Origin of the sequence: Nesterenkonia sp. YGD6, from assembly GCF_022565895.1 — a bacterium.
Lineage (GTDB): Bacteria > Actinomycetota > Actinomycetes > Actinomycetales > Micrococcaceae > Nesterenkonia.
Genome location: NZ_JAJOYY010000006.1, coordinates 57672 through 171311, shown reverse-complemented (window position 1 = coordinate 171311; position 113640 = coordinate 57672). Strand labels below are relative to the sequence as shown.

The 113640-nt window shown below is 66.8% G+C and carries 107 protein-coding genes, 2 tRNA genes and 2 pseudogenes (2 of these 111 running past the window's edge); 46 read left to right on the top strand and 65 right to left on the bottom strand.

Annotation, left to right across the window (positions count from 1 at the left end; all coding sequences use genetic code 11):
• Window positions 1-52: the 3' end of a S8 family serine peptidase gene (locus LTI14_RS11360; protein ID WP_241476571.1), read on the top strand. The gene continues 1346 nt to the left of window position 1, outside the view; only the last 52 of its 1398 coding nucleotides appear in the window; its start codon lies off the left edge, out of view; it ends in the stop codon at window positions 50-52.
• A 42-nt stretch (window positions 53-94) separates the two neighbouring features.
• On the opposite strand, the gene LTI14_RS11355 is transcribed toward LTI14_RS11360, so the two are convergent.
• The 3 genes from LTI14_RS11355 to glpX form a co-directional block, all read right to left on the bottom strand.
• The gene (locus tag LTI14_RS11355) at window positions 95-394 is read right to left on the bottom strand and encodes a putative quinol monooxygenase (protein ID WP_241465142.1); all 300 of its coding nucleotides are present in this window, start codon (window positions 392-394) and stop codon (window positions 95-97) included.
• Between the two features lie 49 nt (window positions 395-443).
• Window positions 444-1127 carry a nuclease-related domain-containing protein gene (locus LTI14_RS11350; RefSeq protein WP_241476569.1) on the bottom strand — a complete coding sequence of 228 codons (684 nt, stop codon included), beginning with the start codon at window positions 1125-1127 and terminating at the stop codon, window positions 444-446.
• A 315-nt stretch (window positions 1128-1442) separates the two neighbouring features.
• Window positions 1443-2507 carry a class II fructose-bisphosphatase gene (gene glpX / locus LTI14_RS11345; protein ID WP_241465144.1) on the bottom strand — a complete coding sequence of 355 codons (1065 nt, stop codon included), beginning with the start codon at window positions 2505-2507 and terminating at the stop codon, window positions 1443-1445.
• Window positions 2508-2641: 134 nt separating this feature from the next.
• Between glpX and LTI14_RS11340 the strand changes: the two genes are divergently transcribed.
• The 4 genes from LTI14_RS11340 to LTI14_RS11325 all read left to right on the top strand — a co-directional run bounded on the left by LTI14_RS11340 (window position 2642) and on the right by LTI14_RS11325 (window position 5057).
• Window positions 2642-3280 (top strand): DUF4245 domain-containing protein, encoded by a 639-nt coding sequence (locus LTI14_RS11340; protein ID WP_241476568.1) that lies wholly within the window; start codon window positions 2642-2644, stop codon window positions 3278-3280.
• Entirely contained in the window at window positions 3277-3906 is a 630-nt protein-coding gene (locus tag LTI14_RS11335) for a carbonic anhydrase (protein ID WP_241476567.1), read from the top strand. Before LTI14_RS11340 ends, LTI14_RS11335 begins: the two co-directional genes overlap by 4 nt.
• A gap of 85 nt (window positions 3907-3991) precedes the next feature.
• On the top strand, window positions 3992-4525 hold the full coding sequence (locus LTI14_RS11330) for a prepilin peptidase (RefSeq protein ID WP_241476566.1): 534 nt from the start codon (window positions 3992-3994) through the stop codon (window positions 4523-4525).
• Between the two features lie 4 nt (window positions 4526-4529).
• On the top strand, window positions 4530-5057 hold the full coding sequence (locus tag LTI14_RS11325; protein WP_241465148.1) for an NUDIX hydrolase: 528 nt from the start codon (window positions 4530-4532) through the stop codon (window positions 5055-5057).
• 98 nt (window positions 5058-5155) lie between these two features.
• On the opposite strand, the gene LTI14_RS11320 is transcribed toward LTI14_RS11325, so the two are convergent.
• Both LTI14_RS11320 and LTI14_RS11315 read right to left on the bottom strand, forming a co-directional pair.
• Window positions 5156-6577, bottom strand: a complete 1422-nt coding sequence (locus tag LTI14_RS11320; RefSeq protein ID WP_241470394.1) for a class II fumarate hydratase — start codon at window positions 6575-6577, stop codon at window positions 5156-5158.
• Between the two features lie 78 nt (window positions 6578-6655).
• On the bottom strand, window positions 6656-7252 hold the full coding sequence (locus LTI14_RS11315) for a MarR family winged helix-turn-helix transcriptional regulator (RefSeq protein WP_241476565.1): 597 nt from the start codon (window positions 7250-7252) through the stop codon (window positions 6656-6658).
• A gap of 146 nt (window positions 7253-7398) precedes the next feature.
• Between LTI14_RS11315 and LTI14_RS11310 the strand changes: the two genes are divergently transcribed.
• The gene (locus LTI14_RS11310; RefSeq protein ID WP_241465151.1) at window positions 7399-8109 is read left to right on the top strand and encodes a rhomboid family intramembrane serine protease; all 711 of its coding nucleotides are present in this window, start codon (window positions 7399-7401) and stop codon (window positions 8107-8109) included.
• A 73-nt stretch (window positions 8110-8182) separates the two neighbouring features.
• On the opposite strand, the gene LTI14_RS11305 is transcribed toward LTI14_RS11310, so the two are convergent.
• Together LTI14_RS11305 and uppS are read right to left on the bottom strand one after the other, a co-directional pair.
• Window positions 8183-9505 carry a PhoH family protein gene (locus tag LTI14_RS11305; RefSeq protein ID WP_241465555.1) on the bottom strand — a complete coding sequence of 441 codons (1323 nt, stop codon included), beginning with the start codon at window positions 9503-9505 and terminating at the stop codon, window positions 8183-8185.
• A gap of 361 nt (window positions 9506-9866) precedes the next feature.
• Window positions 9867-10649, bottom strand: coding sequence for a polyprenyl diphosphate synthase (gene uppS, locus LTI14_RS11300; RefSeq protein WP_241465152.1), 783 nt, complete (start codon window positions 10647-10649; stop codon window positions 9867-9869).
• A 212-nt stretch (window positions 10650-10861) separates the two neighbouring features.
• On the opposite strand from uppS, the gene trhA reads away from it, so the two are divergent.
• Entirely contained in the window at window positions 10862-11491 is a 630-nt protein-coding gene (gene trhA / locus LTI14_RS11295) for a PAQR family membrane homeostasis protein TrhA (protein WP_241476605.1), read from the top strand.
• Between the two features lie 4 nt (window positions 11492-11495).
• On the opposite strand, the gene LTI14_RS11290 is transcribed toward trhA, so the two are convergent.
• From LTI14_RS11290 to mca, 4 genes are all read right to left on the bottom strand, one after another.
• Window positions 11496-13715 (bottom strand): thioredoxin domain-containing protein, encoded by a 2220-nt coding sequence (locus LTI14_RS11290; RefSeq protein ID WP_241476563.1) that lies wholly within the window; start codon window positions 13713-13715, stop codon window positions 11496-11498.
• Window positions 13716-13850: 135 nt separating this feature from the next.
• Entirely contained in the window at window positions 13851-16067 is a 2217-nt protein-coding gene (locus tag LTI14_RS11285) for a dipeptidyl-peptidase 5 (RefSeq protein ID WP_241476561.1), read from the bottom strand.
• Window positions 16068-16185: 118 nt separating this feature from the next.
• On the bottom strand, window positions 16186-16560 hold the full coding sequence (locus LTI14_RS11280; protein WP_241465155.1) for a hypothetical protein: 375 nt from the start codon (window positions 16558-16560) through the stop codon (window positions 16186-16188).
• A 118-nt stretch (window positions 16561-16678) separates the two neighbouring features.
• Entirely contained in the window at window positions 16679-17536 is an 858-nt protein-coding gene (gene mca / locus LTI14_RS11275) for a mycothiol conjugate amidase Mca (protein ID WP_241465557.1), read from the bottom strand.
• A gap of 233 nt (window positions 17537-17769) precedes the next feature.
• On the opposite strand from mca, the gene LTI14_RS11270 reads away from it, so the two are divergent.
• The 3 genes from LTI14_RS11270 (at window position 17770) to greA (ending at window position 19785) form a co-directional block, all read left to right on the top strand.
• The gene (locus LTI14_RS11270) at window positions 17770-18207 is read left to right on the top strand and encodes a DUF4307 domain-containing protein (protein WP_241465156.1); all 438 of its coding nucleotides are present in this window, start codon (window positions 17770-17772) and stop codon (window positions 18205-18207) included.
• A 74-nt stretch (window positions 18208-18281) separates the two neighbouring features.
• Entirely contained in the window at window positions 18282-19139 is an 858-nt protein-coding gene (locus tag LTI14_RS11265; RefSeq protein WP_241470399.1) for a molybdate ABC transporter substrate-binding protein, read from the top strand.
• A 145-nt stretch (window positions 19140-19284) separates the two neighbouring features.
• A complete protein-coding gene (gene greA / locus LTI14_RS11260; protein ID WP_241465158.1) occupies window positions 19285-19785 on the top strand; it encodes a transcription elongation factor GreA in 501 nt (166 codons plus the stop codon).
• A 127-nt stretch (window positions 19786-19912) separates the two neighbouring features.
• On the opposite strand, the gene ilvA is transcribed toward greA, so the two are convergent.
• The 3 genes from ilvA to LTI14_RS11245 form a co-directional block, all read right to left on the bottom strand.
• On the bottom strand, window positions 19913-21199 hold the full coding sequence (gene ilvA / locus LTI14_RS11255; protein ID WP_241465159.1) for a threonine ammonia-lyase: 1287 nt from the start codon (window positions 21197-21199) through the stop codon (window positions 19913-19915).
• Window positions 21196-22650 carry an AI-2E family transporter gene (locus LTI14_RS11250; protein ID WP_241476559.1) on the bottom strand — a complete coding sequence of 485 codons (1455 nt, stop codon included), beginning with the start codon at window positions 22648-22650 and terminating at the stop codon, window positions 21196-21198. Before LTI14_RS11250 ends, ilvA begins: the two co-directional genes overlap by 4 nt.
• A gap of 145 nt (window positions 22651-22795) precedes the next feature.
• Window positions 22796-23713: a Bax inhibitor-1/YccA family protein gene (locus LTI14_RS11245; protein ID WP_241465161.1), complete on the bottom strand. Its 918-nt coding sequence runs from the start codon at window positions 23711-23713 to the stop codon at window positions 22796-22798.
• Window positions 23714-23904: 191 nt separating this feature from the next.
• On the opposite strand from LTI14_RS11245, the gene LTI14_RS11240 reads away from it, so the two are divergent.
• A complete protein-coding gene (locus LTI14_RS11240; protein ID WP_241465162.1) occupies window positions 23905-24534 on the top strand; it encodes a biotin transporter BioY in 630 nt (209 codons plus the stop codon).
• A 40-nt stretch (window positions 24535-24574) separates the two neighbouring features.
• Window positions 24575-25183, top strand: coding sequence for an energy-coupling factor transporter transmembrane protein EcfT (locus tag LTI14_RS11235; protein WP_241465163.1), 609 nt, complete (start codon window positions 24575-24577; stop codon window positions 25181-25183).
• A 191-nt stretch (window positions 25184-25374) separates the two neighbouring features.
• Here LTI14_RS11235 and LTI14_RS11230 read toward each other — a convergent pair.
• The 14 genes from LTI14_RS11230 to LTI14_RS11165 all read right to left on the bottom strand — a co-directional run bounded on the left by LTI14_RS11230 (window position 25375) and on the right by LTI14_RS11165 (window position 39392).
• Window positions 25375-25448 (bottom strand) — tRNA-Leu (locus tag LTI14_RS11230).
• A gap of 59 nt (window positions 25449-25507) precedes the next feature.
• Complete coding sequence (locus LTI14_RS11225) at window positions 25508-26899, bottom strand: NAD(P)/FAD-dependent oxidoreductase (protein WP_241476558.1); 1392 nt, start codon at window positions 26897-26899, stop codon at window positions 25508-25510.
• A gap of 72 nt (window positions 26900-26971) precedes the next feature.
• Window positions 26972-28429, bottom strand: coding sequence for a S8 family serine peptidase (locus tag LTI14_RS11220; RefSeq protein WP_241476556.1), 1458 nt, complete (start codon window positions 28427-28429; stop codon window positions 26972-26974).
• Window positions 28426-29409, bottom strand: coding sequence for a Ppx/GppA phosphatase family protein (locus LTI14_RS11215; protein ID WP_241470404.1), 984 nt, complete (start codon window positions 29407-29409; stop codon window positions 28426-28428). The genes LTI14_RS11220 and LTI14_RS11215 overlap by 4 nt, the downstream gene beginning before the upstream one ends.
• A 76-nt stretch (window positions 29410-29485) precedes the next feature.
• Entirely contained in the window at window positions 29486-30136 is a 651-nt protein-coding gene (locus LTI14_RS11210) for a DUF501 domain-containing protein (protein ID WP_241476554.1), read from the bottom strand.
• Between the two features lie 53 nt (window positions 30137-30189).
• Window positions 30190-30759: an FtsB family cell division protein gene (locus LTI14_RS13270; RefSeq protein ID WP_241465168.1), complete on the bottom strand. Its 570-nt coding sequence runs from the start codon at window positions 30757-30759 to the stop codon at window positions 30190-30192.
• Window positions 30760-30989: 230 nt separating this feature from the next.
• Window positions 30990-32270 carry a phosphopyruvate hydratase gene (gene eno, locus LTI14_RS11200; protein ID WP_241465169.1) on the bottom strand — a complete coding sequence of 427 codons (1281 nt, stop codon included), beginning with the start codon at window positions 32268-32270 and terminating at the stop codon, window positions 30990-30992.
• Between the two features lie 109 nt (window positions 32271-32379).
• Window positions 32380-33168: a MazG nucleotide pyrophosphohydrolase domain-containing protein gene (locus LTI14_RS11195; RefSeq protein WP_241476552.1), complete on the bottom strand. Its 789-nt coding sequence runs from the start codon at window positions 33166-33168 to the stop codon at window positions 32380-32382.
• A 2-nt stretch (window positions 33169-33170) separates the two neighbouring features.
• Window positions 33171-34322 carry an adenosine deaminase gene (locus tag LTI14_RS11190; protein WP_241465171.1) on the bottom strand — a complete coding sequence of 384 codons (1152 nt, stop codon included), beginning with the start codon at window positions 34320-34322 and terminating at the stop codon, window positions 33171-33173.
• A gap of 60 nt (window positions 34323-34382) precedes the next feature.
• A complete protein-coding gene (locus tag LTI14_RS11185) occupies window positions 34383-35132 on the bottom strand; it encodes a DedA family protein (RefSeq protein WP_241465172.1) in 750 nt (249 codons plus the stop codon).
• 10 nt (window positions 35133-35142) lie between these two features.
• Window positions 35143-36492 (bottom strand): thymidine phosphorylase, encoded by a 1350-nt coding sequence (locus tag LTI14_RS11180; protein ID WP_241465173.1) that lies wholly within the window; start codon window positions 36490-36492, stop codon window positions 35143-35145.
• Window positions 36489-36953: a cytidine deaminase gene (locus LTI14_RS11175; RefSeq protein WP_255727359.1), complete on the bottom strand. Its 465-nt coding sequence runs from the start codon at window positions 36951-36953 to the stop codon at window positions 36489-36491. Before LTI14_RS11175 ends, LTI14_RS11180 begins: the two co-directional genes overlap by 4 nt.
• A gap of 71 nt (window positions 36954-37024) precedes the next feature.
• Entirely contained in the window at window positions 37025-38242 is a 1218-nt protein-coding gene (locus LTI14_RS11170; protein ID WP_241465559.1) for an amidohydrolase, read from the bottom strand.
• A 19-nt stretch (window positions 38243-38261) separates the two neighbouring features.
• Complete coding sequence (locus LTI14_RS11165; protein ID WP_241465174.1) at window positions 38262-39392, bottom strand: mannose-1-phosphate guanylyltransferase; 1131 nt, start codon at window positions 39390-39392, stop codon at window positions 38262-38264.
• A 464-nt stretch (window positions 39393-39856) separates the two neighbouring features.
• Here LTI14_RS11165 and sdhC point away from each other — a divergent pair, with 464 nt between their 5' ends.
• From sdhC to LTI14_RS11140, 5 genes are all read left to right on the top strand, one after another.
• Window positions 39857-40243 carry a succinate dehydrogenase, cytochrome b556 subunit gene (gene sdhC / locus LTI14_RS11160; protein ID WP_342357756.1) on the top strand — a complete coding sequence of 129 codons (387 nt, stop codon included), beginning with the start codon at window positions 39857-39859 and terminating at the stop codon, window positions 40241-40243.
• Between the two features lie 2 nt (window positions 40244-40245).
• Window positions 40246-40752: a succinate dehydrogenase hydrophobic membrane anchor subunit gene (locus tag LTI14_RS11155; RefSeq protein WP_241465175.1), complete on the top strand. Its 507-nt coding sequence runs from the start codon at window positions 40246-40248 to the stop codon at window positions 40750-40752.
• A gap of 79 nt (window positions 40753-40831) precedes the next feature.
• On the top strand, window positions 40832-42619 hold the full coding sequence (gene sdhA / locus LTI14_RS11150) for a succinate dehydrogenase flavoprotein subunit (RefSeq protein ID WP_241465176.1): 1788 nt from the start codon (window positions 40832-40834) through the stop codon (window positions 42617-42619).
• On the top strand, window positions 42619-43407 hold the full coding sequence (locus tag LTI14_RS11145; protein WP_241465177.1) for a succinate dehydrogenase iron-sulfur subunit: 789 nt from the start codon (window positions 42619-42621) through the stop codon (window positions 43405-43407). The genes sdhA and LTI14_RS11145 overlap by 1 nt, the downstream gene beginning before the upstream one ends.
• A gap of 97 nt (window positions 43408-43504) precedes the next feature.
• Entirely contained in the window at window positions 43505-44506 is a 1002-nt protein-coding gene (locus tag LTI14_RS11140; protein ID WP_241476550.1) for a hypothetical protein, read from the top strand.
• 17 nt (window positions 44507-44523) lie between these two features.
• Here LTI14_RS11140 and LTI14_RS11135 read toward each other — a convergent pair whose 3' ends face one another.
• The 4 genes from LTI14_RS11135 to LTI14_RS11120 all read right to left on the bottom strand — a co-directional run bounded on the left by LTI14_RS11135 (window position 44524) and on the right by LTI14_RS11120 (window position 48355).
• Window positions 44524-45633, bottom strand: coding sequence for a YihY/virulence factor BrkB family protein (locus LTI14_RS11135; protein ID WP_241465179.1), 1110 nt, complete (start codon window positions 45631-45633; stop codon window positions 44524-44526).
• Between the two features lie 18 nt (window positions 45634-45651).
• Window positions 45652-46659, bottom strand: coding sequence for a tryptophan--tRNA ligase (gene trpS, locus LTI14_RS11130; RefSeq protein WP_342357755.1), 1008 nt, complete (start codon window positions 46657-46659; stop codon window positions 45652-45654).
• A 137-nt stretch (window positions 46660-46796) separates the two neighbouring features.
• The gene (locus LTI14_RS11125) at window positions 46797-47558 is read right to left on the bottom strand and encodes an exodeoxyribonuclease III (RefSeq protein ID WP_241476601.1); all 762 of its coding nucleotides are present in this window, start codon (window positions 47556-47558) and stop codon (window positions 46797-46799) included.
• Window positions 47559-47719: 161 nt separating this feature from the next.
• A complete protein-coding gene (locus LTI14_RS11120; protein WP_241465180.1) occupies window positions 47720-48355 on the bottom strand; it encodes a hypothetical protein in 636 nt (211 codons plus the stop codon).
• Window positions 48356-48521: 166 nt separating this feature from the next.
• On the opposite strand from LTI14_RS11120, the gene LTI14_RS11115 reads away from it, so the two are divergent.
• The gene (locus LTI14_RS11115) at window positions 48522-48863 is read left to right on the top strand and encodes a hypothetical protein (protein WP_241465181.1); all 342 of its coding nucleotides are present in this window, start codon (window positions 48522-48524) and stop codon (window positions 48861-48863) included.
• Here the strand turns inward: LTI14_RS11115 and LTI14_RS11110 are convergent.
• The 4 genes from LTI14_RS11110 to LTI14_RS11095 form a co-directional block, all read right to left on the bottom strand.
• Window positions 48847-50364 (bottom strand): MFS transporter, encoded by a 1518-nt coding sequence (locus tag LTI14_RS11110; protein ID WP_241476549.1) that lies wholly within the window; start codon window positions 50362-50364, stop codon window positions 48847-48849. The two genes, LTI14_RS11115 and LTI14_RS11110, sit on opposite strands and share 17 nt — an antisense overlap.
• A gap of 122 nt (window positions 50365-50486) precedes the next feature.
• Window positions 50487-51122: a DUF4064 domain-containing protein gene (locus LTI14_RS11105; RefSeq protein WP_241465183.1), complete on the bottom strand. Its 636-nt coding sequence runs from the start codon at window positions 51120-51122 to the stop codon at window positions 50487-50489.
• Window positions 51123-51180: 58 nt separating this feature from the next.
• Complete coding sequence (locus tag LTI14_RS11100) at window positions 51181-52476, bottom strand: ABC transporter permease (RefSeq protein ID WP_241465184.1); 1296 nt, start codon at window positions 52474-52476, stop codon at window positions 51181-51183.
• The gene (locus LTI14_RS11095; RefSeq protein ID WP_241465185.1) at window positions 52473-53180 is read right to left on the bottom strand and encodes an ABC transporter ATP-binding protein; all 708 of its coding nucleotides are present in this window, start codon (window positions 53178-53180) and stop codon (window positions 52473-52475) included. Before LTI14_RS11095 ends, LTI14_RS11100 begins: the two co-directional genes overlap by 4 nt.
• 208 nt (window positions 53181-53388) lie before the next feature.
• On the opposite strand from LTI14_RS11095, the gene LTI14_RS11090 reads away from it, so the two are divergent.
• From LTI14_RS11090 to LTI14_RS11070, 5 genes are all read left to right on the top strand, one after another.
• On the top strand, window positions 53389-54396 hold the full coding sequence (locus LTI14_RS11090; protein WP_241476548.1) for an ABC transporter ATP-binding protein: 1008 nt from the start codon (window positions 53389-53391) through the stop codon (window positions 54394-54396).
• Window positions 54386-56206 carry an ABC transporter permease gene (locus LTI14_RS11085; RefSeq protein ID WP_241476546.1) on the top strand — a complete coding sequence of 607 codons (1821 nt, stop codon included), beginning with the start codon at window positions 54386-54388 and terminating at the stop codon, window positions 56204-56206. Before LTI14_RS11090 ends, LTI14_RS11085 begins: the two co-directional genes overlap by 11 nt.
• 169 nt (window positions 56207-56375) lie before the next feature.
• Complete coding sequence (locus tag LTI14_RS11080) at window positions 56376-57425, top strand: ABC transporter permease (protein ID WP_241465188.1); 1050 nt, start codon at window positions 56376-56378, stop codon at window positions 57423-57425.
• On the top strand, window positions 57422-58195 hold the full coding sequence (locus tag LTI14_RS11075) for an ABC transporter permease (protein WP_241465189.1): 774 nt from the start codon (window positions 57422-57424) through the stop codon (window positions 58193-58195). Before LTI14_RS11080 ends, LTI14_RS11075 begins: the two co-directional genes overlap by 4 nt.
• A 174-nt stretch (window positions 58196-58369) precedes the next feature.
• The gene (locus tag LTI14_RS11070) at window positions 58370-59167 is read left to right on the top strand and encodes an ABC transporter ATP-binding protein (RefSeq protein ID WP_241465563.1); all 798 of its coding nucleotides are present in this window, start codon (window positions 58370-58372) and stop codon (window positions 59165-59167) included.
• A 28-nt stretch (window positions 59168-59195) separates the two neighbouring features.
• On the opposite strand, the gene LTI14_RS11065 is transcribed toward LTI14_RS11070, so the two are convergent.
• A complete protein-coding gene (locus LTI14_RS11065) occupies window positions 59196-59696 on the bottom strand; it encodes a MarR family winged helix-turn-helix transcriptional regulator (protein ID WP_241476545.1) in 501 nt (166 codons plus the stop codon).
• A 132-nt stretch (window positions 59697-59828) separates the two neighbouring features.
• Here LTI14_RS11065 and LTI14_RS11060 point away from each other — a divergent pair, with 132 nt between their 5' ends.
• The 7 genes from LTI14_RS11060 to LTI14_RS11030 all read left to right on the top strand — a co-directional run bounded on the left by LTI14_RS11060 (window position 59829) and on the right by LTI14_RS11030 (window position 67377).
• Window positions 59829-60752 (top strand): SDR family NAD(P)-dependent oxidoreductase, encoded by a 924-nt coding sequence (locus LTI14_RS11060; protein ID WP_241465191.1) that lies wholly within the window; start codon window positions 59829-59831, stop codon window positions 60750-60752.
• A gap of 91 nt (window positions 60753-60843) precedes the next feature.
• Window positions 60844-61818 (top strand): amidohydrolase family protein, encoded by a 975-nt coding sequence (locus LTI14_RS11055; RefSeq protein ID WP_241476544.1) that lies wholly within the window; start codon window positions 60844-60846, stop codon window positions 61816-61818.
• Complete coding sequence (locus tag LTI14_RS11050) at window positions 61811-63007, top strand: acyl-CoA dehydrogenase family protein (RefSeq protein WP_241476543.1); 1197 nt, start codon at window positions 61811-61813, stop codon at window positions 63005-63007. Before LTI14_RS11055 ends, LTI14_RS11050 begins: the two co-directional genes overlap by 8 nt.
• A gap of 114 nt (window positions 63008-63121) precedes the next feature.
• Window positions 63122-63595, top strand: a complete 474-nt coding sequence (locus tag LTI14_RS11045) for a MaoC family dehydratase (protein WP_241465194.1) — start codon at window positions 63122-63124, stop codon at window positions 63593-63595.
• Between the two features lie 97 nt (window positions 63596-63692).
• On the top strand, window positions 63693-64697 hold the full coding sequence (locus LTI14_RS11040; protein ID WP_241476542.1) for an ABC transporter substrate-binding protein: 1005 nt from the start codon (window positions 63693-63695) through the stop codon (window positions 64695-64697).
• A 122-nt stretch (window positions 64698-64819) separates the two neighbouring features.
• Window positions 64820-65824, top strand: coding sequence for an ABC transporter substrate-binding protein (locus LTI14_RS11035; RefSeq protein ID WP_241465196.1), 1005 nt, complete (start codon window positions 64820-64822; stop codon window positions 65822-65824).
• The gene (locus LTI14_RS11030) at window positions 65821-67377 is read left to right on the top strand and encodes an acyl-CoA synthetase (RefSeq protein ID WP_241465197.1); all 1557 of its coding nucleotides are present in this window, start codon (window positions 65821-65823) and stop codon (window positions 67375-67377) included. Before LTI14_RS11035 ends, LTI14_RS11030 begins: the two co-directional genes overlap by 4 nt.
• Before the next feature lie 20 nt (window positions 67378-67397).
• Here LTI14_RS11030 and LTI14_RS11025 read toward each other — a convergent pair whose 3' ends face one another.
• Complete coding sequence (locus LTI14_RS11025; RefSeq protein WP_241465198.1) at window positions 67398-68033, bottom strand: PadR family transcriptional regulator; 636 nt, start codon at window positions 68031-68033, stop codon at window positions 67398-67400.
• Window positions 68034-68191: 158 nt separating this feature from the next.
• Here LTI14_RS11025 and LTI14_RS11020 point away from each other — a divergent pair, with 158 nt between their 5' ends.
• Both LTI14_RS11020 and LTI14_RS11015 read left to right on the top strand, forming a co-directional pair.
• Window positions 68192-69310: an aromatic ring-hydroxylating dioxygenase subunit alpha gene (locus tag LTI14_RS11020; RefSeq protein WP_241465199.1), complete on the top strand. Its 1119-nt coding sequence runs from the start codon at window positions 68192-68194 to the stop codon at window positions 69308-69310.
• Window positions 69311-69316: 6 nt separating this feature from the next.
• Complete coding sequence (locus LTI14_RS11015; RefSeq protein WP_241476540.1) at window positions 69317-70324, top strand: PDR/VanB family oxidoreductase; 1008 nt, start codon at window positions 69317-69319, stop codon at window positions 70322-70324.
• Between the two features lie 95 nt (window positions 70325-70419).
• On the opposite strand, the gene LTI14_RS11010 is transcribed toward LTI14_RS11015, so the two are convergent.
• Genes LTI14_RS11010 through glyA form a run of 3 tightly spaced genes read right to left on the bottom strand, consistent with a single transcriptional unit; the run spans window position 70420 to window position 73697 of the window.
• Window positions 70420-71442, bottom strand: a complete 1023-nt coding sequence (locus tag LTI14_RS11010; RefSeq protein ID WP_241476539.1) for an LLM class flavin-dependent oxidoreductase — start codon at window positions 71440-71442, stop codon at window positions 70420-70422.
• A gap of 51 nt (window positions 71443-71493) precedes the next feature.
• Window positions 71494-72411, bottom strand: coding sequence for a bifunctional methylenetetrahydrofolate dehydrogenase/methenyltetrahydrofolate cyclohydrolase (locus LTI14_RS11005; protein ID WP_241476538.1), 918 nt, complete (start codon window positions 72409-72411; stop codon window positions 71494-71496).
• Between the two features lie 8 nt (window positions 72412-72419).
• Window positions 72420-73697, bottom strand: coding sequence for a serine hydroxymethyltransferase (gene glyA, locus LTI14_RS11000; RefSeq protein ID WP_241465203.1), 1278 nt, complete (start codon window positions 73695-73697; stop codon window positions 72420-72422).
• Between the two features lie 164 nt (window positions 73698-73861).
• Here glyA and LTI14_RS10995 point away from each other — a divergent pair, with 164 nt between their 5' ends.
• The gene (locus LTI14_RS10995) at window positions 73862-74317 is read left to right on the top strand and encodes a Fur family transcriptional regulator (protein ID WP_241470417.1); all 456 of its coding nucleotides are present in this window, start codon (window positions 73862-73864) and stop codon (window positions 74315-74317) included.
• A 117-nt stretch (window positions 74318-74434) separates the two neighbouring features.
• On the opposite strand, the gene LTI14_RS10990 is transcribed toward LTI14_RS10995, so the two are convergent.
• From LTI14_RS10990 to LTI14_RS10935, 12 genes are all read right to left on the bottom strand, one after another.
• Complete coding sequence (locus LTI14_RS10990; protein WP_241470418.1) at window positions 74435-74668, bottom strand: hypothetical protein; 234 nt, start codon at window positions 74666-74668, stop codon at window positions 74435-74437.
• Between the two features lie 283 nt (window positions 74669-74951).
• Complete coding sequence (locus LTI14_RS10985; protein ID WP_241476536.1) at window positions 74952-75878, bottom strand: hypothetical protein; 927 nt, start codon at window positions 75876-75878, stop codon at window positions 74952-74954.
• 95 nt (window positions 75879-75973) lie between these two features.
• Window positions 75974-76816, bottom strand: a complete 843-nt coding sequence (locus tag LTI14_RS10980; RefSeq protein WP_241465207.1) for a hypothetical protein — start codon at window positions 76814-76816, stop codon at window positions 75974-75976.
• A 108-nt stretch (window positions 76817-76924) separates the two neighbouring features.
• The gene (locus LTI14_RS10975; protein ID WP_241476535.1) at window positions 76925-78616 is read right to left on the bottom strand and encodes an alpha-amylase family protein; all 1692 of its coding nucleotides are present in this window, start codon (window positions 78614-78616) and stop codon (window positions 76925-76927) included.
• A complete protein-coding gene (locus LTI14_RS10970; RefSeq protein ID WP_241465209.1) occupies window positions 78616-79581 on the bottom strand; it encodes a TIGR03885 family FMN-dependent LLM class oxidoreductase in 966 nt (321 codons plus the stop codon). Before LTI14_RS10970 ends, LTI14_RS10975 begins: the two co-directional genes overlap by 1 nt.
• A 125-nt stretch (window positions 79582-79706) precedes the next feature.
• Complete coding sequence (locus LTI14_RS10965; RefSeq protein WP_241465210.1) at window positions 79707-80240, bottom strand: gamma carbonic anhydrase family protein; 534 nt, start codon at window positions 80238-80240, stop codon at window positions 79707-79709.
• 99 nt (window positions 80241-80339) lie between these two features.
• A complete protein-coding gene (locus LTI14_RS10960; protein WP_241470422.1) occupies window positions 80340-81254 on the bottom strand; it encodes an NAD(P)-dependent oxidoreductase in 915 nt (304 codons plus the stop codon).
• 1 nt (window position 81255) lies between these two features.
• Window positions 81256-83481: an NADP-dependent isocitrate dehydrogenase gene (locus LTI14_RS10955; protein ID WP_241465212.1), complete on the bottom strand. Its 2226-nt coding sequence runs from the start codon at window positions 83479-83481 to the stop codon at window positions 81256-81258.
• Window positions 83482-83557: 76 nt separating this feature from the next.
• On the bottom strand, window positions 83558-84892 hold the full coding sequence (gene mgtE / locus LTI14_RS10950; RefSeq protein WP_241465213.1) for a magnesium transporter: 1335 nt from the start codon (window positions 84890-84892) through the stop codon (window positions 83558-83560).
• Window positions 84893-84999: 107 nt separating this feature from the next.
• Window positions 85000-86697, bottom strand: a complete 1698-nt coding sequence (gene purH, locus LTI14_RS10945) for a bifunctional phosphoribosylaminoimidazolecarboxamide formyltransferase/IMP cyclohydrolase (RefSeq protein ID WP_241465214.1) — start codon at window positions 86695-86697, stop codon at window positions 85000-85002.
• A 58-nt stretch (window positions 86698-86755) separates the two neighbouring features.
• Window positions 86756-87436: a response regulator gene (locus tag LTI14_RS10940; protein ID WP_241465215.1), complete on the bottom strand. Its 681-nt coding sequence runs from the start codon at window positions 87434-87436 to the stop codon at window positions 86756-86758.
• Window positions 87433-88698 (bottom strand): sensor histidine kinase, encoded by a 1266-nt coding sequence (locus tag LTI14_RS10935; protein ID WP_241465216.1) that lies wholly within the window; start codon window positions 88696-88698, stop codon window positions 87433-87435. Before LTI14_RS10935 ends, LTI14_RS10940 begins: the two co-directional genes overlap by 4 nt.
• A 170-nt stretch (window positions 88699-88868) precedes the next feature.
• Between LTI14_RS10935 and phoU the strand changes: the two genes are divergently transcribed.
• Window positions 88869-89522: a phosphate signaling complex protein PhoU gene (phoU, locus tag LTI14_RS10930; RefSeq protein ID WP_241465217.1), complete on the top strand. Its 654-nt coding sequence runs from the start codon at window positions 88869-88871 to the stop codon at window positions 89520-89522.
• A 193-nt stretch (window positions 89523-89715) separates the two neighbouring features.
• On the opposite strand, the gene LTI14_RS10925 is transcribed toward phoU, so the two are convergent.
• The 3 genes from LTI14_RS10925 to LTI14_RS10915 are packed head-to-tail and all read right to left on the bottom strand — an operon-like array spanning window position 89716 to window position 92188.
• Window positions 89716-90462: a phosphoglyceromutase gene (locus LTI14_RS10925; RefSeq protein ID WP_241465218.1), complete on the bottom strand. Its 747-nt coding sequence runs from the start codon at window positions 90460-90462 to the stop codon at window positions 89716-89718.
• A gap of 52 nt (window positions 90463-90514) precedes the next feature.
• Window positions 90515-90826 carry a DUF2516 family protein gene (locus LTI14_RS10920; RefSeq protein WP_051501343.1) on the bottom strand — a complete coding sequence of 104 codons (312 nt, stop codon included), beginning with the start codon at window positions 90824-90826 and terminating at the stop codon, window positions 90515-90517.
• Window positions 90827-90835: 9 nt separating this feature from the next.
• Complete coding sequence (locus tag LTI14_RS10915; RefSeq protein WP_241476534.1) at window positions 90836-92188, bottom strand: trans-sulfuration enzyme family protein; 1353 nt, start codon at window positions 92186-92188, stop codon at window positions 90836-90838.
• A gap of 105 nt (window positions 92189-92293) precedes the next feature.
• On the opposite strand from LTI14_RS10915, the gene tmk reads away from it, so the two are divergent.
• The 5 genes from tmk (at window position 92294) to LTI14_RS10890 (ending at window position 96955) form a co-directional block, all read left to right on the top strand.
• Entirely contained in the window at window positions 92294-92932 is a 639-nt protein-coding gene (gene tmk, locus LTI14_RS10910) for a dTMP kinase (RefSeq protein ID WP_241476532.1), read from the top strand.
• Window positions 92929-94086, top strand: a complete 1158-nt coding sequence (locus tag LTI14_RS10905; RefSeq protein WP_241465221.1) for a DNA polymerase III subunit delta' — start codon at window positions 92929-92931, stop codon at window positions 94084-94086. Before tmk ends, LTI14_RS10905 begins: the two co-directional genes overlap by 4 nt.
• A complete protein-coding gene (locus LTI14_RS10900; RefSeq protein WP_241476530.1) occupies window positions 94079-95662 on the top strand; it encodes an alpha/beta hydrolase in 1584 nt (527 codons plus the stop codon). Before LTI14_RS10905 ends, LTI14_RS10900 begins: the two co-directional genes overlap by 8 nt.
• Before the next feature lie 119 nt (window positions 95663-95781).
• Window positions 95782-96813, top strand: a complete 1032-nt coding sequence (locus tag LTI14_RS10895) for a universal stress protein (protein ID WP_241470426.1) — start codon at window positions 95782-95784, stop codon at window positions 96811-96813.
• A gap of 66 nt (window positions 96814-96879) precedes the next feature.
• Window positions 96880-96955: transfer RNA gene (locus LTI14_RS10890), tRNA-Thr, on the top strand.
• Between the two features lie 514 nt (window positions 96956-97469).
• On the opposite strand, the gene LTI14_RS10885 is transcribed toward LTI14_RS10890, so the two are convergent.
• Window positions 97470-98375, bottom strand: coding sequence for a DUF4190 domain-containing protein (locus LTI14_RS10885; protein WP_241476529.1), 906 nt, complete (start codon window positions 98373-98375; stop codon window positions 97470-97472).
• A 520-nt stretch (window positions 98376-98895) separates the two neighbouring features.
• Window positions 98896-99204, bottom strand: a pseudogene (locus tag LTI14_RS10880) (helix-turn-helix domain-containing protein); the annotation flags it as partial.
• Window positions 99205-99285: 81 nt separating this feature from the next.
• Between LTI14_RS10880 and LTI14_RS10875 the strand changes: the two are divergent.
• The 6 genes and pseudogenes from LTI14_RS10875 to LTI14_RS10855 form a co-directional block, all read left to right on the top strand.
• Window positions 99286-99573, top strand: a pseudogene (locus tag LTI14_RS10875) (IS3 family transposase); the annotation flags it as partial.
• 204 nt (window positions 99574-99777) lie between these two features.
• A complete protein-coding gene (locus LTI14_RS13365; RefSeq protein WP_446740395.1) occupies window positions 99778-100044 on the top strand; it encodes a helix-turn-helix domain-containing protein in 267 nt (88 codons plus the stop codon).
• A gap of 626 nt (window positions 100045-100670) precedes the next feature.
• Window positions 100671-101402: a Rep family protein gene (locus LTI14_RS10870; protein ID WP_241470427.1), complete on the top strand. Its 732-nt coding sequence runs from the start codon at window positions 100671-100673 to the stop codon at window positions 101400-101402.
• Between the two features lie 255 nt (window positions 101403-101657).
• Window positions 101658-102248, top strand: coding sequence for a hypothetical protein (locus LTI14_RS10865; protein WP_241476528.1), 591 nt, complete (start codon window positions 101658-101660; stop codon window positions 102246-102248).
• A gap of 155 nt (window positions 102249-102403) precedes the next feature.
• On the top strand, window positions 102404-102664 hold the full coding sequence (locus LTI14_RS10860; protein WP_241476526.1) for a helix-turn-helix transcriptional regulator: 261 nt from the start codon (window positions 102404-102406) through the stop codon (window positions 102662-102664).
• 320 nt (window positions 102665-102984) lie between these two features.
• On the top strand, window positions 102985-103977 hold the full coding sequence (locus tag LTI14_RS10855; RefSeq protein ID WP_241476524.1) for an SDR family NAD(P)-dependent oxidoreductase: 993 nt from the start codon (window positions 102985-102987) through the stop codon (window positions 103975-103977).
• A gap of 261 nt (window positions 103978-104238) precedes the next feature.
• Here the strand turns inward: LTI14_RS10855 and LTI14_RS13265 are convergent, their stop codons facing one another.
• From LTI14_RS13265 to LTI14_RS10830, 5 genes are all read right to left on the bottom strand, one after another.
• Entirely contained in the window at window positions 104239-105747 is a 1509-nt protein-coding gene (locus tag LTI14_RS13265) for a nucleoside/nucleotide kinase family protein (protein ID WP_446740394.1), read from the bottom strand.
• A gap of 98 nt (window positions 105748-105845) precedes the next feature.
• Window positions 105846-106316 (bottom strand): alcohol dehydrogenase catalytic domain-containing protein, encoded by a 471-nt coding sequence (locus tag LTI14_RS13360; protein ID WP_446740397.1) that lies wholly within the window; start codon window positions 106314-106316, stop codon window positions 105846-105848.
• A 74-nt stretch (window positions 106317-106390) separates the two neighbouring features.
• The gene (locus LTI14_RS10840) at window positions 106391-107314 is read right to left on the bottom strand and encodes a carbohydrate ABC transporter permease (protein WP_241476522.1); all 924 of its coding nucleotides are present in this window, start codon (window positions 107312-107314) and stop codon (window positions 106391-106393) included.
• Window positions 107311-108282, bottom strand: a complete 972-nt coding sequence (locus LTI14_RS10835; protein WP_241476520.1) for a carbohydrate ABC transporter permease — start codon at window positions 108280-108282, stop codon at window positions 107311-107313. Before LTI14_RS10835 ends, LTI14_RS10840 begins: the two co-directional genes overlap by 4 nt.
• Before the next feature lie 71 nt (window positions 108283-108353).
• Window positions 108354-109739: an ABC transporter substrate-binding protein gene (locus tag LTI14_RS10830; protein WP_446740393.1), complete on the bottom strand. Its 1386-nt coding sequence runs from the start codon at window positions 109737-109739 to the stop codon at window positions 108354-108356.
• A gap of 344 nt (window positions 109740-110083) precedes the next feature.
• On the opposite strand from LTI14_RS10830, the gene LTI14_RS10825 reads away from it, so the two are divergent.
• A complete protein-coding gene (locus LTI14_RS10825) occupies window positions 110084-111067 on the top strand; it encodes a sugar-binding transcriptional regulator (RefSeq protein WP_241476518.1) in 984 nt (327 codons plus the stop codon).
• A 406-nt stretch (window positions 111068-111473) separates the two neighbouring features.
• Here the strand turns inward: LTI14_RS10825 and LTI14_RS10820 are convergent, their stop codons facing one another.
• On the bottom strand, window positions 111474-113006 hold the full coding sequence (locus LTI14_RS10820) for a mannitol dehydrogenase family protein (protein ID WP_446740392.1): 1533 nt from the start codon (window positions 113004-113006) through the stop codon (window positions 111474-111476).
• Between the two features lie 508 nt (window positions 113007-113514).
• Window positions 113515-113640 carry the final stretch of a winged helix-turn-helix domain-containing protein gene (locus LTI14_RS10815; protein ID WP_241476516.1) on the bottom strand. It continues 219 nt past the right edge of the window, so only the last 126 of its 345 coding nucleotides appear in the window; its start codon lies off the right edge, out of view; it ends in the stop codon at window positions 113515-113517.

Here is a 113640-nt window from a genome sequence, read left to right as displayed (position 1 = left end):
CGACGGCGGCCAGCGGCACCATATCGCCCCGCCCGACGCCGAGATCCAGTAGCGCCGGATGCGTGGGACGGAGGTCCCTGATACATGGAAGCGGCTACGGCAGCGGCGATCCGACCACGTCGAACTGGTATCCGTCCATGGCACCCGAGAGCAGGGGCATGGCCTCGGCGATGAGTGCACGGACGCTCGGCAGCTGGAGCGAGTCCTGGTGGGCCTCCGCGGAGGTCCAGAGTTCGCTGACGAAGACCGTCTCGGGGTGCTCGTCGCTGATGCCGACCTCGTAGAGAAGACATCCGGCCTGTTCCAGGTCTGGATTATGGCGGGTCAATATGGAGACGACTCGGTCCCGGGCGCCTGGCACAACTCCCAGCGTTCCCACATTCGCGAAAGCCATGACACCACAATAGATAGGCCGCGTGGCCCTGTCAGCCCCTCGTGAGGAGTCACCCAGAAGCTGCGAAGCGGTCGGCGAGCTGCGCGCCGATGGAGTCGACGTCGATCCTCGCCCCAGTCCCGGCCCTCGCCACCTGCTTGACGCGTCTGGGCCAGAGCACATGAACTCCCCGGGTGCGTGGATGCCCACCCAGGGGCCATTCGGCGCGGTAGAAGCACAGCATTCCCGAGACTGGGACGTTCGGCGCACAACCACGCACCAGGTCCACCTGCTTGAGCACCTGATCCACCAGGGATGTGCAGTCCCGCCCGCGCACGGTGAGCTTCTCCACCCTCGAGGTCAGCAGTCCTCCGCTCCGCCGGAGTTCCACCCTGCCCGTGTACTTCTTGGTGTCGATCACCCAGACTCCGCTGGGCACAATCAGGATGTGGTCGATATTGGCGCGGGACCCTGGGATCTTCCGATCATGCAGCACCAGGCCGCCCAGCTCGAGAGCCACCCTGTCCAGGCGGGACCCGACCCGACGCTCTCCCTCCGCGCCGATCGCCCAGGCGGTGGTGCTCTGCTTCTCCTGGCTCAGCGCGATGGCGACGCCGCCGAAGCGTCCCCACTTCTGCCGGATCCGCGCATCATCCTTGGCCCTTCGGCGGTCATACTCCCGCTGCGCACCCGCCCCGGCGCGCCCTCGGCCCCCAACCGGAGGGACCTCAGATTCAGCCAGAGGTGGTGACATGTCTGTGTGCGTTGCGGGGGAACAGCGCATGCAGAGCACCTTCCTGCGGCGGTCGGAGTAGAGAGCCTCGGTCCCTTGCTGGAGCGGTACTGCGCAGACGCAGCAAACTCCTGCATAGCGAAGCCGCAGTCGCCTGAGGTCCTCGGCATTCTCCGCTGTCATCCATCCCCCGATGTCGTCTGTCACCGCTGAAATCCATCACTCACGGGCATCACGTTTAAATCGCCGTCGCCCGCGGACAGCTCAGACCACAGAGACGACGAACGCATCAGCTGTCCCGCGCGATCTCCTGATAGCTCCGCGCGTGCCGGTGCATCACTGCCTGGTGTAGGACTCCCATTTGCGAGCCTGGTGCTCAGCGTCGATGACCCGGACCGTGCCGGACTTCGAACGCATCACGATGGACTGAGTGGTGACCTTGTCTCCCTGGTACCGGACGCCGCGCAGCAGATCGCCGTCGGTGATGCCGGTGGCGGCGAAGTAGCAGTTGTCGCCGGTGACCAGTTCGTTGGTGGTGAGCACCCTGCTGACGTCGTGGCCGGCGTCGAGCGCCTTCTGCGCCTCCTCGTCGTCGATCGGAGCCAGGCGACCCTGGATCACACCGCCGACGGCCTTGATGGCGCAGGCGGTGATGATGCCCTCAGGTGTGCCGCCCACTCCCATGAGCACGTCTATGCCGGAGCCTTCGCGGGCCGCGGCGATGCCTCCGGCCACGTCACCGTCCATGATGAAACGGGTGCGAGCTCCGGCTTCGCGGATCTCCTCGACCAGCTTGGAGTGGCGCGGGCGGTCGAGCACGCAGACGTTGAGCTGACTGATCCGCTTGTTCTTGGCCTTGGCGATCAGGTGCAGGTTCTGCTTCACGGGCAGGCGCAGGTCCACCATGTCGGCGGCCTCGGGTCCGGTGATCAGCTTGTCCATGTAGAACACCGCCGATGGATCGAACATCGTGCCGCGCTCGGCCACGGCCAGCACTGCCAGCGCGTTGTTGTAGCCCAGCGCGGTGAGCCGGGTGCCGTCGATCGGGTCCACGGCCACGTCGGCCTCCGGTCCGCTGCCGTTGCCGACCCGCTCCCCGTTGAAGAGCATCGGGGCTTCATCCTTCTCCCCCTCGCCGATGACCACGATCCCGTTGAGGTTCACGGTGTCCAGCAGGGAGCGCATGGCATCCACTGCGGCACCATCGGCGGTGAGCTTGTCACCCATGCCCACCCAGGCGCCGCCGGCGATGGCCGCGGCCTCGGTGACCCGGACCAGCTCCATTGCGAGGTGGCGGTCAGGCTCGGAGTCTCCGACGGCCAGGCGCGCTGAAAGGTGGGAGAAGTCCTGGGTGGAGCCGTCGTCGGAGCGTTTGCCGCCGGGCTGCGAAGAATCGTTCATGGGCTTGGGCCACCTTGTCGTCTCGGCTTCTGACCGGCCTCGTCGCCGGCCCTGCCGCCATCATAGCCGTGAGCGCCGACACGGCACCGAGTCACGGGCCCGGGCATGTCTGCCGGCGGTGACACAATGGAGGAGTGACCGAGCCAGAAGAGACCCCCACCCCGCAGCTGACGCAGTCCCAGGCGAAGCGGCTGCGCCAGCCCCTCATCGGCGTCGTGATCACGGTGGCGATCACCATGCTGGCACTGTTCGCCGTGATGGGGCTGAGACCAGAACGCGATGTCGCCTTCACCCCTGACGTCGACGTCGAAGAGGCTGCCGGCTGGACCAGCGACGTGGCCGGCTACACCGCCATCGTCCCGGATGTGCCCGAGGGGTGGACGGCGAACTATGCCCGGTGGGAGAACCGCGCAGAGCTCGGGGTCATTGCCTGGGAGGTCGGGTACTCCGTCGACGAGCAGAGCTTCCTGAGCTTCGCGCAGACCGACGAGCCCAACCCCGCCTGGGTCAACGATGCGACGCGGCAGATCGGGGCCACCGGGGAGGAGACCGTCGATGGGCTGACCCTCGAGGTCCGCGAGAACGACGAGTGGAAGTACTACGTCCTGGAGGCCGAGGCGAACACGGTCGACGGCACGGCGATCGTGTTCGGCGGGGAGGCCACGGCAGAGCAGTTCGACATCTTCCGCAGAGCGGTCACCGAATCGATCGATGTTGAGGTAGAACATGTTGAGGTAGAAACAGGGGAAGACAACGGAGGTTCCACAGGATGACCGCATCGACCACGCCCGCTCAGCCGCTCCCCGCGGAGGTCTGGGAACTGCTCAAAGCCGGCAACGAACGCTTCGTCTCGGGTGAATCGAAGCACCCCAACCAGAATGCCGCCCGCCGATCCTCGCTGACCGAGTCCCAGCATCCGATGGCGGCGATCTTCGGCTGCTCGGACTCCCGCCTGGCCGCGGAGATCATCTTCGACGTCGGCCTCGGTGACGTCTTCGTGGTCCGCACCGCCGGGCAGGTCACCGACGACGCGGTGCTCGGCTCTCTGGAGTTCAGCGTCGCCGAGCTGAAGGTCCCGCTGATCGTGGTCCTCGGGCACGACTCCTGCGGCGCCGTCTCGGCTGCGCTGCAGGCCACCGAGTCCGGAGTCACCCCCACCGGCTTCGTGCGCAGCCTCGTCGAGCGCATCACCCCCTCGGTGCTGGCCGCGCAGCGCGCCGGAATCACCAGCGTCAACGAGACGGTCGAAGAACACGTGAAGCAGACCGCCCACCGGATCGTCGATCATTCCCGTGTGCTCCACAACGCCGTCGCGGAGGGCCGCACCGCGGTCATGGGGGTGACCTACCGGCTCTCGGAGGGACGCGCCGACGTGGTCACCAGCATCGGCGAAGTCTGACCCTCAGCTCAGCGGCATTCAGGGGCATCTTCCCCAGATAGTCATGCCCATTCCCTCCTGAGCCCCTGACGCCTAGGGTGGGACCGTGATCGCGTTCATCACCGAGCTGCTGAGTTCCGGGGCGCCGGGCCGGGCCCTGGCGGGTGTGCTGCTGCTGATCGCCGGGGTCGTGTTCGCGGTCTGTGCCATCGCGCTGAGCTTCAGCGATCTGCGCGAGCACCGGCTTCCGAACCGTATCATCTATCCCTGGGCCGGGCTCGTGGTGGGGCTGCTGCTGCCGACTGCACTGCTGCTGGGCGATCCGCTTGCGGCGCTGCGCGCCCTGGCTGCCGCCCTGACCTGGGGCGGGCTCTTCCTGCTCGTGCGGCTGATCGCTCCCCCGGCGCTGGGCATGGGGGATGTGAAGCTGGCCGTGGTGCTGGGCCTCTACACCGGGTTCCTCGGCTGGGACACGGTGCTGACCGCCGTCGTCGTGTCCTTCCTGCTCGGCGGACTGGTCTCGGCAGCGCTGTTGCTCTCCGGGCGCGGCACGGCCAAGACCGCGGTGCCTTTCGGACCCTTCCTGCTGCTGGGCACCACCATCGCCCTGATGCTCAGCGGCGACCACTCGCTAGGCTGAGGACATGCCCACCCCAGACTTCATCAAGGAACTGCGTCAAGACATCGGCACGAAGGAGCTCTGGATCCCTGCGGCCCGCGGCGTGGTGCTCCGCCGGGGAGCGGTGGGTGGCGAGGCCGCCGCACCCTCCCCTGCCGCACCCTCCACCGCCGAGACCGAGGTGCTGCTCGTGCGCCGCGCCGACAACGGTGCGTGGACCGTGACCTCGGGGATCCTCGATCCCGGTGAGGATCCTGCCGTCGGAGCGGTCCGCGAGGTCGAAGAGGAGACCGGCGTCGTCGCCCGTCCGGTGCGGGTGGCCGGAGTCTTCGCCACCGGGCTGGTGCGCTACCCGAACGGGGACGCCTGCCGGTACCTGGACACGGTGCTGGAGATGGAGCCCATCTCGGGGCAGGCGCGGGTCAATGATGATGAGTCAGTCGAGGTCGGCTGGTTCCCCGTCTCCGCGCTGCCAGAGCCGATCAGCGAGGACCAGCGGATGGTCATCGACTGGGCGCTGGACACCGAGGCCCCCGCACGATTCCGCAGCTGAGACCAAAACTCCCCGCTGGTTGAGTTCTCCGGTGGATACGTATGTACCGGAAAACTCAACCAGCGGGGAGGAGTGGCGTTGGGCGCGCAGAGCTCAGATCAGCCGGGGCGGGTCATGCTCATCAGGTCCAAGGACTCATCGAGCTGCGCCTCGGTGAGGTCGCCGCGCTCGATGTAGCCCAGCTCGATCACGGCGTCGCGCACGGTGAGCTTGTTCTTCACCGCGTGCTTGGCGATCTCGGCGGCCGCCTCGTAGCCGATGTGCTTGTTCAGCGGGGTCACCACCGACGGCGACGCGGCGGCGAGGAACGCGGCGCGCTCCTCATTGGCGGTCAGGCCCTTGATCATCTTGTCGGCCATCACGTAGCTGGTGTTCTTCAGCAGCCTGATCGACTCCAGCAGGTTCGCGGCCATCACCGGGATGCCGACGTTGAGCTCGAAGGCGCCGTTGGTGGAGGACAGCGCGACGGTGGTGTCGTTGCCGATCACCTGGGCGCAGACCTGGATGGCGGACTCGCAGATCACCGGGTTGACCTTGCCGGGCATGATCGAGGAGCCGGGCTGCAGGTCAGGGATCGCGATCTCGCCGAGGCCGGTGTTCGGGCCCGACCCCATCCAGCGCAGGTCGTTGTTGATCTTCATCAGGGAATAGGCGATGTTGCGCAGCTGCCCGGAGGCCTCCACCAGCCCGTCCCGGTTGGCCTGGGCCTCGAAGTGGTCCCGGGCCTCGGTCAGCGGCAGGCCGGTGTCCTTCGCGAGGCTGGCGATGGCCTTCTCGGCGAAGCCCAGCGGGGTGTTGATCCCGGTGCCCACGGCGGTCCCGCCCAGGGGCACCTCGGCCACGCGCGGCAGGGCCGAGTCGATGCGCTCGACGCCGTAGCGCACCTGTGCGGCGTAGCCGCCGAACTCCTGGCCCAGGGTCACCGGGGTGGCGTCCATCAGGTGGGTGCGGCCGGACTTCACCACGGAGGCGAACTCTTCCGACTTGGCCTCCAGCGCCTCGGCGAGGTACGCCAGCGCCGGCTGCAGGTCGTTGACCAGCGCGGAGGTGGCTGCCACATGCACGGAGGTGGGGAAGACGTCGTTGGAGGACTGGGAGGCGTTGACGTGGTCGTTGGGGTGGACTTCCTTGTCCGAGCCCTTCTCTGCCAGGTAGCGGTTGGCCAGGGTGGCCAGCACCTCGTTGGTGTTCATGTTCGAGGAGGTCCCGGAGCCGGTCTGGAACACGTCGATCGGGAAGTGCTCGTCGAGGTCTCCGGCCTCGACCAGCTCGGCGGCGTGGACGATCGCCTCGGCGAGCTCGGCGTCGAGCACCCCGAGCTCCTGGTTCGCCCGAGCGGCGGCCTTCTTCACGCGGGCCAGCGCTTCGATGTGGGCGCGCTCCAAGGTGCGTCCCGAGATCGGGAAGTTCTCCACGGCGCGTTGGGTCTGCGCGCGATACAGGGCCTGGGCGGGCACCTTCACCTCACCCATGGTGTCGCGCTCGATACGGTATTCGGTCTCAGCAGTGTTCTCGGTCATAGGTTCAGTCTAGTAACCGATCTCCGGGGACTGAGACTGTGACGCGCAGCCAGCGGGCTCAATATGAGCCGGCGGAGATCAGTCGACGCTGGCGATCAGTCCGAGGAGAAACTTCGTCACCGCCGCGCGTTCAGCTTCGGTGAGCGTCTCCACAGTCTCGATCATCCGGCGGTGCATCTCGCTCAGCGTCTCGCGGACCTCCTGGTCCCCGGCGATGGTCGGTTCGATCGCGACCGAACGACGGTCACTGGGGAAGGGCACGCGGCGGACATATCCGTAGCGGATCAGCCGATCCACCAGCACGCTGACCGAGGCGGCGCTGATGTCCAGCTCCTGGGCGAGATCGCGCTGGCGCAGCAGCTCCCCGGCGGACTGGGCGCGCAGCACGAAGCGCAGCGCAAGGAGATCGGTCTCACCCATGCTCATCGACTCCCGGGTGCGGGAGCGCATCTTCCGCTCCGACTCGCGGTATCGACGCAGCAGGTTCAGCACATCCACGGAGCTCGGCGCGTGGCCGGAGTCCTGATACCAGTAGCCGCCTGGCCGGGGCGTCGGGGAATCGTGGGTCGCGTCAGCTGGGACTGCCTCATGGTGGGCTTCCGGACCTGGAATCACAGGTTCGCATGCCGCAGCCGTGACCTCGGGGGTCTGGTGTGCGCGTTCGTCCTTCAACATCCCCGCCTAGGAGTGGCCGTCACGCCACCACATATTGATAGTTGCTCGGACTAAGTGTTGGCCCCTCTGGCCAATGGTATGGCACCAGCAGTTTCGGGGCCACCGTCCGCGCACGCCGACACCCGAGCTCTGCGTAGCATGGAGTGATGAGCAGAGCATTCCAGCGATCCGGAGCAGGCGATCCGATCGGCAGCGCACCCGGTGATTCCTGGGGATCCTTGAGCACCGACCTGAAGTCCACCTTCGGCCGGACCTTCCTGCCCGTCGTCGTGCCGCTGGTGGGGATGTGGGCGGTCTATCTGGTGATGGTCTTCACCGGGAACTGGATCAATCGGGCGTTCGGACTGCAGGCCCGGGACGCCGATGGACTGCTCGGGATCCTGTTCATGCCGCTGCTGCACGGCAGCTTCGGACACATCCTGAGCAACTCGATGTCCTGGCTGGTCCTCGGCGGCATGGTCTCGCTGCTGACCCGCCGGTTCGTGAGGATCACGGCCGTGATCTGGCTGCTCTCCGGGGTGCTGCTCTGGCTCGGCGGCACACCCTGGATCTGCCACGATCCGTTGGGCGTGGGCTGCGGCCGACTGCACATCGGTGCCTCCGCAGTCGTCTACGGCTTCGCGACCTTCCTGGTCGCCTTCGGATTCATCACACGTCGGATCCTCGCGGTGGTGTTCTCCCTGGCGGTGCTCTTCCTCTACGGGTTGAGCATGCTCATCGGGATGACACCGATCAGCCCCGGCGGGGTGTCCTGGTCCGGGCACCTCGCAGGGGCGGTGGCCGGCGTCGCCGTCGCCTTCATCTTCACCCGGTCCGCACGCAGCGAGAGGGCCGCCAAGTCGCCCGCCCGGCGCTGAACGGAGCCCCCCGGGCCAGAAGACCGGCTCCCGCCCACCGGCAGCGGGCGGGAGCCGGTCCGCCGCACGGACCCTAGGCGTCTTCGAGCAGCTCGGTGACCAGCGCGGCGATCCGCGAGCGCTCCGAGCGGGTCAGGGTCACGTGGCCGAAGAGCGGGTTGCCCTTGAGGATCTCCACCACCGCGGCGATCCCGTCGTGGCGGCCCACCCGGAGGTTGTCGCGCTGGGCGACGTCGTGGGTGAGCACGATCTTGGAGTTCTGCCCCATCCGAGACATCACCGTGAGCAGCACGTTCTTCTCCAGCGACTGCGCCTCATCGACGATCACCCAGGCGTCATGCAGCGAGCGCCCGCGGATATGGGTCAGCGGCAGCACCTCGAGCAGCCCGCGGTGCATCACCTCGTCCAGCGCGTTCTCCGAGACCAGCGCGCCGAGCGTGTCGAAGACCGCCTGGCCCCAGGGGTTCATCTTCTCCGCCTCGGAGCCGGGCAGGTAGCCCAGCTCCTGGCCGCCCACGGCATAGAGCGGACGGAAGACGATGATCTTCTTGTGCTCGCCGCGCTCCAGCACGGCTTCGAGCCCGGCGCAGAGGGCCAGCGCGGACTTCCCCGTTCCGGCTCGACCTCCCATCGAGACGATGCCCAGCTCAGGATCCATCAACATGTCGATGGCCAGCCGCTGTTCGGCGGAGCGTCCATGCAGCCCGAAGACCTCACGGTCTCCGCGGACCACCTGGACGTATTTCTGCGAGGCGGCGTTCTGCTTGACCCTTCCCAGCGCGGAGCCACGGTCGGAGGAGATCACCAGTCCGGTGTTCACCGGCAGATCTTCGGCATCCTCGAGGTCGATCTTCTCGCCGTCGTAGAGCTGGGATATCTGTTCGGAGCTGGCGCTGACCTCGGCCAGACCGGTCCAGCCCGAATCGGTGACCCATTCGTTGCGGTACTCATCGGCCGCGAGCCCCATGGCGGAGGCCTTCACCCGCATCGGCAGGTCCTTGGAGACCACGGTGACCTCACGGCCCTCATCGGCGAAGTTCTTCGCCACTGCAAGGATCCGCGCGTCATTGTCCGAGCCGCGGAAACCATGTGGGAGAACCTCCAGCGAGATGTGATTGAGCTCGATCAACAGCTGCCCGCCCTGGTCGTTGAGCGGGATCGGTCGGTTCAGCGCCCCATGTTTGACGCGAAGCTCATCGAGCAGCCGCAGCGCCGATCGGGCGAAGTAGCCCAGCTCGGCGTCGTGGCGCTTCTTCTCCAGCTCGGAGATGACGACGACGGGGAGGATCACCTCATGCTCGGCGAACCTCAGGAATGCCTTGGGGTCTGAGAGCAGCACCGAGGTGTCGAGCACGAAGGACTGCTGGGCGAGCGCCCCGGCGATTGCTGAGTCCAGCTCGTCACTGCTGACGGCGTCGGGGGTTGCAGGGGTCACATGTGAGGAGGCCACGGTTTCTCCATATCCGGAGACACAGAAGGTCCCGCCCGCGAGTCCTGGTGGAAGGCGCCTGGTGGCGCATCCGGCTCGTGGCGGAACCTTGAACTGTCCCCGTTGTGATTCGCAAGGGTGGTCGGTTCGGCCCTGCGGGGCCGGTCCGACCCCTTCTACGCGACGCCTGCGGCATACGTGATCGGGCCTCTCCGGTCAGTGTTCTGACACTTCAGAGCGTACTCCGGCATCGAACTACATGGCAGTAGTTCTGGTGAGTTCCGGGTGACGAACGGGTAAACAGCTCAAGCCGGGACGGAAGTGGCGGTCAGTTTCCGAAGCGTCGTTGCCGCTGTGCGTAGTCGCGCAGCGCGCGGACGAAGTCCACGCGGCGGAAGTCGGGCCACAGCGCCTCGCAGAAGTAGAACTCCGAGTACGCCGACTGCCACATCAGGAATCCGGAGAGCCGCTGCTCACCCGAGGTGCGGATGATCAGATCAGGGTCGGGCTGACCGCGGGTGTAGAGCCGGTCGGCGATCGAGCCCGGGGTGAGCTGCTCGGCGACCTCACTGATGCTGCGGCCCTTGGACTCGGCGTCGCGGAGCAGCTCCTTGACGGCATCCACGATCTCCTGGCGCCCGCCGTAGCCCACCGCCACGTTCACGTGCACGGCCGGCTCCTCCTCGGCGCGGGCAAGCTCGGCGTCCACGCAGCGCAGCCGCTCGGCCAGCGGCGCGGGCAGCAGCTCGGGCTGCCCGACCGGGTGGACCCGCACGGGGCGTCCGCCGGGGCGGGATTCACACAGCCGCTCGAGAGTGTCGCCGATGATCTCCATGAGCTGGTCCAGCTCTTCGGCGGACCGGCTCATGTTGTCCGTGGAGAGCATGTAGAGGGTCACCGTGGGCACGCCCAGCTCGGCGCACCAGTCGATGAACTCCACGATCTTGTTCGCGCCCGCCAGGTGCCCGTCGGCGGCGGGGGTGCCGGCGAGCTTGGCCCAGCGCCGGTTGCCGTCCACGACCACGCCGATATGCTGCGGGATCCGGTCCTGCGGCAGTGCGCGGCTGATCTGCCGTTCATAGACGGCGTAGGCGAGGGAACGCAGCCCCATTGGACCTCCTGCTGGGTGGATGCATTCCCACCCTAAGGGACGGCCCTGGGATCTGGGCCCGAGCGTGGTGCGCGTCCGAGTGCGGCGTGCGCCACAATATATTACTGAGCGGTCACATGTGGCTCTACACTGGTGCCGTGGCCCCGAACAAGCATGAGACCGAGCTTCCTGATCGCAGCACCGCCCCTGCGGAGCGGCTCTTCGATTCCGAGATGCCGCTGAAGCCGCGGATGCGCGGCTGGCTGCACGCTGGCATGGTGCCGCTGGCCCTGATCGCCGGCATCGTGCTCATCGCTCTGGCCCCCTCAGGCACGCTGCGCGCCGCCTCGGTGGTCTATGTCATCACCGGGCTGCTGCTTTTCGCAGTCTCGGCCACCTATCACCTGGGCACCTGGTCTCCGCGCACCGCACGAGTGCTCAAGCGCCTGGACCATACCAACATCATGCTGATCATCGCCGGCACCTACACCCCGCTGACCCTCGCGCTGCTTCCGGAGCCCCGCGACCTGATCCTGCTCGTGGCGGTCTGGATCGGAGCCCTGGGCGGGGTGGCCTTCCGGGTGTTGTGGACCGACGCTCCGCGCTGGCTCTACACCCCGGTCTACATCATCCTGGGCCTGGCGGCGCTGGTGTTCCTCGGGGACTTCTTCGCCGCCGACGTCGCCGCGGCCACGCTGATCTGCGTCGGCGGGGTGTTCTACATCGTGGGCGCGGTCTTCTACGCGCTCAAGCGGCCGAACATCTCGCTGCACTGGTTCGGGTTCCACGAGCTCTTCCACGCCTGCACGCTGATCGGGTTCATCTGCCACTACATCGCGATCATGCTGGCGCTGCTGGACTGAGCGGTCACCCGTCAAGCGCGGCCAGGGCCTGATCCACCGAGCCCACCGGGGGCAGGCAGATCATGGTGCCTACGGAGTTCAGGCACACGCTCAGGCGCAGCGGGGTCTCCGTGCCCACCGCCTCGACAGCCACCGGTTCCACCGGCACCCCGTGCAGCGCGCCCGCCCGACGCACCTGGGCCAGGTCTTCGGCGGTGCCGGCGAGGAACCGGAGGGCCGGTGACCGCCGTCCGGCGCGCCGAGCGACCAGCAAGGATGCTCCGATCACCGTGGGCGCCTTGGACGCAGCGAGCTTCACATGCTGCAGGATCAGGCCAGGCCTGAGATCCTCGGCCCCGAGCAGCTCCAGCGCCTCCGCCATCTGCAGCGCCTGGGCCAGTGCGGCGACGCTGCTGGGCTCAGGCCCATCCAGCGGGGTGGCGAACAGCGGCCCCTGCTGAGCGGCGGCGAGCAGGCCCGTGGTGTCCGGGCTCTCCAGCAGCTGGATCTCGCCGTCCGTCCGGCGCACGAAGTTCTGCAGAATCTGGCGCAGCACGGCGGCTCCGCGGCGGACCCATGCGGCGTCCGCGCCGGCGGAGCCGAGCTGGAAGCAGGCCACGGCGAGATGCGCGTGATCGGCAAGTCCGCCCAGCTCGGCGGCGGGGACTCCGGCATAGGAGATCCGCCGGACGCGCGCCCGGCCGACGTCGTCGCTGGCGTCGTCGCTGGTGTCGTCGCTGGTGTCGTCGCCGGCGTCGCTGGCGGGTTCGAGCGTCACATGGGTGCGCCAGAGCTGTTCGGCGAGGGCCTCGGCCCGCCCCAGCAGTGCGGAATCGTCCCAGAGTGCGGCTGCCGTGGCCATCGAGGAGATCGCCTGCGCATTCCAGGCCGCGACGACCTTCTCATCCCGCGCCGGCTGATCCCGCAGCGCACGACGACGGCGCAGCTCCGGTGCGACCTGTTCCCACAGCTGCGTCTGGGCCCGGGTCAGCGGCTCATCGAAGTGCAGGGTGCGCGGAGTCTGCGCGGTGATGTCCAGCGGGGCGCCCTGCGTGATCGCCTGCTCATCGGCGGGCACGCCGCGGTTCAGCGCCACCAGCTGCTGCCCCTGCTCCTCCCCCAGGCCGGCAGCCCCGGCGGCGTCGAGCAGCTCGGCGTCGGAGAACAGGTAGGCGGCGCCCTCGGCATGCCGACCATGGGCATCCACGGTGTCGGCGTCGAGGGAGGAGGCGAGCAGCCCTGAGTCCGGAAGCAGCATCCGTTCGGTGAGCCAGTCCAGGCTGAGCCGGGCCTGGCGCTCGGCACGTGCACGCTGTGTGGCATCGGCCGCGGGGTGCACGCTGAGCCGGGCATAGTGCCCGATGAGCTGGGCGTTGTCGCAGAGCATCTTCTCGAAATGCGGCAGCGCCCAGGCGAGATCGGTGGCGTAGCGCGCGAAGCCGCCTTCGACCTGGTCGAACAGCGCCGAGCGGCCGAGGGTCTCCAGCGTGCGAAGCGCCATTCCTGCGGCGACGGAGCCGGGGTCCCATGCGGACTCCTCGAGCAGGAAGCCCAGCAGCGGGGAGGGTGGGAACTTCGGCGCGGACCCGAACCCGCCGTGGACCAGGTCCTCCTGCTCGCTGAGCACCGCCAGGGCGGCTGCGACCAGTCCGTCGAGCTCTGCAGGCTCCATGGTCGCGTGCGCACCGGGCACGCCGTCGTCGTCCTGGGTGTGGACCATGGTGGCCAGTCCTGCCTGCTGTCGACGCTGAATGCCGAGGGACTCGGCGATCTTGCCCGCCGAGGTCTCGACCTCCGCGCGGCGTTCGGTCCAGGCCGCATGGACGGCGTCGAGGACTTCGGCGAAGGACGGGACCTGTCCGACCCGTCGGGGTGGGAAATAGGTGCCGGCGTGGAAGACCCGCGCATCGGGGAGGGTGAAGACGCTCATCGGCCAGCCGCCCTGCCCGGTCATCGCCTGGGTGGCGGCCATATAGGTGTCATCGACATCCGGGTGCTCCTCGCGGTCCACCTTGATCGCGACGAAGCGCTCATTCAGCGTCTCGGCGAGCGCAGGGTCCGCGAAGGACTCGCGCGCCATCACGTGGCACCAGTGACAGGCCGCATAGCCGATGGAGACGAAGACCGGGACGTCCCGGCGGCGCGCCTCGGCGAAGGCTTCGGCTCCCCACGGGTACCAGTCCACGGGATTCTCCGCGTGGGATCGGAGGTACAGCGAGGAGCTTTCGGCGAGGCGGTGTCCCATCCGTCCAGTCTTGCGCACCCGCGACCCGGCGTCGAGCGCCTGCTCCCGCGTTGAGGGGCGGAAATTCCGGGCATCTGATGCCTCGAACCCGCTCAACCGCTCGGAGAATCCGCCCCTCAACGCGGCAGGGACACGTCAGCGGCTCAGCTCAAGGTGCGGGATCCCCTCCGGCTCGAAGCTGAAGATCTGTCCGTAGAAGCTCAACGAGGCCTCGAAGCTGGTGATGATGTTCTCCGCCTTGCGGAAGCCGTGCTGCTCTCCGGCGAAGAGCAGATAGGCGTGCGGAATGGACTTCGCGGCGAGGGCGTCGCGGAACATCTCGGCCTGGTTCGGCGGAACGATCGGGTCCTCGTCACCCTGGAGCAGCAGCACCGGGCAGCTCAGCGAGTCCACGTGGTTCAGCGGTGCCCGCTCGCGGTAGATCTCTGCGGCCTCCGGGTAGGGGCCCACGAGCCCGTCCAGATAACGGGACTCAAAGTCATGGGTGTCCTCGGCCAGCGCCACCAGGTCGGCGACGCCGAAGCTCGAGACCCCCGCGGCGAAGGTCTCGGTGCGGGTCAGACACGCCAGGGTGGTCCATCCGCCGGCGCTGCCGCCCTCGATCCCCAGCCTTCGGGGGTCGGCGATGCCCTCGGCGACCAGGTGCTCCATCACCGCGACGGTGTCCGCCACATCCACCACGCCCCATCGGCCCTTGAGCCGGTCGCGGTAGGCCCGACCGAACCCGGTGGAACCGCCATAGTTGATGTCGACCACCCCGATCCCGCGCGAGGTGTAATAGGCGATCGCGAGCGAGAGTCCGACGGCGGCCTGGCCGGTGGGTCCGCCGTGCACCTGTGCGATGAACGGGGGCAGCTCCCCCGCCGGAGCGGCGAAGCCAACCTGGCGCGGCCGGTAGAGCACCGCGTGGATCTCCTGCCCGGAGTCGTCCTGCACCGTGATCGGCTCCGGGGCCGGCAGCAGCGCCGGGTCCGGGGCGTCATCACGGGAGGACCGGACGACGCCGGGACGGTCGACCCGCCATCGTCCGTCGCTGACGACGAGCGGGCCGACGCTGATCGCGGAGAACTCGGTGGTCGACGCACCGTGGATCGCGAGCGCACCGTCCTGGCGCAGGCTCACCCCGGCGATGCTGGTGTGCGGCAGCTCCAGGGGCACCACGGTGCCGGCACGCAGGTCGAGCACGCCCAGCGAGTCCGTGGCGGTCCCGTGGATGCACAATGCGTGGTCAGCGTCGATCAGGGTGACCCAGCGCTGGCCCAGCTGCCACAGCGGCCCGGCATACTCCTGCTCATCGACCAGCAGCTGGCGCGGCGTCTCGATCGCTGCGGGCCCACCCTTGGTACGAGTCTGGGTATCGGTCTGGGGCCCGGTCTGCCCGGTCTGCCCGGTCTGGGGCCCGGTCTCCACGGTCTGCACGGTCCAGGGGTTCCACCATCCGGAGCGGTCGCTGAGGTAGATGAGTTCGCCGTCACGGCGCCACTGCGGCTGCAGCACCGAGACCTCGGGGCCGCCGTCGAGGACGTGATCGTCGACCACGATCCCGCCGGCGACGCGGCCCACGTGCAGCGCGGTGCCGTCCCACGGCATCTGCGGGTGCTCCCAGGAGATCCAGGCGAGCTGAGTCCCGTCAGGTGAGAGCTGCGGGTGAGCGACGAAGCGCGAGGCAGGCGTGACTCGTCGCAGCGCGCGCTGGTCCTCGGCGGCTGAGCCGTCCAGCGGGAGGGCGGCGATCGAGCGCTCCACGAGCGGGGCGCCCGTGGCGTCGTCGCCGTCGAGGTGTTCCTCACAGACCCACCACACCTCCACGGTGCCGTCGGCGAGGGAGACCGCCGTGGGCTGGGCCCAGCGCAGCGAGGGCCCGCCTGCAGAGGCGACCTCGGGGCCCACCGGGCTGATCGGCTGCGGAGTCCCACCCTCGACGAAGGCGTAGACCCGCTGGTCGGTGAAGTTCACGAACAGCACCAGCGGCGCCCCGGAGGCCCCCTGATCCGGCCGGGCGCCCTCTGGCGGTGCGGTCGCGGCGGGGGTCCCAGCGGTCAGTGCGATCCAGGAGGAGCCGCCGTATTCGTGGACCCGTGACCGCGCATTGAACGGCGCCGGAAGCACCGTCACGGTGTGCGGGTGCATCAGCTGGGTCGGGCGGGCCGCGTCGTCGTGGGTCCGAGCGGCGCTGAGTGGATCTGCGTCGGTCCGGACGATGGTCTGCCGGCCACCCTCGGCGGCGAGCGCCTCGGTCCACCAGAGCTGCTCCCCCACCCACTGCGGGGAGCCCAGGCGGTTGCCGCCTACTGCGAGCTGTTCCGCGGAGATGCTCGATGGCCAGGATCCGTGAGGGAGAGTTGTCACCATGGCGCCAGTGTAGGACACCCCACCCATGCGTTGAGGGGCGAATTCTGCGAGGAGTTCAGTGGGTTCCCGGTCTCAGATCCACGTAGAATCCGCCGCTCGACGCAGGAGGGGACCCGGCTCAGCGGGAGGGTGGGTGGGGTTCGTTCTCGGCGGGCGGGGCCGGAGTCGTGGGGCTTGGGCCGAAGCGGGCTTCGGCGGCGGCGTCGCGGGAGCGCTGCTGGGCCGCTGAGATCTCGGCTTCGGTGATCTCTCCGGGGAACTCGGCCTCGTCCTCGCCGTACTCGGCCTCCACCTGCGCCCGGTACTTCATCCGGCGCATGCGCTTGACCAGGTCCCGGACCACCACGATGAGCAGCACCACGACCAGCGCGGTGAAGAGGAAGCCTTCGATCCCCGGGGTGATGTCGGCCTCTTCCAGCCCAGGGCGAAGCTCGGGAGCGTCACCGCCGCCCCCACCTGGCCACGGGTTGTTGACCGAGGGAATTAGAACCACAGGTGTCTCTGCCTTTGAACGTCGTCAGTCCTGACGGACCGGGCTTTTTCGGCAGCCGCCGACGGCGGCCATCGACTCAAGTCTACGCGTTGTAGAAATCCGGCACCGCACCAAGTCTTCAGCGCAGGCCGCTGAAGAGATCGTATTCCGGCAGCTCGGTCTTCACCCGGGAGTCGACCAGCACGTAGTCGTCATAGGGCCAGACCTCGCGCAGGAAGTCGTTGGGAGTCGCGAAGAAGAACCCGTCGGGCTCCACCTGGGTGCGGTGGGCGCGCAGGGCGCGGTCGCGGTGCTCCAGGAAGGTGCCCACCGGGATCTGGGTGGTCACCTCGTGCTCGGTCATCCATGGGATCGACCCGTCACGGAAGCGCAGCAGTCGATCCTCATAGGGGGACTTGTGCCCGGCCTCCAGCAGGGCCTTGTGGATCGCCTCGAACCGGCCGGGGTTGAAGGCCCGGTCGTAATAGAGCTTCTGCGGCTCCCAGGCCTCACCGAGGCCCTGGTACCTGGTGGGATCGCCGGCATCCCGGTAGGCCTCCACCGTGATCTTGTGACTCATGATGTGGTCCGGGTGCGGGTAGCCGCCGACCTCGTCATAGGAAAGGATCACGTGGGGCTTGAATCGGCGGACCAGGCGCACCAGCGGGGCCGTGGCCTGCTCCAGCGGCAGCGTCGCGAAGCTCCCGAAGGGAAGCGGCGGCGTGGGGTCACCTTCGGGCAGCCCGGAATCGGCGAAGCCCAGCCAGACATGGGAGATGTTCAGCGCCGCGGCAGCCTCGGCCATCTCCATCCGGCGCACCCCGGGGAGGTCGCGGTGGGTCTGCAGGATCTCCCCCGCGGCCGGGTTCAGCAGATCGCCCTGCTCACCCCCGGTCGCCGTGGCCACCATGACTTGAGCACCGGCAGCCGCGTAGGCCGCCATCATGGCGGCACCCTTGGAGGACTCGTCATCGGGGTGGGCGTGCACGGCCAGCATGCGCAGGCCTGAGGATCTCGGAAGGCTCTGCGCCTTGGCGCCGGCGAGCGCCGCCGCAACCTCGGTGCCGACACCGCCCCCGACGTCGGTGCTGGCACCGGCGCCATGGTGTGCGCCGCCCGCGCGGCCGGCCCGGGAATTCGGCTGAACCGATGCGGCGGTGGAGGCGGCCGGTGGGGACTTCTTCGAGAGGGTGCGGTGTGAGCTCTGCATAAGCACCTAGAATAGTCCTGATGACTGAGTCCAGCACCACCGACGCCGCTGCCTCCACTGAGCTTCAGTCCAGGTACGGCACCCCGAGGCGCAGCGCGTCCGCGAGATCCCAGCGCTGGATGATCATCGGCGCCCTGGTGCTGGCCTTCGGAGCCATCGTCTATTTCACGGTGGGCAATGCGGTCGGTCAGCTCACCCATAACGACGTCGGGTACACGATCATCTCGGACACCGAAGCCTCGGTGGACTTCGAAGTGTCAAAAGACCAGGATGCTACTGTTCAGTGCATGATCCATGTGCTGGACAACAGCTACGCAGTTGTCGGCGCCCGGGTCATCACCATCGGTCCGCACGAGGGATCGAGCCCAGGGGATCGCAGCGAGTATTACCGCACTGATGTGCGGACGGAGTCCCGCGGAGTCACCGGAGTGGTGGACTCCTGCTGGGACGTCGACTGACCGCCGCAGCACCCGCATCACACACAGAGCTCTAGCAGACGGGCTCCACACCCTTTTCTCAGGGGAGCCTGTCCATGAAACCCGATTCTCTCTTCTTCCGACTCCGCGGCGTGATCGCGCTCGTGCTCCTGCTCTGCTTCGTCGCGGCATTCGTACTCAGCGCCTGCGGCCCTGCCACCGGAGTCTCCGCAGGTGAAAATCGCAGCGTGACCGTGCTGGCGGCACCCTCCACGGCCCCCGCACTCGACGCGCTGCGCTCTGATCTTCATGACCGGCAGAGCGGAGTCTCCGCCCAGGTCGAGTACCTCGGCAGCGACGCGCTCGAGCGCGCGATCGAGTCTGGCCACGACGCCGACCTGGTCCTGACCGCCTCGCGGGACCAGATGCTGGCACTCACCCAGGACGGGAGCATCGAGGGTGATCCGATTCCACTGGCGAGCAACCGACTGGTGCTGGTCGCCACGGCGGAGAATCCCTTCGAGATCCTGGACTTCGACGACTTCGCCGCGCGCGCCGCTGACCTGAGGGTGAGCACCTGCGCCGGAGATGCTCCCTGCACCGAACAGATCACCGACCTCTCCGGCACCTTCGACCTGGATCTGACCGACGAGGAGTTCCACGTGGCCCGCGCAGGCTTCTCCGCAGAGCCGGACAGCGCGCTGCAGAACCTCACCGAGGGCAGCAGCGACGCCGCCCTGGCGTATGTCACCGACGTACTGGCCCAGGACGTCCCGCTGCAGACCTTCGAGATCCCGCAGTTCCAGCAGAGCACCACCCAGGTCTGGGCCGGGGTGCTCACAGACCCCGAGAACTCCGGCGCGGCGAATGAGTTCTTCGGCATCCTTGCCGGTGAACGCGCCCGTTCAGCCTTCAGCGAAGCGGGCTTCCTTCCCGCCCCTGTCGCGGAAGCTGAGGCCAGTTCCGATCAATAGCCACGGTCCTGATTGAGAATCCGGAGCACCCCCACTAGCATGTGGGGAACGCATCAACACCCCGCCGAGGCATGTCCCGGGCTCAAGGGCCAGAACGCATGCCGTCCAACGGCGGGGTCTTTGCATGAATAAGGAGAGCTGAACCGTGTCAACGAACACCCCCGAGATCGACGAGAACGCTCAGTGGCTGACCCAGGAGGCCTACGATCGGCTGAAGGGCGAGCTCAAGCACCTCAGCGGACCCGGTCGCCAGGAGATCGTTGACCGCATCGAGTCTGCTCGCGAAGAGGGCGACCTCAAGGAGAACGGCGGCTACCACGCCGCGAAGGAGGAGCAGGGCAAGGCCGAGGCGCGCATCCGCTACCTCAAGGACCTGCTGGAGAACGCCTATGTCGGCGATGCTCCCACCGGCGACACCGTGGTGCCCGGGATGCTCGTGGAGGCCAAGATCGCCGGCAACACGATGAAGTTCCTCTTCGGCAACCGCGAGATCGCCGGAGACACCGACCTGGAGGTCTACTCCGAGCGCTCCCCCATCGGCGAGGCGATCAACGGCGCCAAGCCGGGAGACAAGCTCAGCTACGCCGCACCCAACGGCAAGGACATCCCGGTGGAGATCCTCTCCGCCGAGCCCTTCGGCGGCTGAGAGCCGCACCCCGCAGCACGACGACGACGGCCCCCTCCACTGGGAGGGGGCCGTCGTCGTGTCTGGGAGGTGCTCGGTGCTTGGGGAGCATCCCAGCGCCGCTGGAGTGCCCAGCTGCGGGGCCTGCTCAGTGCTGCGGGACCATCGGTTCGTAGCCCTGGGCGCGCAGCCGGTTGAGCACCCGCTCAGAGTGCTCGGCGCCCTTGGTCTCCATATTGATCACGATGGAGACCTCCCCCATGGACAGCGCCCCACCGATCCGGCTGTGGTCCACCCCGGTGACGTTCGCGTCGGCGTCGGCGATGATCTGGGAGATCGTGGCGAGCTCACCCGGAAGATCCTTGAGCATCAGCTTCACGGTGAGGAACCGGTTCGCGGCGGAGAGGCCGTGCTGGATCACGCGCAGCATCAGCATCGGGTCGATGTTGCCCCCGGAGAGCACGGCGACGACGTTCTTGGGCCTGATCCCCAGGTCGGCGAGCTTGCCCTCCATCAGAGCCGCGACGGGCACCGCGCCTGCGGGCTCCACGACCATCTTGGAACGCTCCAGCAGGAAGATCAGCGCGCGGGCGATCGCGTCCTCGCTGACCGTGACGACCTCGTCGACGAGCTCCTTGATGATCTCGAACGGGATCTCCCCCGGCCGGCCCACGGCGATGCCGTCGGCGATGGTGCGCACCCCCTTGATCGGGACCAGCGCGTCGGCGGCGAGCGACGGTGGATACGCAGCCGCGTTCTCGGCCTGGACGCCGATGATCTTGACCTCGCGGCCCAGCCGGGCGGCCTGCTGCTTGATCGCCACGGCGGAGCCGGCCAGCAGCCCGCCGCCGCCGATGCCCATGATGACGGTGTCGACCGCGGGCTCCTGCTCCAGGATCTCCAGGCCGATGGTTCCCTGACCGGCGACGACGTCGGTGTTGTTGAAGGGGTGGATGAAGACCGAGCCGGTCTCGTCCGAATTCCGCTGCGCCTCGGCGAGGGCCTCATCGACATTGGAGCCGTGCAGGATGACCTCGGCCCCGTGGTCCCGGGTGGCCGCGAGCTTGGGCAGGGCCACCCCGTGCGGCATGTAGATCTTCGCGGTGATGCCCAGCTTCTTGGCAGCCAGCGCCACGCCTTGGGCGTGGTTGCCGGCCGACGCCGCGACGACGCCGCGGGACTTCTCCTCCTCGGAGAGTCGCGCCATGCGCACGTAGGCGCCGCGCACCTTGAACGAGCCGGCGCGCTGCAGGTTCTCGGCCTTCAGGTGCACGGTGGCGTCCACCATGCGCCCCAGTGCGCGCGAGTGCTCCATGGGAGTGCGCACGATGATGTCGGCGAGCAGCTCCTGGGCGGCCTGGATGTCTTCGAGCTGGACGCTCAGGTGCGCGCCTGGGCGCGCGACTGCCTCTGCGCCGTGCTGGATCTGTGTCATTCTCGCTTGCCCTCATCATCTGGATGGGTGTCGGTCCGGGTCTGAGCGGCAGTGCCGTGGCCAGCGTCCTCGGAGTCGGCATCGGGGTGTGGACGGGTGCCGGCCGCGGTGTGCGTCTCGGTGCGGTTCGGCTGCCCTTCCGCGGCGTCGACGCGGCGTCCGAATCCGCGCCTCTCGGGGTCCAGGCCGGGGATCGTCTGCTTGAACCGGCGGGTGATGTTCGCCAGCGAGGCCTGTTCCTCGGCCTCCTGCACCTCCTTCTGAGCAGCGCGCTTGACGGCTTCTTCCTTCTCCAGCTTCTCCATGGCCTTGGCCTCGGGGTCTGAGCGCCATTCCTCCTTCACCAGGTACCGCGCGGCCCGGGTGATGAAGGCCAGGACCGGCACGGCGAAGAGTGCGCCGACGATGCCCAGCAGGGTGGTGCCGGCGGTCACGGCGAGGATCACCGCCAGCGGGTGCAGCCGCACCGCCTTGCCCATCACGATGGGCTGCAGGATGTTGGATTCGATCTGCTGGACCAGCAGGACCACGCCGACCATCAGCAGCGCATTGCCCAGCCCATTGGCCACCAGGGCAAGGATGACGGCAACGGCGCCGGTGACCACGGCACCGACGATCGGGATGAAGGAGCCCAGGAAGACCAGCACGGCCACCGGCAGCGCGAGCGGCACTCCCAGCAGGGCCGCGCCGACGCCGATGCCCACCGCGTCGACTCCGGCCACGAAGACCTGGACGCGCATGTAGGAGCCCAGCGCGGTCCAGCCGCGACGGCCTGCGCCGTGGATGGCGGGGCGGTGCTTGCCGGGGGCGAAGAACACCAGGAAGTCCCAGATCTTGCGGCCATCGGCCAGGAAGAAGATCAGGGTGAACAGTGCGAGGATCAGTCCGACGACGAGGTTGCCCGCGGTGGAGCCCAGCGCCATGGCTCCGCCGAGGATCGCGTCAGAGTTCTCCTGCAGATAGGCGAGGCCTTCTTCGAGCCCCTGATTGATCTGGTCGGCAGAGATCTCGATGCCGAAGCGGGCGGCGGTGTCCTCGGCGAGGGTGACCAGCTCGAAGAGGCCTTCCTGGACCTGCGTGGCCATCTCGGCGAAGCCGGTGACCAGCTGCTGGCCGACCAGGTAGAGCAGTCCCGCCACGAAGCCGATGAGCACCAGCAGCGTGGTGATCGCCGCAACCACGCGCGGGAACTTCCACTTGACGAAGACGTTCTGCAGCGGGCGCAGCAGGGTGGCCAGCAGGGCGGCCACGAGCAGCGGGATCAGCAGCAGCGAGATGTGGCTGAGCAGCCAGATCATCACGCCCGCGAAGAGCAGGATGATGATGACGCGCCAGGACCAGGCGGCGGCGATCCGGATGCCCCATGGGACGTCTTCCTGGATCCGCTGTTCCTCGGCCATCCGGGGAGGGACGTCCTCTTCCATCAGCTCGAGCTTCTCGACAGTGTTCATTGCTACATCCTGCCATGGCAACAAGGGGGTGAATCGACGACGGGCCCGCCTGATGCTCGCGAGCATCGGGCGGACCCGTCGTGGTCTGCACGGTCTCAGCCGACCGGCGTGCTCACCGGCGCTGAGCTCTCAGTTCGGAGCGTGATCAATCCGCCATCGAACGTATGATCGCGATCACGCGCAGGATCTCGATGTAGAGCCACACCAGGGAGACGGTGAGGCCGAAGGCGGCGGCCCAGCCGTACTTCTGTGACACGCCGGCCTCCACGCCTTCCTGGATATTGGTGAAGTCCATGACCAGGGAGTAGGTGGCCAGGAGGATGGCGAAGGCGCCGATGGCGATGCCCATCCAGCCTGAGCGCAGGCCGAACATACCCATATCGGTGAACATGACCAGACCGAAGTTCATCAGCGAGAACACGGCGTAGGCGATGATCGCGACGAAGAACATCTTGTTCAGCTTCGGAGTCGCGCGGACCTTGCCGGACTTGAACAGCGCCAGGACGGTGCCGAAGACCGCCAGGGTGGCCAGCACTGCCTGCACGGCGATGCCGGGGAACATCATTTCCATGACCATGGTGAAGGCACCGAGGAAGAAGCCCTGGGTGGCGGAGTAGGCCAGGATCAGGGCCGGGTTCGGCTCCTTCTTGAAGGCGTTGACCAGGCCGAGGCCGAAGCCGGCCAGCGCCGCGATCAGTGCCAGCCCCATGATCGCACCCGGCATGACCATGCCGAGGGCGACGGCGCCGGCCGCGCCGAGCAGCACGACGGCGAAGCTGGTGACGGTCTTGCGGATGACATCGTCATAGGTCATCGCCGCGCCCTGGGAGCCGGCGGCATCGGGCAGGTTGTACTGGCGGTTCAGCTGATCCGCCCCGGCGGCCGAGGCCTGCTGGCCGGGCATGCCGTACTGGGCGGCGAAGGGCTGGCCCTGCGCGGGGCTCTGCTGGCGCGACTGCTCGGTCACGCCGCCCTGGTCATTCATATAGAACCGGCGCCGCTCGCGCTTCTTCTCGCTGAACTGGTCAGGGAAGGCACCGGTGTTGAAGATCGGGTTGGACATGTGTGACCGCACTCCTATCGGTGCTCGGGTGGATGTCTCATCGTCTGTCCCCGCAGGTCACGGCCGTCCGGCCGATCTCATGAGGGACGAGTCCCTGAATATTCTAGCGTCCTCGCCCCGCCGCAGCTGGAGATTACCTGGAAATCTGCCACCGGCGGACGGCGAGCGGCCTCAGGCGCTATATTTGAACGGTGTTCAATAATTCTCCAGCCCCGCCCGCCTCGGTGACGCCAGGCGCCACCGCACCCGCCGCTCCCAGCACCGCAGTGCGCAGCATCGCCCAGATGGCGATGTTCGCAGCACTTGTCGCAGTCCTGGGCCAGCTTCCGGCCATCCCCCTGGCCGGGGGCGTGCCGATCACGCTGCAGACCCTCGGAGTCATGCTCGCCGGCGCAGTGCTGGGACCGTGGCGCGGCGCCGGGGCCATCGTGCTGCTCCATCTGCTCGTCGCAGCAGGACTGCCGCTGCTCGCCCACGGCTCAGGGGGTCTGGGCGCCTTCGCCGGGCCCAGCGCCGGTTTCGCGCTGGGCTGGATCCCTGGAGCCTTCGTGGTGGGACTCATCACCCAGGCCTCCTGGCCGCTGCGACTCTGGCGCACCATCACCGGCACGGTGCTCGGTGGGATCCTGGTCGTCTATGCCTGCGGGATGCCGGTCATGGCGTTCCAGATGGGACTCACCATGGAGCAGGCGGCGCTGATCAACCTGGCCTTCCTTCCCGGCGATCTCCTCAAGGCGGCCATCGCGGTGGCGCTGACCCACTCGCTGGCACGCGCCTACCCTGCCCCGTTCAGCCACGCCCGCTCGCGCCGACGCACCTGATGCCGTCCCACGTGACACCGCACGTGATGACGCTGCTGCGGTGATCCCGCTCTACCGCCCGGGCACCTCGTACCTGCACCGCATGCCGGTGGGTGCGAAGTTCCTCGGGATCTTCCTGGCCGCCCTCGCGGCCTCGATCTTTCGCGAGAACCTCGGGGTGCTGCTGGGCATCTGGGCCGTGACCCTCCTCGGCTTCCGGTTCTCCGGGATCGGGCTTCGCGGCCTGGTCGCCCAGCTCTGGCGGCTGAAATGGCTGGTGGTGGTGCTGACCATCCCCCAGCTGATCTTCCTGACCCCCGCCGAGGCGGGCTTCAACGTGGCGCGCGTGCTCGCCGTCGTGCTGCTGGCCGCACTGTTCACCCTGACCACGGCGACCTCGGACATCCTCTCCAGCTTCGAGCGGGTCCTGCGACCGTTGGATCCGCTGCTGCTGCGCCTGGGGCTCAGCGCCGAACGGATCTCGCTGGCTCTGTCCTTGACCATCCGCTCGGTGCCGGTGATCCTGTCCTTCTATGCAGACATCCGTGAGGCCCAGCGGGCGCGCGGAATGCGGCCCGCTCCGCGCGCCACGGTGCTTCCGCTGCTGGTGATGAGTCTGCGCCACGCGGAGGAGACCGCCGAGGCTCTGGCGGCGCGCGGGGTGCGCTGAGCCGGGATACACCCAGCACGGTTCCCACCGTCGGGCCCTGATCCGCCCCGCCTCAGCCTGGTCTGGGTGCGGGTGAGCTGCCCGAGGACTTCTCCCGGGATCGACATCACCGGTTTCGCGGACCCCTCCGCGGCCGGGCAGCGGGCGCCTGGGCCGGCCACCTGCGCTGGCGCGCGCCGGGGGGTCATCGGTGCCCCCAGTGGGACTCGAACCCACACTGGACCGATTTTAAGTCGGTTGCCTCTGCCGATTGGGCTATGGGGGCAGAAAGCGGACTGTCACTGACAGCCCGCTCTCTAGTTCTGCCTCACGAATGTTCCGAGGTCAGCCCTTGGCCGGCTCCTTGGGCTTGACTCCGCCGGCAGCTTCCTGAAACTGCCGGTACGGGCTCTCGAGATCGCGCACCGGAGTGTAGTCGCGGCCCAGCACGAGCTCGGAGACCCATCCACCGATCACGCGGACCTTGCGCTCCACGGTGGGGATCGCCAGCGCGTGGTAGCCGCGGTGGGCCATCCAGGCGGGGAACCCGTTGATCTTGATCTTCAGCGGGTTGCCGACGCCCTGGAACATGCCCAGTCCGGCGACGGCCCCGAGGGAGTCGTGCTTGTACTCGCTGAGCTGGCCCTGGCCGAAGCTGGCCGCCAGCACGTTCTTCGCGAGCACCTTGGCCTGGCGGGAGGCGTGCTGCGCGTTGGGCACGCAGGTGCCGTCGGGCAGCCCGCCGCCGCTGAGGTCGGGGATCGCGGAGATGTCACCGGCGGTCCAGGCGTTCTGGAGCACCCTGCCGTCTTCGTCGGCGATCTGCAGGGTGGCGGTGCCGGTGACGCGGCCACGCGGGTCCACCGGGAAGCCGGACTTCTTGGCCACGACGTTGGCGGCGACGCCGGCGGTCCAGACCAGGGTGTCGGAGTCGAAGCGGTCGGCCTCGGACTTGTCCTTCATATTGATCAGTCGCATCTCACCGTCCACGACGGAGCCGAGCGAGGTGTTCAGCAGGACCTCGATGCCGCGGCCGCGCAGGTGCTCGACGACGCCGACGGCCTGGTCCTCGGTGACCTCGGGCATGACCCGGCCCATGGCCTCGACCATCACGATGCGCACATCGGTCTGACCGATGCGCGGGTTCACGGCCACTGCGGCCCGGATGATGTCTTCCATCTCCGCGACGGTCTCGATGCCGGCGAAGCCGCCGCCGACCACGGTGAAGGTCAGGGCGCGGGACTTGGCCACTTCGTCAGTCATCACCGAGGCGGACTCGATGCGCTCGAGGATGTGGTTGCGCAGCGTCAGCGCCTCTTCGATGGTCTTCAGACCGATGCCGTGCTCGGCGAGGCCCTCGATCGGGAAGGTCTTCGTGGTCGCGCCGGCGGCCATGATGATGTCCTGGTAGGGCAGCTCGACGGTCTCGCCCTGGGAGAACTCCACGGTGGCGGTGCGGCCGTCGTGATCCACGGCGCTGACCTTGCCCGTGATGATCTCGGAGTCCTTGAGGTGGCGGCGGTGCGAGACCACCGCGTGGCGGGCCTCGATGTGGCCGCCGACGACCTCGGGGAGGAAGGGCTGGTAGGTCATGTACGGCATGGGGTCGACGACGGTCACGATCCCGCCGGCGGCCTTCACCTTCTTCTGGAGCAGCTGTGCGGTGGTGAGACCGACGTAGCCGCCGCCGACGATGAGGATACGGGGTTTCGCGGAAAGCGTCTGTGGAATAGCCATATGCATCATCCTATACGGTGCTCGATGGTGGGTGGTGAGGTCTGCTCGGGCCGGAGGAGCCGAGTGGATCGCTCAGCTCCGATCGCGGCGACAGGCGCGATGCAGGTGGATCGCGGCCATGCTGAGCACGGCCACCACGAGCAGCGCGGCGGCGCCGACTGCTGCGGGCCCGGCCCAGTCCTGCGCGGTGCCCGGCTGGGCCGCCTCGGGCATGGCGCGGGGCTCACCTTCGGGGCCGGCCACGACCCCGGCGTCCTCGGGGATCTCGTTCGTGTCGGTCTCTTCGACCTCGCCCCGCCGGTGGACTCGGACCCATTCGGCCAGCGTCGAAGACTGCGAGGCGTCGAACGCGGGGGCGTCGCCGGCGACCGCCTCGGCCACGTCGAGCACTCCATGTCCGTACTCAGAGTCCACACCGTCGGCTCCTTCTGAATCCGCGGTGGAGAGCATCCGGTGCTTGACCTCTTGGGCGCTGAGCTCCGGGTGGGCGGCCCAGACGAGTGCGGCGGCTCCGGCGACGATCGGGGAGGCCCCCGAAGTGCCGTTCCACTGGATGTAGCCCCCACCGGGCATGGCGCCGACCAGGGGTTCCGAGGCGGCGGCGATGCCGATGGCGATGCCCTGGGAGGAGGAGTCTGCGCTGATGCTGCGGGCCTGGTCGACCCCGGCCACGGCGAGCACTCCCGGGATGGTGGCGGGTGCGCCCACCGAGAGGTGTCCGGAGGCGCGGTTGCCGGAGGCGGCCACGACGAGCACGTCGTTGTTCTCGGCGTGGAGGAAGGCCTCGTCCCAGGCTTCGGGCCATTCCTGGAAGCCCGAGCCCAGGGACATGTTGATGATGTCGGCGCCGTTGTCCACCGCCCAGATCACGGCCTCGGCGATCTGTTCCTCGGTGCCGCCGCCGTAGGGGTTGGGGTCTTGGAGCAGCAGCGAGACCGAGAGGAGGGACGCTTCGGGGGCGACTCCGACCACGCCGTCGTCGGGATCGTCATCCTGGGTCAGCTCCCGGGGCGCAGTGCGGGTCTGCTCGAACTCCGCGAGGGCGTCGGCGTCGACGTCGTCCTGCCAGTCCTCGCCGTAGATGTCCTCGAGCGAGGTCTCGAAGTCCTCCCACCAGTCTTCCCATTCGTCGTCGTCGAGCTCTTGGATGTCCTCGTCCACCAGTCCGGCGACCGCTGAAGCCTCCGCGGAGGTGCCCCGGCCGACGGCCAGGGACGCCACCAGCGTGCCGTGCTCGGTCGCGACCTGATCCACCGGGGCGCCGCCGTCACCGGCGCCGGACACGTCGGTCCCGCCGACGACCGCGCCGGAGAGGGTGGGGTGGCTGGAGTCCACGCCGGTGTCGATGACGGCGATGGTCTTGCCCTCCCCGCGGGTGGTCTCCCAGGCCTCGGTGATGCCGTAGTCCTCGAGCCAGTACTGCTGGTCGCGCCACTCATCGGCGTGGGCTGCCGGCGCGGCGAGGATCGCGCCGCTCAGACCCAGTCCGGCGGCGAGCCCTGCTCCGAGGGCGCGTGAGCCTGCTGTCATCTCTGGGGCTCCGCTCCCAGCTGTGAATGCTCGCGCGACTGGGAGTGTGCCAGGGACATCGCGATGCCGTCGAGGATGTCGTGCTCGGAGGCGACCGCCGAGATGATCCGCCCGTGGGTGACCTTGTTCAGGTAGTCCAGGATCGTGCCCCAGATCAGCGCGCCGGCGCCGATCACGTCCACCCTGCCGGGGTGCATGATCGGCATCTGGGCGCGGGCGTCCCGGGTGGAGTGGACCAGCTGATCCACCGACTGGTGCAGGGTGTCGAGGTCGATCTCCGCGCCGTGGATCAGGTCAGGTTCGTAGTCCTCGAGCTTCAGCGCGTGCGCGGCCACCGTGGTGACGGTGCCGGCCACCCCGATGACCACCTCTGCCTCGTGCAGCGGCATCACCTCGGAGACGTTCTCCAGGAAGGACAGCGTCTCGAAGCTGGTCATCGAGGTCTCGGTGTCGGTGGGCGGGTCGCTGCGCATATGCCGCTCGGTGAAGCGCACACATCCCATGTCGGTGGAGATGGCGTGCTCGACCCCGGCGGAGGTGCCGAGCACGAATTCGGTGGATCCGCCGCCGAGATCCACGACCAGGATCTTGCGCTCGGCGTCCCAGTCCAGGACTGAGGCGGCGCCGGCGAAGGACAGTCCTGCCTCCTCGCTGCCACGGATGACCTCGGGCTCCACACCGAGCCGGTGTTTGACCCCGGCGATGAACACATCGCGGTTGGCCACGTCCCGGGACGCCGAGGTGGCGACGAAGCGCACGGCCTCGACGTGGTGCCTGCGGATGAGTGCGCCGTAGCGGTCCACCGCGGCGAAGGTCCGATCCAACGCTCCGGCCGAGAACTCGCCGGTCTCGTCCACGCCCTCGCCCAGGCGGACGACGGTCATCTGTCGCACCACATCGTTGACCCGGCCGCTGTCTTCGACATCGGCGATCAGCAGCCGGATGGAGTTGGTTCCGCAGTCGATGGCAGCAACTCTCATGGGGGTGTCCTTCTCCTCGCCGGTGTTCGTGAGCGGGCGACGGGCTGGCCGTCCCGCGGGGGTCCTTGCCAGCACTCTATGCGGTCTCTTCGGGGTCCTGCGAGACGGGGCCCTCGGCGTCCGCGTTCTCCTGCCGGGCGAACCCCTGGTTCCTGCGGCGCACGTGACGACTGAGATCACGCTGCGGAACCGCGGCGTCGTGGTCCCAGGATGCGGCGCAGATGCAGGTCTGCGGGGTGAACTCGTCGGCGATGCGTTCCAGCGTCTCATCGCCGAGCGGGTTGATGCCTGGTCCGACCGCAAGCGAGTGCCCGACGAGCACGTGCAGGCACTTGACCCGATCGGGCATCCCCCCGGCGCTGACGCCCTCGATCTCCCAGACCGGGTCAAGCCCGGCGACGCCGCGGATCCGTTCGCGCTCGGCGAGGTAGTTCTCGTGGGCTCTCCGATGGGCCGCGGCGAGCTCGGCGTCGGTGGTGAGCCGTCGGCTCATCTCGGCCATGAGACCTGCGGCCTCCAGCCGAGAGACGGCTGCGGTCGCGGCGGGGTGGGTGAGGTAGAAGGTGGTCGGGAAGGGAATCCCGTTGCTCAGCCGTGGCGCCGTGGCTGCCACCAGGGGGTTTCCGCAGGCGCAGCGGGCTGGGATCTCGACGACGTCGCGCACTGGCCTGCTCAGCTGCAGGCTCAGGGTGTCCAGATCGCTGGGGTGCGGGGTAGTCGAGTTCACGGGAGCCGAGTTTACTCCACTGCTGCGGCCAGCCGGCCCCGCGTGCTGTCGGATCAGTCTTCGGCGGCGGAGCGGACCAGGGAGTCCCACAGCGCCTCGGCCCAGGGGAGGTCGTGGCGGACCTCGCTGGAGTCCAGCGGCTGGATCTCCTCGGTGTTCCCCTCGGGATCACCCATGACCTGGTAGCGGCGCTCCCCCGGCATGACCAGGTTGATCCGTTCGCGGGCCTGCTGGCGGACGAAGTCTGGATCGTCCCAGCGCACCAGCTCCGACTGCAGCTGCGCCTGCTCCTCCTGCTCAGCGGCGATCTGAGACTGAAGCTCGTTGATCTCCGAGCGCTGCTGGAAGAAGCTGTTCACGGTGGGGACCAGGAAGGAGATGACGACCAGGACCACGATGCTCAGCAGGATCATCCGGCCGGGGAAGGTCCGTTCGGGGACCGTCGTGGCGGCACTGACCGGGGTCTTCGCCGATCCGGAAGGGCTGGAGCTGCGCGTCTTGCGCCGGGCGGTGATGTCGGCGGGAGTCCGGATCTCGCCGGAGACCTGCTCGCGCTCGGCCAGCCGACGAGCCTGGGCCGCGCGCGCTTTGACCTCCGCTGAAGAAGCACGTCTGCTCGGCACGAGATGTCACCGCCTTGAGGGGGAAGAGGGGAAGTAGGGGTGGCCTCTGAGGATATCTGCCGCGAGCCCCGCGGCTGGGATCTGACACGCGACGAGGCCGAGCGTGAGCAGAAGCTTCACCGCCGGAACAGGAGGGGGCGCCAGGCAGCTCGGCCTCTGGTCGCGACCAGGACCGGTGAGCCTGACACCCCGTCCCGCCGGCGTTCATGTACGCCGGGGAGCTGCCGAGACTACGCGGTGAAGCGCGGGAACACAGAGGCTCCGGCGTAGCGCGCGGCGTCGCCGAGCTCTTCTTCGATGCGCAGCAGCTGGTTGTACTTGGCCACGCGCTCGGACCGAGCCGGTGCGCCGGTCTTGATCTGGCCCGAGTTGGTGGCCACCGCGATGTCCGCGATGGTGGTGTCCTCGGTCTCGCCGGAGCGGTGGGAGATCATCGTGGTGTAGCGGCTGCGCTGGGCCAGCGCGACCGCGTCGAGGGTCTCGGTGAGCGATCCGATCTGGTTGACCTTGACCAGCAGCGAGTTCGCCGTGTCGGCGGCGATGCCCTTGGCCAGGCGGTCCGGGTTGGTGACGAAGAGGTCGTCGCCGACCAGCTGCACCTTGTCCCCGATCTGCTCGGTCAGGTTCTTCCAGCCGGCCCAGTCATCCTCGTCCAGCGGGTCCTCGATGGAGATCAGCGGGTACGCATCGACGAGCTCGCCGTAGTAGGCGCTCATCTGCTCGGGAGTCTTGGACTCGCCCTCGAAGGTGTAGACCCCGTCGGCGTAGAACTCGCTGGCTGCCACGTCCAGGGCCAGGGCGATGTCCTTGCCCGGGGTGTAGTTGGCGCGCTTGATGGCCTCGGTGATCAGATCCAGTGCCGCCCGGTTGGAGGGGAGGTCCGGCGCGAAGCCGCCCTCGTCGCCCAGCCCGGTGGCCAGGCCCTTCTCCTTGAGCAGGGCCTTCAGCGAGTGGTAGACCTCCACGCCGGCGCGCAGCGCCTCGGAGAAGGTGGCCGCACCGATGGGGGCGATCATGAACTCCTGGATGTCGACGTTGGAGTCCGCGTGGGAGCCGCCGTTGAGGATGTTCATCATCGGCACGGGCAGCAGGTGCGCGTTGGGGCCGCCGAGGTACTTGTACAGCGGCAGGTCCGAGGCGTCGGCGGCGGCCTTGGCCACGGCCAGGGAGACACCGAGGATCGCGTTGGCGCCCAGCGAGTTCTTGTTCTCGGTGCCGTCGAGGTCGAGCAGGATCTGGTCGATGATGCGCTGCTCGGTGGCGTCCTGTCCTTCCAGGGCGGCGGCGATGACGTCGTTGACTGCGCCCACGGCGCCGGTGACGCCCTTGCCGAGGTACCGGTCCTTGTCACCGTCGCGACGTTCCGCGGCTTCGAAGGCGCCGGTGGAGGCGCCGGAGGGGACTGCGGCCTGGCCGAAGCTGCCGTCCTCGAGGAGGACATCGACCTCCACGGTCGGGTTGCCTCGCGAGTCGAGGATTTCGCGGCCGTACACACTGACGATGAGAGACATATTCTTCTCGGCTCCTTGTTGTTCATTCGGTGGGAAACTTTTCGGGTGTGCCGAGCGCGCCCTTGCGCCGGTGCATCGACGAGCTGTTCAGCGCTCCTGCTGATCAGGCTCAGGTCATGCGGTTCAGGTGGCGGCGCAGCGCCCGCTCCGGGTCCTGCCCGTTCCCGCGTGCGGTGCGCACCACAGCAAAGAGTAGTTCACCGAGCTCCTCCTCGTCAGCCGCCGCCAGCGTGGCCGATTCAGTGTTGGGGAGATGTTCACCGCGCTCCCGGCCGAGCCGGTCGATGACCTTGGCGGCCTTCGCGAGCGCTGGCAGATGAGCCGGAAGCGAGCCGACGACGCCGGCCAGGTGTGTGCCGCCGCCGTCGTCGGCTGCGTTCACGGCCGTTCCGTTTCCAGCCGTTCCGATCTCAGCCGCTGAGTTTCCAGCCGCTGCGTTGTCAGCGGCCTTCTCCTCGGCCTTGATCCGGGTCCAGGCGGCCTCCACCTGCTCGATGGTCGCGTTCGCATCCACGGCCAGGCGGCCCTCTGCGGTGAAGACATGCGGGCTGCGGCGCACCAGCTTCGCGGTGATGGCCTGGGCCACCCCGTCGAGGTCGAAGCTGCCGCGCTCCTGGGCCAGCTGGGCGTGCAGGGCGACCTGGAAGAGCAGATCCCCCATCTCCTTGCGCAGCCCCTCGTCAAGGCTGCCGGCCTCGATCTCTTCGAGCACCTCGTAGGCCTCTTCGACGAGGTATTCGGTGAGATCGCCGTGAGTCAGCTGAGAGGTCCAGGGGCAGTGCTCGCGCAGCCGCGCGATGACCCAGCGCAGCATCGCGATCTGGTCATTGCCCGCGGGATCAACCCTGGTCAGACCGGAGTGGGACGGACCAGCGCTGACCTGTTGGCCGCGGCTCATCTTCACTGCCAGGCTTCGAGGATCATCCCTGCCAGGGCCTCGCGCTCCTCATGACCGAGGAACGAGGACTCCAGCGCGTTGACCTGGAAGTCGGCGAGCTCACCGAGGCCGTAGTCGAAGGTGCTGGCGATCAGCGCGAGCTCTCCGGAGAGGGTCACCCCGGAGACCAGTCGGTTGTCGGTGTTGACGCCGACGTTGAAGCCCAGCTGGTAGAGCATGTCGAAGGGGTGGTCGCTGAGTTCCGGCGGCTGGCCCTGGGCGAATCCGGCGATCGCGCCGGTCTGCACGTTCGAGGTGGGGCTGACCTCGAGGTGGATCTGGCGGTCGCGGACCCAGCGGGCCACGGGGCCGAGCTCCACCTGGAAGACCTCTTCCCCGGCCTCGGAGTCCACATCGCCCTCGATGACGCTGATGTCCTCGGCGACGCGGACGCCGTGGCCCAGGCGCTGGGCGCGGCCGGAGACCAGCGCGTCGCGGACGGATTCGATGCCGTCGCCCTCACCGGCGTGGACCGTGGTGGGGAACATCTCGGTGGCGAGCCGGGTGAAGGCATCGGCGAAGCGGCTCGGCGGGAAGCCGGCCTCGGGTCCGGCGATGTCGAAGCCGACGACGCCCTTGTCCCGGTGGCGCAGCGCGACCTCGACGATCTCATCGGCACGGTCGGACTGCCGCATGGCGGAGACCAGCTGGCCGACGACGATGACGCCGTCCTGCTCCGCGACGGTCTCCATGCCCTGGTTCAGTCCTTCCTGGACGGCCTCGACGGCCTCGTCCAGGCTCAGGCCCTGCTCCTGATGCTGCTCAGGCGCCCAGCGGACCTCGGAGTAGATGATCCCGTCGGCGGCGAGGTCCTCGACGTATTCCTTGGCGACCCGGCGCAGGTTCTGCGGGGTCTGCATCACGGCGGTGGTGTGCGCGAAGGCCTCCAGGTACTTCTCCAGGGATCCGGAGTTCGCGTTCTGCCGGAAGCGCTCGGCGAGCTCCTCGGAGTCCTGGCTGGGAAGTTCGTGGCCGATCTCCGCGGCAAGCTCGATCAGGGTCTCTGGGCGGAGCGAGCCGTCCAGGTGATCGTGCAGGGAGACCTTGGGCAGATTGCGCAGCTGCTCTTCGAGCTTTGCGGCGGCGGTGCGGACATCAGCAGCAGTAGAAGTCATAGGAGCGAGTCTATCCAGGACCGGGGAGGAAGTCGCCCGAGGTCGTCGAGCCCGCGCACCTCAGCGCGTGGGGTGTTCGTGATCTCCGTCCTGGTCTGCGTCATGATCTCCGCGGTCGCGGTGCAGCCGCAGCGGGGGCTCCACGGGCAGCGCCGCGGTGTCCAGATACCCCTTCGGGTCGATGTGCACGCCCCTGCGGTCCAGCCACGAGGCGAAGAGCCTGAAGAGCCGGTCGAAGATCCAGCCCAGCAGCACCGCCCCGGTGATCGAGACGGTCATCGCCACCAGGACCGAGTCGAAGATGTTCGCGCTGATCGCGCCGATCCCCACCGAGTACGAGGCCCAGACGAGCGAGGCGAACGCGTCGATCACCAGGAACCGGCGGATGGAGAACCCGGTGGTGCCGGCGACGAAGTTGATCGCCACTCGAGCTCCGGGGATGAACCGTCCCACGAAGATCAGCAGCACCCCGCGCTTGTCCAGCTCATGACGAGCCCAGATCAGCGTGCGCTGAGGCGCGGGTCGGCGCATCCAGCCGAAGCGCATCGGGCCGATCGCCCGGCCGATCCGGTAGGCGATGAAGTCCCCGAGCAGCGCCCCGGAGGCGGCGACCAGGACCACCCAGAGCAGGAACGGAGTGCCCGGCTCTCCCGAGAGCGACCCCAGGCCGACCACCAGCGAGTCCGAGGGCACGATCGGGAAGAACCCATCGACCATGCAGAGCACGAAGAGGCCCACCAAGGTCCACCATCCGGAGGCCGCCTCCAGGATGGTCTGGTTGATGGCGTCAAGGATCTGCCCGGGACTCATCCGCGTGGCCTCAGTCGGTCAGGTCTGCCGCGCTGATGCGGTCAAAGACCAGATCAGGAGTCTCATGCGGGCCGCCCTCGACGTCGACGTCCACGGCGCGCTCCAACGACTGCTGCGCCCGGGTGATCCGGTGCTCATCATCGGTGAGCAGGGTGAACAGGGGCTGACCTGCGGTGATGAAGTCACCCGGTTTGGCGTGCATGCGCACCCCGGCTCCGGCCTGCACGGAGTCCTGCTTCCGCGCCCGCCCGGCGCCGAGCCGCCAGGCGGCGAGCCCCACAGCCATGGCGTCCATCCGGGTCACGGTGCCGGAGACCCCGGCGCTGATCGTATGGCTGTGCACCGCCTGCGGCAGGGCCGCATCCGGGTTCCCGCGCTGCGCGGCGATCATGCGACGCCAGGAGTCCATCGCGCGTCCGTTGCGCAGGTTCTCGGCCGGGTCGACTCCGCTGATGCCCACGGCGGTGAGCATCTCAGCCGCCAGCGCCACGGTGAGCTCGACGACGTCGGCCGGCCCACCTCCGGCGAGGACCTCCACCGACTCCTGGACCTCGATGGCGTTGCCCGCGGTGAGTCCCAGCGGGGTGTCCATATCGGTGAGCAGCGCCGAGGTCTTCACTCCGGCGTCGGTGCCCAGGGCGACCATGGTGCGGGCCAGCTCCGCGGCGTCGGCCCGGGACTTCATGAAGGCGCCGGAACCTGCCTTCACATCCAGGACCAGCGCGTCGGTGCCCTCGGCGATCTTCTTGGACATGATCGAGGAGGCGATCAGCGGGATCGCCTCCACCGTGCCGGTGACGTCACGCAGCGCGTAGAGCTTCTTGTCCGCCGGGGCCAGCCCGGGGCCGGCCGCGCAGATCACGGCGTTGACCTCATCGAGCTGGCGCAGCAGGGCGTCATTGCTCAGATCCGCCTGCCAGCCTTCAACGGCTTCAAGCTTGTCCAGGGTGCCGCCGGTATGGCCGAGTCCACGGCCGGAGAGCTGCGGGACGGGCACGCCGAAGCTCGCGACGAGCGGTGCCAGTGGGAGGGTGATCTTGTCTCCGACTCCCCCGGTGGAGTGCTTGTCTGCGGTGAGCCGGCGCCCGCCCTCGGGCGTGCGCAGGGAGGAGAAGTCCATCCGCTCGCCCGAGGCGATCATCGCCGCGGTCCAGTGACCGATCTCCTCCCGGGTCATCCCGTTGAGCAGGATCGCCATCGCCAGTGCAGCCATCTGCTCGTCGCCGACGAACCCGTCGGTGTAGGCGGCGATCAGCCATCGGATCTGCTCCTGGGAGAGTCGTCCGTGGTCTCGCTTGATCCGGATCAGCTCGACGGCGTCGTGGGCCGAGCGGTCATAGGTCGCACCGGCAGCGGTCATCGCTTCTCCAAGTCGTTGATCTCAAGATCGCGGGGGCCGAAGGCTTCCGGCAGCAGGGCGGCCAGGGTGGTGGCGCCCCGGGCGGTGCGCACGTGCATGGTGGGGGCGGAGAACTCCAGCAGCAGCTGCCGGCAGCGGCCGCAGGGGGTGATGTACTCGCCCTGCCGATTCACGCAGGTGAACGCGACGATCTTGCCTCCGCCGGCCATCTGCAGCGCCCCGATCATGGTGCACTCCGCGCAGAGGGTGAGCCCATAGGAGGCGTTCTCCACGTTGCACCCGGAGATGATCGATCCATCCTCGAGCAGCGCGGCGGCGCCGACCGGATAGTCCGAGTAGGGCACGTAGGCCCGGGTCATCGCGATCCTGGCCTGGGTGGTGAGGCGCTCCCAGTCGGCATCGTGGTCCGGAACGGGGATCCGTGCGATCCGTCCGGTCAGAAAGTCATCGTCCTGAGTCATAGGGGCCATCCTACGAGGCCACCCGCATGCGCGGGTGCCAATGTCGCAGGCGCAGGCGAGTCGGGAGGAGGCTAGTCCCGGCGGAGCTCGTTGATCGCGCTGAGCGCCGTGGTGACCATGATCTTGGTGCCGTAGCCGATGCATCGCTCGTCCGGGACGTAGTCGCCGCGGTGCAGATCGAAGTCGATGCCGCCCGGGGTCTTCGTCCCGAGCCGGAACATCGCCCCGGGAAGCTCCTGGGTCATCCAGGCGAAGTCCTCCCCGCCCATGGACTGCGGGGCCAGCTCCAGTCCCTCGGAGCCCAGCACCTCGCGGCCGGCGTGCTCCAGCAGTGTGGTCTCGCGCTCGTTGTTGATCACCGGAGGCACGCCGCGGATGTGCTCCAGCTCCACGTCCACCCCCCAGGGGGCGGCGACCTGCTCGACGATCTCATCGAGGAGCTTGCCGGCGTCGCGCCAGGCCTCGGCGTCGAGGATCCGCATGGTCCCGACCAGGGTGCCGCTGGAGGGGATCGCGTTGTGCGCGCTGCCGGCCTCGATCTGGCCCCAGACCAGCGAGACCGCGGAGCGCACGTCCACGCGGCGGGAGAGCACGGCGGGGACGGTGGAGGCGATGTGCGCCAGGGCGGAGACCATGTCCTCGGTCAGGTGGGGCCGGGAGGTGTGACCCCCGCGGCCGGTGACGTTGATCCGGACCACGTCGGCAGCGGAGGTGATCGCGCCGATGCGGGTCCCGATCATGCCGACCTCGATGCGCGGGTCGCAGTGCAGCGCGAAGATCCGGGGCAGCGGTTCCAGCACGCCTTGGCGCACCATCTCCAGAGCACCTCCGGGCATGGTCTCTTCGGCGGGCTGGAAGATGACGCGGACCTTGGCGCCCAGACCCGCCGGGTCGCCGTCGGTGATCCGGTGCTGGTGCAGCTGCTGCAGGCTCAGCGCGACGCCGAGTGCGACGGTGGTGTGGATGTCGTGGCCGCAGGCGTGGGTGACGCCCGGGTGGGTGGAGGCGAAGGGCAGGTCGGTGAGCTCGCCGACCGGCAGCGCGTCGATGTCCCCGCGGAATCCGGCAGCGAACTCGCCGGCGCCGACGTCCACGTAGAGCCCGGTGGTCTCTGGCATCAGCTCCGGCTCCAGCCCGACGGCGCGCAGCGCGGCGGCGAGCTTCTCCGTGGTGCGCTCTTCCTTCCAGGACAGCTCGGGATGGGCGTGCAGGTCCCGACGCATCGCGACCAGCGTCGCTTCGAGATCATCGACGACCTCGGCGGCCGAGGCGTGGGCGGCTTTGAGCATCACCGTGCGGCGAGCAGGCTCAGAGGACATCGGATTCTCCCTGCGCTCTGAGCGCCTCCACGGCCTGCTTGACCGACTGCGCGTGGTCGGTGGTGGTGACCAGCAGCGCGTCGGGGGTGTCCACCACGACGATGTTCTCGACTCCGATCAGGGCCACCACGCGCTGGGTGTCAGAGACGACGACGCCGGAGGACTGGTCCGAGTAGACCCTGGCCTTCTCCCCCAGCACGGTCATCGACTCCTGCTCCCGTGCCGGGTTCAGCCGGGCGATGGCGGCGAAGTCCCCGACGTCGTCCCAGGTGAAGTTCCCGGGGATGACGGCCACATCGCCGGCGGCCGCGGCGGGCTCGGCCACGGCGTAGTCGATGGCGATCTTGGGAAGCTCGGGCCAGACCCGCGCTGTGACCTCGGTCTGCTGCGGTGTTCCCCAGGCCGCGGCGATCTCGATGAGGCCCGCGTAGAGCGTCGGCTCCGCCCGAGCGAGATGGTCCAGCAGCAGCGCAACCGGGGCCACGAACATCCCGGCGTTCCACAGGTACTCTCCGGAGTCGACATACTTCTCGGCGAGCTCCTGGCCGGGCTTCTCGACGAACTCCGCGACGTCCCGGGCGTTCGGGGCGTCCTGGATCGGGGCGCCGTCGACCTTCAGAGCGGCGCCGCGGCGGATATAGCCGAAGCCGGTGGAGGGGTGGGTGGGGGCGATGCCGATGGTGACGATCTTGCCTGTCGCAGCGGTGGCCACGGCCTCGCGCACAGCCTCCTGGAAGATCTCCACCGGGGCGATGACCTGGTCGGCGGCGAAGGAGCCCATGATGATCTCGGGGTCACGCAGGTGCAGGATGGCCGCGGCCAGCCCGATGGCGGCGGCGGAGTCCTTGGGCTCGGATTCGAGCACGAGGTCGTTCTCATCGAGCTCGGGGATCTGCACCCGCACGGCTTCACGGTGTGACTCTCCGGTGACCACCATCACGCGCCTGCCGGTCAGCGGCGCGAGCCGCTCGTAGGTCCCGCGGATCAGCGTGGTGCCCGAGCCGGTGAGGTCGTGGAGGAATTTCGGGGCGCTGGCCCGCGAGAGCGGCCACAGTCGCGTGCCCACTCCGCCTGCGGGGATCACCGTGTAGAACTTGTCCAAAGCTGCCTGTGAAGTCACCTCCCCAGGGTAGACCCATCGGCCGCTCAGCCAGGCCAGCCGCGCGTCGGGTGCGCCTCGGGTGCGCGTCGGCCCGCCCGCGGAGCCTGCGAGAGAAGCTGCGCGGGGAGCCGCGAGACGAGCTGCGAGACGGCATGCGGTCAGGGCGACGAGACTCGCGTCGGCTGGCCTGAGAGCTCATTTCGGAATTGCGTCCTCACATTGCGGCTTTTCTACACGTTGTAGAAGTCATTTGGATCGGACTGTCATTTCGCCTCCGAGCCTGGATCAGGTGTGCGCCGAGCCGCGCAACAAAGCCTCCTGGAGCGCACCACGAGCCGCATCGGCTGCCGCGGTGCTCTAGTCTGGTAACTGACAACAGACTCGCGCCGGCGTCACGGTTTCCGCACCGCCGCAGCGAAGAACATACGTACGTAACTGTGCGGCGCGGAACGCCATGCAACGATGCAGGGAGGTAATGACAGGTGACGCAGACAAAGGGCACCCTCTATAAAGGCCGGGAAGGTATGTGGTCCTGGGTAGGACACCGGATCACGGGTGTCGGGATCTTCTTCTTCCTCCTGGTCCACGTACTCGACACGTCCCTCGTGCGAGTATCGCCAGAGGCCTACGACGCGGTGATCGGCGCGTATAAGAACCCGATCATGATCGTCGGTGAGATCGGCCTCGTCGGCGCGATCGTCTTCCACGCTTTCAACGGTCTGCGGATCATCCTGGTCGACTTCTGGTCCCAGGGCACCCGCTATCACCGCCAGATGCTGTGGACCGTGATGGGCCTCTGGGTCATCACGATGATCGGATTCACCGTCCGCCACTTGATGCTGTTCTTCGAAGGCTGGGGAGGGTTCTGAAAATGACCACCACTAAATCTGACGCCCTCCTGCCCGCCCAGGGCATCGAGGCTCCCCGCTCCGGGCGGATCGACCCCAAGTACCTGCGCAGCGGGTCCTCGAAGTCCGGCAGCTTCGAGATGGCCGCTTGGGTCTTCATGCGCGTCTCCGGCGCCGCTCTCGTGGTGTTGATCTTCGTCCACCTTGCAGTGAACCTGCTGGTCGGCGAGGGCATCCACCAGATCGACTTCGGCTTCGTCGCGGGCAAGTGGGCAAACCCGGTCTGGCAGTTCTGGGACCTGGCCATGCTCTGGCTGGCGATGCTCCATGGCGGCAACGGCATGCGCACCATCATCAATGACTATGCCGAGAAGGACTCCACGCGGATGTGGCTGAAGTCCATCCTCTACCTCTCGGTGATCGTCATCATCGTGCTGGGCACCATGGTCATCTTCACCTTCGAGCCCTGCCTGCTCGACAACTCCGGCCAGCTCCTCGAGTCGTCACCCTCCTTCTGCCAGAACGTCTGATGCCGACCGGGTCCACCCCGGTGCGCACCTCTGCGCGTTCTCATGCTTCCGAACACCAAGAAAAGAGAGCCACAAGCTGATGCAGGTTCACAAGTACGACGTCGTCATCGTCGGCGCCGGCGGCGCCGGAATGCGCGCGGCCATAGAGTCCGGCCAGCGCGCCCACACTGCCGTGCTGACCAAGCTCTACCCCACCCGGTCCCACACCGGCGCGGCACAGGGCGGCATGTGCGCCGCACTGGCCAACGTCGAAGAGGACAACTGGGAGTGGCACACCTTTGACACCGTCAAGGGCGGGGACTATCTGGTGGACCAGGATGCAGCCGAGGTCATGGCCAAAGAGGCCATCGACGCCGTGCTCGACCTGGAGAAGATGGGCCTGCCCTTCAACCGCACCCCCGAGGGCAAGATCGACCAGCGCCGCTTCGGTGGGCACACCCGCGACCACGGCAAAGCCGCCGTGCGCCGCGCCTGCTACGCCGCTGACCGCACCGGTCACATGATCCTGCAGACGCTGTATCAGAACTGCGTGAAGCACAACGTCGAGTTCTACAACGAGTACTACGTGCTCGATCTGCTCACCGTGGACGAAGAGGTGACCCGTGAAGACGGCACCACCTACACGCAGAAGAAGACGGCCGGCGTCGTCTCCTATGATCTGGCCAACGGTGAGATCCACGTCTTCCAGGCCAAGTCCGTGGTCTTCGCCACCGGCGGTCTGGGCAAGATCTTCAAGACCACCTCCAACGCGCACACGCTGACCGCCGACGGCATGGCCCTGGCCTACCGCGCAGGCATCCCGCTGGAGGACATGGAGTTCGTGCAGTTCCACCCGACCGGCCTCGCCGGGCTGGGGATCCTGCTCTCCGAAGCCGCTCGCGGCGAGGGAGGCATCCTGCGCAACTCCGAGGGTGAGCGCTTCATGGAGCGCTACGCCCCCACGATCAAGGACCTCGCTCCGCGTGACATCGTCGCCCGGTCGATGGCCAACGAGGTGCGTGAAGGCCGCGGCGCCGGTCCGAACAAGGACTACGTGCTGCTGGACCTGACCCACCTGGAGCCGGCGCACATCGATGCGAAGCTTCCCGACATCACCGAGTTCGCCCGCACCTACCTCGGCGTGGAGCCCTACACCGAGCCGGTGCCGGTCTTCCCGACCTGCCACTACGCCATGGGCGGTGTGCCCACCACGGTGAAGTCTGAGGTCCTGCAGGACAACGACACCATCGTGCCCGGCCTCTTCGCCGCCGGCGAGGTCGCCTGCGTCTCGGTGCATGGCTCCAACCGCCTGGGCACCAACTCGCTGCTGGACATCAACGTGTTCGGCAAGCGCGCCGGCCTGGCCGCCGCCGAGTACGCCGCCACCGCTGAGTTCGTGGAGCTGCCGGAGAACCCGACGGCGTTCACCGAGAACCAGCTCAACGCGATGCGTGCCAGCACCGGCGGAGAGCGCGTCTCCACCCTGCGCTCGGAGCTGCAGGAGACCATGGACGCGAACATGCAGGTGTTCCGCTCCGAGGACACCATCAAGGAAGCCCTCGCGGTCATCGCTGACCTGCGCGAACGCTATAAGGGCGTGCAGATCCAGGACAAGGGCAAGCGATTCAACCTCGACCTGCTCGAGGCCGTGGAGCTCGGCTTCCTGCTGGACATGGCCGAGGTCATGACCGTGGCAGCCCTGCACCGCAAGGAATCCCGCGGCGGACACTACCGCGAGGACTTCCCGGAGCGTGATGACGAGAACTTCATGCTCCACTCGATGATGTACCTGGATACCGAGTCCTCGACTGAGGGCACGCACGGGATCCGCGCCGACACCAAGCCGGTCGTCTTCACCCGTTACGAGCCGATGGAGCGTAAGTACTGATGAGCACCCCCACCACAGAAGCCGCAGAGCCCGCTTCCAAGATCGACCTGGCCCAGAGCACCGGCGGCGGGGAGGTCCCCAGCTTTGACGTGACTCTGCAGGTGCGCCGCTATGACCCGGAGTTCTCCGACGACGCCCGCTGGGACGAATGGACGATCACCATGTACGGCACCGACCGTGTGCTGGACGCCCTGCACAAGGTCAAGTGGGAGATCGACGGATCCCTGACGTTCCGCCGGTCCTGCGCCCACGGCGTCTGCGGCTCCGATGCCATGCGCATCAACGGTCGCAACCGGCTGGCCTGCAAGGTGCTGCTCAAGGACCTGGACACCTCCAAGCCGATCCTGGTCGAGCCGATCAAGGGTCTGCCCGTGGAGAAGGACCTGATCGTGGACATGGAGCCCTTCTTCCAGTCCTACCGCGAGATCATGCCCTTCATGGTGAACAACTCCCCGGCCCCGACCGGCGAGCGGATCCAGTCCCCGGAGGAGCGCGAGCGCTTCGACGACACCACCAAGTGCATCCTCTGCGCCGCCTGCACCTCCTCCTGCCCGGTCTTCTGGACCGATGGACAGTACTTCGGTCCGGCGGCCATCGTCAACGCACACCGGTTCATCTTCGACTCCCGCGACGACGCCGGCGACATGCGCCTGGAGGTCCTCAACGACAAAGAGGGCGTGTGGCGCTGCCGCACCACCTTCAACTGCACCGACGCCTGCCCCCGCGGCATCGAGGTCACCAAGGCCATCCAAGAGGTCAAGCGTGCGGTGCTGACCCGCAGCATGTAGTACCCGCTCATCAAGAGGTGGGGTGGCGGGCGCGGTCGATGCGCCCTCTGCCCCACCTCTTTTTGCATCCCCCTCCCGGAACCGGTTAGGTGAGCTCATGGACAGATACGACGAGGCCGCCCGACATCTGATCGATGTCGGAGTGGGCCGGACGAACTTCACGAACATCGTCGTGGCCGCGGAGGCCCTGGACCGTGGCATCACCGTGCGCAGGGCCACCAGCAGCAGCCGGATGGTGCTGGAGCACCAGGGGCGCATGCGCACCTGGGCCGGCGGAAGCACGAACCACAACGATGACCTGCTCAAGAAGATCGCCTCCTACAAGGACGTGGCCAGCCGTCTCTTCCGCGACCTCAAGATCAGCGCCCCGGAGAACGCGGTCTTCGGCGTCTCGGAGTCTGCGCGCGCCTGGGCCTGGGCGTCGCCCTTCACCAGGAGCGTGATCAAGCCGCACAACGGTCGGCAGGGCCAGAACGTCCACGCCGGCATCGCGACCGAGGACGAGTTTCACACGGCCTTCCACCGGGTCGCCGCAGTGAGCAGCCAGATCCTGGTGGAGGAGTTCTACACCGGAGTGGAGCACCGCTGCCTGGTGGTCGAGGGCAGCCTGGTGGCGGCGACCCAGCGCCGGCCCGCAAGCGTCCTCGGCGACGGGCGCACCAGCATCAGCGACCTGGTCAGGGCGAAGAACCGCGACCGCGGCCCGATCCACAAGGACCTGGTCATCGACTCCGTCGCGCGCGAGTACCTGGACCGCCACGGCTACCGGCCCGACACGGTCCCGAGGGCGGCGGAGCGCGTCTACCTGAGAAGCACCTCTAACCTGCATACGGGAGGAGACGCGGTCGACGCCACGGACGAGATTCGCGACGAGGAGCGTGAACTCGTGGAGCGCGCGGCGCGGGCTCTGCGCGGGCTCCGCATCGTCGGATTCGACGTGCTGCTGCCCCGCGGTGACGGCGACGTCCACGCAGCCTCGGTGCTCGAGATCAACGCCAGCCCGATGGTCTCGATGCACCACTTCCCCTGGTCAGGTGAGCCCCGGGACGCGGCTCGCCACGTGGTCGATTCGCTCTTCCCGCGCACCGTCCGGCGCTGAAGCGCCCCTGCGCCGCCTCAGCGGGCGGCCGCGACGGGTCCGAGACGGCGGCTGCGGGCATCGGTGGCCAGCGCCGCCCAGGACGCGCAGAGCAGGTAGATCAGACTGAGCAGGAAGAAGTAGATGAAGAAGCCCAGCACGGTGGCGAAGGATGACACGATCAGGTTTCCGCCTTCGACCCCGCTGAGCAGGAACGTGGAGAGCTGGCGCAGCATCGAGGAGCCGACGGCGGCGAGCAGCGCCGCCCGCCAGAGCACCGAGACCGGCATCACCACTCGTGAGGCCACGCGGAAGATCAGGATCGCGACCAGCACGTCGAGGATCAGCGGCACGGCCAGTGTGATCACGGTGCCGACCAGTCCTTGAAGCACGTTCAGGTTCCAGCCCAGCACCCGCTCGCTGAACTCCAGCACCGATTCTGAGATCAGGCTGGTGGCTGTGGCGGCCAACAGCATGGTGCCCAGCAGCAGCATCACCCCGAGGTCCCGAGACTTGACCACCAGCACGTTCTCATCCATGAGCGGACGGTCGAAGATGCTTCGGATCCCGGAACGCAGCCCGTTGATCCAGCTCAGCGAGGCCACCATCGCCACCAGCAGCGAGACCACCAGGGTGAGGCCGAAGCCTCCGGTGTCGAAGAGCTGTTCCTGCGTGGCAAGCCCGTCTTCGCCGATCAGCCCGGGCAACGCATCATTGGTCAGATCCACGATCGTGTTCTGCAGCTCCTTGTTCCCGCCGATGACGAGGCCCGCCACGGAGAACCCGGCCACCAGCGCGGCCGAGACGGAGAAGAACATCATGTACGCCGCACCGGCGGCCATCACCGTTCCGTAGTGGAACAGGAAGAGGTTCAGGATCCGCATCCCGCGGGTGGTGTCGAGTCGGGTGAGCCCCCAGAACACGGTCGGCCCGAACATGGATGCGCGGCCGCGACCCTCCCTGCGGGCGTGGCCCCGGGCGCGTCGGGCCTTGACCTCGCGACGCCGCAGAGCCTCGAGGTCCAGCGGGTTGACCATCCCCGAGACCTCCTCGCGATCATTCATCGCCTTCGCGGCGGCTCGCGCGTGTCCGGCGATCAGACCGTGCCCGCCGGTCCGTGGTCGCAGCCTGGAGGGGTCCTCGTTCACCGCAGGCTCACTGTCGGCTCACTGCGGGCTCGCCGGGAGGAAGCCGACCTTGTCGTACACCTCGGCGAGGGTCTCCCCCGCCACGGCCCGCGCCTTCGCGGCGCCGGTGGCCAGCAGCGCGTCGAGCTGCGCCGGATCTTCGAGCAGCTCCTCGGTGCGGTCACGGATCGGGCCGAGCGTCGCCACGACCACCTCGGCCAGCTCTACCTTCAGATGGCCGTACATCCGGCCCTGATACTCCTCGACGATCTCAAGCACCGGGCGGTCGGTGAGCGCGGAATAGATGCTCAACAGATTCGAGACCCCCGGCTTCTCGGCCTGGTCGAAACGGATCTCGGTGCCGTCGTCGGTCACTGCTGACTTGATCTTCTTCGCGATCTGCTTGTCGGTGTCCATGAGGTTCAGCAGCCCGGCGGGCGAGGCGGCGGACTTGGACATCTTCGCAGTGGGATTCTGCAGGTCATAGATCCGCGCCCCGGCGTCCGGGATCAGCGGCTCCGGCACCCGGAAGGTCTCCCCATAGCGGTGGTTGAAGCGCTGGGCCAGGTTCCGCGAGAGCTCCACATGCTGCTTCTGGTCCTGCCCGACCGGCACCCCGTGGGGCTGGTAGAGCAGGATGTCTGCCGCCTGCAGCATCGGGTAGGTGAAGAGCCCGACGCCGGCCGCGTCGGCACCCTCTCTGGCCGACTTGTCCTTGAACTGGGTCATCCGCGCGGCCTCCCCCATTCCGGTCAGGCAGGTCATGATCCAGCCCAGCTGGGCGTGTTCGGGAACATGGGACTGCACGAAGACCGTGGAGCGCTCGACGTCGAGGCCCCCGGCGATGTACTGGGCCGCGGTCCGGCGCACCCGGGTGCGCAGCTCGGCCGGGTCCTGGTGCACGGTGATCGCGTGCATGTCCGGGATGAAGAAGAAGGCGTCGTAGCGCTCCTGCATCTTCACCCAGTTGACCAGCGCTCCCAGATAGTTTCCCAGGTGCAGGGAGTCAGCCGAGGGCTGCATCCCGGAGAGTACGCGCTCAGTCACAGCAGTTCCTTCGTGTCGTCGGGAAGAGTGTCGTGCCGCAGAGTGTCGGGTCACGAGTCAGGCTAGCGGCTTGTCCGCCGCAATGCGGGAAGCGGGCTCACCGTGGCCGGAAGAGCCCTGGATCGGGAAGCCCGGCGTCAGGGCAGCTTGTAGTCCACCACCAGCGGGGCATGGTCGGACCAGCGCAGCGAGTAGTCCTGCGCCCGGTCGACCTGCAGGTTGCCGGCCAGCTCGGCGAGGCCCGGGGTGGCCATGTGGTAATCGATCCGCCATCCGGTGTCGTTGTCGAAGGCCTTCCCGCGGTAGGACCACCAGGTGTAGGGCCCCTCGACCTCGCCGGCCAGGGAACGGGCGACGTCGCAGAAGCCGAGCTCACCGAAATAGGCATCGAAGTAGGCGCGCTCCTCGGGCAGGAAGCCGGAGTTCTTCACGTTTCCCTTCCAGTTCCTGATGTCCAGCTCACGGTGGCCCACGTTGAGGTCTCCCATCACCAGCAGGTGATCGGTGCGCTGGGCCAGCTTCGGCAGGTACTCGGTCATGTACTGCAGGAACCGCATCTTGTGCTCCTGCTTGGTGGTGCCCACCTCGCCGGAGTGCACGTAGACGCTGACCACGGTCAGCGTGGAGCCGTCGCCGAGCTCATAGTCGGCTTCGATCCAGCGGCCGTCGTCCTCGGGATGTCCCTCGCCGATGCCGTTGCGGGTGGCGATCGGTGCGTTGCGCGAGATGATCGCGACGCCGGCCCGACCCTTGTCGGCGGCCTCATATTCGTGGACGTGCCAGGTCTCCCCCAGGGGCTCGGTCATGTCGGTGACGAGTTTGCTGAGGATCTCCTCGTCGGCCCGGACCTCTTGGAGCGCGAGGATGTCGATCTCGCGCTCTGCCAGCCATTCACCCATGCCCTTGCGGTGCGCCGCGCGGATCCCGTTGACGTTGACCGAGGCGATCCGGGTCTGCTGGTCGGGCTTGGGATCGACGATGCGGTGCGGGTGCTCACCGAAGTCTGGTGCTTCTGCGGAAGTCGCTGCGCCGTTGGAAGTCTCGGTCACGTCGGGTCCTTTCAGTTGACGATCTCGCCGGTGATGGGCCGGTCGTCGTCGTTGTTGCGGTTCTTCGCGCGGCGTGCGTCGCCTTCGCGATGCTGACTGGACCCGCCGCGGTGATCCTGCCCGGTGTCGCCTGCGCCGCGGCCGACGTGTTCGGAGAGCATGTCTCGGCCGTTGCCGGCGGTCATCTCGATGGTGTCCAGCGCCCGGTCCACCATCGCCAGGTCAGCCTCGCCACCCTTGGCGAGCTCCTGGGTGATGACCCGCTTCTGCACCTGGACGATCTTGAAGGAGTGATCGAGCTTCAGGTTCCGCGCGTGGGTGTCCTCGTCGACCACGGCGGTGCCGCCGAGCGTGTCGGCACGGCGGGAGGCCGCGTCGGCGCGCGCCGAGTCCAGCGTCTGGCCGAACTTCTTGGCTCCGGTGCGCACCGAGATCACCAGCACGGTGGCCAGAAGCAGCCAGCCTCCGGCGATGACGGCGATGATCCAGCCGATCACGTCGTTCTGGTTCGCGGCGAAGACCAGCGCCACCAGCAGCACGGTGATCATCACCGCGAAGCTGATGCCGGAGGTGCGCCGGCCGAAGTTTTTGAGGGTTTCTTGCGCGCCAGATGCGCCGCCTGTGGGCAGTGACTGCTGAGAACTCATGCGCCTGATTATCCCTGCGATCACGGCGTCATGGCGAATCGCCCTCGTCCTGGCCCAGGTTTCCTGCCGCAGACCGGGTGAAACCTGATCATCCGAGCGTCGCTCACGTCTGAAATGATGGTCAGGAACGTCGCCCAGAGCTGTCCCAACGATCCAGGAGGACCTGATGGCCGCACAACCCGAGACTTCCCGCCCCGCGGATGCACCCGAGCGCACCACATACATGCGCCGCTACGCGCTGGACCCGGCGCTGGCGCAGGAGTTCGTCAGCTTCCTGACCAAGAAGGTCATTCCGGCGCGGGAGGAGCGCGGGTTCACGGTGGAGTCGATCTGGCTCTCCGACGGCATGGACGAGCTGACCTGGTTCGTCAGCCGCTTCGGTGATCGTGAGGAGTTCGCGCAGGCGGAGCAGGCCTGGGAGGACTCCCCCGAGCGCGCCGAGATCTTCGCGGGCGCCCCGGCCTATGTGACCGGCAAGGATCTGCGCCCGGTCACCCGCCTGCGCTGACCGGGTTCTCCAGTGCCTGCCGGGCCCGCCGGGCGGCGAAGAGCGCAGCCGCCACCGAGGTCAGCATCAGTCCGGCGATCACCAGGGAGCTGGTGACGATTGCTGACTGGTGGCCCTGCTCGGCGCTGACCGAGAAGTAGACGCCGGTGACCACCGCGATGCCGATCGCGGTGGACACCCGCTGCGCCGTCTGCGCCACGCCCCCGGCGGCTCCCGCCATGGACTCTGGAACCTCCCGCATCGAGAGCGTCTGTGCACTGGGGATGATCAGCGCCTGGGAGAGCCCGACGACCGCCAGCGCTGCCCCGATCAGCCACAGCGACCCGTAGGGGGTCACCATCAGTGCGGCGGCGCCCGCCAGTGAGAGCATCGCGACGACGCCGGAGATGGTCCCGCTGACCAGCATGCGGGGGCCCTTGCGGTCCACCGCCTGGCCCACCCGCGAGGAGAGCAGCATGACCATCACGGCGCTGGGCAGCGTGACCAGCCCGGCGATCAGCGCACCCTCCCCGCGGCCCTGCTGCACGTAGACCGCGACCACCGCCCAGGTGGCCGGCATCCCCGCGAAGTACAGGCCCAGCACCAGCGAGTTCAGCGTGTAGCTGGGCAGGGTGAACAGCGACAGATTGACCATCGGGGCTGCTGCGTCGCGGCGGCCGAGCCTGCGCTCCCAGAGCGCCCACAGCACCAGCACGCCGAGGCCGGCCACGGCCAGAAGCCCGCCGAGCAGGCTGCGGAACGCGATGAAGGGCAGCATCAGCAGCAGCACCGCGATGCTGAGCAGCACCACTCCGAGCGGGTCCAGCCGTGCGATGCCTCGGGCGGCCGACACGGGGCTGGCGGCCCCCGGCGCGGCGGGCCCAGGTCGCTCGGCAGGATCGGGGAGATCAGCGGGGCTGAGCGCCTCGGCGTCGTCCAGGGTCTTCGGGAGCCAGCGCACGATGGCGATCAGCGCGATGACGGTGACCGGGACGTTGATCAGGAAGGTCATCCGCCAGCCGAGGTCTGACCCGGTGGTGTCGATGATCAGTCCGCCCAGCGCGGGCCCCGCAGCTACTGCGACCCCGATGATGGTGCCCATCATCCCGTAGGCCCGCCCGCGCGCGGGTCCGGTGAAGAGACGTTGGATCATCCCGATGATCTGCGGGGTCAGGATGCCCGCTGCGAACCCCATGAAGACCCGGGCAAGGTTGAGCACCAGCGGGTTCATCGCCAGCGCGGCGCCCAGGGAGGCGGCCCCGAAGAGCACCACGCCGAACATGAAGAGGCCGCGTCGGCCCCAGATGTCTCCCGCGCGGCCTGCAGGGACCAGCGCCATGCCGAAGGCCAGCGCGTAGCCGGAGAGCACCCACTGCAGATCCGCCGAGGTGGCGCTGAGGCTCTCCTCGATGGCGGGCAGGGCGACGTTGACGATGCTGATGCTCAGCAGCGCCGCGAAGAGCGGCAGGAACATCGCCGTCATCATGCGGCGCGAGCTGCCCGTGGCAGAGGTCTGATTCACCCGTTCACCCTATCGCCGCAACACTCTCGCGACTCGCCCTCGAGGTGTCCCGTGACATGCCCGCTGACGCAGAGCGGGGGCGCCCCCGTGAAGGAGCGCCCCCGCAGAGCGAGAAGTGATGACTACCGGCGGAACTGTGCCAGGTAGGTCTTGACCTCGGTGCTGAAGGCCAGCACCAGCCAGTAGACGGCGACGCCCACGTGGACCAGCACGAGCACCAGGGTCAGCAGGTCGGCGCCGATGACGCCGAACAGGGTGAACAGGATGCCGAGGATCGCGAAGACGATGCCGGTGATCCGTGCCCAGTTCTTGTTCTTCCGGAGTCCGAAGAACACCAGCAGGTACAGCCCGACGCCGATGATCAGTGTGACCCAGACGAGGGCCGTGGTGAGGCCCAGCATCATCTCGGCCAAGTCCGCGGCTTCCTGCCCGGTCGCCCCCTGCTGCTCGGCGGTGTTCATCAGTTCCTGCCGGAGCAGGTCGTCGCTCATGAACAGCCCCGGCAGCGCGCTCAGCACATAGATCGCGAGCGAGACCAGGGTCAGGGTCTTGAGCAGGCTGTACTTCCGGGGCTCCGCGATCGGCCCGCCGTAGGCGCCGGGCGCATAGGGGTCGGTGCCGTACTTCGAGGTGGGCTCACCACCAGGGAAGCCGCCGGGCTGGTTGCCGCCGTAGCCGCCGGGCTGGCTGCCCGGCTGGCTGCCCGGCTCATTGCCGGGGAAGCCGGCGGGCTGGTCTCCGTAGGGAGGGTTGCTCATATCTGCTCCTTGTTCACAGTTTGTGTTCACGACTCACCTTAGGCCCAGCGGGCCGTCGTCACTCGTACCGAAGCGCCTCGATCGGGTCCTTCTTCGCCGCCCTCGCGGCGGGAAGCGTGCCTGCCAGGAAGGCGATGAAGACGATCAGCGCGATGATCCCGGCGATGGCCAGCGGATCCACCGCGAAGAGCGTCAGTCCGGCCACTGCTCCCAGCGGGCCGCCGTCACCGGTGAGCCAGGCGTTGCCGAGAATCCCGGCCCCGAGTCCGAGCACCACGCCGATGATCGAACCCAGGATGCCGATGACCACGGCCTCCATGGAGAAGAGCCCGAAGACCTTTCCGCTGGACATGCCCATCGCCTTCATCAGACCGATCTCGCGGGTGCGTTCCTGCACCGACATCAGCAGCGTGTTCACGATGCCGAAGCTTGCCGCGAGCAGCGCGATCAGGCCGAATCCGGAGAGCACCCAGGAGACGGCGTCGATCACGCCCTGGACGGCGCCGATCTGGTCCTCCACGGTCAGTCCGAGGAGGTCCTGCTCGGTGAGCGCGTCCTTGATGCCCTGCTCATTGGCCTCGAGGTCGTCCACGTCGACCACCGCCATCGTGTAGGCGTTCTGGGCCTGGCCCTCGTAGCCCTCCATGGAGAGGTCGTTGAGCTCCTGGTTCAGCTCCCGTGAGGGCATGGGGGTGGCTCCGATCCCGGAGAGCGCCTCCTCGGAGACTCCGACGATCTCCGCCTCCACCGCGGTCTGCTCACCGGTCACATTGCTGATGCCGATCTGCACTGTCTCGCCAAGGACCTGTTCGGCGTCCTCGGTGTCGAAGATGGTGAGCCACTCGGCCGGGATGCTGAGCTCCATCCCGTCCTCACCGGGCGCCTCGCCGGCTTCAAGCTCGAGTCCCAGCGCATTCGCCGGCACGTCGAGCTCCATGGCGTACTGCGCACCGTCGGGCGTCTCGAGGTAGTCAGGTGAGACGAAGACCATCGGGTCGACGGCTGAGACGTTGTCGATCTCCTCGATCGACTCGATGTCAGAGTCGGTGAGCACACCACCGCCGGAACCCGGTCCGAACATGCCGCCGGAACTTGCTGCGGCCTCCGGGTCGTATTCGGCCGGACCATCGGTCGGCGCGGCGTCAGAGGCGCCGGTGCTCATGACGAACATCTGCGAAGAGCCGCCGAAGCCGGCGACCACCGTGTCCACGTACTTGTTGACTCCCGCGCCCAGCCCCGAGGTCAGGGTCAGGGTGAAGGAGCCGATGACGATGGCGACCACCGTCAGGGCGGTGCGCAGCTTCGAGCGGAAGGTGTTGCCCAGCGCGGTGCGTGCGACGTCGACTGACCTCATGCGTGCACCCCCGTGGCGCCGTGCTCTTCGGCGACGATCTCGCCGTCCTGCATCATGAGCCGGCGCTGGCACTTCGCGGCCAGGTCCTCATCGTGGGTGACGACCACCAGGGTGATGCCGTGATCACGGTGCAGCCCGAAGAGGATGTCTTCGACGATCTCCGAGGTGACGGTGTCCAGGTTGCCGGTTGGCTCATCGGCGAAGAGCACCGCGGGCCTGTTGACCAGGGCGCGGGCGATGCAGGCCCGCTGCTTCTGGCCGCCGGAGAGGTTGGTCGCCTTGTTCTTGGCCTTGTCGGCCATGTCCAGCTGCTCCAGCACCTCCATGCCGCGACGGTTGCGCTCAGACTTGCCCATCCCGGCGATCTTCAGCGGCAGGGTGATGTTCTCCAGCACCGTCTGGTTGGGGTTGAGGAAGAACTGCTGGAACACGAACCCGAAGGACTCGTTGCGCAGCTGGGAGACCTTCTTGGGCTTCAGCGCGGTCACCGGCTCACCGCCCAGCGCGACGACTCCGGAGGTGGGCTCATCGAGAAGCGCCAGCAGATGCATGAGAGTGGACTTGCCGGAACCTGACTTGCCCACGATGGCAACAGATTCGCCCTCGTGGATCTCGAAGGTCAGGCCCTTGAGCGCGTCGAAACGGGTTGCGCCCTTGCCGTAGACCTTGACGAGGTTCTCGGTCTCGAGAACTGGGGTGGACATTGATGGCCTTTCATCGTGCTCAGAGGTGCTGGGCAGACCTGCCGCGAAGAGGACCTGCCGCGAGAAGTTGGAACTACCTGTTCATTCTCGCGGATGACACTGCCCGAGACATCGGCCCAAAGGATGAACCTCTCCGGGGCACAGACTCTGCGACAATGCGCCGATCGCGCTCTCACCAGGGATCTTCACCACGAGTACACTGCCTTTCATGCCCGTCGAACATGCGATCCGCGCCACAGGTCTGACCAAACGTTACGGCGATTTCACCGCCGTGGACGGCATCGATTTCACGGTGAATCGGGGGGAGTCCTTCGGCCTGCTCGGACCCAACGGCGCAGGCAAGTCCACCACCATGCGGATGATCGCCGCCGTGGCCTCGCGCAGCGCCGGTACGATGTCCGTGGCCGGGCTGGATCCGGAGAAGAACGGACCTGAGGTCCGGGCACGACTGGGGGTGATCCCGCAGCAGGACAACCTGGACGAGGAGCTCAGCGTCCGGGAGAACATCATCATGTATGGCCGTTACTTCGGGCTGCCGCGCCGCTGGCTCAGCGCCAAGACCGAAGAGCTGCTCGAGTTCGCCCAGCTCACCCATAAGGCGACCTCCCGGGTGGAGGACCTCTCCGGCGGCATGAAGCGCCGGTTGACCATCGCTCGCGCGCTGGTGAACGAGCCGGAGATCCTGCTGCTCGATGAGCCCACCACCGGACTGGACCCGCAGGCGCGGCACATCCTCTGGGACCGGCTCTTCCGGCTGCGCGAATCCGGGACCACGCTGGTGCTCACCACCCACCATATGGATGAGGCCGAACAGCTCTGCGAGCGCCTGATCGTGGTGGATGAGGGACGGATCATGGCGGAGGGCTCCCCCGCTGGGCTGATCCGTGACCATTCGACCCGTGAGGTGCTCGAGCTGCGCTTCGGCATGGACCGCAACCAGGAGCAGGCCCAGCAGCTCACCACGCTGCTCGCCTCCCCCGGTCCTGCGTCTTCGAACGACCCGGTGTCTTCGAATGGATCCGCGACCGCGGGTCGCGACGTCGGCTTCAGCCATGTGGAGGTGCTGCCCGACCGGCTGCTCGTCTACGCCGGCTCGGCCGAATCTGCGCTGGAGCAGATCCACGCCGCAGGTCTGCGTCCGATGACGTCTCTGGTGCGCCGCTCCTCCCTGGAGGATGTCTTCCTGCGACTGACCGGGAGGACCCTTGTCGACTGATCCCCTGACCGCGGACCCCGCGCTGAAGGGCCCAGCCAGCCCCGCCGCGGACAAGCAGGCGATGGCCGGCAGAGCCCGCCGCTTCGGCGCGCTGCACCAGGCCGAGCGCACGCTGCGCAGCATGCGGGCCTATGGCACCGTGATCATCTTCTCCTCGGTGAGCCAGCCGATCATGTACATCCTGGCCATGGGCCTGGGCCTCGGCGTGCTGGTGGGCGAGGGCGGCGACTTCGCCCAGTACGGCGCGAGCAGCTACCTGATGTACATCGCCCCGGCGATCCTCGCCTCCACCGTGGCCATGGCCGCAGGCATCGAGTTCACCTTCCCGGTGATGGAAGGGTTCAAATGGCGGCGCCTCTACTACGGCGCCCAGGCCTCCCCGTTGAGCCCGGGCCAGATCGCCTCGGGCCACATCCTGGCAGTCAGCGTGCGCTTCGGCATCCACGCGGCGGTCTTCACGGTGGTGCTCTACCTCTTCGGCGCCATCAGCTCCCCGCTGGGAGTGCTGATGATCGTCAGCGCGATGCTGGGCGGGCTGGCGATCGGGCTGCCGATCATGGCGTACGTGTCCACGCTGCGCGATGAGAAGGGGCAGATGTCGCTGATCCAGCGGTTCGTCATCATGCCGCTCTTCCTGTTCTCCGGCACCTTCTATCCGCTGACGAACCTTCCGGGCTTCCTGCAGGTCCTCGGCTGGTTCTCCCCCATCTGGCACGCCAATGAACTGGGCCGGGTGCTCGCCTTCGGCCAGCCCACGCCGGCCTGGCTGATCGTGGTCCATGTGCTCTACCTGCTGGGCATCACCGTGACAGCCTGGCTGGTGACGGTGCGGATCTTCACCCGCCGGCTAGGCCTGGAAGAGTGGCGGGGCCGGACCCCCGGTGCCAAGGCCGACGCCAGGCGCCAGGACCGGCTCGCTGTGAAGGACGCGTCCGACGTCGCACGCTCGGCTGCCGCTGAGACCGCTCCTGCGTCACGCGGCGAGCTGCCGCGGATCTCGTTTCGCCGCGGGTTCGGCGCGAACTACTACTCCGGCAACATCCGCGCGGTGTTCGGCCGCGGCCTGACCGCGATCCGGAACAACCGCGGGGTCATCTTCCTCTCCGGCCTGCTCGAGCCGGTGCTGTTCCTGACCTCCTTCGGCCTGGGGATCTCCCCGATGATCGCCGGGGTCGACGCCGAGCAGGTGGGACTCAGCGGCGGCGGGACGATCAGCTATGCCGCGTTCATCGCCCCGGCGCTGCTTGCGGTCTCGGCGATGAACGGCGCGATCTTCGACTCCACCTGGAACGTGTTCTTCAAGCTCAAGATCACCAAGCTCTACCGCACCATGATGTCCACCTCGCTGGGCCCGGTGGATGTGGCAGTGGGCGAGATCTGCCTGGCCCTCTTCCGCGGCGGGCTCTACGCGCTGGGCTTCCTCGGCGTGCTGCTGGTCGGCGGACTGGTGGACCCGCTGGCCGCGGTGCTGATGTGGTTCACCGCGCTCTTCGTCGCCCTGGGCTTCGCCTCGGTCGGGATGGCGGTGACCTCGTTCATGACCCGGTTCCAGCAGATGGACTGGATGATGATGGTGCTGATGCCGATGTTCCTCTTCTCGGCCACGCTGTTTCCGATCAGCGTCTACCCCGTCGGGGTCCAGGCGTTCATCCAGGCGCTGCCGCTGTGGCACGCGGTGGAGCTGATGCGCGACATCGCCTTCTGGGACTTCAGCGGCCTGACCCTGGTGCACATCGGCTACTACCTCGTGATGATCGTCGCCGGGCTGGCGCTGACCACGTACCGGATGAAGAAGCTCTTCCTCCGCTGACTCCCTGACCCAAAGCCCGGTGGGTGGCAGGCAGCGTCCTTGAGAATCTCAATCATTGTTTTCTTGAACTATTGACGTAGGAGGCCTATCCTGACTGTGATGTGTTCTGCATCACAGTGCGAGTGATCTCATTGTGGTGATCCGAGCAACCTTGCACAAGGAGTCATAGATGACTGATGAGAGCTCGCGCCCGGGGCCGGACCCTCGCGGCAAAGCCCCAAGAACCCGCGAGGAGGAGGTCCACCGGCTGCACCGCTGGGAATCCTCCGCCGCCGCGGACCGCCGAGGCGGTGACCTCCGCCGACACACCGACGTGTCCAGCTCGGCTGCCCTGGACATCGCCACCCGTCCGGACCCTGCCGCGCCGCTGACCTCGATCGCGCAGAGCGGCGCCACCGGTCGCGCCACGACCTCGGGACCAGGACGGGCCCGCCGACGACCGCGGCGCGGCTGGGACACCAAGCTTCTCGGCGCCGCCGGGGTCGTGGGCCTGTTGCTGACCTGGGAGATCGTTCCACGCATCGGACTGGTCAACGAACGGTTCATGCCCCCGGCCTCAGAGGCCATCGGCGGACTGATCACGAACTTCGGACTGGCCGACTTCTGGGTCGCGGTGTTCGACACCATGCACGCCTGGGCCCTGGGCATGATCATCGCGGTGGTGCTGGCCACGGTGCTGGGCTTCATCATCGGCTCCTCGACCTTCCTGCGCCGCTTCACGAACTCCACGATCGAGTTCCTGCGCCCGGTCCCCTCGGTGGCGCTGATCCCCCTGGCGGTCCTGCTCTTCGGCGTGGGCATCGAGTCCTCGCTGATGCTCATCGTCTACGCCTGCTTCTGGCAGGTGCTCATCCAGGTGCTCTACGGGGTGGCAGACGTCGACTCGGTCGCGATGAACACCGCACGGTCCTACGGACTGGGACCGATGGCGCGGATGCGCTACGTCACCTTCCCGACCGCGCTGCCCTACATCATGACCGGTGTGCGCCTGGCCGCCGCTGTGGCCCTGATCCTCGCGGTCACCGCCCAGCTGATCATCGGCACCCCCGGCCTGGGGGCCGAGATCAGCAGGGCCCAGTCCGGAGGCAACTACGTCTCCATGTACGCCCTCGTGCTGGCAACCGGCCTGCTCGGGGTCCTGATCAACCTGGTCATGCGGATGATCGAGCGCAAGGTCCTCTCCTGGCACTCCTCGGTCCGCACGGAGGTGGCGGCATGACTTATATCCGGAGTTTCCTCAACATCGTGGCCCTGCCGCTGATCCTGCTGTTCATCTGGTTCCTGGCCACACTCGGGGAGGCGAGCTTCTTCGTCCCCACCCCGCAGCTGCTGGTCGAGACCTTCATCAACACCTGGACCGCGGAACGCTTCGCCGGCGACGTCTTCCCCTCGCTGGGACGGCTCATGGTGGGCATCGCGCTCTCCATCGTCATCGGCATCGTGGGCGGCCTGCTGATCGGCTCGTTCCGCTGGCTCCGTGCACTGCTCGAACCCACCCTGGAGTTCTTCCGCGCGATCCCGCCCACCGTGCTGATCCCGGTGCTGATGCTGCTGGTCGGCATCGGCGACGAGATGAAGGTCTCGGTGATCGTGCTCGGCGCCGTCTGGCCGATCCTGCTCAACACCATCGAAGGTGTGCGTTCGATGGACGAGGTGCTCGCCGACACCAGCCGCACCTACGGGATGAACAAGGTCAACACCGTCCGGTATCTGATCCTGCCCTCGGCCATGCCGCAGATCATGGCCGGCATCCGCCAGTCGCTCTCGATCGCGCTGATCCTGATGGTGATCTCGGAGATGTTCGCCTCCACCGAAGGGCTGGGCTTCACCATCGTGCAGTTCCAGCGCTCCTTCGCCATCCCAGAGATGTGGTCCGGGATCGTCCTGCTGGGACTCATCGGCGTGGTGCTCTCGTTCATCTTCCAGCTCGCCGAGCGCTGGATCCTGGGCTGGTACCACGGGCTGCGCGAGATCGAGCAGTCAGCCTGAGCCGGCCGCACCCCGGCCACCACACCACTTCACACGCGTGACTTCCAGAGAAGGGACCCGGAGATGACCTCCGCACACTCACAGCCCACAAACCCCGTGATCAGCCAGTCCAGCATCCAGGACACACCGGACGGCAGGATCCCCGTCGGGCGGACCATGCCCGATGAACAGCCGATGCTCTCGGTGCAGAATCTGAAGAAGGTCTATCACACCGACGGCGGAGACATCGAAGCGGTCAGGAACCTGACCTTCGACCTTCCCAAGGGTCAGCTGGCCTGCCTGGTGGGACCTTCCGGATCGGGCAAGACCACGCTGCTCAAGTGCATCTCAGGGCTCATGGCGCCCAGCGCCGGCGAGGTCACCCTGCACGGGCAGAAGGTCACCGGGCCGCCGAAGTCGATGGCCGTGGTCTTCCAGGAGTACGGCCGCTCACTGTTCCCCTGGCTGCGGGTGGCAGAGAACGTCGAGCTTCCGCTGAAGAACCAGGGGATGGACAAGTCCGCCCGCAAGGATGCGGTGGAACAGGCGCTGGAGGCCGTGGGCCTGGCCCACGTGCCGAAGTCATACCCCTGGCAGCTCTCCGGCGGCATGCAGCAGCGTGTGGCGATCGCCCGCGCCGTGGCGTACCAGCCGGAGGTCCTGCTGATGGATGAGCCCTTTGCCGCCGTGGACGCGCAGACCCGCGCCGATCTCGAGGACCTGGTCCGCGGCATCTGGAAGAAGCTGGGCGTCTCGGTGCTCTTCGTGACCCACGACATCGATGAGTCCGTCTACCTGGGCGAGCGGGTCATCATCCTGTCCTCCTCACCGACGATCATCCAGGAGGACGTGCTGGTGGACCTTCCGGCGGACCGCGATCAGCTTGAGACCCGATCCTCGCAGCGCTTCGCCGAGCTGCGTCACCACGTCTACGAGCAGATCCAGCTGGCGAAGAAGGGCTTCCGACCCGAGGACGCCGTGGCGATGAAGTAGGCCCGCAGCGGGTGTGGAGCTGCGCGCCTCAGAAGACGATCTTGGCGAGCAGCACGCGCAGCTGATCCCGCTCCGCGGGACCCAGCGCCTGCAGGGTCTGCTCCTCGGCCTCGCGGGTGCGCTGCGCCGCCTGGGCGTAGAGCTCGTGGCCGGCTTCGGTGGCGACCAGGATCTTGGAGCGACGGTCCCGCGGATCGGGCTCCCGCCGGATCGCGCCGCGGTCTTCGAGGATGTCGACGAGGGCGACGACCTGGCTGGGGTCGAGGTCCAGGAATCCGCCCAGCTCGCGCTGCGAGGGGTTGGTCCCGGAGCACGCCATGGCCAGCACGGAGAAATGGCGCACCTTGAGGTCCAGGTCGGCCAGCAGCTGATTGGCCAGGGCATTGCCCCGGCCTCGGGCACGCGCGGTGAGGAAGGCGACTTCACGTGCCAGGGCGGAGTCCTGGAAGCGCTCCTCGCTTTCCTCACTTCTCGCCTGCTTCGCGGGAGACGGTGCGCTCGCCGCGGCGGCGGGGGTCGAGGGGGGCATGGATTCTCCTAGCAGCGGTTCCCGAGTGCGGGATTGAACGGATGAGAAGACAAATCATTGACTTTCTCAATATTATCAAGTGAGATGTATCACAGTAAGCATAGGCCGCGTGGCCCTACAGAAGGAGAGACTATGTCGTTGCAAGGCAAGGTTGCCATCGTGACAGGCTCCGGAGCGGGCTTGGGACTGGCGTATGCCCAGGAGCTCGCCGCCCAGGGCGCCGCCGTCGTCATCAACGACGTGGATCAGGCCCACGCTGATGCCGCCGTGGCGGCCATCGAAGCCGCCGGCGGCCGAGCAGTCGCCGTGGTGGCCCCGGTGGGGTCCACCGAGACCGCAGAGCAGCTCGTCGAGACCGCCGTGACCAGCTTCGGAGGTCTCGACATCCTGGTCACCAACGCGGGGATCCTGCGCGACAAGTCGCTGCTGAAGATGTCCGACGACGACTTCGACGCCGTGATCAACGTCCACCTCAAGGGCACCTTCACCTGTGTCCGGGCCGCGTTCAAGCACTTCAAGACCGAAGGCGTGGCCGGGCGGATCGTCTGCATCGGCTCCCCCACCGGTCAGCGCGGAAACTTCGGGCAGACCAACTACGCCGCCGCCAAGGCTGGCATCGTGGGCATGGTGCGGACCTGGGCGCTGGAGTTCAAGCGCGCCGGAGTCAGCGTCAACGCCGTGATCCCGGTGGCCGCCACCGCGATGACCAAGACCGTGCCCTACTTCCAGAAGGCCGTGGAGGCCGACGAGCAGGGGCAGCCCATGCCCGACTTCTTCCGCAAGGGGCTCGGCTTCGGCACCGCGCAGGACGCCGCCGGCGTCGTCGCCTTCCTCTCCTCCGACGCCGTGGAAGGCATCACCGGACAGGTCATCGGCGCGGGCGGAGACCGGCTGCAGGTCTGGAGCCACCCCGAGCCGGTGGTCGAAGAGTTCCACGACGGCGGCTGGGACTACGCGACGCTGCAGACCCAGGGCCGCGACATCCTCGGCGCCCACCTGCAGTCGGTGGGCGAGTCCATGCCGGAGCTTCCCGCCGAGCTGCAGCCCACCGCCTAGGCCGCGCCGACCCACCGGTCAGCGCCGCCTAGGCCGCACAGAACACATGCCCAGGACAGCCCGGACAGCCCGAGCAGGAGAGGATCCCCCGATGCGATACCGATCTGCCATCGACGTACATGCCATCGAGGCAGTGGACACCCACGTCCACCTGGAGCTGGACTCGCACGGACACCGCGCGCTGCCCGAGCTGTTCTTCGACGCCTCGGCGAAGTACTTCAAGACCACCGAGCGCACACCCTCGATCGATCGCATCGCGGAGGTGTACCGGGCGCACCGGATGGCGGCGGTGGTCTTCACCGTGGATGCCCGGACCCAGATGCAGCACGCGCCGAACTCCATCGATGATCTGGTGGCGGGGTGCCTGCGCAACAACGACGTGCTGCTGCCCTTCGGCTCGGTGGATCCTCGCACCGGACCCGCGGCCCTCGTGGAGGCTCGGCGGCAGGCCGAGGAGCTGGGCGTCCGCGGCTTCAAGTTCCACCCCACCGTGCAGGGCTTCGACCCCTCGGATCAGCAGTTCTACCCGCTGTGGGAGACCCTGCAGGAGATCGGCCTGCCGCTGATCTTCCACACCGGACAGAACGGCATGGGGGCCGGCACCCCCGGCGGAGCAGGGTTGAAGCTGAAGTACTCCAATCCGCTGCTCCTCGACGACGTCGCCGCAGACTTCCCCGGGCTGCCGATCATCATGGCGCACCCCTCGGTGCCCTGGCAGGACGAGGCGATCTCCATCGCCACGCACAAGTCCAACGTCTACATCGACCTCTCCGGGTGGTCCCCGAAGTACTTCCCTGACAATCTGGTCCGCAGCGCGAACAACATCCTCTCGGCCAAGCTGCTCTTCGGCACCGACTATCCGCTGATCACCCCGAAGAAGTGGTTGGACGCCTTCGCGGATCTGCCGATCAAGGACGAGGTCCGGCCCAGGATCCTCAAGCACAACGCGGTCGCGCTGCTCGGACTCGAGGCGCCTTCAACGGTCCCCGGTGCCACGACCACAGACCCCACGACCACAGACCCCACGACATCCGACGCCGTGACACCCGGAGCCCACGATGCGTGAACCAGCCACCGGCACGGTCATCCCCTCGGACCTCTACGGCTTCGCGGAGCGGCTCACCACGGCCGAGCGCAGCGTGATCACCGGACTGCGCGAGGTGCTCGCCGCACAGGTCCACCCCCACCTCAATGCCGCCTGGGATGAGGCGCGCTTCCCGGAGGAGATCATCGCCCCGCTGCGCAGTCTGAACCTGATGGACCCGCCTGCCCTGCGCGAGACCGGAGAACCGATCCGCGACATCTTCCTCGGCTTCCGGAACTTCGAACTCACCCGCTGCGACATCAACGTGGCCACCTACTACAACGCCCAGGCCAGCCTGTTCCGCACGGTCTGCACCGTGGGCGGCTCCGTCGAGCAGGCGCGTGAGCTCGACGCGAAGATCGTCTCCCATGAACTCACCGGAGTCTTCGGACTGACCGAACCCGAGCACGGCTCCGACGTCGCCGGAGGCCTCGCCACCGCAGCAACCCAGGATCCGCAGACCGGGGACTGGATCATCGACGGCGCCAAACGCTGGATCGGCGGCGCCACCGCGGCCGACGTCGTGGCGACCTTCGCTCGCGACACCGCGGACGGTCAGGTGAAGTGCTTCCTGGTTCCGACTTCGGCCCCGGGTGTCTCCATGGAGGTCATTCCGCGCAAAGCCTCGCTGCGGATCATGCAGAACGCCGACATCACCTACCGGCAGGTGCGCGTCCCGGAGAGCGCCCGACTGCAGCAGATCAACAGCTTCTCCGACGTCGCAGGCTGCCTGCGCCGGATGCGTTCCGATGTGGCCTGGATGGCCACCGGAGCCATGGCCGGCGCCTACGAGGCCGCCCTGGCCTACGTCCGGCACCGGGAGCAGTTCGGCCGCCCCATCGCCGGATTCCAACTGGTCCAGGAGAAGCTCGCGATGATGCTGGGCAACCTCACCGCCTCGCTGGGCATGGTCGTCCAGCTCACCGAGCAGCAGGCCGCCGGGATCTACCGGGATGAGAACTCCGCGCTGGCGAAGATGTACACCTCGCTGCGGCTGCGCGAGACCGTGGCGCTGGCCCGCGAGGTCTGCGGCGGCAACGGAATCACGCTGGACACCGACGTGGCCCGGTTCCACGCCGACGCCGAGGCGATCTACTCCTACGAAGGCACCCACGAGATCAATGCGCTCATCGTCGGACGGGCCGTCACCGGGGTGGGAGCCTTCACCTAGCCCTTCTCACCCATGACTCTTCGCCCGGGCAGACGCCTATCAAAAAACAGATGTGACGCAGACCACACCCGACGACCCGTGCACTCAGAATCACCCGCCACCTCAAGGAGCAGCATGACCGACACCGACACCGCCCGCACCGTCGTCTCGTTCGAGGACGCACGCACGATGGCCGGCACCGACCTGGGCGAGACCGCCTGGCGCGAGATCACCCAGGAGATGATCAACACCTTCGCCGATGCCACCGATGATCACCAGTGGATCCACGTGGACCCCGAGCGGGCCAAGGACGGACCCTTCGGAGCGCCCATCGCGCACGGCTTCCTGACCCTGTCCCTGATCATTCCGTTCTGGGGCGAGCTCTTCGACGTCACGGATGTCAGCACGAAGCTCAACTACGGCCTGGACAAGGTCCGCTTCACGGCACCGGTGAAGGTCGGATCCAAGGTACGGATGCGCGGCACCATCAGCGCCGTCGAAGAGGTCAAGGGCGGAGGCCTCCACCTGGTCGTGGACGCGACCTTCGAGGTCGAGGGACAGGAGCGACCCGCCGTCGTGGCCACCTTCCTGGCCCGCTTCTACCCCTGACCCGAGCCGAGCAGCTGCTGTTGAACCCACTCCTCCACCGTCACGCCACACCCACCGAGGGCCGCCGTTCTGCGACCCCGCACCTCAAGGAGCAGTCATGAAGAAGAACATCGCATCCATCACCGGACTCGCCGCGGTCAGCATCCTGGCACTGAGCGCCTGCGGCTCGGGGTCCCCGGCCGGGGATGAAGAAGACGGCAATGGCGCCGACACCGCGAGCGAGAACGGCGAGCTGACCGAGATCACCGTCGGCGTGCTCCCCATCGCCCCCTCGGTCGGGATCTACTACGGCATCGAGAACGGCATCTTCGAGGAGCACGGGCTCGACGTCGAGCTCTCCACCTCCAACGCCGGCGCCGCCATGCTCCCCGCCGTGAACACCCAGCAGCTCGAGTTCGGCATCGGCAACCCCAACTCGGTGCTCAACGCCAACGACCGCGGCCTGGACATGCGGATCGTCACCGGGTACTCCAACTCGCTGGCCGAGGGCGACGACATCGCCGGCGTGGTCTCCACCGTGGAGAGCGGCATCGATGACTGGACCGGGCTCGAGGGCAACACCGTCTCGGTCAATGCGCTGCAGACCCAGGGCGATCTGACCATCATGGAGGCCGTGGAGCAGGCCGGCGGCGACCCCGAAGCCGTCGAATTCTCCGAGATGCCCTTCCCCGACATGCAGGCCCAGCTGGAGCAGGGCAACACCGACGCCATCTGGGTGCCCGAGCCCTTCCTGAGCAACGCGCTGGCCGATGAGGCGAACCAGCTGGTCGGATACTCCTTCCAGGACGCCATCGCCGGAATGCCCACCATGGTGAGCTTCAGCTCCGGAGAGTACGTCGACGAGAACCCGGAGGTGGCCCAGGCCTTCAGCGACGCGATGAACGAGTCGCTGCAGGCGGCCGAGGAGGACGAGGAAGGCGTGCGCGCACTCCTTCCCGAGTTCATCGACCTGCCCGAAGAGGCAGCCGAGAACCTCCGCATGGAGGAGCTCGACGGCGAGATCCGCACCGAGCAGATCGAGGAGGCCGGGGCGCTGATGGTGAAGTTCGACTTCATCAGCGACGAGCCGGACACCTCCACGCTGTACTTCGAAGGCGAGTGAGCCCCACGCAGCCGACTGCGCCGGTGGGCGGGAGCGGAGCACCCCTTCCGCCCACCACCGCTGACTCACACCCTGACTCTTGACATCCCTGACTTCATTCCTATACACATCGGAGAACCACCATGAAACACCTGTCTCGCGGGACCTTCGCCCTCTGCGCCGTCCTTGCCCTCTCAGCCTGCGGAAGCGGCTCCCCCTCCGGCGACGCCGATGGCGAACCGGCCGACGATGACGCCCAAGCCGAGGGCGGCGAGCTCACCGAGGTCGAGGTCGGCCTGATTCCGATCGTCGACGTCGCCTCGATCTACCTCGGGGACCGGGAGGGGATCTTTGAAGAACACGGGCTTGACCTGACGCTGACTCTGGCCCAGGGCGGCGCCGCCATCATCCCCGCCGTGTCCACAGGAGACTTCGACTTCGGCTTCTCCAACGTGACCTCCCTGCTCGTCGCGGCCGACAGCGGGCTGCCGCTGCAGACCGTGGCCGCAGGTCCGCAGACCACGGGCGACTCCGAGAATGACTTCTCAGCGATCCTGGTCAAACCGGACTCCGGCATCGAAACCGTCGCGGACCTCGAAGGCCAGCGTGTGGCCGTCAACACGCTCAACAACATCTCCGACTCGATGATCTCCGAAGGCGTGCTCGAAGCCGGTGGCGAGCCGTCGAACGTCGACTTCGTGGAGGTCGCCTTCCCCGACATGCTCGCCCAGCTCGAAGCGGACAATGTCGACGCCATCTTCGCGGTGGACCCCTTCGCGAGCATCGCCGACAACGAGGGTTACGACCGGGTCTTCGCGCCCTTCGCCGATGTGGTCGACGAGCTGGGTGTGGGCACCTACTTCGCCTCGCAGCAGCTGGTCGACGAGGACCCGGAACTGGTGGAGAGCTTCCACGCCGCGGTCCAGGAGTCTCAGGCCTACGCCGAGGAGAACCCCGAGGCGGTGCGCGAGGTGCTGCTCGAGTACACGACCATCGATGAGTCTCTGCTGAGCGAGATCACGATCCCCGCATTCCCTGAGGAGGTCAATATGGACTCGCTCCAGCAGGTCGCGGAGATCTCTGAACGCCACGGACTCATCGGTGAGGTCCCGAACGTCGAGGACCTGGTCTGGGAGGGCGCTCGATGAAGAATCACGGACTGGGCGACTGGATCCACCGACGACGGGTGCGATCCTGCGGCCAGACCGCGCTGATCAGCGCCGGTGGAGAACAGACCTATGACCAGCTGGCACAGCGCATCGACAAGCTCGCCAACGCCCTGACCGACCGCGGGATCAGCTCCGGTGACCGAGTGGCGTATCTGGGCGAGAACTCCGCGGCGTTTCTCGAGACGCTCTTCGCCGCGGGAAGTCTCGGCGCGGTGTTCGTCCCGCTGAACACCCGGCTGGCACCGCCCGAGGTCCAGTTCGCGCTGCAGGACTCGGGGGCCCGGCTGCTGGTCACCTCACATCCGCTGACACCGGTCGCCGCGCCGGCCTGCCGGGACACCGCCGTGGAGCAGGTGCTGATCGTGGTCGAGGGAGCGGCTCCACCCGAGGAGCCTGCAGCATTTCCGGTGCCCACGGAGACGTTCGAAGCGGTGCTGGCCTCAGGAGCCGAGCAGCGGCCGGACGTCGCGGTGGAGCTGGAGGATCTCGCGGTGATCCTCTACACCTCCGGCACCACCGGGAGCCCCAAGGGCGCCATGCTCAGCCACGGGAACCTGACCTGGAACGCCATCAACGTGCTCACCGACTTCGACCTCTCCAGCAAGGACGTCGCGCTGATGATCGCGCCGCTGTTCCACGTCGCCGCCCTGGGACAGGGCGCGCTGCCGGTGCTGCTCAAGGGCGGGAGCATCCTCCTGGAGCAGCGTTTCGAGCCGGGGCGGGTGCTGTCGCTGATCGAGGAACACCGGGTCACCAACATCTCCGGGGTGCCCACCACGTTCCAGCTGATCTGTGAGCATCCACAGTGGGAGAGCACCGACATCTCCTCGCTGCGCAACCTCACCTGCGGCGGCTCCGCGGTGCCGATGCGGGTCCTCGACGCCTATGAGAGCCGCGGGCTCGCGTTCACCATGGGATACGGGATGACGGAGACCTCACCGGGCGCCACGACCCTGCCTCCGGCCTATTCACGGACGAAGCAGGGCTCCGGGGGGCTCCCGCACTTCCACACCGACGTCAGAGTGGTGGACCCGGCGGACCGGCCCTGCCCGATGGGCGAGGTGGGCGAGATCCAGGTGCACGGACCCAACGTGATCGCCGAATACTGGAACCGGCCCGAGGCCACCGCCGGCTCCTTCGTGCACGAAGAAGATGGCCTCTGGCTCAAGACCGGGGATATGGGCTACTTCGATGAGGACGGCTTCCTGTTCATCTCCGACCGGCTCAAGGACATGATCATCTCCGGCGGGGAGAACATCTACCCGGCGCAGGTGGAGCAGCAGATCGCAGCGTTGGAGGCCGTCGCCGCCGTGGCTGTCATCGGGGTAGAGGATGCCCGCTGGGGCGAGGTCCCGCGCGCGGTCATCGTGGTGCGCGATGGCCACGCGCTGACCGAGGAGCAGGTGCTGCACCACCTCCACGGCAAGCTCGCCCGGTACAAGATCCCGAAGTCGGTGGTCTTCGTGGAATCGATGCCGCGCACCGCCTCGGGCAAGATCCGCAAACCCGACCTGCGCCGACAATATGCCTAGGCGCTGAACATCGGAGCCGTTCAGCCCTGGAGGTCGGGGGCGGCGTCGACGTCGGGGGTCGGCGCGGCGTCGTCGTGCTGCTCGAGCTGCTCGAGCAGCTCCAGGCCGCTGTGCGCCCAGTCCACCTCGGCCTGGGCCAGCCGAATCAGTCCGTCGTAGGCGAACGCCTTGAAGGCGACGATGCGCTCATGCTGCTCGGCGGGATAGCGCTCCAGCCGGGCGGCGATCATCGGGTGCTCGTGGGATTCGATCGCCTGGATCTGGCTGCTCCACTGCGCGATCTGCTCGTTGTAGTGCGCGGCGTGCTTCTGCAGGTGCATCCGCACATTCTCAGGATCGGTCCATTCAAAATACGCGGCCTGCATATGGGCCACATCGCGCCAGGGCGCGTACTTCAACGGAGTGGCCATCCACTCACGGAACGCCGCTTCCCCGGCCGCAGTGATGTAGTACCTGGTCTTGGTGCTGTTCGGGCCCCAGCGCTCCTCACGGCCCTCCACCAGCACCTCCGTCTCCATCCGCCGGAGCTCGGGATAGATCTGCGAATCCGGGGCGTGCCAGACGTGCCCCACCGAACCCTCGAAGCGCTTGGCGGTCTCATAACCGGTCAGCGGGGCCGCGGTGAGGATCGCCAGGATGGCGTAGCGCAGGCTCAAGGCGTTGGAACCTCTCGAAAAGGGGCAGGTGCTTGCCCTCCACTATATCCAGAGCTATTCTGTGACCCACAGCACATATAACTATGTAGATAGCTAGTGGCGTCGACGAGCGGACCGAGACCGGTCTCCACGGCGTCCTCGAGTCACAGGAGGCGGACATGACAGATCTCAGCCCGAGCGGCGCCACCGCGAAGAACATGGCCTATCCGCTCAACGCCTGGTATGTGGCCGGATGGGATCATGAGGTCAATCGGAAGAAGATCCTCTCCCGGAAGATCGCCGACCGCCCCATGGCGCTCTACCGCACCGAGGAGGGCCGGCCCGTCGCGCTGACCGACGCCTGCTGGCACCGACTCGCCCCCCTCTCCATGGGCTCCCTGGTGGGTCCGGACGGAGTCCAGTGTCCGTATCACGGCCTGCAGTACAACTCCGCTGGTCGTTGCACCTTCATGCCGGCGCAGAAGACGATCAACCCCTCGGCGATGGTGAACTCCTTCCCCGTGGTGGAGCGGCACCGCTTCATCTGGGTCTGGCCCGGAGACCCGATGCTCGCCGACGCCGCCCTGATCCCGGACATGCACCAGATGGGCTCCGACGAGTGGGCCGGCGACGGCAAGACCATCGATGTGCGCGCGAACTATCAGCTGGTGCTGGACAACCTGATGGACCTCACCCATGAGGAGTTCCTGCACTCCTCCTCGATCGGGCAGAAGGAGCTCAGCGAGTCCGATATCGAGGTCACCCACGACGACCGCACGGTCACCGTGACCCGGTTCATGGAGAACATCGACGCCCCACCGTTCTGGCTGAAGAACATGCGAGACAAGTTCCCAGACTTCGAAGGCAAGGTCGACCGCTGGCAGATCATCGAGTTCCAGATGCCCTCCACGATCTGCATCGATGTCGGGGTGGCCAAGGCGGGCACGGGCGGGCTCACCGGTGATCGCAGCCAGGGTGTGAACGGGTACGTGATGAACACGATCTCCCCGGTCGATCAGGCCAACGCGATGTACTACTGGGCCTTCATGCGCAACTACCGGCTGGAGAGCCAGCGGATCACCACCGAGCTGCGCGACGGCGTGCACGGGGTCTTCGCCGAGGACGAGGAGATGCTCACCGCCCAGCAGCAGGCGATCGTGGACAACCCGGACCACGAGTTCTACAACCTCAACATCGACGCCGGCGGCATGTGGGTGCGCCGGCTGATCCAGCGCGCCGTGGAGGCCGAGCGCACGATGCTCGCCTCCGACGCCGACCTCTCCGACGCCAAGGGCTGATGCCAGGTGTCACAGGGAACCCAGCTGCACTGGCAGCGAGCCGTGGTGAAGTCGCGCCGCGCCGCCGCCGATGAGATCGCCGAGATCGTCCTCGCCGGGGAACGACCGCTGTTCACCGAGCCTGGCGCGCATATCGACGTGCGCATCGCCCCGGACATGGTCCGCTCCTACTCGGTGGTCGAGGGTGCGGTGGACGGAAGCTGGGTGAAGATCGGGGTGCGCCGCTCCCCCACCTCGCGCGGCGGATCACGGTTCATGCACGCCCTTGAACCCGGTGATCCCCTCGAGGTCACCTCGCCGCTGCAGAACTTCCCGCTGCGAGTGGGCGCGCCGCGCTACGTGCTCCTCGCCGGCGGAGTGGGCATCACGGCGATCCACTCGATGGCCCGGGTGCTCAAGCGGCTCGGCGCGGACTACCAGCTGATCTTCGTCGGACGCTCCCGCCCGGCCATGGCCTTCCTCGACGAGCTGCATCGCGAGCACGGACCGCGGCTGAGGCTCTCGGTCGATGACGAGGGCGACGTCCTCGACGTCAAGGGGCTCCTCGGGCAGGTGGATCACTCCACCGAGTTCTACATGTGTGGTCCCATCCGACTGATGGACGCCGTGCGGAGGGCCTGGATCGAGCGCGAGCTGCCGATGCCGAACCTTCGCTACGAGACCTTCGGCAACAGCGGCTGGTTCGACCCGGAGGAGTTCGAGCTGCGGATCCGCGGCTCCGAGCGCCACACGGTCGTCTCTCCGGACGAGTCCATCCTGGAGGCGCTGGAGCGGGTCGGCGTGGAGGCCATGTACGACTGCCGCAAGGGCGAATGCGGGCTGTGCGTGGTCAAGGCCGAGCAGCTGAACGGCGTCATCGACCACCGTGATGTGTTCTTCAGCGAGGCGGAGAAGAGCACCGACACCAAGCTCTGCGTCTGCGTCTCCCGGGTGGCCTCCTGCGCGAACTCAGCGGGAGCCGGTGCCGAGGATTCAGCCTCGACGCGGGCTACGCTGACCCTCGACTTTCCCTGATCCCCCACCGTTGAGGGGCGGCTTCTCCGGACATCTCATGGGCCGAGAGGCCGCAGCTGTTCGGAGAATCCGCCGCTCGACGCGTCAGGTGGGTCTTACTTCCAGCCCAGCGGCTTGGCCACGTGCTCGACCAGGGATTCAAGGATGTGGGCGTTGTAGTCCACGCCGAGCTGATTGGGCACGGTCACCAGCACCGTGTCCGCGGCCTGGACTGCCTCGTCCTTGGCGAGCTCCTCGACGAGCACCTCAGGTTCCGCAGTGAAGCTGCGTCCGAAGATCGCGCGGGTCTTCTCGTCGATCATGCCGATCTGGTCCTTGGAGTCGCGCTGGCCCAGGAAGTAGGCCCGGTCCTGGTCCGAGACGATGGGCAGGATCGAACGCGAGACCGAGACCCTGGGAGCGAAGCCGTGGTCGTGCTTGGCCCATTCATCACGGAAGGCCTGGATCTGCTTGGCCTGCTGGATGTGGAACGGCTCGCCGGTCTCGTCGTCCTTCAGCGTGGAGCTCATCAGGTTCATCCCGCGTGAGGCCGCCCAGCGCGCGGTGGCATCGGAACCGGCACCCCACCAGATGCGCTGACGCAGACCCTCGGAGTGTGGCTCCAGGCGCAGCAGCCCCGGCGGGTTGGGGAACATCGGTCGCGGGCTGGGCTCGGCGAAGCCCTGGCCGGAAAGCACCTGCAGCGCCACCTCGGTATGCCGGCGCCCCATGTCGGCGTCGGACTCGCCCTCGGCGGGCTGGTAGCCGAAGTGCCGCCAACCTTCCACGGCCTGCTCCGGTGAGCCTCGGGAGATGCCGAGCTGCAGCCTGCCCTTGGCGATGAGATCCGCGGCGCCGGCATCTTCGGCGAAGTAGAGCGGGTTCTCGTAGCGCATGTCGATCACGCCGGTGCCGATCTCGATGCGATCGGTCTTCGCGCCGACGGCGGCGAGCAGCGGGAACGGCGAGGCCAGCTGCCGGGCGAAGTGGTGCACCCGGTAGTAGGCGCCGTCGACGCCCAGCTCCTCAGCCGCAACGGCAAGGTCGATGGACTGCAGCAACACATCAGAGGCAGAACGGGTCTGCGAATGCGGTGAGGGCGTCCAGTGTCCGAAGGAGAGAAATCCGATGTTCTTCACATTTGAAGGAACACCCTCGGCGGCACCACTATTCCTGGCCTGCTGCGCGGACTACTCCGCGAGCTGACGCTCCGCGGTGAGCACCACGTTGGCCAGCAGCTCCGCGCGGGTCATCGGGCCGACGCCGCCGGGGTTCGGTGAATACCAGGAGGCCACCGACTCGATGCCCGGAGCGAGGTCACCGTAGATCTTCGCCTTGCCGGTCTCCGGGTTCACCTCACGGGTGACTCCGACGTCGAGCGCGATCACGCCGGGCTTCAGGTCCGCCGGATCGATCATGTGCTTGACCCCGGCGGCGGCGACGACGACGTCGGCGCCGGCCAGGTGCGCGGCGAGATCTCTGGTCCCGGTGTGGCACAGGGTCACGGTGGCGTTGACGTCGCGCCGGGTCAGCAGCAACCCGATCGGCCGACCGATGGTGACCCCGCGTCCCACGACGACGACGTGCTTGCCGCGCAGGTCCAGGCCGTAGCGGTCCAGGAGATCCACGCAGCCCTTGGGCGTGCACGGCAGCGGGGTGGTGATCTCCTCGTTGACGTTGGCGACCAGCCGGCCCAGGTTCATCGGGTGCAGCCCGTCGGCGTCCTTCTCCGGGGAGATCGCCTCGAGCACCTGCTGGGTGTTCAGCTGTTTGGGCAGCGGCAGCTGGACGATGTAGCCGGTGCAGGCCGGGTCCTCGTTGAGCTTCTCCAGCTCGGCGAGCAGCTGCTCCTGGGTGGTGTCGGCGTCGAGCTCCACCTGGATGGAGTTGATCCCCACCTCGGCGCAGTCGCGGTGCTTGCCCGCCACATAGGACTGGCTGCCGGCATCGGCGCCGACCAGCACCGTGCCCAGCCCGGGGGTGACCCCGCGGGCCTTCAGCTTCGCAACCCGTTCGGCGAGGTCGGCCTTGAGCGCCTTGGCGGTGGCCCTGCCGTCGAGGATCTGCGCCTGCTGCGGAACCCGGGCCTGCTGCGGGGTGTCGCTCATCGGCGGGTTCACCAGTCCTCGAGGCCTTCGTAGAGCGGGAAGTCCTTGGTCAGCGCGGCGACCCGGGACTTCAGCCCGTGCAGGTCCGCGTCAGGCTTGAGCGCCTCGGCGATGATGTCGGCGACCTCGCTGAATTCCTTCGCCGCGAAGCCGCGGGTGGCCAGGGCGGGGGTGCCGATGCGCAGGCCGGAGGTGGTCATCGGTGGGCGCGGGTCGTTCGGCACGGCATTGCGGTTGACCGTGATGCCGACCTCGTGGAGCGTGTCCTCGGCCTGCTTCCCGTCGAGCTCGGAGTCGCGCAGGTCCACCAGCACCAGGTGCACGTCGGTGCCGCCGGTGAGCACCGAGACGCCATGCTCGGTCACATCCGGGGCGATCAGTCGCTTGGCCAGGATCTGGGCGCCTTCGATGGTGCGCTTCTGCCGCTCGGCGAACTCCTCGGTGCCGGCGATCTTGAAGGCGATGGCCTTGGCCGCGATGGCGTGCATCAGCGGGCCGCCCTGTTGGCCGGGGAAGACTGCGGAGTTGATCTTCTTCTTGTGCTCTTCCTTGGTCAGGATGATGCCTGACCGCGGGCCGGCGAGGGTCTTGTGCACGGTGGTGGTGACGACGTCGGCGTAGGGCACCGGGTTCGGGTGCAGTCCGGCGGCCACCAGGCCGGCGAAGTGAGCCATGTCCACCCAGAGGATCGCTCCGACCTCGTCGGCGATCTCGCGGAAGCGTGCGAAGTCGAGCTGGCGCGGGTAGGCGGACCAGCCGGCGACGATCATGTCGGGCTTCTCGGCGATGGCCTGCTCGCGGACCTTGTCCATGTCGATGATGCCGGTCTCGGCGTCGACCTCATAGGCGGCGATCTCGTAGAACTTGCCGGAGAAGTTCAGCTTCATGCCGTGGGTGAGGTGCCCGCCGTGGGCCAGGGAGAGGCCCATCAGCTTGTCGCCCGGCTTCAGGAAGGCGGTCATCACGGCCACATTGGCCTGGGCGCCCGCGTGCGGCTGGACGTTGGCGTGGTCAGCTCCGAAGAGCGCCTTGGCGCGTTCGATCGCGAGGTTCTCTGCGACGTCGACGAATTCACAGCCGCCGTAGTAGCGCCGTCCCGGGTAGCCCTCGGCGTACTTGTTCGTCAGCACCGAGCCTTGGGCCTCGAGGACGGCGCGCGGGACGAAGTTCTCGCTGGCGATCATCTCGAGGGTGTCGCGCTGGCGTCCCAGCTCATCCGAGATCGCCTGAGCGATCTCTGGATCGACCTCGGCCAATGGGGCGTTGTTGATATCCGATGTGCTCATGCTCTGAAGCTCTCCTTGCGGATGAATACGTGGCAGCGTGAGCCAGTCTATCGCTCAGCCGGGTCGGCCCACGCCGGATGGCCGCGCTGGACTCCCGCCAGACCGGGGATGTGACACGCACCCGGTTTATTGTGAATGACTCATATGTGCGGCACACTGGGAGCATGACCTCCTCCGACTGGCCTGCCCGGCTGCGCGAACGCGGACTCCGCGTGACGCGCCAGCGCCTCGCAGTCCTGGAGGCAGTGTCCGCCCAGCCGCACAGACCGGCCGACGCGGTCCACGCCGCCGTCCGCGAACAGCTGCCCGAGATCACGGTGCAGTCGGTCTACACCGTGCTGCATGATCTCACCGCGCGCGAGCTGCTGCGCAGGTTCGACCCGCCGGGTTCACCGGCCTGTTACGAGACCCGCACCCACGACAACCATCACCACGCGATCTGCACCCGCTGCGGCCGGATCGAAGATGTCGAATGCGTCCATGGAGAGGCACCCTGCCTGCAGGCGCCTGCAAGCCTGGGAATGCAGATCCAGGTCGCCGACGTCGTCTTCCGCGGCGTGTGCCGCACCTGCTCGGAAGGCTCGGAGGAGCTCGTCGGCTCCGGCTCCGCTGGAGCCTGACATCTCCCGCCCGGCCCGACCGCTCCCCCGGCCCCTGACGCGTCCTGCCTACGCACAAGAAACCCCCGCAGGGAACCGGGGTTCCTCGCGGGGGTGTCTTTGAAGAGAAGAAGTCGATCAGACGTCGTCTTCTTCTTCCTCCATCGTCTCTTCTTCCATGGGCTCTTCTTCCATGGTGTCTTCCTCTGTGGTGTCTTCCTCTGTGCCCGGATCCTCGACTTCGCCGTTCTCTGCCGGCTCTTCAGTGTCGGTTCCGCCATCGTCGCAGGCGGTGGCACCGAAGAGTGCCAGGGAGCCGATGCCGACGACGCCGGCCAGGGTGCGAAGCTTGCTTGTTTCGGTGGTAGCCATAATTCGTTTACCTCCGTCATTTGCATCAGAAGATGCTGCGCGGTCTTTCCGCGGTCTGTCATCGTTGAGCGACCGTGTGAGATCCCCTAGATGACCTGCACCTAGTCTGCACAGACCGGACGCTTCAGCGAAAGCCTATTCGGCCATTCCGGCCTGATTCATGGGGAGCTCCTACCGGGCATGGAGCCGGCGTTGCTGTGGGCCGGCATTCCTGAATGGAAGCTGGGAGCCTGCCGGGGGTCCGCCGAGGGTCTGCCGGGCTGAACCAGCCCGAATCCTGGGCTCAGACGAGATCGCTGAGAATCCCCTGCAGCTGCTCATCGTCGATGACCGCCTCATCCTCGGGCTCCTCCGGGGTCTCAGCCTCGTCCCAGTCCGTGACGGTGACCTCGAGGTCCTGGTCCTCACCGGGCAGGCGCAGACCCATCAGCTGCGGTGAACCCTCGTCGGCGAGCACCGCGAGCTCGACGTCTTCATTGGAGTAGACCCAGACGTTCTGACCGTCCCGAGTGTCCAGCGACGAGTCCAGGTCGAGCTCGGCCAGGGAGTCGACGTCCAAGGTCTCGGTGACCTCGGCGCGCAGCAGCTCCAGCAGCGCGTCGGGGGTGCGCGGCACCGCGGGCTCGGCGTCGCTGACGTCGACCCATTCCCCTTCGGCACTCAGGGCTGCGCTGAGCTCCTCGGCATCGACCTCTGGCTCCACCTCGGGCGGGACCTGCGCCTCGTAGTCGAAGACGAAGGCCTCCACGGACTGGAACGTGTCGTCGCCGAAGGTCAACACCTGGAAGTTGGGGCTGTAGTTCAGCTCGGTCGCAGCGTCTCCTTCGAGTTCTCCGGTGACCGAGAGCTCGAAGCCCTCGTCGTCGCCTTCGAAGAACTCCGGTGCGTATCCGAAGAGCTCATGGCCGCGCTCCAGCCCTGCCGCCATGGTGATGCTGACGCTCTCCTGCTCCAGGGAGGACTCCCAGACCTCGGTCTCGATCTCGGCGAGGTCCGCGACCTGCTCGTCGTCCTCATTCTCGGCGATCTCGTCTGAGGTGACTCCCTGGTCCTCCGCTCCGTCAGTGTCGACGTTCTCCTGCGGGTTCTCCGCTTCACGCGGATCTTCCTCACCGCAGCCGGCCAGTGCCAGGGCTGCGATGCTCAGCACCGCCGTGGTGGTGAATGCTCGCGTGACGGCCTTGGGGGACGTCTGGGTTCCGTTGCTCATGGTGTTTCCCTTCCACTGTGTGGCTGGGACCCCGGACTGATGTCCAGGCGTCCCGTTTCTGCACAACCCCCCGTTGTGTTGGTCTCTCGTGCCGCTCAGGCCTCGGCGTCGTCGTTGTTCTCGTCCTCGAGCTCCCCATCGAGTTCCTCTGTGGACCAGCCGTGCTCGGCGGCGATGGCCTCGAAGATCTCGTCCAAGGTCATCACGTTCTCCGGCTGGTCCGGGCGCTGGGTCTCGTTCCAGGCGCTGAAGACGTAGCTGGAGTCCTCGTCGCGCATCTGGACCAGGTAGGGGGCTCCGTCTGCGGCGACCACGAGCTCGGTGGAGCCGTCCTCGGTGGCGTAGACGTAGACCTGCGCGCCGTCACGGGTCTCTGCGGTGCCCTCGAGCCCGGCGATCTCCTGGCCCTCGAGCTCACGCTGCCAGGTGCTGATGAAGTCCTGGGCGGAGAAGACTGCGCCTGCGCCGTCGGTGCTGAACTGGACCCACTGCTCGACGACCACCGAGGTGATGAAGTCCTCTTCGATGAGGGCGGTGATCTCTTCATCCATCTCGCTCATCAGCAGCGCGGCGAAGTCCTCCCCGCGGAAGTACTCCACCCCGTCGATGGCGCGCTGGGTGAAGGTGACGTCGCCAGCGGTGAAGGTCATCTCGGAGTCGCTGCCGTCCACGGCGCCGGTGATCAGCAGATCCCCGGTGTCGTCTTCGTCGATGTCTTGGAACATCTGGTCGACGTCGGCCTCGGCGGCTTCGATCTCGCCTTCGATGTTCACGGTGTCCGCGGTCAGCATCGCATCCCACATGCGGTCCTGGATCTGCCCGAAGCTCGGAACCTGGGGCTCGTCGTCCTCCGCATCGCCCGCGAAGGGGTTCCCGCCACAGCCGGCGAGCAGCACGACGGCGGCAGCAGCGCTGCCAGCCAGAGCCGAACGCTTCATGGGGCCTCCTTGGGGACATACACGGTGCAGGTCGACGAGCTGCGCGAGGGCGCGGCGCGGGTGGGACTCTTCAGCGTAGCGCCTCGCGCTCCACCCACGCCGTCGCGCTCAGAGAAGGCGCGGATCCCCGGGGCGCTTCACCCGCAGCCACCGGCAGCCATAGCCGTCCAGCGTGACTTCGGTGCGGTGTTCGGCATCGATGGCGCAGGCGCCGTCCTGAAGCAGGTCGATGAGCTCGGTGTCCTTCTCCTCGTCCTCCAGCATCAGCGGCACCACGAGGGACTTCGGTGAGAGGTTATGGATCAGGACCATGGACTGATCGCCGCTGGTCATGCGATGCGCGAGCACTTCGTGGTGCGGCTGCTGAAGGATCGACAGCTCACCCCAGCCCAGCTCGGGGCAGTCGCGGTAGCGTCGGGCCAGACGGCTGACATGGTGGAGCAGCGAGTCCTCGTCCCGGCGGGCCTGTGCAGCGTTGACGTGTTCGGGCCCGAAGGGACCCTCCACGACCTTGCGTGCGAGCTTCGAGGGGCGGGCCGAGGAGAATCCGCCGTTCTTGTCCTGACTCCACTGCATCGGCGTTCGGACGGCCTCGCGTCCGGGCACTTCGAGGTTCTCCCCCATTCCGATCTCCTCGCCGTAGAAGAGCACCGGGGTGCCGGGCAGGGAGAACAGCAGCGAGTAGGCCATCTTGATCCGCCGCGGGTCACCGTCGAACATGGCGGGCAGCCGACGACGCAGCCCACGGCCGGCGAATCGCATGTTCTCCTCGGGGGCGAAGGTGTCCAGCACCTCGTCGCGCTCTGCGGCGCTGAGCAGGTCCAGGGTGAGCTCGTCGTGGTTGCGCAGGAAGTTCGCGTACTGGGTCTCGGTGGGGAGGTTCTGCGGCCGCTGCGCCAGGGCTTCGGCGAGGGGCCGAGCGTCCTCGCGGGCGAAGGAGAGGAAGGCCTTCTGGTTCACGGTGAAGTCGAACTGCATGGTGAGCTGGTCACCGTCCTCCCCGCCGAAGAAGGCCAGCTGTTCCTGGTGTGGAAGGTTCACCTCGCCGAGGATCATCGCGGAGCTCGTTCCGGTGGAGCGGCGCTGCAGGAAGGCCCGCAGCGTGCGCAGGTAGTCGTGGGGTTCCACGAAGTCGTGCTGATCTGCCCCGGTGAGCGTGGTCTGGTTGATCGCGAAGGGCACCGCGTCCACCCGGAAGCCGTCCACCCCGAGCTGGAGCCAGAAGCCCATGGTCTTGGTGATCGCATCGCGGACCTGCGGATTGGAGGTGTTCAGGTCCGGCTGGGTGTGCAGGAAGTGGTGCAGGTACCACTCCTCGGTCTTCTCGTCGTGGGTCCAGATCCCGCCTTCCTGCCCGGGGAACATCGCCTCCTCGGAGGTGTCCGGCGGGGTGTCGCTGCGCCAGACGTAGAAGTCTCGGTAGGGGCTGTCCTTGGAGGCCCGCGAGCTGCGGAACCATGGGTGCTGGTCCGAGGTGTGATTGATGACCAGGTCCACGATGACTCGGATCCCACGGTCATGGGCCACTCGGACCAGCTCGACGAAGTCCCCGTGATCGCCGTAGCGCCGATCGACCCCGAACATGTCAGAGATGTCGTAGCCGTTGTCCCGGCGGGGCGAGGGGTAGAAGGGCATGAGCCAGAGGCAGCTGACGCCGATGTCGGCGAGGTAGTCGATCCGCCGGGTCAGCCCCGGCAGGTCACCGATCCCGTCGCCGTCCGAGTCCAGGTAGGTCTCCAGGTCCACGCAGTAGATGACGGCGTTCTTGTACCAGAGGTCCGCGGTGTCGGTGATGCGCATCAGGCGCCCTTCAGTTCGGGGAGGATCGACTCGCCGGCGAGGTCGAGCCAGGGTCGCTGCTCCTGGCCCACATGGTGGAGGTAGACCTGGTCGAAACCGGGCTGGACGGCGGCGTCGATCCATTCGGCGAGCTGGCCGGGCTCCTCGGAGATCCACACCGCCTTCGCCACGGTCTCCAGGCTGACCTCCGCGGCGGCGGAGTCGAAATGTTCCGGGGTGGGCAGGTCCTGGTCCAGCGGTGAGCCGAAGACGTTGGTGCGCCATTGGTCGTGGGCGATGGCCTCGGCCTGCTCCCGTGTCTGCGCCCAGCTGAGGTGGATCTGCAGCATGGCGGGCCCTTCCCCGCCGGCTTCGCGGTAGGCGGCGAGCACCTCGTTCTGCACATCCTCGGGCTGGTTCAGGGTGATCATGCCCTTGGCCCAGACAGCGGCGAGGCGAGCGGCGTCGGGGGTGATGCAGGTGGCGTAGAGCGGGATGGGCTCCTCGGGGCGGTCATAGAGGTAGGCGTCGTCCACGCTGACGAAGCCGCGGTGGCTGATGATGCGCTCACCGCGGTGCAGCCGGGAGATGATGTCCGCACATTCGAGCAGCCGCCGTCGTCGGGTCTCCTTGTCCATCCAGAGCTCTCCGGTGACGTGTTCGTTCATCGCCTGTCCGGCACCCAGCGCGGCCCAGTACCTGCCGGGAAACATCTCACCCAGGGTGGCTGTGGCCTGCGCGACGATGGCGGGGTGATAGCGCTGGCCTGGAGCGATCACCGATCCGATGGGGAAGGCGGTGGTGGCCAGTGCGGCGCCGAGCCAGGAGAGGGTGAATCCCGAGTGGCCCTGCCGCTGCGACCAGGGCATGAAGTGGTCCGAGCTCATGGCGGCCTGGAATCCGACCGTCTCGGCGTGCTGGACGTCGCGCAGCAGCTGGGAGGGGGCGATCTGTTCCTGTGATGCGTGGAACCCGTAGATGGTCATGTGTGACTGCCTCTCGTCTCGTGTCCTTGACTGAAGGTTACTGAGAGTGCCCTGGTGACCACCTGGACGTAAGAGAACTGTTACCTCGGAATCTTACTGACCCGGGGCGTCGAGAGTTCCCTGCGCTAACCCTCGATGACAGTGCCCTGGGCGGCGCGGTGGGCGTCCTTGTGACCCAGGTAGACCTCGGCGTTGCTGCGCAGCCCGGCGATCTCCTCCTCGGTGAGCTCGCGCCGGACCTTGGCGGGAACGCCGGCGACCAGGGACCGCGGCGGAACCTCGGTGCCCTCGAGCACCACGGCCCCGGCAGCGATGAGGCTCTGCTCGCCGATGACGGCGCCGTTCATGATGGTCGCACTCATCCCGATCAGCGAGCCGTCTCCCACGGTGCAGCCGTGGACCACTGCGGAGTGCCCGACGGAGATCCCGGCACCCAGGGTGCACGGGTGACCGGGATCGGCATGGAGCACCGCGTTGTCCTGCAGGTTGGTGCCCTCCCCCACCGAGATCGCCGCCGAATCGCCGCGGACCGAGACGCCGTAGAAGGCCGAGGAGTCCTTCGCCATGGTCACCTCCCCGGTGATCGCGGCGGTGGGGGCCAGGAACACGCCCTCACCGATCTGGGGCGTGTGTCCGCTGACGGTGAGCACATGTGCCATGAAGATTACTCCTGGGATCCGAAGGGGGTCGGGTCGTGCTGGGCGTGAAGGCAGTACTGGTGGTGAAGGTCGACCTGGTGGTGCGGGCTGGGGGTGTCCTCAGTATCCCTGGGCAGGATCCACCAGGCCCAGCATCGGTTCGCCGGCATGGAAGCGGCGGTGGTTCGCCAGGATCCGCTCCCGCAGCAGCGGCACCACCATCTCCGTGGTGTCCGCGGTGTGCGGGGTGATCAGGCAGTTCTGGAGCGACCAGAGCGGGTCGGTCTCGGGAAGCGGCTCCGGCTCGGTGACGTCGAGACCGGCGCCGCGCAGGGCTCCGGTGCTCAGCGCCTCGACGAGCGCTGTCTGGTCCACCAGGCTGCCGCGGCCCACGTTGGCGACCACCGCGCCGTCGGCCAGCAGCGCCAGCCGGTCGGCGTTGAGCAGGTGCCGGGTGGCAGGAGTGGCCGCTGCTGCCAGCGCCACCACTTCGGCCCCGTCCAGCGCCTCATCGAGACCCTCGAAGGCGACGGTGACATCGGCGTGCTCCACCGGTTCGGCGGTGCGCCGGACGACGGTGACGTGGGTGTCGAAGGCCTTGTAGAGCCGGACGATCTCCGCCGCGACCCCACCTCCGCCGACGACGACGCAGCGCAGCCCGTTCAGCGAGATCCCGCCCTCGGTGCCCCAGCTGTTCGCCAGGGCCCGGGCCTTGAGTCCGCGCAGCGCCGCGAGGGTCAGCGCCAGCGCATGCTCCCCGACCGGTTTGGCGTAGGAGCCCTTCGCGGAGGTCCAGGTCAGTTCTGGGAACTGGGTGAGGATCTCCGCGTAGAGCTCGATGCCGGCGCTGGGCAGCTGCACCCAGCGCACCTGGGGATTGGCCTCGAGCACCTCGGCGAGGTTCAGCGTCTTGAACATCCCGGTGACGATGATGCCCTCGGGCTGTTCATCCTCACCGACGAGGACGGCGCCCTGCTGCCGCAGCCCCTCGCGGAGCGCAGCGTCGGCCTCGGGCCGGACGTGGAGCCGCGTCATCTCAGGCCTTGAGGCCGTCGATGATGCTGTTCAGGGTCGCCGAGGGGCGCATTGCGGCGAAGGCCTTGGCCTCATCGGGGCGGTAGTAGCCGCCCAGATCCACCGGTTCGCCCTGGACTCCGTTGAGCTCGCTCAGGATCTGCTCCTCGTTCGAGGTCAGCGCATCCGCCACGGAGGTGAAGCGCTGAGCCAGCTCGGTGTCCTCGGTCTGCGCGGCCAGCTCCTGGGCCCAGTACATGGCCAGGTAGAAGTGCGAGCCGCGGTTGTCGATGGTGCCGAGCTTGCGTCCCGGCGAGCGGTTCTCCATCAGGAAGGTGGCCGTGGCGCGGTCCAGCGCGGAGGCGAGGACCTTGGCCTTGGGGGCCTGGGCCTGCTCGGCGTACTTCTCCAGCGAGGGCACCAGGGCGAAGAACTCACCCAGGGAGTCCCAGCGCAGGTAGTTCTGCTCGGCCAGCTGCTGGACATGCTTCGGCGCGGAGCCGCCGGCGCCGGTCTCGAAGAGTCCGCCGCCTGCCATCAGCGGCACGATGGAGAGCATCTTCGCCGAGGTTCCCAGCTCCAGGATCGGGAACAGGTCGGTGAGGTAGTCGCGCAGCACGTTGCCGGTCACCGAGATGGTGTCCTCGCCGCGGCGCAGCCGCTCCACGGTGTACTTCGTGGCCGCCACCGGGTCGAGGATCTTGATCTCGAGCCCGTCGGTGTCCAGCTGGGCCAGGGCGTGGTTGACCTTCTCGATCATGGTGCGGTCGTGGGCGCGCTTGTCATCGAGCCAGAACACCGCGGGGGTGCCGAATTCGCGGGCCCGGGTCACGGCGAGCTTCACCCAGTCCTGGATGGGGGCGTCCTTGGTCTGGCAGGCGCGCCAGATGTCTCCTGCGGAGACCTCGTGCTCGAGCAGCACGTCGCCGGCGGCGTTGGTGACCTGCACGGTGCCGGCGGCATCGATCTCGAAGGTCTTGTCGTGGGAGCCGTACTCCTCGGCCTTCTGCGCCATCAGTCCGATGTTGGGCACGGTGCCGATGGTGGTCGGGTCGTAGGCGCCGTGGGCGCGGCAGTCTTCGATGACCGCCTGGTAGACCCCGGCGTAGGAGGAGTCGGGGATGATCGCGAGGGTGTCGTCGGTCTCTCCGGTGGGGCCCCAGGCCTTGCCGCCGTTGCGGATCATCGCGGGCATGGAGGCGTCCACGATGACGTCGGAGGGTGCGTGCAGGTTGGTGATGCCCTTGGAGTCATCGACCATCGACATCCGGGGGCCGTCGGCCAGGCCCTGGGTGATCTCGGCCTTGATGGCGTCGCCCGCCTCGCCGAGCTTCTCGGCGCCGGCGAGGATGGAGGCCAGTCCGTCATTGGCGGAGAGTCCGGCCTCGGCGAGGGTCGCCCCGTGCTTCTCGAAGACCGTCGGGAGGAAGGCCCGCACGATGTGTCCGAAGATGATCGGGTCCGAGACCTTCATCATCGTGGCCTTCAGGTGGGCCGAGAAGAGCACATCCTCTTCCTTGGCGCGGGCCACCTGGGCGGTGAGGAACGCGTCGAGCTCGGCGGCGCGCATCACGGTGGCGTCGACGACCTCTCCGGCCTTGACCGGGAGGGACTCCTTGAGCACGGTGGAGGTGCCGTCGGTGGAGACGTGGGTGATGGTGAGCGTGTCCTCGACGTCGAGCACCACTGACTGCTCGTTGGCGGCGAAGTCGCCAGAGTCCATGGTGGCCACGTTGGTCTTGGAGTCTGCGCTCCAGTCGCCCATGGAGTGCGGGTTGGCGCGCACGTAGTTCTTCACCGAAGCGGGGGCGCGGCGGTCCGAGTTGCCTTCGCGAAGCACCGGGTTCACCGCGGAGCCCTGGACCTTGCCGTAGCGGGCGCGCACGTCGCGCTCCTCATCGGTGGACGGTGACTCGGGGTAGTCGGGCAGGGCATATCCGGCGGACTGCAGCTCGGCGATGGCGGCCTTGAGCTGGGGTCCCGAGGCGGAGATGTTCGGCAGCTTCACGATGTTGGCTTCTGGGGTCTTCGCCAGGGCGCCGAGCTCGGCGAGGGAGTCGCTCTCGCGCTGGTCCTCACGGAGATACTCGGGGAACGCAGAGATGATGCGGCCGGCCAGTGAGATGTCGCGGGTCTCGACCTCAACCCCGGCGGGGGCGGCGAAGCCCTCCACGATGGGTTTGAGGGAGAACGTGGCCAGCATCGGCGCTTCGTCGGTGTTGGTATAGATGATCTTTGCCGTCGGCATGGATCTCCTCAAGTTCGGTTATATGTTGTTTCCCTGATCACAAATCTACCCCAGATGCTCCGGCTGGCCCGGGCACTCAGATTCCCAGCACGGTGCGGGCGATCATGAAGTACACGATGAGTCCGGTGGCATCCACGAAGGTCGAGATGAACGGGTTGGCGAAGACTGCCGGGTCGGCGCCGAGCTTCTTGCCCAGCAGCGGCATCAGCCCGCCCACCGAGGCGGCCAGGGTGCAGATGGAGAGCAGGGTCAGCCCGATCACGGTGCCGATGTCCCAGCCGTAGAAAAGTCCGGCGACCAGGAAGCCCAGCACGCCGAGCGTGGCACCCAGGGTGATGCCCACCCGCACCTCGCGCCAGAGCACCTTGAACACGTCTCGGGTGCCCACGTCGCCCAGCGCCAGCGCGCGGACGACCGTGGTCGCTGCCTGGTTGCCGGTGTTGCCTCCGGTGCCGATCAGCAGCGGCACGAACAGGCTGAGCACCACCATGGATTCGATGGTGCCCTCGAAGACGTCGAGCACCTGGACGGTGAGCGCGGCACCCAGAGCCAGCACCAGCAGCCACACCACGCGGGAGCGCATGATCTGCAGCACCGGGGTGGAGAGGTAGGGCCGGTTCAGCGGCTCGGCGCCACCGTGGCGGGCGGCGTCCTCGGATTCGGCGCGCTCGAGGATGTCGAGTGCGTCGTCGACCGTGAAGATCCCGACCACCCGGTGCTCGGAGTCGGTGACCGGCACGGCGAGGTGCTTGCGGTCGGCGCACATGCGAGCGGCGTCCTCGGCGTCGTGGTCGGCGTCCACCGAATCTGCCTCGCGCATCAGCTCCGCGATGAGTGTCTCGCCGCTGTTGCTGACCAGGTCGCGCAGCGAGACCACGCCCTGCAGCAGCCGACCGGGGTCCACCACGGGCAGGGTGTAGAGCGTCTCCGCGTCCTCACCGGCCTTGCTGACCTTGTCCATCGCCTCGGCGACGGTCCAGTGCTCGGGGATCGCGACGAACTCGGGGCTCATCTGGCGCCCGATGGTGCCGCTGGGGTAGCCGAGCACGATGTTGGTCAGGCTGCGCTCACGCGGGTCCAGGTGGCGCATCATCCGGCGGGCGATCGAAGCCGGCATCTCGTCCATGAGCCGGACTCGGTCATCGGGGTCCAGGGACTCGAAGTAGTGCGCGACCTCGACGTCCTTGAGGCCCTCGATGATCTCGCCCTGCAGCGACTGGTCCAGCAGGTCGAAGGCTTCGACGGCGACGCCCTTGGAGAGCAGCCGGAAGGCCACCGCGCGGTTCTTGACGCCGAGGCGTTCCAGGAAGTCGACGATGTCACCCACGTTGAGCTCGTCCAGGGCGGAGCGCAGCTCCGTGAGGCGCTCCTCACGGATCATGTCTTCCAGCTCGTCAAGCAGTTCGTTCACGGGTTCCACCCTTTCAAGGGTGCCGAGCAGGCGTAGGGGCGACCGGATCCGCGGGTGTGGACGGGGTGAGGTCCGCGGCTGCAGATCTGGTCAGTGGTGGTGGTCGATCAGTGGAAGAAGTGGCGCGTTCCGGTGAGGTACATGGTCAGGCCGGCGTCGCGGGCTGCGGAGACGACCTCCTCGTCGCGCTGGGACCCGCCGGGCTGCACGACCGCGCGCACCCCGGCGGCGATCAGGCTCTGCAGCCCGTCGGCGAAGGGGAAGAAGGCGTCGGAGGCCGCGACGGACCCGCGGGCCCGCTCCACCCCGTCACCGGCGAGCGTGTTCGCGCGCTGCACAGCGAGCCGGCAGGAGTCGAGCCGGTTGACCTGACCCATGCCGATCCCCACGGTGGCCTGGTTCTTCGCCAGCAGGATCGCGTTGGACTTCACCGAGCGGATCGCCCGCCAGGCGAAGTCGAGGTCGGCGAGCATGTCGACGTCGGCGGCTTCCCCGGAGACCAGCTTCCAGCCGGAGGTGGTGTCACCCTCGGCGTCGACCGCGTCGGAGGCCTGGAGCAGCATGCCTCCGGAGATCTGCTTGTATTCCACCCGGTCGCGCCGGTGGCCTTCGGGCAGGCGCAGCAGCCGGATGTTCTTCTTCCTGGTCAGGATCGCCAGCGCCTCCTCCTCGAAGGCCGGGGCGACGACGACTTCGGTGAAGATCTCCGAGACGGTCTTGGCCATCTCCGCGGTGACGGTGCGGTTGGCGGCGATGACACCGCCGAAGGCCGAGAGCGGGTCGCAGGCGTGGGCGGTGCGGTGGGCCTCGGCCACGGTGGCGCCCACGGCCACACCGCAGGGGTTGGCGTGCTTGATGATCGCCACGGCGGGCTGGGCGAAGTCGAAGGCGGTGCGCACTGCGGCGTCGGCGTCGACATAGTTGTTGTAGCTCATCGCCTTGCCGTGCAGCGTCTGGGCCTGGGCCAGGCCGGGGCGGGCGCTGGAGTCGGCATACAGTGCGGCGGGCTGGTGCGCGTTCTCGCCGTAGCGCAGGGTGTCCAGGCGCTGCAGCGCGAGCCCGGCGTAGGGCGGGAAGTTCAGCTTCTTCTCGGTGCGGCTCAGCGGCGAGGCGGGCACCGAGGCGGCGTCGAAGTCGTCGTCGAACTGCTGGGAGGTCCAGCGCGCCACGGCGGTGTCGTAGGCGGCCGTGTGGGCGAAGGCCAGGGCGGCCAGGCGCTGCCGGGCGGTGAGCGTGAAGCCTCCGGCGGAGGCCGCGGAGATGATGTCGTGATAGCGCAGCGGATCGACCACCACAGCGACGGAGGCGTGGTTCTTGGCGGCGGCGCGGACCATGGAGGGTCCGCCGATGTCGATCTGTTCGACGATCTGGTCCTCCGCGGCGCCGGAGGCGACGGTGTCGGCGAAGGGGTAGAGGTTCACCACGACCAGGTCGAAGGGTTCGATCTGAAGCTCCTCGAGCTGGGCCCGGTGGTCTTCGCGGCGACGGTCCGCCAGGATGCCGGCGTGCACCCGGGGGTGCAGGGTCTTCACCCGGCCGTCCAGGCACTCCGCGAAGCCGGTGACCTCGGAGACCTCGATGACAGGGACCCCGGCGGCAGCGATGCGCTTGGCGGTGGAGCCGGTGGAGACGATCTCGACGCCGGCGGCGTGCAGTCCCGCGGCGAGGTCCTCCAGCCCGGTCTTGTCATAGACCGAGATCAGGGCGCGCCGGATCGGCTGGCGCGAGGCGGCGCCGGAGGTGCCGGAGGCGCCGGGGGCAGCCGCGGTGGTGTTCTGCGCTGCGGAATCGCTGACGGTGCTCATGCACACTCCTGTGAGGGGGACGACGCTTCGGGGACCTGGGCCAGTCTACCGACCCGGTTCAGGACTCAAATTTGTAGCCCAGCCCGCGGACGGTGATCAGGAACTCCGGGCGTGACGGGTCGGGTTCGATCTTGGCGCGGAGTCGCTTGACGTGGACGTCGAGGGTCTTGGTGTCTCCGACATAGTCCGATCCCCAGACCCGATCGATGAGCTGGCCCCGGGTGAGCACCCGCCCGGCGTTGCGCAGCAGCATCTCCAGCAGCTCGAACTCCTTCAGCGGCAGGCTCAGCGGTGCGCCCTTGACCTCCACGGTGTGGCGTTCGATGTCCATGCTGACCGGTCCCGCGATGACCATCGAGCCGTCGTCCACCTCGGTCTCGACCCGCCGGCGCAGCACCGCTCGGACTCGGGCGAGCAGCTCCCGGGAGGAGTAGGGCTTGGTGACGTAGTCATCGGCGCCGAGCTCCAGGCCCACGACCTTGTCGATCTCGGAGTCCTTGGCCGTGAGCATGATCACCGGAACATTGGACTGCAGCCGGATCTGGCGGCACACCTCGGTGCCGGACTGCCCGGGGAGCATCAGGTCCAGCAGGACCAGATCTGCTCCTTCACGGGTGAATATCTCGACGGCGTCGAGGCCGTTCTCCGCGACGACGACGTCGTACCCCTCCTTCTCGAGGGCATAGGACAGTGCTTCTGAGAATGAGGGCTCATCCTCGACGAGCAGAATTCTGGTCACGCGTTTCCTCCTTCGCCGGCCCTGGTGGGTGCCGGGTTCGCTGCACTGTGACGCGATGCAGCACCATGTGGGGCGGTGCGAACTGATGCTTGGCCAAGCCCGGCCGCACCCCGGCCGAGCCCTTCAAGGGTGTCGAGGCTCTCGTCGAGCTCGGGCAGGCGCACCGTGAAGGTGGAGCCCCTCCCCTGCTGGGACCACAGCGCGACCTCGCCGCCGTGGTTGGTGATCACATGCTTGACGATGCTCAGGCCCAGGCCGGTGCCTCCGGTCTGGCGGGAGCGGGCGGCGTCGACCCGGTAGAAGCGTTCGAAGATCCGCTCCTGGTCCTCCCTTGCGATTCCGATCCCCTGGTCGGTGATGGTGACCTGGGCGATCCCGTCGCGGCTGGAGAGCCCGATGCCGACCCGGGTGGATTCCGGGGAGTAGCGCACGGCGTTGTCGATCAGGTTCCGGAACGCCATCGCCAGCTGGTCGGCGTCGCCGTGGACCCGGTGCGGAAGCGCACCACCGATCTTCAGCTCGATGTTCTTGGACTCCGCGGGCAGCCGAGAGCGGTCCGCGGCGTCGGCGATGACGTCTTCGAGGTCCACCGGCCGGCCGGCGTGGACCACGTTCTTGCCCTGCACCCGGGAGAGCTCGATGATGTCTTGGACCAGCGCCGCGAGCCGGCGGGATTCCTTGTGCAGGCGCTGGGTGAAGCGGCGAACGGCGACGTCGTCGTCGGCGGCGTCCTCGATGGTCTCGGCCAGCAGCGAGATCGCCCCGACCGGGGTCTTCAGCTCGTGGGAGACGTTGGCGACGAAGTCATTTCGCACAGCCTCGATGCGGGAGAACTCCGTGCGGTCATCGGCGAGGACCAGGATGTACTCATCCCCCAGCGGCGCCACGCGCAGGTGCACGACCAGTGAGGTCTCCCCCTGCAGCCCACGGGCCAGCTCATGCTCCTGATCGATGATCACCCCGTCCCCGCGGACCCGGGCGGTGAGGTTCAGCAGCTGCTGGTGGACCACAGTATGGCCGCGGACCAGGCCGAAGGCGTAGGCGGCCGGGTTGGCGCGCACCACCCCGTCGACGGTGTCCACCACGATATAGGCCAGCCCGAGCGAGGCGAGCACCTCGGTGGCGCCGGCGGGCATCGAGGGTTCGTCCACATCGATGCCGGCGGCACGCTGCTTCTCACTGACGCGGAAGGCATACATGCCGACAACGCCCAGTGCCAGGCCGACGACGCCGGACAGTGCGGCGATGAGCAGGTGATCCACGTCCTACAGCTTAGGCCCGACTCCCGGTGAGGGGCACCATAAGCCCGGACCAGCGCCCAGGGTTCAGCCAGCGTTCACCTTCGCGTCGACTGCTGACTTCGCTGGCGTTCATCTGCGCCAGCAAGGATTCACTGTCGGGATACTCCACGGCGGGAAAGGAACGCGAACACGTGCGAAAGCTCTTTCAGGCAGACCTCATCAACCTTGGTGAGCAGCTGATACAGATCACATCATTGGTCCATACGGCGATGGAGAAGGCCTACACCGCCTTCGACACCACCGATCTCCAGCTGGCGGAGGAGGTCATCGCCGCCGATGCCCAGATCGACCGGCTGCAGGTGGAGCTCGACGAGAAGGCCATCGAGCTGCTCGCGCTGCAGGGTCCGGTGGCCTCAGACCTGCGGATGATCGTGGGCGCGCTGCGGATGAGCACCTCGCTGGAGCGCATGGGCGATCTGGCGCGGCATATCGCCCAGCTCGCCCGGATGCGCTACCCGGACCGGGTGGCCCCGGACTCGCTGCACTCGGTCTTCGACAAGATGGCCAAGCTGAGCACCGAGATCTCGTCGCGGCTGATCACGCTGCTGGAGACCCGCGAGCTGCACCTGGTCGCGGAGATCCACGCGCTGAACGAACAGCTCAACGACCTGCACGCCTCGGTGTTCACCATCGTCGCCGCCGATGACTGGCAGCAGAGTGCGGCGACCAGCGTGGACTCCACCCTGGTGAGCCGGTTCTTCGAACGATTCGGGGACCACGGGGTCTCGGTGGCGAACAAGGTCGACTATCTGGTCACCGGCGCCTGGGACACCCGCGAACACTGAGCCTGCTGGTGGGACGGCCTTCCCCAGGCACATCCACCACCATGCATCGGGCACTCTGCGGCGTGATCACGCCACTCTCAGGCGCCCATTCCGCCGCAGGCCGGCCGATCGATGGCGCGTGAGCATCGGATGACCCACGAAGAGACCCCTCAGACATCGCATGATGTCTGAGGGGTCTCTTTCGCTGTGCGGACTACTTCTTGCCCTGGTTCGCCACGGCCTTGATCGCGTCCTTGGCGGCCTCGGGGTCGAGGTAGGTGCCGCCGGGGTTCAGCGGCTTGAGATCGTCGTCGAGCTGGTAGTGCAGCGGGATCCCGGTGGGGATGTTGAGTCCGGCGATGTCCTCGTCGGAGATTCCGTCGAGGTACTTCACCAGGGCGCGCAGCGAGTTGCCGTGGGCTGCGAGCAGCACGGTCTTGTTCTCGCGCAGATCCGGGATCACGGCGGACTCCCAGTAGGGCAGCATCCGATCCACGACGTCCTTGAGGCACTCGGTGCGCGGCGCGGAGTCGCCGAGGTCGGCGTAGCGCGGATCCCCCAGCTGGGAGAACTCGTCGTCGGCGGCGATCTCCGGCGGAGGGGTGTCATAGGAGCGGCGCCACATCATGAACTGCTCTTCGCCGTACTGCGCCAGCGTCTCGGCCTTGTCCTTGCCCTGGAGCGCGCCGTAGTGGCGCTCGTTGAGCCGCCAGTCGCGCTTCACCGGGATCCATAGCCGGTCTGCGGTCTCCAGCGCCAGGTGGCAGGTGGTGATGGCGCGCTGCAGCAGCGAGGTGTGGACCACGTCGGGGAGCAGCTGGTGCTCCTTGAGCAGCTCACCGCCGCGTGCGGCCTCTTCACGGCCCAGGGCGGTCAGCGGCACATCCACCCACCCGGTGAAGAGGTTCTTCTCGTTCCAGTCGCTCTGCCCGTGGCGGAGCAGGATCAGGTCATAGGCCATAGGAGTGTGTCTCCCTTTCGGAGTCGAACGTGGAAATCAGCGCAGGGTGCGGTCAGTCGGAGACTTCGGGGTTCACGTCGGTCAGGTAGACCATCGCCATGCAGGCCGCGGCCACCGGGAAGATCAGGCCGAAGGGACCGGCTCCCGCAGCGCCGAGCAGAGCCAGGACGACGGCGCCGCCGGTCATGCCCAGCCAGAAGCCCTTGGTCCGCTTGAAGGCGATGTCGAACCGCTGCGCGTTCTTGGGGATGCACTTGACCAGTGCCACGATGGCGAGCCCGAGGCAGACCAGTGCGAAGGCGAGGTGCATCCAGGCTTCGGTCTGCAGGACGAAGATCCAGATATCAGAGAGGGGAGACTGCATACCCCGATGTTATCGGATGGGCTCCCCGGCTGCGGCGGCGCGCAACGCGTTGAGCAGATCTGCGAAGAGATCCTCGACGTCCTCGATGCCCACCGAGAGCCGGATCAGCCCGTCCGGGACCGAGGACGGTTCACCCGGATGACGACGACGGCGCTCGGCGAGGGACTCCACGCCGCCCAGGCTGGTGGCCGGGGTCCAGAGCTGCAGTGCGCTGAGCACCGCGTCGGCCACCTCGGCCTCGCTGCGCTGACTTGTGATGCGCTGGCCCGAATCGGGCTGTCCCGGCTGGGGCTCTCCGGAACCGGGCTGTGCTGAATCCCAGGCGTCGGCGGAACCGGGCTGGTCGGCGTCGAGCTCGATGGTCAGGATCGCGCCGAACCCGCCGAGCTGCTCTGCGGCGCGCTGATGCTGCGGGTGCGCGGCCAGGCCGGGGTAGTTGACCTTGCGCAGCGGCAGCCCGGCATCCCGGCTGAGCTGATCCAGCCGGCGGGAGAGCTCGCCGGCGTTGGACTCCGCGGCGTCCAGGCGCACCGCGAGGGTGCGCACGCCGCGCAGGGCGAGGAAGACCTCCATCGGGCCCGGGATCGCGCCGTGGAGGGTGCGGTGCTGGTGCAGCCGCTGATGGATCTCGGGGTCACCGGTGATCGCGGCGCCCATGATGAGGTCGGAGTGTCCGGAGAGGAACTTGGTGACCGAGTGGACCACGACGTCGGCGCCGTGTTGGAGCGGGCGCTGGCGCAGCGGTGTCGCGAAGGTGTTGTCCACCGCAGTGAGCACCCCGCGCTGCTTTGCCGCGGCCAGCAGCGCGGGAAGGTCCGCGATCTCCAGCATCGGGTTGGTCGGGGATTCGATCCACAGCATGACGCGAGCGTCCTGGGCGCCAGCCAGGGTGGAGACGTCGTGCAGCGTGCTGGAGACCTGCGCGGTGTCGGCGATGTCCACCCGGTGCAGCGTGAGCAGACCCTGGTCCGCCATCTGCTGGGCCAGCGCGGAGAATCCCATGTAGCTGTGCCGCGGCATGATCAGGTGGCCTCCGGGTGGCAGCAGATGCACGACGGCGGAGATGGCGGCCATCCCGGAGGAGAACAGCAGACCTGGCAGCACCTGGACCGGATGCTCCTCGGCCGTGGTGACCTGACCCTGGGACTGGGAGGTGGTGCGGGTGCCCGCCTCGAGCTGAGCCAGCAGCTCCTCCAGCGGGGACCAGGAGGGCATCCCCTCCCGCGCGTAGTCCAAGGAGGCGTGGACGCCTGGCCGGTAGGAATACGTGGAGGTGAAGTCCACCGGCATGTTGACGGGCTGGTTCGGACCGTGGGGGCCGCGGCCCGCACTGACCACAAAGGTGCGTTCGTGCTGGTTCACACTGTCACGGTACCCCAGCAGGTGTCCGGGATTGGGTGGGCCGCCCGCCGCTGCCCGGGCTCCCGGTGTCATGTCCGTGTCACCGGGGCTGGGTAGGCTGGGAGCGTGACCCATCTCAGACGCGGAGGCTTCGTCGCCTTCGAAGGCGGCGACGGCGCCGGCAAGACCACGCAGCTGGACCTGCTCGAGTCCTGGTTCGAGGATCGGTCGGTGCCCTACGAGCGCACCCGCGAGCCCGGCGGAACCGTGATCGGCGAGCGCATCCGCTCGCTGGTGCTCGAACATGATCAGGGCGAGGTCGATCCGCGCACCGAGGCGCTGCTCTTCGCGGCCTCCCGCGCCGCCCATGTGGTCCAGCGGATCGAGCCCGCACTCGAGGGCGGCCGCTTCGTGCTCTGCGACCGCTATGTGGATTCCTCGGTGGCCTACCAGGGTGTGGGACGCGAGCTCGGGACAGCGGCCGTCGCTGAGATCAACGCCTTCGCCACCGGCGGGCTGCAGCCGGATCTCACCGTGGTGCTGGACATCGATCCGGCCATCGCGCGTGCCAGGCGGGAGGGCCGCGCGGGACACTCGGACCGGATCGAGTCCGCCGAGGACGCCTTCCATGACCGGCTGCGCCACGCCTTCCTCGCCCGCGCGGACGCCGCGCCCGAGCGATATCTGGTGCTCGACGCGTCTGGTTCCGCGCAGGAGCTGCAGGCCGCGATCCGGTCCCGGGTCCAGGAGCTGTTGAGCCCATGAGCGTCTATACCGAGCTGGTCGGCCAGGATGCCGTCGTCGAACAGCTTCGTCGCGCCGCAGGGTCAGGCACCCCCGCACATGCGTGGCTGTTCACCGGTCCCCCAGGCTCGGGACGGTCCAACGCCGCACGCGCCTTCGCCGCCGCCCTGAACTGTGACCAGGACGAGCCGGCGGCCCGCGGCTGCGGCGAATGCCGGTCCTGCCGGCTGGTGGCCGCGGAGAGCCATCCCTCGGTGAAGCTGGTCTCCACCGAGAACGTGACCTACAAGATCGACGATGTCCGCCAGCTGATCACCACCGCGCAGGAGAAGCCCCAGGGTGCACGCTGGCGCGTGATCGTGGTCGAGGACGCGGACCGGATGACCGAACGGGCCACCAATGTGCTGCTCAAGGCGATCGAGGAGCCGCCGCCGCATACGCTCTGGGTGCTGTGCGCCCCGAGTCCGGCGGACGTGCTGGTCACCATCCGCTCGCGCTGCCGGCTGGTGAGCCTGCGGATCCCGCCCACCGCCGCGGTGGCGCAGCTCCTGACCAGCCGGGACGGGCTCAACGAGGAGCAGGCGCAGTTCGCCGCGCGGGTCTCGCAGAACCACATCGGGGTCGCGCGCCGGCTGGCCCGGGACCCGGAGGCACGGAGCAGGCGCGAGCAGGTGGTCACCCTGCCGCTGCGGCTGACCTCTTCCTCGGCCGCGATCAAGGCCGCGGGGTCTCTGGTGGAGATGACCCAGGCGGATGCTGCCAGCACTGCGGAGGCGCGGCTGGAGGCCGAGCAGGCCTCGCTGCGTCGGTCACTGGGGCTTGAGGCCGAGGAGAAGATCCCGCCCAAGCTGCGCAGCCAGTTCAAGAAGCTGGAGGAGGAGAACACCCGGCGGGCCAAGCGCGCCGTCGCCGATTCCCTGGACCGGGCGCTGATCGACCTCACCGCGGTCTTCCGAGATGTGCTGAGCCTGAAGCTGGAGACCCATGCGGAGCTGATCAACGAGCATCTGCGTGAGGAGCTGAAGCGATACGCGGAATCGCTCAGCGCCGAGCAGACCCTGGCCGGGCTCGACGCGATCAACGCAGCCCGGACCCGGATCACCCAGAATGTCCCCCCGCTGCTGGCCGTGGAGGCGTTGATGATGCAGTTCCTACCCGGGAGGTCCCATGCCTGAGATTGGTCTCCCTCCCCGCAGGCTTCGGCTGATCAGCCTCGCCGCCGCTGCCGCGCTGCTGCTCTCGGGCTGCGTGAACGCCGGTGGGGACGAGGATTCCGGCGCGGCAGACGCTGAGGCGGAGCCGATGACTGCCACCTCGGTGCCGGCGGGCGAACTGGCCGGCGCGGCCGAGGACTACACCGAGTATTACGAGCAGGACATCGATTGGACCTCCTGCGAGGAGACCATGATGTGCGCCGATGTCACGGTGCCGATGGACTGGGCCGATCCGGGGGCACAAACGGATCTCGAGATCCGGATCATCAGCTCCCAGTCCGGCGGAGACCAGGCCGAATATCTGCTCACCAATCCCGGCGGACCCGGCTCCTCCGGCTATGATGCGGTCGCCGACTCGCTCGCGATCGCGTTCAGCGAGGAGCTCGTCGAGCACTACAACATCATCGGTTTCGACCCGCGCGGGGTGCACCGGTCAGCGCCGGTGAACTGCCTGGACGACGCCGAGATGGACGAGTACCGCGAGCAGGTCTCCGACGAACAGCTCGACGCCGAGTCCTCATACGCGGAGGCCCGCGAATCGGCCGCCGAGCTGGCGGCACGGTGCGAGTCCGAGAGCGGCGCTCTGCTGGGACACGTGGACACGCTCTCGGCGGTCCGGGACATGGACGTTATCCGCGCCGTGCTGGGTCAGGACGAGCTGAACTACCTGGGCTTCTCCTACGGTACCAAGCTGGGGATGACCTACGCCGAGCACTACGGTGAGCGGGTGGGGCGCTTCGTCCTGGACGGGATGCTCGACGTCTCGATCGATGCCCACGAGCTGAATAAGGGGCAGGCGCTCGGCTTCGAGGTGGCGCTGGAGAACTATGCGCAGTGGTGCACCGAGCAGGCGACCTGCCCGGCCGGAGACACCGTGGATGAGGTGGTCGACGGCGTGCAGGAGCTCTTCGCCGGAGTCGCCGAGAACCCGGCGCAGGGCGCGGACGGACGGACCATCAATGTCTCCACCCTGGTGAGCGGCTTCATCACCCCGATGTACAGCCGCGCGAGCTGGCCGCTGCTCTCCGAGGCGCTGACCATGGCCCTGGTGCAGCAGGACTTCACCAGCTTTCAGTACTTCGCGGACCTGCAGTCCGGGCGGAGCCCCGACGGCAGCTACGGATGGATCAACAGCTTCGTATTCACCGCAGTGATGTGCCTGGACTATCCGATGCCGCAGGACCCCGATCAGATCGAGGCCGAGTTCGAAGAGGTCTCCGAAGAAGCCCCCACCTTCGGGCCCTACCTCGGGCACAGGGCCGTTGTCTGCGAGGAATGGCCCGTTCAGAACGTGACGGAACCCTGGGACCCTGAGCTCAGCGAGGTCGACGAGCTGCTGATGATCGGCACCACCGGAGACCCTGCCACCCCGGTGGAATGGGCGGAGAACATGCACGAGCAGGTGCCGCAGTCTGCGCTGATCATCCGCGAAGGCGAAGGGCACCTGGCGTACCGGTCAGGCAACAGCTGCGTGGATCAGGCGGTGGACGGGTATCTGCTCGGCGGGGACCTGGCCGAGGGTCGCGAAGATTGTTGAACTTTTTTCTACCGGTTGTAGAAACTGCCTTGTAGACTCTGACTACCGGTGACGACGACGTCCACACGGCCTTTCTGACTCATCGGTCCTTTTCAGCTGATCTGCGTTAGGACACTGCCATGAACACAGAAGCTCCGCTCACACCCGATGCGACGTCATCCGATTCCCAGACTCACGATGCCCACACCTCGAGCGCTCCGGAGCCGACGGCTGGCGGTGAACAGGCACGGGCCCCGCGCCCGCTCGGCGTCCTCGTCGGGTTCGACGGTTCACCCAACGCCACCTCCGCACTGCGCTGGGCGGCCCGCGAGGCGCACTTCCGTGGTCTCCCGCTGACGGTGATGAGCTCCTTCACCATCCCCCCCGCGGTGAGCGGATACCTCGAGAGCTTCCCGGATGCCGGGGGCCAGACCCTGGCGCGGCAGGCCACGGAGAAGACGCTGAACACGGCACGGGAACAGCTTGCAGGACATGCCGGCGAGGTCACCTACCGACTGGAGCACGGCGACGCCGCAGGGTTGATGGTCCATCTCTCGGGCTCCGCTGAGCTGTGCGTGGTCGGAAGTCGCGGCCGCGGCGGGTTCACCGGGCGCATCCTGGGATCCGTGGCAGCCGCCCTGCCAGGTCACGCCCACTCCCCCACGGTGGTGGTCCCACACACCGACGAGTCCAGCGTGGGCGAGGGTTCCGAGGCGATCAGCACCGCTGACACCCGGCCGGTGGTCGTCGGCATCGACGGATCTCCACATTCCCGGCGAGCCTCCGTGCAGGCCGCTCGAACAGCGATCAGCCACGGCACCCGACTGCAGCTGGTGATGGCGCTGCCACCGCTGACGACGGCGGCCATGTGGTACCCGGAGCTTGCCGCCCGGGAGCAGGCGATGGTGCAGACCCGGGTGGATGACCTGAACAGGGACCTCGACGTGGAAGTCGGCTGGATCCAGGCGCAGTTCCCGGAGCTCTCCGTCACCGGTTCCGTCGAGGAAGGCTTCCCGGTCAATGTGATGCAGGAGATGGGCAGCAAGGCACAGCTGACAGTGGTCGGCACCCGGGGTCACGGAGGAATGCGCAGCGCGCTGCTTGGCTCGGTCTCCCGCGAGCTGCTGCACCACGCGACGGCTCCGGTGATGGTCGTCCCAGCTCACGACTGAGCGAGCTTTGACCGCGGTGGGGTGCACCAGTAAAGTGAACCCTCGTGCGCCTCACCGCGGTGCCACGCCGCCTTAGCTCAGTCGGTAGAGCGATTCACTCGTAATGAATAGGTCGCCGGTTCGATTCCGGCAGGCGGCTCCAAAGAAGCTCCTGAACTGGAGTTTTGTTGGTTATGGCGGGCTAAGCGCCGACGTGAAATCCCCAACTACGGTCTAGACTACGGTCAAGGGCAGAGTATCCAGGTGCAAACCCAGTGGCCCGCCGGAGGTGTGATCGTCGCATTCAGATCACTGGGGTCTACACCCCCGCAAGCAAGGACGGCATCCAGTTCTCACTGGCCTAAGCAACGCTGCGGCGGGGAACGGCGAGGATGTCATACGTGTTGACCGCACCATCATCGGCCAGGAGTATCCCGTCATGTTGACTTGCGCACGTCTGGTGCGCATTCGACAGGTCGTCTTCGGCCTCAGAATATTCACCCATCAGCGGGATCAGGACCACGGCCACGAGCGCCCATGCGAATATGCCGAAGATGATCAGGCAAAAATCTCCACACGAGCCGCCTTCTGCTCAGGCGGTCGTCCAGCGTTGCTGCCCTCGTCCTCTCGCATGTGTTCTCTCAATGTGTGAGTGATGGATCCGCAACGCGTGCGTGCTACTCAGTTTTGAAGAAGTAGTCCTCGGTGCTGACGAAGCCCAGTCGAATCCGAACCGCCCCGTCCTCATCGTCGTTGGGGATAGCGATCGCGACGTTGCCTTGTTCGGTACCGCCGTTGTAGAGCTCTCTCATTGAGTCGAGCGGGTCGGGAACCACGACGTACTGATCGAACTCGTCGATCGTTTCCCCGGTCCCGGAAACATACGCGATGCCAGTTCCAAACAGCGGCGTCTGGGATGCATCGCCCGAATAGGAAATGCTCACGTTGATCAGCGCGTAGGTTGTTCCCTCAGGGGCGGGATCATTGAACTGATTCTCGCCGGCAATCTGGTCGCCTGCGTCGCGAGTGACGCTGTTGACGGTCACTTCCCAATCCCTGTTGCTCACCGTTTCACCTATTGCAAGGGGATTGGCCCGCGTGCCCACTTCATCGGTTTCGGTGGGCTCACTTTCATCTCCCGCCGCTTGTTCATCTTCAACGTCAGCGGGCTCCTCGGTGTTCACCTCGGACTCCTCGGACTCCTCGGGTCCCTCGGGCTCTACTGTCTGTGTGACTGAACCTGTGGTTTCCTCCTCGAAGGAGGACATTGCCGCCCCGAATAGCCAGGTGCCGATCGAGACAGTAATAAGGCCCAGCGCGCCGGTGACAATTCCAGTGATCGCCTGTGCCTGACCGGTCTTGTTTGCAAGAGCGAGAATCCCCAGGACTATCGCTGCGGGGCCGAGTATGAAGCTCAAGAGCCCAATCAGCGGGATAAATCCAAGGACGATAGCAACTATCCCGATGACCATGGAGGCGATGCCAAGCGCCTTGGACTGGGGCGGCTGAGGGTAGTGCGGGCCACCCTGATAATGCTGCGGATATGCAGAGTTGCCCTGTTGCTGGTAGTACTGATCAGTCATGGTCCCCTCCATGGTGGGAGTGATCGGTCCAACTCAACCGGCGGTCTGCTAGTTCCGCGACGCCTGCTGCGATCGTTTCGAGCAGTCTAGTGGGGCACGTGGACACATGCCGCGGGGCCTGGACGATCCTGGTTTAGTCATGGCGGTGCCGTAGGGCGGGGTGACGAGCGAGGTCGCGGGTGTAGACGGCGGCGAGGCGGGGGTAGCTGCAGCTCGGCGGCGACGGCCAGCAACTGGCTGTGCGCGGCGGTGGCATGCGCCCAATCGGCGGGTGCGATGAGCAGCCGCGCGTACCGGTCCGCATGAGCTCGTGCTTCTGTCACCCATAATGGACGTGGCCAAGCTCGTGGGCGATCACTGACCGCCACTGCACGGGCCCCAGATCGGCCCGGACATAGGTGATCTGGTGACGGTGGTCGCACTCTACCCGTCCCTGGTGCCTCAGCCGGTCGAAGTCCACCATTCTTACGCCCTTCTGGTGGGCGATCCCCTCAGGATCGGCCATACCGGGACGGTACCTGCGGCACAGCTCCCGAGAGATGGTCGAAGGGTTGCGGTGTAGTCGCTTTGCGATCTCACGGATCCCCGCTTCCTCGGCGCGCCACAAGGCGATGTCCTCCCACTCCGCGGAGGAGAGGTATCGTTCGGAAGTGGTGAGTGACAGTCGTAGATTCACTCCACCAGCATGCTTGAACCAGCGGTGAGCTACCGACTCTGAACCCCCAGCGGCGACCGCGGCTTCTCGAGTCTTCGCGGCGGCCGAGATAGCCTTCCAGAAGCGCACTCTGTCCTGACGCGACGCGATGCTGGGGCCTCCTGGCGAGAACATTAGCCCTCTTTGGCCTCGGACGAATTCCCATCGAACACCTCCATCAGGTAACTTTTGCGACGACCGGTTGAATACGGCTAGTTTCGTTCCAGGGAACATCAGAGGGCGATCACGGCTCATGGTCTGTTCGGATCGATGGGCCGGGTCGGAGCTTCTGGCGATAACGCGGCAATGGAGTGCTTCTTCTCCACCTTGCAGGAGAACGTGCTCAACAGGCGCCGCTGGTCCTTACGGGATGAGCTCCGCAGGGAGATCGTCTACTGGGTCGAGCGGATGTACCACCGGCGTCGTTGGCGGCGTCGTCTGGGTAAGCTGACCCCGGTTGAATACGAGACCGTTTACAACACGACCGTCGCTCTGGCGGCGTAAACCCCGAGGTCAACTAAACCGTCAGTAGACCGAACCGGAATGCCCTATTGCGCAAGTCCAAGTACATCTGTGGACAAGTTCAGAAATCTATGGGAATATACCATCAGCCTGAGAATAAAAGGGTGGGAGTCTTTGGACGACAGTCCATAGATTCTGACGAAGAGACGCGCACCACCCGGTGCACGTGCGCCAGGGTATCCGCTAATGGGATTGGTGCCGCGGTCTCCCGTAAGTTTTAAACTTGCGAGGACACCCATGCCCCCTGCCGTCACCCTGAAGCAAGGCTCACTCTCCGCGAAGCGCACTGCTGAGTATCTTGACGTCGCCGAACAGACCCTTGCCAAGTGGCGCTGCCATGGCGAGGGTCCCCCCTTCGTCAAGATCAATTCCAAGATCCTGTACAGGGTGGAATCCCTGGAGAAGTATCTTCGGGATCACGAGCAGCCCGCTTCCCGCCGAGGTACACGATGACCTGGGTCGTTCTCGCGCCGGGTCACCTCGCAACGGACCCGCGGATCTTTACATTGGGCACCATCAGCTGGATAGGCACTGCCGACCCATCACCACGTAACCCCCTGCCGGGTACGCAAAAACCCTTTAGACAAAGGGAAGCAGGGATACTGCGGGGCGGCGTAACCAGTAACCCTCCCCCACGAATTCTTCCGACCTATGGGGAAAAACTCGTTATTACTGTGTTCAACTGTGCTTTTGGACAAGGTGTCAGCTGGGCTGTACCCCCGGATCCCTTTTACCAGTGCGCATGCGCGCGCCCGCTCGCCCGATTCTTCCTTGAGGGACAGATCCCGTTTCAGTTGTGCTCAACTGTGCTCGGCTACGGACATCAGCAACCAGTCTGCATCGACACTTCCGCGTATTTCCGGCTTCTACGGAGCCATCACCAGGCTCGACGGTCTGCAAGCCGTGATCCGCCTCCAAGTGTGCTCAAGTGTGCTCGCGCGATTGAGCCCTTCAACCCCAGATACTCCCCCACTGAACGAAAAACACTGCCATGCGTTAATGCGCATGCCGAAGAAAGGTAAGCAATGATGAGCTCGAACAAGAACACCGCCCGGACGGCCGGAACTCAGAGGTTCCGCATGATGAAGTTCACCACGCGGCTGATCCACCCCAATACGGGTGCAGTTCTGCTGAACCTCGACGAGTTCGAGCATGGCCTGGACCAGCACAAGTCGATCAAAGAGTATGCCTGGGTCCTCCAGGACAAGGACCGCCATCCGGACGGTACGCCCGTGGCGACGCATGTTCAGGGCGCACTCCGTCTCCAGGACGGACGCACCCTGCACCAGGTCTCCTCCTGGATCGGGATCGCCGAACACCTCGTAATCCCCCTCAAGGGCCGCGGAGCCTTCCCCACCTATCTGCGGTACCTTACTCACGAGGCTCCGAGTGAACAGGCCAAGCGCAAGCATCGCTACGAGGACTCGGAGGTCCATGCGAACTTCGACTGGCGCGCGGTGATCGACGCTCATTTCGCGCGAACTCGTGAACAGCCCACTGACACCCTTACGCAGGTCAAGCTCGATCTGCTCAATGGGCGAACTTCATTGGCTCAAGTCCGTGAACGGTATCCGCTGATTTTCGTGGATCACCATCCCAGGCTCGGAAAGATTGAGGCCAACTGGCGGGAGAATGCGCAGTTTCTGGCCCTCGGATTCAACTACGTGGATGCCGCTGGGAACCCGGACATCCACAGGATCGCCGCTCTTAAGGGCCTTGCCGACCAGCTCGGCTTCACAGGCTCTCTGGAAGAACAGTGCAAGCGCGCAGTTCAGCACCAGACCAGCGCCGCCGCCAGCGCAGGAGTCTGACCAATCAGGGACCGTAACGGGCGCTTGGCCGTTCCTCGCGCTCGCACCGTAGTGGCCCGCCCTGGGCCTCTACGGTGCGAGCGCGACGAATCGGCACCTGCTTTCTAGCGACGTGACCGAAAACAGGCTAGGTCAGCGAGCCATCAGCGAACCGCCCTGTGTTTCGTGGAGTCTGTCGTCACTGCGATGGCGTCAAAGCCGGAAGCCCCCAGGAAGATCGTCCCCTACCAACCACTGCCTGCCGATGTGGCACGCATGCCGATCACCTCCGAGAAGAGCAGGAGCAACACCGTGATGAACGACCATGAGATCAGGGCTTACGGCCCGAACTATGACACCGACTACCTGGCAGTGGACCTCGACAAGAAGATCCGCTCGGTCGGTGGCGCGACGATCATCGTCTTCGGCGAAGATCCTGTGCTGCGTGCAATGCAGTCTCGCGCACTGGCGGACTCGCTGGGCCTGAAGCTCACGAAGAACCGGCTGAAGGCGGAGGATCAACACGACCCTGCCATCGGCGTGACAGTCGCACTGCACTGTGCTGATCCGACCCTGACCTCTGACGCCCTGGTGCGCGAGTGGGTGTTGGACCCTGAGTTCATGGGTCCGCGCATCCTGATCGTCGAAGTCGCAGAGAACGCCGAACTGGCGGTCTCTGCACTGGGTGCCTGCGCGCTCTTCGTGAAGGTGGACAGCTTCAACATCCCGCCCGCCGGCATGGGCAGCACCACGACTGTAGCCAGCGACATCGCTGACTACGATGATCCGAACCTGGTGCCCGGGTTCACCTCGATGAGGAACTACTCGACCCTGATGGCAGAACTGGCCGACACTGAAGTGCTTTAATACAGAGCGGTCACGCTCTCGGGTCATGCCGAAAACCCGGACCAGGAAGCCTGACCTGCCCTTCCGGGCATTCTTCGCCTGACGTCGACGGAGTGCATTTTGCCCAAGGGCAGGGCCAGATCGATAAACGATCATCCTGAGTTGCGTTTCGACCTATGGCCGGAACCACGAACGGGGTTTTCGCCGTCCACCGCGGGGTGATCCTTCTGGAAGAGTATCGGCCACTCGGACTGGCCCCAGAACAGGTGGCACAAAAACTCGGTCTCAACCCGGCGCAGTTCACCTCGATCACGCAGGGTGCCCAAGACATCACCGCGGAGGTGGCCACACTGCTCGCGCAGCGCTTCGATCTCTCTGAGCGCTTCTGGACGAACCTCCAAGCGACGTATGCCCGCGCATTGTCGGTGGATCGCTGATCGAGAGCGCGTCTTTGCTGGGATACCAGTGAAACTCTGAAGCCCCGTTGACATTCCTTATGTCTTGGCACCCTAGAAGCTCCCTGAGACTCTGCCGGCACACCCCTCTTCACTCTGGCAATGCTCCCGCGCGGTGCTGGGTCGATGAGCACTCCGGCGAATTGCGTCGGTGATGACCGCAGGAAGTGTCGGAAGAATGTCCTGGGGCTGACCTCCGCGCGCTGGGCGATGTGGTCTACGGTCGTGGGTCGGCTGCACAGAGCAGGGCGTGCCAGGACCACGCAATTGTGTCAGATCATGACACCACTCAAACTTGGGTCATGACGCATAATGGCGCTACCCCAGAGCCAGTTTCGCGCTTCCGTCCTTCCGTGGTTCTGGTTACCGGCCCGACGAGCGGGATCGGATCTGCCGTCTTCAGCCGTCTGCTAGAACACTCATCAAGCCCCTGTCTGGTCCTACTGGCTCGAGACCAGGATGCGCTGGAGCATTGTGTGGCAATTGCTCGGGGTCGAGGGTTAGTGGCCCACGGCATCCGCGTGGACCTGTCAGACCTTTCCACGGTCCAGGCCGCGTCAGCAGCGGTGTCCCGGCTTGTGGAACGCGGCGAGATCGGGAATCTGGACGCCGTGGTGCTCAACGCCGGAGTGATGCTTGCCGACCGTCGGCGGCTCAGTGCACAGGGCTACGAACTGACCTTCGCGGTGAATGTTCTGGCGCAGCACGCGCTCCTGCGCGGCCTGCAGGGCCCGCTCTCCCCACGCGGGCACGTCATCGTCCTGGGGTCTTCCACACACCGCGGGAAACGCGCCACGTTGGGTCTCGTCCCGAACCCGGTATGGCAGCCACCCGCAGTGCTCTCACAACCCGAGCGCGGACCCTTGCCTTCGCGCCGCGACTCTCGCGAACAAGGAGGGGTGGCTTATGCCTCGAGCAGATTAGCCCTGATCACGCTGGCCCACGAATGGGCCGACCGCTTCGCCAGCTTGGGCCGCAGACTCAACGTGTACGACCCGGGGTTCGTTGTCGGCACAGGGCTGGTCCGCGACAGGCGGCCCCACGAGGACTGGGTGTGGCGCAGGGTCATGCCGGTCATGAGCGTCATTCCCGGCGTGACGACCCCCTCGCGGACAGCACGACACCTGGTCGCACTGGCTCTGGGTGAGACCAGCCCCGACCTGCACGACGGGTACGTCGAGATGGGACGGGTCAGTGACGCCGAACCGGTCACATTCGACTCGGCCCGCCGCCAGGCGCTCTGGGACTGGTGCGAGCAGACCGTCGACGAGGCAGGGACGCGACGGGCCAGCTGACGGGTCTAGTATTCCTGACAGTCAACATCCTGGTTCCGCGGGACTGGCCTGCTGCGTGACTCACGCATAGATGCGAGAGCCCTACTGACCCAGGAACCCAGCTCGGGACATCCTCACCGCGGTCTACCGGGCCATTCTGATCTCTTCTATCCTTCTGCTCGGTGCCGGGCTCACTGGAGTCAACAGGCTCACCACCCCCGTCGCTGCACTCCCAATCATCCAGGTGGGCGAGCGCTCGTCGGGAGGGCAATACCGCGGGTTCTAGTCCTGGAGGACGACAGTCACGTCGGCTCGGGAACGAGTGCCCCGGACCAGTTGCGCGTTTGGCTCGTCAGTGCCCCACGTCCACGACTCTGAAGTCTCGGCGTCCATCCCGTGACTCTGGTGCCTGAGCACCAGCCGACTCCGGCGTTCATCATCGGGCAAGTCCAGGAACCATGCCTCGTCTAACAGCTGCGACACCGAGGCCCACGGCCCATCGTCGACGAGCAGATAGTTTCCTTCGGTCACAACGAGCGCAACTTCGGGCCCCACCGCGATCTTGCTGGCGATCGGCTCATCCAGATCGCGATCGAAGTCCGGGGCGTAGATGGGAGCGTTCCCGCCCTCCCGAATCCGGTGGAGCAGGTCGACGTAGCCTGCCACGTCGAAGGTATCCGGCGCACCCTTGCGGTCCCGGCGGTTGAGAGCCTTGAGGGCATCATTGCTCAGGTGGAACCCGTCCATGGGCACGAGCACTGCCTTGTCGGGCCCCAGAATTTCGACCAGCCGGCGGGCAATCGTCGATTTGCCTGCGCCAGGCGCCCCAGTAATGCCCAGGATGCGACGGTGGCCCTCCCCCAGGAGTGACTGGGCCCGTGCCACGAGGTCCTCGAGTCCTCCCTCGAGCAGCACCGGTTCCTCGGCGGAGAGGGCTGCCGAGTCGACGCGCGGTGGGTCCGCGCCCGGTCGGGTGCAAGTGTCCGCGGCCACGCGGCCAGCGTGTTCCAGTAGTGCTGTCAGCTCGGTGACACTCAGCGCCTCCACCCGGACGCGCGAAAGCGCGTCTTGCTCGTGTAGGTGCGCGAGCATTCCGGACGTGAATGCGTCACCGGCTCCTACGGTGTCGACGACGTCAACGGTCGGGGCGGACACGGCAACGGTCGAGTTCCGGCTCCACGCGCGGGCACCCTCGGCTCCGGCGGTGACGACCACAAGGGCCGCACCGAGTCCGAGCAGCTCAGCGGCCACGTCTTCAGGCGGCCGGTCGGGCCAAAGCCAACTCAGGTCCTCAGCGCTGAGCTTGAAGACGTCTACGTGACCCGCCCACTGAATCAAACGATGCAGATATGCCTCCCGGTCGGGGATTAGACCGGGACGGATGTTCGGGTCAAGGCTGATCAGCCGGCGCCCGCTCTCCTGCGACAGAAGGTGCTCTAGGGTTGACGCGGCGGGCTCTAGGACCAGCGAGATCGACCCGAGGTGCAATGCCGCACCGTCAGGCAGGTCCCTGAGTGGCTGCGCCGCGAGCCCACGGTCAGCTGTCCCCTCTGTATAGAAGGAGTAGCTTGCCTGACCATTGTCGAGGTGGGCGAACGCCACCGTCGTCGGGTCGTCCGTGGTCTGGATGTAGGTGTCAACAACGCCAGAACCCACGAGGTGGTCGCGCAATAACCTCCCAAAGTGGTCGGTCGAGATCCGACCCAGGAGGGCTGTGGGGACACCCAGGCGGCCGATACCCGTGGCGACGTTAAGGCAGGACCCACCCGGGTGAAAGACATAACTCGGCACACCGCATTCATACAAACCTGGCGTGAGGTCGGCGAGTACGTCGCCCGCGACGACGACGGCAGGGGGCGGGGACGACTCGGGGGCCGTTACTGGCGTCCTCACGAGAACCACACTCCGTCATCGCCTGCGATCGACTGGCCGGTGATGCAAAAAGCGCTAGGCGAGGCTGGGCAGGAGACGACTCCCGGTACGTCGCTGGGTGTCTCGAAACGGTCGAGTGGGATGCTCCCGAGCATGCCGCTTATGGCCGAGCGGGTCGTCGCAGCTGTTCGTGCCGTCATAGCTCCACTGATGCTGTCCCCCATGGGCGTGCGTACGACTCCGGAACTGTCGACGTTGAACCGGCCGTCCCGGCAGAAGCTACACGCGAAGCAGTGCAGTTCCGGTGACGCGGCCATACGTTCTCCGATCCGAACTCCGTGCCGTGCCGGGCCCGCTTCGGCACCCAGTGCCACGACGACGCCGGCGAACTCGTGCCCCGGGAGGACCGGCAATGACGGTGCGAACTCGCCCTCCACGATGTGTAGATCGGTTCCGCACACTCCCACGGCGGAGACCTCGATCACCACCTCCCGCGGACCCAGAATGGGCTCATCGATGTCGCGAACTTTGACTACGCCCGGACTGATGACCACGGCCGCTCTCACTTGACGGCACCTAGGGACAGGCCCTGGACAAGTTTGTCCTGGGCGGCGATTCCGGCGATGACTACTGGCAGGGAAATCGCGAGCGCCGCAGCGCACAACTGAGCAAGGAACAGGCCCTGACTCGTGACGAAGCTGGTGAGGAACACCGGTGCGGTTCCCGCGACGACGTTGGTAAGTGTTCGGGCGAGGAGCAGCTCTTGCCAGCTGAAAATGAAACAGATCAATGCCGTCGCGGCCAGACCCGGCATGGCCACCGGTGCGACAACCTTGATCAGCACCTGATGAAGCTTGGCCCCGTCCATCTCAGCTGCCTCCAACATCTCCTTGGGCACTTCGGCCAAGAACGACTGCAGCATCCATACGGCGATCGGAAGGTTCATTGTGGTGTACAGCAGGATCAGCAGGCCGATGTTGTCGATCAGTCCTGAGTAGAGGGCAAAGAGGTACAGCGGCAGAATGCTTGCCACGATCGGAAGGAATTTCGTCGTCAATGCGAAGAAGAGAACGCTCTGGGGCTTCTTCACCGGCTTAATCGACAGCGCATATGCGGCCGGGAAAGCCAGCAGAATTACCAGAATTGTGGATACGACGGAGGCCGTCGCCGAGTTGATCAGAGGCGGCCATGGGCTGGCCCCACCGTCAAGACCGAAGAAGTTTCGGTAGCCGTCCAACGTCAACGGCGCAAGGAGAGACGGCGGATTTGTCGCGGCGTCAGGTTCACTATGGAAGGACGTGAGAATCATCCAGAAGACGGGAGTGGCGAAGAGCAGTCCTACTGCCCACGCTGCTACACCCATGAAGACGTTCTTACGTCGAGCAGCCTCTCGATGGCTCTTGGGCTTTCGCGTTCGTCCACGAATGGCTCCGATTCTGAGCACATCGGGCTGCGGCTGGGTCTTATGGATAGTGCTGTTCATCATGGTTTCTCCTGCTGCAGAGACGAGACGAGACGTAGCGCGAAAGTGGCGAATATAAGGGTGCCCGCCACGACAACGACACCGAGGGCTGCGGCAAGGCCGTAATTCTGTTGCTGGAAGAACGTCTGGTAGACCGCGTAAGGCAGGTTCGCCGTTCCGAGAGCGCCGGCGGTCATGGTGAAGACATGGTCGAAGTTCTGGACGATATAAACGCTGCCAAGGACAACGCTGAGTTCGATATAACGCCGTAGGTGCGGCAGCGTGATGTAGCGGAAGATGGCGACAGGACCTGCCCCGTCGAGCTTTGCTGCTTCAATCGCGTCGCTGGGTAGGCTCTGAAGCCCAGCCAAGAGGATCAACATCATGAACGGGGTCCACTGCCATATGAGTGAAGCTTCGATCGCGATGAGCGGCATTTCGGTGACCCAGGCGACCTGCGGGGGATTTGTGCTTCCGAACAGAGACCATATCCAGGTAATCGTGCCGTTGAGCAGCCCGTAGGTGGGATTGAGAATGGCGTGCTTCCACAGAAGCGCCGCCGCGATGGGCACGATTAGGAAGGGGGTGATCATCATCGTTCGGACAGCACCGCGCCCGAAGAACTCCCGGTTGAGCAGAAGCGCGATCGCCAGCCCGAGAATCAGACTCACCAGGACCACCGTGACCGTGAGGATGACTGTCACGGTGACGCTGCTTCTGAGTGTCGGGTTGGAGAAGACCTCGACATAGTTGTCGAAACCAGCGAATCCGCCTCGATCTGGGTAGAGCGCGTGCCAGTTGGTGAACGAGATGATGATGGCGGTCAGAAACGGTATCTGCGTGGTCAAGATGAGGTAGGTCAGTGCCGGGAGCAGAGGCAGTCGCCGTCGCCACGCGCGCCGACGCTCGGCCCGTTGATCATCGACTGCTTTCTTGCTGCGCTGTCCTGGTGGTGCGAGGCTGCCCTGTCTTGGTGGTGCGACCGTGCTCATGTGCACTGCTCCTTCAGCAGGAGGTGGTCTGCCGGCACAGAGCGCCGACAGACCACCTGTAGTTCCTTTTCTTACTCCTGGTAACTTTCGAGCAGCTGCTCAGCCGTTTCCTGACCATCGTCCAGCGCCTCTTCCACGCTCGTCTGGCCAGCGATCGCTGAGCTCACGTCCTGTGAGACCCGGGTGGCAAGGTCAGCGAATTCGGGGAAGGCCATGAACTGGATTCCGGGTGCGGGCCGAGGCTGGAGTCCCGGGTCGTTGGGCTGGGCGTTCTCGATCGCGCTCCGAGTCTCTTCGGCGAAGGGTGCAGCCACCTCAAGATACTGGTCGTTGTCGTAAGTGGAGTCTCGCTTGCCGGCCGGCACACTAGCCCAACCGATCTCCTCACCGACGAGCTCCTCGTACTCTTGGCTCGACGCCCAAGAGATGAACTCCCACGCATCCTCCTGGTTCTGGCTGGCCTGTTGGATACCCCACGACCAGGCATAGAGCCACCCGGAGTTCTCGGTCTCCTTGACCGGCGCAGCGGCGTAGCCCATCTGTCCCTGTACCGGCGAGTCATCAGCCTCGAGGGATCCGGCGGCGGACGTGGCGTCATACCACATGGCAGAGTTGCCCTGCGTCATGTCGTTGAGGCACTCGGTGAAGCCCGCCTGGGCGGCGCCGGACTGTCCGTGCTCCTGCACCAGGTCCACGTAGAATTCAGTGGCTTCGACAAATTCGGGACTGTTGACCTGCGGGTTCCAGTCCTCATCCACCCAGGTGCCGCCGAAGGTGTTGACCACTGTAGTCAGCGGCGCGAAGACCTGGCCCCAGCCGGGCAGGCCGCGCAGGCAGATCCCATTGACGCCTGCGTCGGAGGTGTCAATCTCCTCGGCGAGGTCCGCGATCTCATCCCACGTCGGATTCTCTGGCATGGTCAGTCCCAGCTCTTCGAAGATGTCCTCCCGGTACATCGTGAATGAGGACTCACCGTAGAACGGGATGCCGTACAGGTTCCCGTCGTCGGGTCCACGAAGTGACTCTGTAAGCGGGTCCAGAATGTCGTCCAGGGCGAATGCCTCGTCGCCCTCGGCGAGCTCGTCGACGGGCTGGAGCCAGTCGTTGCCGGCGAAGATCGGCACTTCATAGTTACTGATGGTGGCGACGTCGTATTGGCCGGCCTGGCTGGCGAACTCCTGGCTGATCGTATCTCGGACCTCGTTCTCCGGCAGCACGGTGTAGTTGACGTCAATGCCAGTCTCAGCGGTGAAGTGCTCCTCGGTGAGCCTCTCCAGATCGATCATCTGGGGGTTGTTCACCATCAGTACATTAATGCTGCCGCCTTCCTCAGCGCCTGCGTCAGCAGCGCCATCCTCACCCCCACTGCCGGCCCCGCCGCAAGCGGTCAGGGCAAGTGTGGTGGTCAGTGTGCCGCCCATGATGGCAGCGAACCGCCGCCTCTGTGTTGTCTTCATCAGATGCAATCCTCTCCCGTGCGAGTAATCGTGATTCAAGAGTGTCCCCAGGCCAGTTCGTCACGCACCCGCAGGCCTTGCAGGGAGTGCAGGCCGTGCGCCGGGACCGAACGCCTCGAGGAAGAGGAATCGAGTTCCTTGCGTGACGTGCACCACACTCGTTTGAGATCCTACATGTTTACATCTGTGATTTCTATGGGTTACTCGAGCCGATGAAACGTCGGTTCGAATCGGTGACGTGTGGTTTGAAGCTCGCCCCGGCGTCCGCGATGCAGGTTGGTTCACCGCCCAATCAGCGGTCGTATACTCAGATGAGTATCCTTCTATCCTCGAGCGTGGTGACCATGACGAAATCCAACAGTTTCTCCCGGCAGGATGAGGGTGCCCGCAATCGACTGCTGGCGGAGATCGGCCGTGACCACTTCCTGGCGGGAAAGTCCAAGGTGCAGGTGGCAGCCGAGCGGGGCCTTTCCCGCTTCCAGGTGGCAACCCTGCTCCAGGAGGCCCTCGCGCAGGGAGTCGTGCGCATAACCATCCACACGCCCGAGGATCAGGCAGATCGAGCGCTGTCGACGAGTCTGGGGGTCCACCGGGTCGTCACTGTGGGCCCCGGGGCAAGCCATTCCGCAGCCCAGGGGGACAGCCTCGCCCGCGCCGTGGCCGACGTCGTTGACGGTGCCGTGTCGTCCGACGACACCGTCGGAGTGTCATGGTCGCGCACGTTGCAGAAAGTCGTCGGCTATCTCCAGCCGATGCCTACGTGCGAGCTTGTCCAGCTCGCCGGTGCCGTATCCACCGAAAGTGACACGGAGGGCCCGAGACTGCTCGCCGGAGTCGAGGCCCGTGCGGTGTGGCCCCTGTGGGCGCCTCTCGTTGTTGACGATGCCACGTCCCTGCGCTCCAGCGCCGAGATTAGCCGAACTCTGGAGAAGGCCGACGACCTGGACGTCGCGGTTATCGCGGTCGGGAGCTGGAAGAAGGGTTTCTCGACCGTTTGGGACCGCGTCCCTCGACGTGTCCAGCGTGCTGCTGTGGATGCGGGGGCCGTGGCGGAGATCTCCGGGCGTCTGCTCGACGCTGATGGTGCGATGGTTTCCTCGCCGGTGGATGACATGGTGGTCGCGGCCACGCTGGATCAGATGGCACGGGCACGCCATACGATTGCGGTCGCCTACGGGGCGGGACGTGCGCCTGCGGTGCTGGCAGCTGTGCGAGCGGGCATCATCAACACCTTGGTGTGTGATCTCGACCTGCACGAAGCCCTGGCAGAGCTTCTTGGCATTGAGTCTCTGAACTCCAGTGACTTCGCTGGCGGGAGCGAGCCGTGACGAATGAGCGGTCATCAGTGTCGATTCCCCAACGCAGACCTGACAGGTCACAGTGAGGGGTGCTGCCGCCAGTGTCGTCTCCAGTTACGGGGTGGCAGCTTCCCTGACGTGGTCTAGGTGACATCCTGGAGCACTTGTGAAGGCCTCTTGCCAGGCGTGGGCGGCAGCGGGTGTGGCAGTGCGCGGGTGAAGGGGGTCTCCTCAACGCGGAACGGCAGGTGGTCGTGAACCGCTGATGTGGTTACTCGATACTCCCTGGACCGCGGTTACGGGAGAAGACTGGAGAGATTCCTTGGTGGGCCTCACAACGCGGCAAGCCTCCCCGTGCGCCAGGGACCTGGAGCGGAGACGGACTGCGGCCTGAAATGACCGTTGCGTTTCACTCTGGAACAACGATGCCCTCGACTTAGTTGATTAGACTCTCGATGGTGGCCCGTGCACCCCTCATGTGGAAGGATTCCAGCGCCCGCAGATACGGCTCGGTGAACGACTCCTGCTCGCTGAGATCTCCGAACAGGCCCTGATCGCGCACGAAAGCCAGCGGGTCTTCTGACTTCTGTTTGGCAGCGGCATCCATGGTCTGTTCCCTGCGTTGGTCTACGACCTCGATGGACGCACCCTGCTCGTCTATTCCTTCGGCGTAGCGGGCCCAGGAAGCCACGATGGCCGCGGAAAGGTCCACCGGCCGGCCGGCGGCAAGATTCTCGTGGATCACGGGCACCAGCCACTTCGGAATCCGATCCGAGGACTCGGCGCACAACCGCGCTAGAGTGTCCCGGACTGAGGGGTTGGCGAACCGTTCGATCAGACTGTGCTTGTAGGCTTCAAGATCGATGCCGGGCACCGGTCGCAGCGTAGGAGTGGCCTCCCGGTCCATGTAGGCCAGCAGGTAAGCGACGAAGGTCGAGTCGGTGCAGACCTCATGGGCGTATCGGTATCCAGCGAGATAACCCGGATAACACAGAGCTTGATGGCTTACGTTGAGTAGACGAAGTTTCATGAGCTCGTAGGGCTCCACGTCTTCGACGAGTTGCACGCCCACCTCATCGAACGGCGGGCGGCCCGTCGGTCCCCCCACAAAGTGGTCCTCGAGCACCCACTGGGTGAAAGGCTCGCAGACCACGGGCCACTGGTCCACCACACCGTAGGTCTCGGCCACGTATTGCCGGTCACCGTCAGCGGTGACCGGCGTGATGCGATCGATCATACTGTTCGGGAACGGGACGTTGTGCTCCACCCAGACCCCCAACTCCTCCTCTCGCAGAGCGGCGTAGGCCGTGAATTGGCGGCGAGCCACGTCCCCATTGCCCTGGATATTGTCACAGGACATGACTGTGAAGGGTGCCGTGCCACGTGCCCGCCGACGGTGCAGAGCCTCCACTACCAGGCCGAATACCGAGCGAGGGCCCGGAGCTTCCTCCCCCCGACCCTGGGCGGCGGCCGCGGCGAGGTCGTGAGCTACGTCCGGGTTGGCGGGGTCGAAGGCCCCCGTGGACTGGTTGAAGTTATAGCCGCCCTCTGTAATGGTCAGGGAGACAATGCGCACTTCCGGATCGGCAAGGCGCTCCACCGCGGCCTCGGGGTCGTCCGGAGCATGGACAAAATCTACGATCGAACCGATAACCCGCGCGTCGGTGGAGCCATCCGGGTGTTTGAGCACAAGGGTGTAGCAGTGATCCTGGGTGGCGAGAGCATCCCGCATGCGGACGTCGCCGGGGAGGACCCCCATGCCACAGATGCCCCAGTCAAGGGCGCGCCCTTCATTCATCAACCGGTCCAGATACATCGCTTGATGGGCCCGATGGAAGCCCCCGACCCCGATATGCACGACGCCGACCGATACGGCCGAACGATCGTAGTTGGGCGTCGGCAGCGTGAGATGCGGAAGAACAGACGCTGACAAGGGTACAGCTTCCGAGATCGGGGCATTGTTAGGCACAGTTCTCTCCTGAATAGCTAGTGACGCATGTCATAAGTAAAAGCTTTTCGAGAGATTATCACATGTGAAATGCCCAGGTCTCAAGTGTGATCGGCACTCTATTCACGGTTGGCATGGAAGCAACGGGACCCGTGTGACGAGCCGTAACTTCTCGACCTGAAATGATGTAGCTCCAACTCGTTGAATCAAACCTGCCGTTGATGCCTGTCCGGATACTTCACTCGCGCCACTTAGGAGTCGTCTTCTCCCAACAGGTTGGGTTTGGCCGCGATACCCCGGTGGTGGGGTGCGTCAGCATCAGGTCGCCCCTCATACCAGCTATAGAGCCAGCATCGAGAAGAGCAGTATTGGGAAGCTCCTCGAAACCGTTGGTCGTGACCCTTGCGAAGGATGTACCGCACTGCGGCACGGTGAATGCGACCATGTGAGCGTTATCGGCCACTCTGCGAGAGCAGTGTTCCCAGTTGACCAATCCATTCACTTCTGGGCAGTCACATTGGTCTCGGGGTCAGGCAATCCCGTCGTTCGCAGTACGCTCCTGAGCCCTTGATCCACCCCTGGTCCGCGACTGAACCACCTGGGGAAGTTGGAGCGCTCCGGTTCCGATTTCAGGTTGGGGAGACGGCTCAGCGAT

What these genes read in the sequence shown, in the direction of transcription:
- LTI14_RS11355 (WP_241465142.1), bottom strand. Translation starts at nt 394, where the DNA reads ATGGCTTTCGCGAATGTGGGAACGCTGGGAGTTGTGCCAGGCGCCCGG.
- LTI14_RS11350 (WP_241476569.1), bottom strand. Translation starts at nt 1,127, where the DNA reads ATGTCACCACCTCTGGCTGAATCTGAGGTCCCTCCGGTTGGGGGCCGA.
- glpX (WP_241465144.1), bottom strand. Translation starts at nt 2,507, where the DNA reads ATGAACGATTCTTCGCAGCCCGGCGGCAAACGCTCCGACGACGGCTCC.
- LTI14_RS11335 (WP_241476567.1), top strand. Translation starts at nt 3,277, where the DNA reads ATGACCGCATCGACCACGCCCGCTCAGCCGCTCCCCGCGGAGGTCTGG.
- LTI14_RS11325 (WP_241465148.1), top strand. Translation starts at nt 4,530, where the DNA reads ATGCCCACCCCAGACTTCATCAAGGAACTGCGTCAAGACATCGGCACG.
- LTI14_RS11320 (WP_241470394.1), bottom strand. Translation starts at nt 6,577, where the DNA reads ATGACCGAGAACACTGCTGAGACCGAATACCGTATCGAGCGCGACACC.
- LTI14_RS11315 (WP_241476565.1), bottom strand. Translation starts at nt 7,252, where the DNA reads ATGTTGAAGGACGAACGCGCACACCAGACCCCCGAGGTCACGGCTGCG.
- LTI14_RS11310 (WP_241465151.1), top strand. Translation starts at nt 7,399, where the DNA reads ATGAGCAGAGCATTCCAGCGATCCGGAGCAGGCGATCCGATCGGCAGC.
- uppS (WP_241465152.1), bottom strand. Translation starts at nt 10,649, where the DNA reads ATGGGGCTGCGTTCCCTCGCCTACGCCGTCTATGAACGGCAGATCAGC.
- trhA (WP_241476605.1), top strand. Translation starts at nt 10,862, where the DNA reads ATGCCGCTGAAGCCGCGGATGCGCGGCTGGCTGCACGCTGGCATGGTG.
- LTI14_RS11290 (WP_241476563.1), bottom strand. Translation starts at nt 13,715, where the DNA reads ATGGGACACCGCCTCGCCGAAAGCTCCTCGCTGTACCTCCGATCCCAC.
- LTI14_RS11285 (WP_241476561.1), bottom strand. Translation starts at nt 16,067, where the DNA reads ATGGTGACAACTCTCCCTCACGGATCCTGGCCATCGAGCATCTCCGCG.
- mca (WP_241465557.1), bottom strand. Translation starts at nt 17,536, where the DNA reads ATGCTGGCCGTGCACGCCCACCCCGATGACGAGTCCTCCAAGGGTGCC.
- LTI14_RS11270 (WP_241465156.1), top strand. Translation starts at nt 17,770, where the DNA reads ATGACTGAGTCCAGCACCACCGACGCCGCTGCCTCCACTGAGCTTCAG.
- LTI14_RS11265 (WP_241470399.1), top strand. Translation starts at nt 18,282, where the DNA reads ATGAAACCCGATTCTCTCTTCTTCCGACTCCGCGGCGTGATCGCGCTC.
- ilvA (WP_241465159.1), bottom strand. Translation starts at nt 21,199, where the DNA reads ATGACACAGATCCAGCACGGCGCAGAGGCAGTCGCGCGCCCAGGCGCG.
- LTI14_RS11250 (WP_241476559.1), bottom strand. Translation starts at nt 22,650, where the DNA reads ATGAACACTGTCGAGAAGCTCGAGCTGATGGAAGAGGACGTCCCTCCC.
- LTI14_RS11245 (WP_241465161.1), bottom strand. Translation starts at nt 23,713, where the DNA reads ATGTCCAACCCGATCTTCAACACCGGTGCCTTCCCTGACCAGTTCAGC.
- LTI14_RS11225 (WP_241476558.1), bottom strand. Translation starts at nt 26,899, where the DNA reads ATGGCTATTCCACAGACGCTTTCCGCGAAACCCCGTATCCTCATCGTC.
- LTI14_RS11220 (WP_241476556.1), bottom strand. Translation starts at nt 28,429, where the DNA reads ATGACAGCAGGCTCACGCGCCCTCGGAGCAGGGCTCGCCGCCGGACTG.
- LTI14_RS11215 (WP_241470404.1), bottom strand. Translation starts at nt 29,409, where the DNA reads ATGAGAGTTGCTGCCATCGACTGCGGAACCAACTCCATCCGGCTGCTG.
- eno (WP_241465169.1), bottom strand. Translation starts at nt 32,270, where the DNA reads ATGTCTCTCATCGTCAGTGTGTACGGCCGCGAAATCCTCGACTCGCGA.
- LTI14_RS11195 (WP_241476552.1), bottom strand. Translation starts at nt 33,168, where the DNA reads ATGAGCCGCGGCCAACAGGTCAGCGCTGGTCCGTCCCACTCCGGTCTG.
- LTI14_RS11190 (WP_241465171.1), bottom strand. Translation starts at nt 34,322, where the DNA reads ATGACTTCTACTGCTGCTGATGTCCGCACCGCCGCCGCAAAGCTCGAA.
- LTI14_RS11185 (WP_241465172.1), bottom strand. Translation starts at nt 35,132, where the DNA reads ATGAGTCCCGGGCAGATCCTTGACGCCATCAACCAGACCATCCTGGAG.
- LTI14_RS11180 (WP_241465173.1), bottom strand. Translation starts at nt 36,492, where the DNA reads ATGACCGCTGCCGGTGCGACCTATGACCGCTCGGCCCACGACGCCGTC.
- LTI14_RS11175 (WP_255727359.1), bottom strand. Translation starts at nt 36,953, where the DNA reads ATGACTCAGGACGATGACTTTCTGACCGGACGGATCGCACGGATCCCC.
- LTI14_RS11170 (WP_241465559.1), bottom strand. Translation starts at nt 38,242, where the DNA reads ATGCTCAAAGCCGCCCACGCCTCGGCCGCCGAGGTCGTCGATGATCTC.
- LTI14_RS11155 (WP_241465175.1), top strand. Translation starts at nt 40,246, where the DNA reads ATGACCACCACTAAATCTGACGCCCTCCTGCCCGCCCAGGGCATCGAG.
- sdhA (WP_241465176.1), top strand. Translation starts at nt 40,832, where the DNA reads ATGCAGGTTCACAAGTACGACGTCGTCATCGTCGGCGCCGGCGGCGCC.
- LTI14_RS11145 (WP_241465177.1), top strand. Translation starts at nt 42,619, where the DNA reads ATGAGCACCCCCACCACAGAAGCCGCAGAGCCCGCTTCCAAGATCGAC.
- LTI14_RS11140 (WP_241476550.1), top strand. Translation starts at nt 43,505, where the DNA reads ATGGACAGATACGACGAGGCCGCCCGACATCTGATCGATGTCGGAGTG.
- LTI14_RS11125 (WP_241476601.1), bottom strand. Translation starts at nt 47,558, where the DNA reads ATGGGTGAATGGCTGGCAGAGCGCGAGATCGACATCCTCGCGCTCCAA.
- LTI14_RS11120 (WP_241465180.1), bottom strand. Translation starts at nt 48,355, where the DNA reads ATGAGTTCTCAGCAGTCACTGCCCACAGGCGGCGCATCTGGCGCGCAA.
- LTI14_RS11115 (WP_241465181.1), top strand. Translation starts at nt 48,522, where the DNA reads ATGGCCGCACAACCCGAGACTTCCCGCCCCGCGGATGCACCCGAGCGC.
- LTI14_RS11105 (WP_241465183.1), bottom strand. Translation starts at nt 51,122, where the DNA reads ATGAGCAACCCTCCCTACGGAGACCAGCCCGCCGGCTTCCCCGGCAAT.
- LTI14_RS11100 (WP_241465184.1), bottom strand. Translation starts at nt 52,476, where the DNA reads ATGAGGTCAGTCGACGTCGCACGCACCGCGCTGGGCAACACCTTCCGC.
- LTI14_RS11095 (WP_241465185.1), bottom strand. Translation starts at nt 53,180, where the DNA reads ATGTCCACCCCAGTTCTCGAGACCGAGAACCTCGTCAAGGTCTACGGC.
- LTI14_RS11090 (WP_241476548.1), top strand. Translation starts at nt 53,389, where the DNA reads ATGCCCGTCGAACATGCGATCCGCGCCACAGGTCTGACCAAACGTTAC.
- LTI14_RS11080 (WP_241465188.1), top strand. Translation starts at nt 56,376, where the DNA reads ATGACTGATGAGAGCTCGCGCCCGGGGCCGGACCCTCGCGGCAAAGCC.
- LTI14_RS11075 (WP_241465189.1), top strand. Translation starts at nt 57,422, where the DNA reads ATGACTTATATCCGGAGTTTCCTCAACATCGTGGCCCTGCCGCTGATC.
- LTI14_RS11070 (WP_241465563.1), top strand. Translation starts at nt 58,370, where the DNA reads ATGCTCTCGGTGCAGAATCTGAAGAAGGTCTATCACACCGACGGCGGA.
- LTI14_RS11065 (WP_241476545.1), bottom strand. Translation starts at nt 59,696, where the DNA reads ATGCCCCCCTCGACCCCCGCCGCCGCGGCGAGCGCACCGTCTCCCGCG.
- LTI14_RS11060 (WP_241465191.1), top strand. Translation starts at nt 59,829, where the DNA reads ATGTCGTTGCAAGGCAAGGTTGCCATCGTGACAGGCTCCGGAGCGGGC.
- LTI14_RS11055 (WP_241476544.1), top strand. Translation starts at nt 60,844, where the DNA reads ATGCGATACCGATCTGCCATCGACGTACATGCCATCGAGGCAGTGGAC.
- LTI14_RS11050 (WP_241476543.1), top strand. Translation starts at nt 61,811, where the DNA reads ATGCGTGAACCAGCCACCGGCACGGTCATCCCCTCGGACCTCTACGGC.
- LTI14_RS11045 (WP_241465194.1), top strand. Translation starts at nt 63,122, where the DNA reads ATGACCGACACCGACACCGCCCGCACCGTCGTCTCGTTCGAGGACGCA.
- LTI14_RS11040 (WP_241476542.1), top strand. Translation starts at nt 63,693, where the DNA reads ATGAAGAAGAACATCGCATCCATCACCGGACTCGCCGCGGTCAGCATC.
- LTI14_RS11035 (WP_241465196.1), top strand. Translation starts at nt 64,820, where the DNA reads ATGAAACACCTGTCTCGCGGGACCTTCGCCCTCTGCGCCGTCCTTGCC.
- LTI14_RS11030 (WP_241465197.1), top strand. Translation starts at nt 65,821, where the DNA reads ATGAAGAATCACGGACTGGGCGACTGGATCCACCGACGACGGGTGCGA.
- LTI14_RS11020 (WP_241465199.1), top strand. Translation starts at nt 68,192, where the DNA reads ATGACAGATCTCAGCCCGAGCGGCGCCACCGCGAAGAACATGGCCTAT.
- LTI14_RS11005 (WP_241476538.1), bottom strand. Translation starts at nt 72,411, where the DNA reads ATGAGCGACACCCCGCAGCAGGCCCGGGTTCCGCAGCAGGCGCAGATC.
- glyA (WP_241465203.1), bottom strand. Translation starts at nt 73,697, where the DNA reads ATGAGCACATCGGATATCAACAACGCCCCATTGGCCGAGGTCGATCCA.
- LTI14_RS10995 (WP_241470417.1), top strand. Translation starts at nt 73,862, where the DNA reads ATGACCTCCTCCGACTGGCCTGCCCGGCTGCGCGAACGCGGACTCCGC.
- LTI14_RS10990 (WP_241470418.1), bottom strand. Translation starts at nt 74,668, where the DNA reads ATGGCTACCACCGAAACAAGCAAGCTTCGCACCCTGGCCGGCGTCGTC.
- LTI14_RS10985 (WP_241476536.1), bottom strand. Translation starts at nt 75,878, where the DNA reads ATGAGCAACGGAACCCAGACGTCCCCCAAGGCCGTCACGCGAGCATTC.
- LTI14_RS10980 (WP_241465207.1), bottom strand. Translation starts at nt 76,816, where the DNA reads ATGAAGCGTTCGGCTCTGGCTGGCAGCGCTGCTGCCGCCGTCGTGCTG.
- LTI14_RS10975 (WP_241476535.1), bottom strand. Translation starts at nt 78,616, where the DNA reads ATGCGCATCACCGACACCGCGGACCTCTGGTACAAGAACGCCGTCATC.
- LTI14_RS10970 (WP_241465209.1), bottom strand. Translation starts at nt 79,581, where the DNA reads ATGACCATCTACGGGTTCCACGCATCACAGGAACAGATCGCCCCCTCC.
- LTI14_RS10965 (WP_241465210.1), bottom strand. Translation starts at nt 80,240, where the DNA reads ATGGCACATGTGCTCACCGTCAGCGGACACACGCCCCAGATCGGTGAG.
- LTI14_RS10960 (WP_241470422.1), bottom strand. Translation starts at nt 81,254, where the DNA reads ATGACGCGGCTCCACGTCCGGCCCGAGGCCGACGCTGCGCTCCGCGAG.
- LTI14_RS10955 (WP_241465212.1), bottom strand. Translation starts at nt 83,481, where the DNA reads ATGCCGACGGCAAAGATCATCTATACCAACACCGACGAAGCGCCGATG.
- purH (WP_241465214.1), bottom strand. Translation starts at nt 86,697, where the DNA reads ATGAGCACCGTCAGCGATTCCGCAGCGCAGAACACCACCGCGGCTGCC.
- LTI14_RS10925 (WP_241465218.1), bottom strand. Translation starts at nt 90,462, where the DNA reads ATGGCCTATGACCTGATCCTGCTCCGCCACGGGCAGAGCGACTGGAAC.
- LTI14_RS10920 (WP_051501343.1), bottom strand. Translation starts at nt 90,826, where the DNA reads ATGCAGTCTCCCCTCTCTGATATCTGGATCTTCGTCCTGCAGACCGAA.
- LTI14_RS10905 (WP_241465221.1), top strand. Translation starts at nt 92,929, where the DNA reads ATGAGCGTCTATACCGAGCTGGTCGGCCAGGATGCCGTCGTCGAACAG.
- LTI14_RS10900 (WP_241476530.1), top strand. Translation starts at nt 94,079, where the DNA reads ATGCCTGAGATTGGTCTCCCTCCCCGCAGGCTTCGGCTGATCAGCCTC.
- LTI14_RS10895 (WP_241470426.1), top strand. Translation starts at nt 95,782, where the DNA reads ATGAACACAGAAGCTCCGCTCACACCCGATGCGACGTCATCCGATTCC.
- LTI14_RS10885 (WP_241476529.1), bottom strand. Translation starts at nt 98,375, where the DNA reads ATGACTGATCAGTACTACCAGCAACAGGGCAACTCTGCATATCCGCAG.
- LTI14_RS13365 (WP_446740395.1), top strand. Translation starts at nt 99,778, where the DNA reads ATGGGATTGGTGCCGCGGTCTCCCGTAAGTTTTAAACTTGCGAGGACA.
- LTI14_RS10870 (WP_241470427.1), top strand. Translation starts at nt 100,671, where the DNA reads ATGATGAAGTTCACCACGCGGCTGATCCACCCCAATACGGGTGCAGTT.
- LTI14_RS10865 (WP_241476528.1), top strand. Translation starts at nt 101,658, where the DNA reads ATGCCGATCACCTCCGAGAAGAGCAGGAGCAACACCGTGATGAACGAC.
- LTI14_RS10860 (WP_241476526.1), top strand. Translation starts at nt 102,404, where the DNA reads ATGGCCGGAACCACGAACGGGGTTTTCGCCGTCCACCGCGGGGTGATC.
- LTI14_RS10855 (WP_241476524.1), top strand. Translation starts at nt 102,985, where the DNA reads ATGACGCATAATGGCGCTACCCCAGAGCCAGTTTCGCGCTTCCGTCCT.
- LTI14_RS10840 (WP_241476522.1), bottom strand. Translation starts at nt 107,314, where the DNA reads ATGATGAACAGCACTATCCATAAGACCCAGCCGCAGCCCGATGTGCTC.
- LTI14_RS10835 (WP_241476520.1), bottom strand. Translation starts at nt 108,282, where the DNA reads ATGAGCACGGTCGCACCACCAAGACAGGGCAGCCTCGCACCACCAGGA.
- LTI14_RS10830 (WP_446740393.1), bottom strand. Translation starts at nt 109,739, where the DNA reads ATGAAGACAACACAGAGGCGGCGGTTCGCTGCCATCATGGGCGGCACA.
- LTI14_RS10825 (WP_241476518.1), top strand. Translation starts at nt 110,084, where the DNA reads ATGACGAAATCCAACAGTTTCTCCCGGCAGGATGAGGGTGCCCGCAAT.